The organism is Flavobacterium sp. AC105, from assembly GCF_979258495.1.
Map to the genome: position 1 here is coordinate 5,016,790 of NZ_OZ409860.1, position 115,343 is coordinate 5,132,132.

Annotated in this window: 95 protein-coding genes, 1 pseudogene and 2 riboswitches (2 of these 98 only partly in view); of the genes and pseudogenes, 42 read left to right on the forward strand and 54 right to left on the reverse strand. The window is 33.6% G+C overall.

The annotated features are described in order from the left end of the window. Positions 1–149, forward strand: the final stretch of a protein-coding gene (locus tag ACZ0AH_RS20695; RefSeq protein ID WP_463477645.1) for a heavy-metal-associated domain-containing protein. 235 nt of this gene lie to the left of the window's left edge; the window shows 149 of its 384 coding nt (coding positions 236–384); the start codon falls outside the window, past its left edge; it ends in the stop codon at positions 147–149. Positions 150–277: 128 nt separating this feature from the next. On the opposite strand, the gene gldD is transcribed toward ACZ0AH_RS20695, so the two are convergent. Genes gldD through mutY form a run of 4 tightly spaced genes read right to left on the reverse strand, consistent with a single transcriptional unit; the run spans position 278 to position 3,689 of the window. After that, a complete protein-coding gene (gene gldD, locus ACZ0AH_RS20700; RefSeq protein WP_463477646.1) occupies positions 278–838 on the reverse strand; it encodes a gliding motility lipoprotein GldD in 561 nt (186 codons plus the stop codon). A 1-nt stretch (position 839) separates the two neighbouring features. Further along, positions 840–2,135, reverse strand: a complete 1,296-nt coding sequence (locus tag ACZ0AH_RS20705) for a gliding motility-associated protein GldE (RefSeq protein WP_463477647.1) — start codon at positions 2,133–2,135, stop codon at positions 840–842. 23 nt (positions 2,136–2,158) lie between these two features. Further along, on the reverse strand, positions 2,159–2,599 hold the full coding sequence (locus tag ACZ0AH_RS20710) for a single-stranded DNA-binding protein (RefSeq protein ID WP_463477648.1): 441 nt from the start codon (positions 2,597–2,599) through the stop codon (positions 2,159–2,161). A 10-nt stretch (positions 2,600–2,609) separates the two neighbouring features. After that, positions 2,610–3,689, reverse strand: a complete 1,080-nt coding sequence (gene mutY / locus ACZ0AH_RS20715; protein ID WP_463477649.1) for an A/G-specific adenine glycosylase — start codon at positions 3,687–3,689, stop codon at positions 2,610–2,612. 140 nt (positions 3,690–3,829) lie between these two features. Between mutY and ACZ0AH_RS20720 the strand changes: the two genes are divergently transcribed. Then, complete coding sequence (locus ACZ0AH_RS20720; RefSeq protein WP_007805026.1) at positions 3,830–4,120, forward strand: HU family DNA-binding protein; 291 nt, start codon at positions 3,830–3,832, stop codon at positions 4,118–4,120. A gap of 393 nt (positions 4,121–4,513) precedes the next feature. Continuing rightward, complete coding sequence (locus ACZ0AH_RS20725) at positions 4,514–6,058, forward strand: Rne/Rng family ribonuclease (protein ID WP_463477650.1); 1,545 nt, start codon at positions 4,514–4,516, stop codon at positions 6,056–6,058. Positions 6,059–6,237: 179 nt separating this feature from the next. On the opposite strand, the gene pbpC is transcribed toward ACZ0AH_RS20725, so the two are convergent. The 3 genes from pbpC to ACZ0AH_RS20740 form a co-directional block, all read right to left on the reverse strand. Next, positions 6,238–8,613, reverse strand: a complete 2,376-nt coding sequence (gene pbpC, locus ACZ0AH_RS20730; protein ID WP_463477651.1) for a penicillin-binding protein 1C — start codon at positions 8,611–8,613, stop codon at positions 6,238–6,240. Between the two features lie 123 nt (positions 8,614–8,736). After that, positions 8,737–14,409: an alpha-2-macroglobulin family protein gene (locus tag ACZ0AH_RS20735; RefSeq protein ID WP_463477652.1), complete on the reverse strand. Its 5,673-nt coding sequence runs from the start codon at positions 14,407–14,409 to the stop codon at positions 8,737–8,739. Between the two features lie 179 nt (positions 14,410–14,588). Beyond that, the gene (locus ACZ0AH_RS20740; protein ID WP_463477653.1) at positions 14,589–15,032 is read right to left on the reverse strand and encodes a nucleoside deaminase; all 444 of its coding nucleotides are present in this window, start codon (positions 15,030–15,032) and stop codon (positions 14,589–14,591) included. Between the two features lie 179 nt (positions 15,033–15,211). On the opposite strand from ACZ0AH_RS20740, the gene ACZ0AH_RS20745 reads away from it, so the two are divergent. Together ACZ0AH_RS20745 and ACZ0AH_RS20750 are read left to right on the forward strand one after the other, a co-directional pair. Beyond that, positions 15,212–16,999, forward strand: coding sequence for a 1-deoxy-D-xylulose-5-phosphate synthase (locus ACZ0AH_RS20745; protein WP_463477654.1), 1,788 nt, complete (start codon positions 15,212–15,214; stop codon positions 16,997–16,999). Positions 17,000–17,035: 36 nt separating this feature from the next. Further along, positions 17,036–18,037: a DUF3078 domain-containing protein gene (locus tag ACZ0AH_RS20750; RefSeq protein ID WP_463477655.1), complete on the forward strand. Its 1,002-nt coding sequence runs from the start codon at positions 17,036–17,038 to the stop codon at positions 18,035–18,037. Between the two features lie 340 nt (positions 18,038–18,377). On the opposite strand, the gene ACZ0AH_RS20755 is transcribed toward ACZ0AH_RS20750, so the two are convergent. The 3 genes from ACZ0AH_RS20755 to ACZ0AH_RS20765 form a co-directional block, all read right to left on the reverse strand. After that, positions 18,378–19,724, reverse strand: a complete 1,347-nt coding sequence (locus tag ACZ0AH_RS20755) for a deoxyguanosinetriphosphate triphosphohydrolase (RefSeq protein ID WP_463477656.1) — start codon at positions 19,722–19,724, stop codon at positions 18,378–18,380. Positions 19,725–19,791: 67 nt separating this feature from the next. Beyond that, positions 19,792–20,268 carry an RDD family protein gene (locus tag ACZ0AH_RS20760; protein ID WP_463477657.1) on the reverse strand — a complete coding sequence of 159 codons (477 nt, stop codon included), beginning with the start codon at positions 20,266–20,268 and terminating at the stop codon, positions 19,792–19,794. A 193-nt stretch (positions 20,269–20,461) separates the two neighbouring features. Further along, positions 20,462–20,923 carry an Lrp/AsnC family transcriptional regulator gene (locus tag ACZ0AH_RS20765; RefSeq protein WP_463477658.1) on the reverse strand — a complete coding sequence of 154 codons (462 nt, stop codon included), beginning with the start codon at positions 20,921–20,923 and terminating at the stop codon, positions 20,462–20,464. Between the two features lie 157 nt (positions 20,924–21,080). Here ACZ0AH_RS20765 and metE point away from each other — a divergent pair, with 157 nt between their 5' ends. Continuing rightward, positions 21,081–23,402 carry a 5-methyltetrahydropteroyltriglutamate--homocysteine S-methyltransferase gene (gene metE / locus ACZ0AH_RS20770; RefSeq protein WP_463477659.1) on the forward strand — a complete coding sequence of 774 codons (2,322 nt, stop codon included), beginning with the start codon at positions 21,081–21,083 and terminating at the stop codon, positions 23,400–23,402. A 99-nt stretch (positions 23,403–23,501) separates the two neighbouring features. Here the strand turns inward: metE and ACZ0AH_RS20775 are convergent, their stop codons facing one another. Beyond that, the gene (locus ACZ0AH_RS20775; RefSeq protein WP_463477660.1) at positions 23,502–24,209 is read right to left on the reverse strand and encodes a type 1 glutamine amidotransferase; all 708 of its coding nucleotides are present in this window, start codon (positions 24,207–24,209) and stop codon (positions 23,502–23,504) included. A gap of 93 nt (positions 24,210–24,302) precedes the next feature. On the opposite strand from ACZ0AH_RS20775, the gene ACZ0AH_RS20780 reads away from it, so the two are divergent. Then, complete coding sequence (locus ACZ0AH_RS20780; RefSeq protein WP_463477661.1) at positions 24,303–24,635, forward strand: type II toxin-antitoxin system RelE/ParE family toxin; 333 nt, start codon at positions 24,303–24,305, stop codon at positions 24,633–24,635. Between the two features lie 7 nt (positions 24,636–24,642). Next, positions 24,643–24,942, forward strand: coding sequence for a helix-turn-helix domain-containing protein (locus ACZ0AH_RS20785; protein WP_463477662.1), 300 nt, complete (start codon positions 24,643–24,645; stop codon positions 24,940–24,942). A gap of 67 nt (positions 24,943–25,009) precedes the next feature. Here ACZ0AH_RS20785 and ACZ0AH_RS20790 read toward each other — a convergent pair whose 3' ends face one another. Continuing rightward, positions 25,010–25,597 (reverse strand): outer membrane beta-barrel protein, encoded by a 588-nt coding sequence (locus ACZ0AH_RS20790; RefSeq protein ID WP_463477663.1) that lies wholly within the window; start codon positions 25,595–25,597, stop codon positions 25,010–25,012. A 144-nt stretch (positions 25,598–25,741) separates the two neighbouring features. Between ACZ0AH_RS20790 and gldA the strand changes: the two genes are divergently transcribed. Continuing rightward, entirely contained in the window at positions 25,742–26,638 is an 897-nt protein-coding gene (gene gldA, locus ACZ0AH_RS20795; RefSeq protein ID WP_463477664.1) for a gliding motility-associated ABC transporter ATP-binding subunit GldA, read from the forward strand. Positions 26,639–26,729: 91 nt separating this feature from the next. Here the strand turns inward: gldA and ACZ0AH_RS20800 are convergent, their stop codons facing one another. The 14 genes from ACZ0AH_RS20800 to ACZ0AH_RS20865 all read right to left on the reverse strand — a co-directional run bounded on the left by ACZ0AH_RS20800 (position 26,730) and on the right by ACZ0AH_RS20865 (position 45,522). Then, complete coding sequence (locus ACZ0AH_RS20800; RefSeq protein ID WP_463477665.1) at positions 26,730–28,139, reverse strand: pyridoxal phosphate-dependent decarboxylase family protein; 1,410 nt, start codon at positions 28,137–28,139, stop codon at positions 26,730–26,732. Between the two features lie 104 nt (positions 28,140–28,243). Further along, positions 28,244–29,467: a dicarboxylate/amino acid:cation symporter gene (locus ACZ0AH_RS20805; RefSeq protein WP_463477666.1), complete on the reverse strand. Its 1,224-nt coding sequence runs from the start codon at positions 29,465–29,467 to the stop codon at positions 28,244–28,246. Between the two features lie 75 nt (positions 29,468–29,542). Then, positions 29,543–30,196 (reverse strand): class I SAM-dependent methyltransferase, encoded by a 654-nt coding sequence (locus ACZ0AH_RS20810; RefSeq protein ID WP_463477667.1) that lies wholly within the window; start codon positions 30,194–30,196, stop codon positions 29,543–29,545. 133 nt (positions 30,197–30,329) lie between these two features. Beyond that, a complete protein-coding gene (gene metF, locus ACZ0AH_RS20815) occupies positions 30,330–31,286 on the reverse strand; it encodes a methylenetetrahydrofolate reductase [NAD(P)H] (RefSeq protein WP_463477668.1) in 957 nt (318 codons plus the stop codon). Between the two features lie 169 nt (positions 31,287–31,455). Then, positions 31,456–34,131 (reverse strand): methionine synthase, encoded by a 2,676-nt coding sequence (gene metH, locus ACZ0AH_RS20820; protein WP_463477669.1) that lies wholly within the window; start codon positions 34,129–34,131, stop codon positions 31,456–31,458. Between the two features lie 258 nt (positions 34,132–34,389). Next, positions 34,390–35,394, reverse strand: a complete 1,005-nt coding sequence (locus ACZ0AH_RS20825; protein ID WP_463477670.1) for a homocysteine S-methyltransferase family protein — start codon at positions 35,392–35,394, stop codon at positions 34,390–34,392. Positions 35,395–35,725: 331 nt separating this feature from the next. Then, a riboswitch (SAM riboswitch) is annotated at positions 35,726–35,840 on the reverse strand. 528 nt (positions 35,841–36,368) lie between these two features. After that, positions 36,369–37,421: an NAD(P)/FAD-dependent oxidoreductase gene (locus ACZ0AH_RS20830; protein ID WP_110837642.1), complete on the reverse strand. Its 1,053-nt coding sequence runs from the start codon at positions 37,419–37,421 to the stop codon at positions 36,369–36,371. A gap of 209 nt (positions 37,422–37,630) precedes the next feature. After that, a complete protein-coding gene (locus ACZ0AH_RS20835; RefSeq protein WP_463477671.1) occupies positions 37,631–38,212 on the reverse strand; it encodes a precorrin-2 dehydrogenase/sirohydrochlorin ferrochelatase family protein in 582 nt (193 codons plus the stop codon). 211 nt (positions 38,213–38,423) lie between these two features. Beyond that, a complete protein-coding gene (cobA, locus tag ACZ0AH_RS20840) occupies positions 38,424–39,200 on the reverse strand; it encodes a uroporphyrinogen-III C-methyltransferase (protein WP_463477672.1) in 777 nt (258 codons plus the stop codon). Beyond that, positions 39,193–41,283 (reverse strand): HEPN domain-containing protein, encoded by a 2,091-nt coding sequence (locus ACZ0AH_RS20845; RefSeq protein WP_463477673.1) that lies wholly within the window; start codon positions 41,281–41,283, stop codon positions 39,193–39,195. The genes cobA and ACZ0AH_RS20845 overlap by 8 nt, the downstream gene beginning before the upstream one ends. A 129-nt stretch (positions 41,284–41,412) precedes the next feature. Then, positions 41,413–42,657, reverse strand: a complete 1,245-nt coding sequence (locus ACZ0AH_RS20850; protein WP_463477674.1) for a sulfate adenylyltransferase subunit 1 — start codon at positions 42,655–42,657, stop codon at positions 41,413–41,415. A gap of 130 nt (positions 42,658–42,787) precedes the next feature. Next, the gene (gene cysD / locus ACZ0AH_RS20855; RefSeq protein WP_056190245.1) at positions 42,788–43,687 is read right to left on the reverse strand and encodes a sulfate adenylyltransferase subunit CysD; all 900 of its coding nucleotides are present in this window, start codon (positions 43,685–43,687) and stop codon (positions 42,788–42,790) included. Positions 43,688–43,881: 194 nt separating this feature from the next. After that, a complete protein-coding gene (locus ACZ0AH_RS20860) occupies positions 43,882–44,592 on the reverse strand; it encodes a phosphoadenylyl-sulfate reductase (RefSeq protein WP_463477675.1) in 711 nt (236 codons plus the stop codon). A 27-nt stretch (positions 44,593–44,619) separates the two neighbouring features. Beyond that, positions 44,620–45,522: a sulfite exporter TauE/SafE family protein gene (locus ACZ0AH_RS20865; RefSeq protein ID WP_463477676.1), complete on the reverse strand. Its 903-nt coding sequence runs from the start codon at positions 45,520–45,522 to the stop codon at positions 44,620–44,622. Between the two features lie 308 nt (positions 45,523–45,830). Here ACZ0AH_RS20865 and ACZ0AH_RS20870 point away from each other — a divergent pair, with 308 nt between their 5' ends. Next, positions 45,831–46,613: a sulfite exporter TauE/SafE family protein gene (locus ACZ0AH_RS20870; RefSeq protein ID WP_463477677.1), complete on the forward strand. Its 783-nt coding sequence runs from the start codon at positions 45,831–45,833 to the stop codon at positions 46,611–46,613. Between the two features lie 85 nt (positions 46,614–46,698). Here the strand turns inward: ACZ0AH_RS20870 and ACZ0AH_RS20875 are convergent, their stop codons facing one another. The 10 genes from ACZ0AH_RS20875 to ACZ0AH_RS20920 all read right to left on the reverse strand — a co-directional run bounded on the left by ACZ0AH_RS20875 (position 46,699) and on the right by ACZ0AH_RS20920 (position 57,313). After that, entirely contained in the window at positions 46,699–47,109 is a 411-nt protein-coding gene (locus ACZ0AH_RS20875) for an RrF2 family transcriptional regulator (RefSeq protein ID WP_099710601.1), read from the reverse strand. A 138-nt stretch (positions 47,110–47,247) separates the two neighbouring features. Next, a complete protein-coding gene (locus tag ACZ0AH_RS20880; RefSeq protein ID WP_463477678.1) occupies positions 47,248–47,751 on the reverse strand; it encodes an RDD family protein in 504 nt (167 codons plus the stop codon). A 148-nt stretch (positions 47,752–47,899) separates the two neighbouring features. Then, positions 47,900–49,072: a trans-sulfuration enzyme family protein gene (locus ACZ0AH_RS20885; RefSeq protein WP_463477679.1), complete on the reverse strand. Its 1,173-nt coding sequence runs from the start codon at positions 49,070–49,072 to the stop codon at positions 47,900–47,902. 144 nt (positions 49,073–49,216) lie between these two features. Then, positions 49,217–49,642 carry an OsmC family protein gene (locus ACZ0AH_RS20890; protein WP_463477680.1) on the reverse strand — a complete coding sequence of 142 codons (426 nt, stop codon included), beginning with the start codon at positions 49,640–49,642 and terminating at the stop codon, positions 49,217–49,219. A 210-nt stretch (positions 49,643–49,852) separates the two neighbouring features. Then, the gene (thrA, locus tag ACZ0AH_RS20895; RefSeq protein WP_463477681.1) at positions 49,853–52,267 is read right to left on the reverse strand and encodes a bifunctional aspartate kinase/homoserine dehydrogenase I; all 2,415 of its coding nucleotides are present in this window, start codon (positions 52,265–52,267) and stop codon (positions 49,853–49,855) included. Between the two features lies 1 nt (position 52,268). Then, entirely contained in the window at positions 52,269–53,258 is a 990-nt protein-coding gene (locus ACZ0AH_RS20900; RefSeq protein WP_463477682.1) for an alpha/beta fold hydrolase, read from the reverse strand. Between the two features lie 71 nt (positions 53,259–53,329). After that, positions 53,330–53,438: riboswitch (SAM riboswitch) on the reverse strand. A gap of 188 nt (positions 53,439–53,626) precedes the next feature. Next, positions 53,627–53,830 carry a hypothetical protein gene (locus tag ACZ0AH_RS20905; RefSeq protein ID WP_463477683.1) on the reverse strand — a complete coding sequence of 68 codons (204 nt, stop codon included), beginning with the start codon at positions 53,828–53,830 and terminating at the stop codon, positions 53,627–53,629. A 612-nt stretch (positions 53,831–54,442) separates the two neighbouring features. Then, on the reverse strand, positions 54,443–55,531 hold the full coding sequence (locus ACZ0AH_RS20910) for a homoserine dehydrogenase family protein (RefSeq protein WP_463477684.1): 1,089 nt from the start codon (positions 55,529–55,531) through the stop codon (positions 54,443–54,445). Between the two features lie 218 nt (positions 55,532–55,749). Then, positions 55,750–57,054, reverse strand: coding sequence for an O-acetylhomoserine aminocarboxypropyltransferase/cysteine synthase family protein (locus ACZ0AH_RS20915; RefSeq protein ID WP_463477685.1), 1,305 nt, complete (start codon positions 57,052–57,054; stop codon positions 55,750–55,752). A 70-nt stretch (positions 57,055–57,124) separates the two neighbouring features. Next, a complete protein-coding gene (locus ACZ0AH_RS20920; RefSeq protein ID WP_463477686.1) occupies positions 57,125–57,313 on the reverse strand; it encodes a hypothetical protein in 189 nt (62 codons plus the stop codon). Between the two features lie 852 nt (positions 57,314–58,165). On the opposite strand from ACZ0AH_RS20920, the gene metK reads away from it, so the two are divergent. Continuing rightward, positions 58,166–59,416: a methionine adenosyltransferase gene (gene metK, locus ACZ0AH_RS20925; protein ID WP_463477687.1), complete on the forward strand. Its 1,251-nt coding sequence runs from the start codon at positions 58,166–58,168 to the stop codon at positions 59,414–59,416. Between the two features lie 103 nt (positions 59,417–59,519). Here the strand turns inward: metK and ACZ0AH_RS20930 are convergent, their stop codons facing one another. From ACZ0AH_RS20930 to ACZ0AH_RS20940, 3 genes are all read right to left on the reverse strand, one after another. Then, complete coding sequence (locus ACZ0AH_RS20930) at positions 59,520–61,754, reverse strand: hypothetical protein (RefSeq protein ID WP_463477688.1); 2,235 nt, start codon at positions 61,752–61,754, stop codon at positions 59,520–59,522. A gap of 91 nt (positions 61,755–61,845) precedes the next feature. Further along, positions 61,846–64,533 carry a carboxypeptidase-like regulatory domain-containing protein gene (locus ACZ0AH_RS20935; RefSeq protein ID WP_463477689.1) on the reverse strand — a complete coding sequence of 896 codons (2,688 nt, stop codon included), beginning with the start codon at positions 64,531–64,533 and terminating at the stop codon, positions 61,846–61,848. Positions 64,534–64,607: 74 nt separating this feature from the next. Beyond that, the gene (locus tag ACZ0AH_RS20940) at positions 64,608–65,510 is read right to left on the reverse strand and encodes a GLPGLI family protein (RefSeq protein WP_463477690.1); all 903 of its coding nucleotides are present in this window, start codon (positions 65,508–65,510) and stop codon (positions 64,608–64,610) included. 232 nt (positions 65,511–65,742) lie between these two features. Here ACZ0AH_RS20940 and ACZ0AH_RS20945 point away from each other — a divergent pair, with 232 nt between their 5' ends. From ACZ0AH_RS20945 to ACZ0AH_RS20960, 4 genes are all read left to right on the forward strand, one after another. Continuing rightward, complete coding sequence (locus ACZ0AH_RS20945) at positions 65,743–66,558, forward strand: hypothetical protein (protein ID WP_463477692.1); 816 nt, start codon at positions 65,743–65,745, stop codon at positions 66,556–66,558. Further along, positions 66,558–67,172 carry a deoxynucleoside kinase gene (locus ACZ0AH_RS20950; RefSeq protein ID WP_026983862.1) on the forward strand — a complete coding sequence of 205 codons (615 nt, stop codon included), beginning with the start codon at positions 66,558–66,560 and terminating at the stop codon, positions 67,170–67,172. Before ACZ0AH_RS20945 ends, ACZ0AH_RS20950 begins: the two co-directional genes overlap by 1 nt. Before the next feature lie 173 nt (positions 67,173–67,345). Further along, complete coding sequence (locus ACZ0AH_RS20955) at positions 67,346–67,642, forward strand: type II toxin-antitoxin system HigB family toxin (RefSeq protein ID WP_463477693.1); 297 nt, start codon at positions 67,346–67,348, stop codon at positions 67,640–67,642. A 1-nt stretch (position 67,643) separates the two neighbouring features. Next, positions 67,644–68,012, forward strand: a complete 369-nt coding sequence (locus tag ACZ0AH_RS20960; protein ID WP_463477694.1) for a helix-turn-helix domain-containing protein — start codon at positions 67,644–67,646, stop codon at positions 68,010–68,012. An 86-nt stretch (positions 68,013–68,098) separates the two neighbouring features. Here ACZ0AH_RS20960 and ACZ0AH_RS20965 read toward each other — a convergent pair whose 3' ends face one another. The 5 genes from ACZ0AH_RS20965 to ACZ0AH_RS20985 form a co-directional block, all read right to left on the reverse strand. Continuing rightward, positions 68,099–70,648, reverse strand: coding sequence for a sodium-translocating pyrophosphatase (locus ACZ0AH_RS20965; RefSeq protein ID WP_463477695.1), 2,550 nt, complete (start codon positions 70,646–70,648; stop codon positions 68,099–68,101). Between the two features lie 113 nt (positions 70,649–70,761). Next, positions 70,762–71,292 carry an inorganic diphosphatase gene (locus tag ACZ0AH_RS20970; RefSeq protein ID WP_026983866.1) on the reverse strand — a complete coding sequence of 177 codons (531 nt, stop codon included), beginning with the start codon at positions 71,290–71,292 and terminating at the stop codon, positions 70,762–70,764. Between the two features lie 109 nt (positions 71,293–71,401). After that, complete coding sequence (locus ACZ0AH_RS20975; protein WP_463477696.1) at positions 71,402–72,001, reverse strand: DNA-3-methyladenine glycosylase family protein; 600 nt, start codon at positions 71,999–72,001, stop codon at positions 71,402–71,404. 435 nt (positions 72,002–72,436) lie between these two features. After that, entirely contained in the window at positions 72,437–74,938 is a 2,502-nt protein-coding gene (locus tag ACZ0AH_RS20980; RefSeq protein ID WP_463477697.1) for a DUF5686 and carboxypeptidase-like regulatory domain-containing protein, read from the reverse strand. Positions 74,939–75,005: 67 nt separating this feature from the next. Next, on the reverse strand, positions 75,006–75,983 hold the full coding sequence (locus ACZ0AH_RS20985; RefSeq protein ID WP_463477698.1) for a pyruvate dehydrogenase complex E1 component subunit beta: 978 nt from the start codon (positions 75,981–75,983) through the stop codon (positions 75,006–75,008). A gap of 491 nt (positions 75,984–76,474) precedes the next feature. Between ACZ0AH_RS20985 and ACZ0AH_RS20990 the strand changes: the two genes are divergently transcribed. The 4 genes from ACZ0AH_RS20990 (at position 76,475) to ACZ0AH_RS21005 (ending at position 80,036) form a co-directional block, all read left to right on the forward strand. Then, positions 76,475–77,221: an electron transfer flavoprotein subunit beta/FixA family protein gene (locus tag ACZ0AH_RS20990; RefSeq protein WP_209573165.1), complete on the forward strand. Its 747-nt coding sequence runs from the start codon at positions 76,475–76,477 to the stop codon at positions 77,219–77,221. 86 nt (positions 77,222–77,307) lie between these two features. Beyond that, on the forward strand, positions 77,308–78,276 hold the full coding sequence (locus ACZ0AH_RS20995; RefSeq protein WP_463477699.1) for an electron transfer flavoprotein subunit alpha/FixB family protein: 969 nt from the start codon (positions 77,308–77,310) through the stop codon (positions 78,274–78,276). Positions 78,277–78,442: 166 nt separating this feature from the next. Next, on the forward strand, positions 78,443–79,066 hold the full coding sequence (locus tag ACZ0AH_RS21000) for a bifunctional nuclease family protein (protein ID WP_059114911.1): 624 nt from the start codon (positions 78,443–78,445) through the stop codon (positions 79,064–79,066). 118 nt (positions 79,067–79,184) lie between these two features. Next, the gene (locus tag ACZ0AH_RS21005) at positions 79,185–80,036 is read left to right on the forward strand and encodes a thymidylate synthase (RefSeq protein WP_078006304.1); all 852 of its coding nucleotides are present in this window, start codon (positions 79,185–79,187) and stop codon (positions 80,034–80,036) included. Between the two features lie 40 nt (positions 80,037–80,076). Here the strand turns inward: ACZ0AH_RS21005 and ACZ0AH_RS21010 are convergent, their stop codons facing one another. Then, the gene (locus tag ACZ0AH_RS21010) at positions 80,077–80,373 is read right to left on the reverse strand and encodes an isoamylase early set domain-containing protein (protein ID WP_463477700.1); all 297 of its coding nucleotides are present in this window, start codon (positions 80,371–80,373) and stop codon (positions 80,077–80,079) included. Between the two features lie 238 nt (positions 80,374–80,611). Here ACZ0AH_RS21010 and ACZ0AH_RS21015 point away from each other — a divergent pair, with 238 nt between their 5' ends. The 4 genes from ACZ0AH_RS21015 to porT all read left to right on the forward strand — a co-directional run bounded on the left by ACZ0AH_RS21015 (position 80,612) and on the right by porT (position 83,457). Continuing rightward, the gene (locus tag ACZ0AH_RS21015; RefSeq protein WP_463477702.1) at positions 80,612–80,956 is read left to right on the forward strand and encodes a 2TM domain-containing protein; all 345 of its coding nucleotides are present in this window, start codon (positions 80,612–80,614) and stop codon (positions 80,954–80,956) included. A gap of 12 nt (positions 80,957–80,968) precedes the next feature. Then, on the forward strand, positions 80,969–81,451 hold the full coding sequence (locus tag ACZ0AH_RS21020; RefSeq protein ID WP_463477703.1) for a dihydrofolate reductase: 483 nt from the start codon (positions 80,969–80,971) through the stop codon (positions 81,449–81,451). A 565-nt stretch (positions 81,452–82,016) separates the two neighbouring features. Further along, positions 82,017–82,748: a bifunctional demethylmenaquinone methyltransferase/2-methoxy-6-polyprenyl-1,4-benzoquinol methylase UbiE gene (gene ubiE / locus ACZ0AH_RS21025; protein ID WP_463477704.1), complete on the forward strand. Its 732-nt coding sequence runs from the start codon at positions 82,017–82,019 to the stop codon at positions 82,746–82,748. A 1-nt stretch (position 82,749) separates the two neighbouring features. Further along, entirely contained in the window at positions 82,750–83,457 is a 708-nt protein-coding gene (gene porT, locus ACZ0AH_RS21030) for a type IX secretion/gliding motility protein PorT/SprT (protein WP_463477705.1), read from the forward strand. A gap of 9 nt (positions 83,458–83,466) precedes the next feature. Here porT and ACZ0AH_RS21035 read toward each other — a convergent pair whose 3' ends face one another. After that, positions 83,467–84,195, reverse strand: a complete 729-nt coding sequence (locus ACZ0AH_RS21035) for a TrmH family RNA methyltransferase (protein WP_463477706.1) — start codon at positions 84,193–84,195, stop codon at positions 83,467–83,469. Positions 84,196–84,232: 37 nt separating this feature from the next. On the opposite strand from ACZ0AH_RS21035, the gene tamL reads away from it, so the two are divergent. From tamL to ACZ0AH_RS21065, 6 genes are all read left to right on the forward strand, one after another. Next, positions 84,233–86,806 carry a translocation and assembly module lipoprotein TamL gene (gene tamL, locus ACZ0AH_RS21040; RefSeq protein WP_463477707.1) on the forward strand — a complete coding sequence of 858 codons (2,574 nt, stop codon included), beginning with the start codon at positions 84,233–84,235 and terminating at the stop codon, positions 86,804–86,806. A gap of 60 nt (positions 86,807–86,866) precedes the next feature. After that, positions 86,867–87,934 carry a class II fructose-bisphosphate aldolase gene (fbaA, locus tag ACZ0AH_RS21045; protein WP_463477708.1) on the forward strand — a complete coding sequence of 356 codons (1,068 nt, stop codon included), beginning with the start codon at positions 86,867–86,869 and terminating at the stop codon, positions 87,932–87,934. 76 nt (positions 87,935–88,010) lie between these two features. Continuing rightward, positions 88,011–88,865 (forward strand): acetyl-CoA carboxylase, carboxyltransferase subunit beta, encoded by an 855-nt coding sequence (gene accD / locus ACZ0AH_RS21050; protein ID WP_029271807.1) that lies wholly within the window; start codon positions 88,011–88,013, stop codon positions 88,863–88,865. Between the two features lie 81 nt (positions 88,866–88,946). Continuing rightward, complete coding sequence (locus ACZ0AH_RS21055) at positions 88,947–89,555, forward strand: hypothetical protein (protein ID WP_463477709.1); 609 nt, start codon at positions 88,947–88,949, stop codon at positions 89,553–89,555. A gap of 280 nt (positions 89,556–89,835) precedes the next feature. Next, positions 89,836–90,228, forward strand: coding sequence for a helix-turn-helix domain-containing protein (locus ACZ0AH_RS21060; RefSeq protein ID WP_463477710.1), 393 nt, complete (start codon positions 89,836–89,838; stop codon positions 90,226–90,228). Between the two features lie 380 nt (positions 90,229–90,608). Further along, positions 90,609–91,583: an IS110 family RNA-guided transposase gene (locus tag ACZ0AH_RS21065; protein WP_463475246.1), complete on the forward strand. Its 975-nt coding sequence runs from the start codon at positions 90,609–90,611 to the stop codon at positions 91,581–91,583. A gap of 121 nt (positions 91,584–91,704) precedes the next feature. Here the strand turns inward: ACZ0AH_RS21065 and ACZ0AH_RS21070 are convergent, their stop codons facing one another. Beyond that, complete coding sequence (locus ACZ0AH_RS21070; RefSeq protein ID WP_463477711.1) at positions 91,705–92,751, reverse strand: NAD(P)-dependent alcohol dehydrogenase; 1,047 nt, start codon at positions 92,749–92,751, stop codon at positions 91,705–91,707. A gap of 190 nt (positions 92,752–92,941) precedes the next feature. Continuing rightward, positions 92,942–94,189: an ABC transporter permease gene (locus ACZ0AH_RS21075; protein ID WP_463477712.1), complete on the reverse strand. Its 1,248-nt coding sequence runs from the start codon at positions 94,187–94,189 to the stop codon at positions 92,942–92,944. 164 nt (positions 94,190–94,353) lie between these two features. Here ACZ0AH_RS21075 and purH point away from each other — a divergent pair, with 164 nt between their 5' ends. From purH to rodA, 6 genes are all read left to right on the forward strand, one after another. Beyond that, positions 94,354–95,880 (forward strand): bifunctional phosphoribosylaminoimidazolecarboxamide formyltransferase/IMP cyclohydrolase, encoded by a 1,527-nt coding sequence (gene purH, locus ACZ0AH_RS21080; protein ID WP_463477713.1) that lies wholly within the window; start codon positions 94,354–94,356, stop codon positions 95,878–95,880. Positions 95,881–95,934: 54 nt separating this feature from the next. Next, on the forward strand, positions 95,935–96,963 hold the full coding sequence (locus ACZ0AH_RS21085; protein ID WP_007804822.1) for a rod shape-determining protein: 1,029 nt from the start codon (positions 95,935–95,937) through the stop codon (positions 96,961–96,963). A gap of 116 nt (positions 96,964–97,079) precedes the next feature. Beyond that, positions 97,080–97,904, forward strand: a complete 825-nt coding sequence (gene mreC / locus ACZ0AH_RS21090; RefSeq protein ID WP_463477714.1) for a rod shape-determining protein MreC — start codon at positions 97,080–97,082, stop codon at positions 97,902–97,904. Next, on the forward strand, positions 97,897–98,403 hold the full coding sequence (locus ACZ0AH_RS21095) for a rod shape-determining protein MreD (RefSeq protein ID WP_463477715.1): 507 nt from the start codon (positions 97,897–97,899) through the stop codon (positions 98,401–98,403). The genes mreC and ACZ0AH_RS21095 overlap by 8 nt, the downstream gene beginning before the upstream one ends. Further along, a complete protein-coding gene (gene mrdA / locus ACZ0AH_RS21100) occupies positions 98,400–100,367 on the forward strand; it encodes a penicillin-binding protein 2 (protein WP_463477716.1) in 1,968 nt (655 codons plus the stop codon). The genes ACZ0AH_RS21095 and mrdA overlap by 4 nt, the downstream gene beginning before the upstream one ends. 15 nt (positions 100,368–100,382) lie before the next feature. Further along, entirely contained in the window at positions 100,383–101,618 is a 1,236-nt protein-coding gene (gene rodA, locus ACZ0AH_RS21105) for a rod shape-determining protein RodA (protein WP_463477717.1), read from the forward strand. Between the two features lie 229 nt (positions 101,619–101,847). On the opposite strand, the pseudogene ACZ0AH_RS21110 reads toward rodA, so the two are convergent. The 6 genes and pseudogenes from ACZ0AH_RS21110 to xrtF all read right to left on the reverse strand — a co-directional run bounded on the left by ACZ0AH_RS21110 (position 101,848) and on the right by xrtF (position 106,562). Further along, a pseudogene (locus ACZ0AH_RS21110) lies at positions 101,848–102,529 on the reverse strand (DedA family protein). Between the two features lie 127 nt (positions 102,530–102,656). Continuing rightward, positions 102,657–102,998: a heavy-metal-associated domain-containing protein gene (locus tag ACZ0AH_RS21115; protein ID WP_463477718.1), complete on the reverse strand. Its 342-nt coding sequence runs from the start codon at positions 102,996–102,998 to the stop codon at positions 102,657–102,659. Between the two features lie 29 nt (positions 102,999–103,027). Further along, positions 103,028–105,034, reverse strand: coding sequence for a TonB-dependent receptor plug domain-containing protein (locus ACZ0AH_RS21120; protein WP_463477719.1), 2,007 nt, complete (start codon positions 105,032–105,034; stop codon positions 103,028–103,030). A 111-nt stretch (positions 105,035–105,145) separates the two neighbouring features. Continuing rightward, entirely contained in the window at positions 105,146–105,544 is a 399-nt protein-coding gene (locus ACZ0AH_RS21125; RefSeq protein WP_463477720.1) for an HYC_CC_PP family protein, read from the reverse strand. 45 nt (positions 105,545–105,589) lie between these two features. Beyond that, positions 105,590–106,036 (reverse strand): exosortase F system-associated membrane protein, encoded by a 447-nt coding sequence (locus ACZ0AH_RS21130; protein WP_463477721.1) that lies wholly within the window; start codon positions 106,034–106,036, stop codon positions 105,590–105,592. Further along, complete coding sequence (xrtF, locus tag ACZ0AH_RS21135) at positions 106,026–106,562, reverse strand: exosortase family protein XrtF (protein ID WP_463477722.1); 537 nt, start codon at positions 106,560–106,562, stop codon at positions 106,026–106,028. The genes ACZ0AH_RS21130 and xrtF overlap by 11 nt, the downstream gene beginning before the upstream one ends. 71 nt (positions 106,563–106,633) lie before the next feature. Between xrtF and ACZ0AH_RS21140 the strand changes: the two genes are divergently transcribed. From ACZ0AH_RS21140 to ACZ0AH_RS21170, 7 genes are all read left to right on the forward strand, one after another. Then, positions 106,634–107,089 (forward strand): GAF domain-containing protein, encoded by a 456-nt coding sequence (locus ACZ0AH_RS21140; RefSeq protein WP_463477723.1) that lies wholly within the window; start codon positions 106,634–106,636, stop codon positions 107,087–107,089. A 164-nt stretch (positions 107,090–107,253) separates the two neighbouring features. Continuing rightward, positions 107,254–107,520 carry a 30S ribosomal protein S15 gene (gene rpsO / locus ACZ0AH_RS21145; RefSeq protein ID WP_029271792.1) on the forward strand — a complete coding sequence of 89 codons (267 nt, stop codon included), beginning with the start codon at positions 107,254–107,256 and terminating at the stop codon, positions 107,518–107,520. A gap of 220 nt (positions 107,521–107,740) precedes the next feature. Beyond that, positions 107,741–109,876 (forward strand): polyribonucleotide nucleotidyltransferase, encoded by a 2,136-nt coding sequence (locus ACZ0AH_RS21150; RefSeq protein WP_463477724.1) that lies wholly within the window; start codon positions 107,741–107,743, stop codon positions 109,874–109,876. Positions 109,877–110,156: 280 nt separating this feature from the next. Then, on the forward strand, positions 110,157–110,894 hold the full coding sequence (locus ACZ0AH_RS21155) for a hypothetical protein (RefSeq protein WP_463477725.1): 738 nt from the start codon (positions 110,157–110,159) through the stop codon (positions 110,892–110,894). A gap of 4 nt (positions 110,895–110,898) precedes the next feature. Further along, a complete protein-coding gene (locus tag ACZ0AH_RS21160; protein ID WP_463477726.1) occupies positions 110,899–113,682 on the forward strand; it encodes a TonB-dependent receptor in 2,784 nt (927 codons plus the stop codon). A 4-nt stretch (positions 113,683–113,686) separates the two neighbouring features. Next, positions 113,687–114,913: a DUF4249 domain-containing protein gene (locus ACZ0AH_RS21165; RefSeq protein ID WP_463477727.1), complete on the forward strand. Its 1,227-nt coding sequence runs from the start codon at positions 113,687–113,689 to the stop codon at positions 114,911–114,913. Between the two features lie 16 nt (positions 114,914–114,929). Further along, positions 114,930–115,343, forward strand: the beginning of a protein-coding gene (locus ACZ0AH_RS21170; RefSeq protein WP_463477728.1) for a DUF4249 domain-containing protein. Its footprint extends 777 nt past the window's final position; only the first 414 of its 1,191 coding nucleotides appear in the window; the start codon lies at positions 114,930–114,932; the stop codon falls past the right edge of the window.

Genomic DNA, 115,343 nt, shown 5'->3' on the forward strand with positions numbered 1-115,343 from the left:
AAGGAGTTGAAAAAGCAACCGTTGATTTTGATAAAAAACTGGCAACTGTTACATTTGATAAAACGATTCAAAACCAGGAAAAATTAACTAAAGTTGTTCAGGAAACGGGAGACGGAAAAACGTATAAAGTTTCGAATATTAAATCTTAAACATAAACTTCAATATTTTTTAAATTCCAAATTCCAATTGTTGTTGGGATTTATTTTAAAAGTGAATTTAATTTTAAGGATAAAAAAAGGCATTCAATCGAATGCCTTTTTTTATGCTTTGTATTTTCTTATTTCCACTTCAGTGTTTCCATCAATCTCTGCATATCATTTTTGATATAACTCGCTGCCGGCATAACCGAATCAAAATTGGGTTTTGCATAAAAGTAAACCGATCCCGTTATAAAGTGTTTTGTACTGTCTGTTGCGTAAAATTGAGAGTTTGTAGCCGCATTTCCGTCAACTTGATAAAACATTCCGTAAACCTTTTTTTGAGGGTTTAAATATGGTTGTTCCAATATATCATCTGCTTTGATAACATGCTCGTACGTTAATTTTTGAGCGTCTTTTAGCAATTTCTGAATATCGCCATTTACAGGTTTATAAGTAAGGTAAATAGTGGCTTTCATTTTAGGATATGTAATGGCAAAACCGCAGTCTTTTTCGCCTTTTATTGTAGCGGCTTCGTTCATTTCGAAAGTAAACGGACAATTGTTTTCAAAATTAACATATTTTGCTTCCGGATAATCTAATCGCAAAAAACTCGCTGGTTTAGGCAGCACATCATCTTTACAACTTAAAACTGTCAGGGTTAGCAAAATTGTCGCTGTCGAAATTATTCTTTTAAGCATTTTATTCTATTGTTACTTTTATTTGTTTTACGCGCTTTTTATCAACTGTTTCTATGGTAAAAACACAATTTTCGAAAGCTAATTTTTGGTCTTTTTTAGGGAAATTACCCAGAATTTCGAGAATAAATCCCGCTAATGTTTCGGCTTCACCTTTATGAGATTCAAAAATATCTTCGTTTACATCGACGATTCTGTAGAAATCTTTCATGTTGATTTTCCCTTCAAAAAGAAAATTCTTTTCGTCTATTTGAGAAAAATTTAAATTTTCGTCATCAAACTCATCACTTATATCTCCAACTATTTCTTCAATAACATCTTCTAAAGATACTAATCCTGATGTTCCGCCATATTCATCAACCACAATTGCCAAATGGCTTTTAAGACTCTGAAAATCCTTTAAAAGATTATCCAGTTTTTTATTCTCAGGAACAAAAAAAGCTTCACGCATTAAAGTTGGCCATTCAAACTCTTTTTTATCAATATGAGGCAATAAATCCTTGACAAACAAGACACCTTCAATCTGATCAATATTATCTCTGTAAACCGGAATTCTTGAAAATCCTTTTTCGATTATTTTCGGATAAATAGTCTCAAAGGATTCTGATATTTCTAATGCAAAAATATCAATCCTGGGACTCATAACCTGCTTGGTATCTGTGTTTCCAAAAGAAACAATTCCTTCAAGTATTTTTTGTTCCTCGCTTGATGTTCCTTCAGAATCTGTAAGTTCTAAGGCCTGAGAAAGCTGATTTATTGAAAAACTATTTTTTTGTTTCCCTAATTTATTTTGCAAATATAAAGTAACCCTGCGCATAGGCAAGCTTATTGGCGATAGTAATTTATCTAAAAAAGCGATTGGATAAGCAACGCGTTTGGCAAACTTTATATTGTTTCGACTGGCATAAACTTTAGGCAAAACTTCGCCAAACAACAAAATCAGAAAAGTAACTACAATTACTTCTAAAATAAATTTAAGTACGGGAGATTCTATGTGTGCAAAAATATTTTGTCCGATAAAAGAAAACAAAATAACCACGCCAATATTAAAAAAGTTATTGGCAACCAGTAATGTTGCCAGGAGTTTTTTGGGTTTATCTAAAAGATTTGAAATGATTTTTCCTTTTGGGAGGTTTTCCTGTAAAGTATCATCAATATCTTTTTGTGATAAGGAAAAAAGGGCTACTTCGGCACCTGAAACAATTGCTGACAAGAAGAGCAAAATAAATATTCCGACAAAACCAATAATTAAATTGATGTCTAAATTAGCAATGAAAAGTAAACTGGGCTCCGGGTCCAAATTAAAAAAGATTAGTTAAACAATCAAAAAGGCAAATCGTTTATGGGCAAGCCTTCGGTATTCGCATCAAAGTTAGTGTTTTTTGCGGATTCTGAATCGTGATTTGGTTTATGATTTCCTGTTTCTTTTTTGGTTGTCAAGAAAGTAAACTCGGTAACCTGAATTTCGGTCGTATATTTTGTTGTTCCGTCTTCGGCTTGCCATTGGCGTGATTTTATACGTCCTTCAACATATATTTTATCGCCTTTTGACAAATATTTTTCGCAAATTTCAGCCGCTTTATTACGCACAACCAAATTATGCCACTCTGTTGAAGTTATTTTTTCATTTGTGGTTTTATTAATATAAACTTCGTTAGTCGCTAATTGAAAACGACCAATACAATTTCCTCCGTCAAAATAATGCATCTTCACATCATCTCCTAAATGGCCAATTAGCATTACTTTATTTAATGTTCCGTTCATAAGGTGGTATTTATCTAATGGTGTTATTCAAAGATACATTTTTTTTGCAAACTATTTCTTGCTTTTCTATAAAATTATATATCACAATTGGAAAAGGAAAAACCTTCAAATCACTGATGTTCAATCCATTCTCTATTTTTCCGTGAATTTTAACTTTCCAAAACTGAATATGCAAATGCTGATGCGAAAGTTTATGAATTACAGTTGCCTCACTACACTCTTCAATACTTAATATAGTATAATGAGAAAAAACATTGTTTTTAACCGCTGTTGAAACAACATCAAAACCAACAATTTCAGAAGTTTCTAAAAGAGGAAATTCATATAAATTATGCCAGATTCCTTTTGCTGTTCTTTTTTGAATCAACGTATTACCTAAATTATCTTCCAAAATCAAATAATTGAAGAAACGGTTTGTGACTTTGAGCTTTTTAGATTTTACAGGCAAAACCGATACTTTCTTTTTTTGTAAAGCTGCACAGCTCCCATTAAATACGCAAACGGAACACTCAGGACTTTTAGGCACGCATTGCAAAGCACCAAACTCCATTATCGCCTGATTAAAAATTGCCGGGTTATCTTTTGGCATTAATTCATAGGCGAGTCTGGCAAATTCTTTTTTAGTTGCCGGTAGAGCAATATCTAATTCGACATCAAAATAACGAGAAAGCACCCGAAATACATTTCCGTCAACAACCGGAACGGCTTCATTATAAGAAAAAGATGCAATTGCAGCAGCCGTATAATCGCCAATTCCTTTTAAAGTTAGCAAATCTTTATAATTATCCGGAAAAACACCATTTAAGTCATTTGCGACAAATTGAGCTGTTTTATGAAGATTTCTGGCGCGGGAATAATACCCTAAACCCTGCCAAAGTTTCAAAACCTGCTCTTCTGAGGCATTTGCCAAATCAAACACCGTAGGAAATTCCTTTGTAAAAGCAAAAAAATAGGGCATTCCCTGCGCAACTCTTGTTTGCTGCAGCATAATTTCTGAGAGCCAAATATGGTAAGGATTAGCCGTATTTCGCCAAGGCAAATCACGCTTGTTTTGTAAATACCATTTTATCAATATGTTAGAAAAATCCATTGTAAAATTCTTAGAAAACAAAAGTAAATGTTTATGTAATTAAAATTTAACGAATTAGCTTGATTAATTATTTTTTTAATTCCTATATTTGCAAACTCAAAAAAATAGTACACCATTTATAAAATAAAATAGGAAAGAAAATGACGAAAGCAGATATCGTAGCGAAAATTTCAGAGAAACTAGGTCTTGAAAAAGGAGATGTTCAAGCAACAGTAGAAACTTTTATGGAAGAAGTTAAAACTTCTTTAGAAACTGGAGACAATGTTTACCTAAGAGGTTTTGGAAGTTTTATCGTAAAAACAAGAGCTGAAAAAACAGGTAGAAACATTTCTAAGAACACCACTATCAAAATTCCAGCACACAACATTCCTGCGTTTAAACCTGCAAAAGTTTTTGTAGAAGGAGTAAAAACAAACAACGAAGCAAAATAATACTATTAATTAATCATAAAATCGAAAAGATATGCCAAGTGGTAAAAAAAGAAAGAGACATAAGGTAGCTACGCACAAAAGAAAAAAAAGAGCGAGAGCTAACCGCCACAAAAAGAAAAAGTAGTTTTAAACTACTTTTTTCTTTTTAAACGTTCATTGAAATTGAAAAAAGATGAAAGAGTAAAGAAAATAGAAGATAGACTTAAAAATCTATTCTCTAGATTCTATTCTCTACTAATCTTCTTTTCCCCGGGTTCAATACCTGTTAAAAAATATTGTTTAATCCATCCTTACAATTCAGTTATGAGTTATAAGTTATGAGTTATGAGTTGCAAAACCTGAAACTTGAAACTTAAAAACCTGAAACTAAAAGTCTGGATAAAAATTTACAGTGTGAATAAAGAATTAATCATTAGATCTAGTTCTGAAGCCGTAGATTTTGCCTTATTAAAAGATGGAAAACTAATTGAATTACACAAGGAAGAAGAGAAAAGCAACTTTCAGGTTGGTGATATATTTATTGCCAAAATACGAAAACCCGTTGCCGGACTTAATGCTGCTTTTGTAAACGTAGGCTTCGAAAAAGATGCTTTTTTACATTATCACGATTTAGGACCTAACTTAGCTTCCCAACTGAAATTCATAAAACTTGTAAGCGCAGGTAAAATAAAAGATTTCTCCCTAAAAACCTTTCAGTTTGAAAAAGAGATTGACAAAGATGGCATCATTACTGATATTTTAAGTGCCAATCAATCTGTTTTAGTACAAGTCGTTAAAGAACCTATATCTACCAAAGGTCCAAGAATAAGCGCTGAGCTTTCATTGGCAGGAAGATTTATTGTTCTCGTTCCGTTTTCTGACCGCGTTTCTATTTCTCAAAAAATAGAAGACAAAAAAGAAAAGGATCGTCTAAAAAGACTTGTATTATCTATCAAACCAAAAGGATTTGGTGTTATTGTTCGCACAGTAGCCGAAGGCAAAAACGTAGCCGAATTAGAAAAAGATTTGCAGAACCTGCTTGGCAGATGGACTGCAATGTGTAAAAAATTACCAACTGCTCATCATCCATCAAAAGTATTAGGAGAACTCAACAGAGCTTCTTCAATATTAAGAGATGTATTCAACGATACCTTTAGTGGTATTCAAATAGATGATGAAGAGTTGTTCCACCAAACGAAGGAATATCTGCAAGAAATTGCACCTTCAAAACAATCGATTGTTAAGTTTTATCAATCAAATGACACTCCAATTTTCGAGAAATACAATATAGAGAGACAAATCAAAACTTCATTTGGACGAACCGTTTCCATGAGTAAAGGCGCGTATCTTATTATCGAACATACTGAAGCTCTTCACGTTATAGACGTAAACAGCGGAAACCGTTCGAATAAGGCGACTAATCAGGAAGACACCGCCATGGAAGTAAATATGATTGCAGCTGCTGAAATCGCCAGACAACTTCGTTTGCGTGATATGGGTGGGATAATCGTAGTTGATTTTATCGATATGTCAAATCCTGAAAACAGGAAAGTCTTGTTCGACTTCTTGCGAGAAGAAATGAGCGACGATAAAGCAAAGCATAAAATCTTACCGCCTAGTAAATTTGGTTTAGTTCAAATTACCAGACAACGCGTAAGACCAGAAGTAAATATTAAAACTAGAGAAGAAGATCCAAACAATGAACATGGCGAAATTGAAGCGCCAATTTTAATCATTGATAAAATCGCATCTGATTTAGACAGAATTCTAAAAATCCACAAAAGTGTCGTACTTAATGTACATCCGTTTGTGGCTGCATACCTCAGCAAAGGTTTTCCATCATTACGTTCAAAATGGTTTTTTGAACATAAAAAATGGGTGAAAATCATACCTCGTGACGCTTACACGTACTTAGAATACCATTTCTATGATAAAAAAGGAAATGTTATTTCAGAATAAAACGAAAACCGCCTCTCGAAAGACTGGCGGTTTTTTTGTGCGTTATTGTTGCCACGAATTTTCACGAATTATTTTTATTAGGAGCTATTTCCTGCTGTCCTTCCAATCTTTTGTACCGAACCCCGGCACAAAAGGATTTCCCTCCCATCAGGGCTAGAAAACTCATTTTCATAAGACTATTATTCTCTTACAATTTCTATTTTTCTTCTAATTTCGTTCCCATAAACATCCACAACCGTAATATAATGCGTTCCAGAAGTTGGCGTAATAGGCAATTCATGAAACGTTTTTGTAGTCGCTTTATAAACATCATCAACATACCAAAACAATTCTTTATCCCTTTCCGAATAAGCAACTTTAAGAATCACAGGCTGAACTTCGCTATTAAAATTCTTCGTTAAGTAGATTTTACTGTTCGTTTTCGGGTAAATAAAATCCATTGTAGTGGTTTGTGTTCCCTGACAATCTTCTTTAAACGGAGGCAAAGGTAAATACTCAATATGCTGACTTTTATAATACCAAGCCATTACGGGCGGCAAAACAAACCAGTTTTTAGTCACGATATCATCAATGCTTTCGCAACTGCTATTGACCTGAAATTTCTCTGTTTTATCTAAATGAACTGTTTTATGATACGGACAAACGGCCGTAGATTTTCCTTTTTTAGGAACCCATTGTTTGATTTTCGGACAACCATCTTTAGCCAAATAACCACTTAAACGGCAAACCTCAACCTCATCCAAATCCTTATAAGGCGTTTGAAACCATTTTTGTCTCGGCAATAAATTAAAAACATCAAATAAAATGGGCGCTGCACTTGTTACTCCCGTTAAAGTTGGTCTTCCCTCACCTGTTGCGTTTCCAACCCAAACTCCAACTACATATTTTGAATTTGTTCCAATTGCCCATGCATCTCTATTCCCGAAACTGGTTCCGGTTTTCCAGGCAATTTTCAAGGAACTGTCATAAAACTTCCAGGCTTCGTCTCCTTCCGGCCTGTTTACTTCTTCCATTGCGTTATACGTCAGCCAAATAGATCCCGCGCCTACAATATTCTTCTGATCACTTTCTGAACCAAAATCGGGCTCGAAATCATTTTTATAATTTAGTTCCGTAAATTCTTTGGTTCGGTAATTTCCTTGATTTTTAGAATAATAATTCAATGTTGAAGAAAGGTTTGCATAGGTTCGGCACAAATCCCACAAATTACTTTCGGCTCCGCCTAAAATAAGCGACAACCCATAATGATCCGGTGTTTTATTAATATCCCTTAATTTGAATTTCTGTAATTCTTCATAAAATTTATTTACGCCAAAATCCTGCAACATCAAAACGGCCGGAATATTCAGCGAACGCGACAAAGCGCGATGTGCGGGAACCGCTCCATCAAAAGTCAGATTAAAATTTTGCGGCGTATAACCCGCAATCTGCGTTGGAATATCAGCGACCAAAGTATTTGGCAATATTTCGCCATCATCAAGCATTCCGGCATATAACAACGGTTTTAAAATACTTCCTGTACTTCTTGGTGCATCGATAATGTCAACATCTTTTTGATGATCTTTATCTGTTGGCGCATTACCCACATAACTCATAACGTTTCTGTTCGAAACATCAATCACCAAAATCGCCAGATTGTTGACTTCATTCTGTTTGTACTGATTGTAATAATATCTCGCAATTTGATTGACCCTGTTTTGTAAAGCATAATCAATTGTGGTTTTTACTCTCGTTCCTTCTTCATTTTTCGCGACACGCTGTAATAAATGAGGCGCAATTTGAGGCAAATCATACGGTTTTTGAGGCAACGGTTCCTGAACCGAAAGTTCATACGTTTGCTGGTCAATTATTCCTTCCTGATGCAATTTCAGTAAAAGTCGGTTGCGTTTGCTTAGTAATTTTATCTGATTTTTTCCGGGATAAATCAAACTCGGTGCATTTGGTAAAACCGCCAAAGTTGCATTCTCCGCCCACGATAATTGATTGGATTGCACGCCAAAATAACGCCACGAAGCCATTTCCAGCCCTACGACATTTCCCCCAAAAGGTGCGTGAGAAGCGTATAATTCGAGAATTTCATCTTTAGAATACCCCAATTCTAATCGTGTTGCCAGAATAATTTCGATAATTTTTTCGAAATACGTCCTTCCTTTTCCTTTTCGGGATAAACGGATAACTTGCTGTGTCAACGTACTTCCGCCACGGACTACTTTTCCCGCTTTTCGGTTTTGTTTGATCGCATTTACCATCGCAACAGGGTTAAAACCGGGATGTTTATAGAAATATTCGTCTTCAAAATAAACAATACACTTCTTGAATTTATCAGGCACACTATCTTGCGCAGGAAAACGCCATTGTCCGTCACGTGCAATTTTTGCGCCTAATAACTCTCCTTCTTTACTTTCAATCACCGTAGAATAAGGTTCCTGAAACAAAGTTCGCGGTAATGAGAAATAATAAATCAGCAAGAGCAGAAACGCAATTGCTGATTTTATTTTATTCTTTTTTATCCAATTTATAATGCGTTGTGAGAACGCTATTAATTTATTTTTCAAAATTTTTGAATTTTAGCCCACGGGTTTTGCGGATTGAACGGGTTTTACTTTTTTCCAACTTAATTTAAAAATTAATCTGCGAAAATCCGTTTAATCCGTAAAACCCGTGGGCCATTTTATTTCCTATTTCACCACCTCAACCCAAAATCCTTTTGTTCTGGCCAGGAATGTATTATCATACATCGCTTCGCATTGTAGTCCTGGCAAATAATAATTCCCAAGATACGATGCGTTTAGCAGAATTCTAAAGACTTTCGTTTCTCCGGCTTTCATTCCAAAATAGAAATTAGTTCTGTCATCGCGAATATCTATGTAATCAGCAATATTGTTTGTCGCGTCGCCGTAATCTGTAAAACGCGTATTTACAATTTCAAAACCTGAAGGTAAAATTTGCGATAAAGCTACATTTTGAACGCTTTCATTTCTTTGATTTCTGATGGTAACCTCAGCAATAAACTCAGTTCCCTGACTGATTTTTGAAACATTAATTACACTGCCTTTTCTATTTTTGAAAACAATATTAGCAGAAACATCATTCTGAATTACGTTCTCTTGCCCAATTGGTAATATTCCGGTATTTAAAACACGTACATAAACCGTGTTGTTTTTAAGGTTTTTCAAGACAACGCTATTAGCTCCAGTTTGAACAACCAAACTTCTGTCAGCAATTGTTTTTTGTGTGTTTATTGTTTCGCCTTTTCCGCTTTTGCTAAACTGAAGATTAATTCCTTTAGGTCCGTTGCTAATGGCAAATTTTGACATTGAATACAAGCAATACGCCGTTGTCTGCGTACTCATCCATTGATTGTTTGACATTTCTTTGGCTAGTTTCGTAGCCATTGCAAATGCTTTTTGTTTTTGTCCTAAAAGCAACATCGTTTCTAAGGCCATTGCTCTGTTTCTTTCGCTTGAACCGTAATAGTAATAATTGTAATTGCTCGATTCAGTATCAATACTGGTGCTTAATAATAGATTTTGTCCGGCTGATTTTTGTCCTGCCAAAACATAGGCTGCTGCTAAACGAAGTTTACTTTCGTTCGAAATTCCTTTAGTTTCACGCAATCTGTTCATCGAAGAAAGATCTGCATTTCCGGCCAAAGCCAATGTATATAATCTGTACGATTGTGCTAAATCATTCCCGTATTTAGGTTCAAAACGCCATTGTTTCGCTTCTTTTTGCTGATACGAAATCCATTTTGATTTGAAATTAATAGGTAAAACATATCCTTTTTTCTCGGCTTCAATCAGGAAATGTCCTGCGTATGAAGTTCCCCAATCGTCTGCAATGGTGTTACCTTGCCAGTAAGCTACCCCTCCGTTTGATAACTGAAAACTTCCTAATCTGGTAATTCCTGCCGTAATATTTTTTTGAATAATTCCTTTGCGGGTTGCATCTAAATCGACAACATCATTCAGGAATAATTGTGGAAAAACAGATGAAGTTGTTTGCTCTACACAACCATGCGGATATTGAATAAGATATTGCAATCTTCCGTTTAAATTCATGGTTGGCATTGACGAAACTTCTAATCTCGCTTTATTACTTCCTGAAACTCCAAAGGTTTTCCATGAAATCGTTTTGGTGCTATTTGGTGCCAAAATAACATCGGTAAACGTATTGGTAACCGGATTTGGATTCGTCATATCAATTTCGACATCATAAACTGATTTCTCTTTTCCGGATGTTGCAATTACCTGAACTTTGGCAATTCCAGTCGCAGAACCTACTACCAAATTAAAATATGCCATTTTTTCATCGGGCGAAGCAAATGTCAATGATTGCGTGGCACTTCCCATTACTTGCAATCCGTTGCTGGTTTTTATCTGAATGGAAACATTTTTAATATTTTTTTCAGTTGCAAAAACCGTAACCGGAATTGTCACTTTTTCTGAAGGTGAAATTTTTCTTGGCAGTGAAGCCAAAACCATCAACGGACTTTTTACAGGCGTTGCTTTCTCTACACTTCCGTAAGCACTTGTATTGGCATCACCGGCAACAACCATAGTCCGAACGGAACCAATGTATTTTGGTAATTTTAACTGATGCGATTTTGTTTGTCCTTTTTCTAATTTAAACGGACCATAATACAATACAATCGGTTTAAAACGATTGGCTTTTTTAGCTTTTCCGCCACCTAAATCCTGATCTCCACCAATACTGAAAATCTGATTTATTTTTCCGCCATAAGCGCCAATTACATCATCATAAATATCCCAGGTTTTTACGCCCAAAGCTTCGCGAACATAAAAACTATCCCATGCATTTGGCGTTTTAAAACGGGTTAAATCCAGTAAACCTTCATCAACAACGGCAATGGTATATGTCATTTCTTTACCTGTTTTCTCCCCTACTTTTACCGTAAAAGTTTGTTCTGGTTTTAAAACATCAGGCATTGAAAGCGTTGGTGCCAGAATCGTATTTTTATCGACAACTTCAATAGGAACAATTCCGTACATACGAATTGGCGAATCGTTTTTAGTTGAAGCGTGCGGCTGTAAAAGCGTAATATTAAAATACACATTTGGCGCCATTGCAGCAGTAATTGGAACTTCGACTTTAGTCTCTCCTTTTTGTGTTTTTGCCCAAATGGTCTGCACTACTTTTGATCCGTTTTCAATCGAAATCAAAGCACGTCCGCCTTCACTTGAAGGGAAAGATATCTGTGCTTTTTCGCCAACTGCATAATTCTTTTTATCGGTAGAAAAAACCAACATATTTGCTGTAGAGGCATCTCTGTTACGGGTTTTTCCAGACCAGATTGGCCAGTCAATATTTACGGTTAATGCCGTCGCATGACCATTTGGATTATCGGAAACGCGAATTAAATAACGTCCCCATTCTTCATCGGTTAACGAAAACTGGATTGCTCCTCTTCCGCTTGCATCTGTATTTACTATAAATGTTTTGTATGAAGTTGTAGCATTCGATGAATTATAATTGGATAAATTATCTGTTGATGCATCCCACCACCAGCGCCATTCTACTTTGTATACTTTTACTTCCAGATTTCTGACCGGTTTTGGTCTTCCGTTTTCGTCCAGTGTCACAATATCAAAACGATTTGCGGTTCTGGTTTCCAGCATTCCGTATTTATTAGGTTCCGGAGATTTTATACCAACATACGTTTTATAAGGCGAATACGTAGTCGAAATAACATCTGTGCTAAAATCGCCTCCTTCTTCATACACTTTTGTGATGAACGAAGCACGCAACATTCCCGGCGCCTGACCTTGCAATTTTGGTTCAATATTGACCGAAGCTTTTCCGTTTTCGTTTAATTTTCCAGAGAAAACATTGATTTCTTCTGTACTAAATTGGCGTACCAAATCATCAAAAGTAAATTTTTCATATCCTTTAAAAGTGGTCGCTTGCTGCGAAAACTTCGCCTGCATTTCTACATTCAGATTTTTAGCAATAGCGCCATGTAACCACGTAACTTCAAGATTACTTGTATTTGGATAAGACGAAGATAAAACGGTTCTCTGGAACGTATTTTTTATTTTTAAACGATTCGGTTTGATGGTTTCAATTTTAATGCTTTTGTAAAATTTCGCACCACCAACACTTATCATCGCTTCCCAATTTCCGGTTGGCGCATCGGCACTTGTTGGAACTATAAACGAATAATGATTTAATTCGTTTGTTCTTTGAATTGTCTGATAGGTCGTTTTTCCGTTTGGATCATTCAGTCTAAATTTTATCGGATGTGATTTTGGCAATTTATTCGAAGCATCGTTTAAGATAAAAGATAAATACAAATTATCTCCGGGACGCCAAACGCCACGTTCTCCATAAATAAAACCTTTTAAACCTTTTTGTAAAGTCTCGCCCGCAACATCAAAATTACTTACGGATAATGAAAGTCCATCATCCAGCTTTACGTAAGTTGATTGATCTCCCAGAGTTACAATAGCAAAATAGGCAAATTTATCCAATTGAAAAGAAGCAATTCCTTCGCTGCTTGTGGTTCCGGTTGTTATTTTTTGTTGTTGATAATTGTACAAATCGACTCTCGCATTCGAAACCGGTTCTGTTGTAACAATATTATTTACCGCAAATAAATAGGATTTATTCTCACCTCTTTTGGCAATAACACCCAAATCTGTGGCTAGAATATTCGTCGCAATTCTGGCATTATAATAATAGGAATTCGTACAAGGATCCTGACTTTCTCTCCACTCATAATCGTCATCATAATAGTAATCATCATACGAGTTTCCGCTGTAGTTTACGTCATTTTCATCGACTTCGTCTTCGTCTTCAGTATTTTCATCTTCTTCTGATGATTCGCATTTATACAAAGAATATTTCTTTTTAAAAGCAAATTCTACTCTGTAAATTGCGCCTGGTTCGGGCGTAATTATTTTAGATAAATCCAATGCAAATGTGTTCCATTTACTTGGATTTACTAAATTGCTTTCATTTAATTTGAGCGTTGTTTTAGCGACGGGCTGCGCTACTTTTTTGAGGTTCTGACTTCCGTTTAATTCATTATACTGAAGAAATTGAAGAATGTTGTTTTTGTAAATCTTATACACTTTTACATCAACGGCACTTAAATTTACGGCTTCGAAATTCAGTTTTAAATTATTTGAACTTGGCAGAATCGTTCCGTTTTTGATGAAGCGAACTCCGGGTTTTATTTGGTCAAAAGTAATTTTCTCATTGAAATTTGAGTCCATCTTTTTGCCGTATTGACTTTCGATTCCCTGAAAAACTTCAATCAATAAATCTCCTGCCAGAATTTGTTGCGGCTCGGCTTCTTCATCCTGAACCACTTCTACAGCATCATCAACGACTGCGGCCGCACTATCCACCACAACTGCCGCAGAATCTACCAGCGAAACTGCTGATTCTTCAACTGCAACAGGAACCGGTTCTTCTTTTTTGGCGGGTGCTTCATTACTAAAATAAACTTTCAGTAAATTTCCCTGAGTGGAGAATTTCAGATTATTGGCATTCTGAATCGAAACCAATCCTTTAAAATCCTGCCCTTTTTCTAATGGTTCAGAAAAATTAATTAAAACCGACTGATTGCTTCCTTCCGGAACATCGACTTTTACAATTTTAAATTCGGTTAAACCGGTAACTGCATAATCTAATTCTCCTTTCTGATCGATATCAAAATCGCTTCCGTCATACAAAATCTCCAGATTTGTTCCTTCTGAATAACGCTGAATACTATCAATTATAAAATTGAATTCTTTGCCTAATCCTGATTTTTTTTCGAATTTAATTTTAAGATTATTTCCTTTTTGCTTAGCTAAAACTAATTTTTTAGCGGTTTCAAGATCAATATTGTCTGCTGTTTTTAAAACACAGTTTAAATATTGATATTCTTTACTATACGACTGAATATCGGCAGTATTTATGGTAAAATCCTGCTTGATTGTTTTTACGGTAAAGTTGAATTTCGAAAGTGCCGCCTCTTTCTCTTTCGGAATTGTAATCAGTTTATCAAGGTTTAAGGTTACCTGATATTCTGTTCCTTGTTTTAGCTTTTTCTCCGGGATAAAAGCAATTGTATTAGGCGAAAGTGCCACGACTTTTCCGTCGACACTTGGATAAATATCAAACAAATCGCTGTCTAAAACCTGATTGGCTTTCCAGTCTTTTTTATCGAAAGCCAAAACCACCCGAATATCAGATTCCGAAGAGACTATTCCCCCCGTAAAACTGACTATATACTCTTTAAATAATGAAAAATCGGAATTGAAATCTGCAGCTGATTTTCTACCGCAGGATTGAAAAATAAAAAACACACAAAACACGAGAACTAATCCTTTTGCTTTCACTTTTATTTAGAGTTAATGGGTTACAGATGTAAAATAGACAGAACGTTTTAACATTTCATTGTTAAGGTCATAACTAATGAAATGTTAAATATATTGTAGTAAATGTAAAGTATTTTTCGAAATATTTTAAGAAGAAAATTCAGTGTTCAAAATATTTTTTCTGACTGAAAAAGGAAGAATTATTTACGTCTTTCCACAAAAAAACGTTTCATTAAATCAGCGGCTTCATTTGCCATAACGCCAGAAACTACGGTGGTTTTGGGGTGCAGTTTTGTTCCCATAACTATAAAACCACGCTGTTCGTCACGTGCTCCAAAAACAATTTTAGAAATCTGACTCCAATACAAAGCTCCTGCGCACATTTGGCAAGGTTCAAGTGTAACATACAAAGTGCAATCTTTTAGATATTTTCCGCCTAAAAAATTTGCTGCAGCTGTTATGGATTGCATTTCGGCATGAGCCGTAACATCATTTAATAATTCGGTTAAATTATGACTTCTTGCAATGACTTTATCTGCGACAACAATAATGGCCCCAACAGGAATTTCGCCTTTATCAAAAGCCATTTCAGCTTCCTGCAAAGCTTTTTTCATAAAGTATTCGTCGGTGAAGGGATTTATCATAATTGCAAAAATAAGGTTTTACTATTTATTTTTTATTACATTTAAATGAAGAATCTCAAAAATGCCAGAAGCCAAAACAGATTCAACATCTAACTTAATCTTACCTACGATAGTAATTGATTCCACAAAAACGGAAAACAAATTAAATTTAAAACCGTAAATTTGCTTTTTACCTTATAATGAAAAGCAACTTACTTTCAAACATATACAATCCCGCCGATTTACGCTTACTTTCTGAAGCGCAACTTCCTGAAATTGCACAGGAATTACGTCAGTTTATAATTGATGTCGTTTCGGTAAAAGAAGGTCATTTGGGCGCAAGTTTAGGTGTAATTGAATTGACGATTGCGTTACATTATGTTTTTAATACTCCCGAAGATTTATTGGTTTGGGATGTTGGACATCAGGCTTACGGACATAAAATCCTGACCGAGAGAAGAGAAAACTTTCATACTAACAGACAAATTGGAGGTATTTATGGTTTTCCAAAAAGAAGCGAAAGTGTTTACGATACGTTTGGTGTTGGTCATTCTTCTACTTCTATTTCGGCGGCACTTGGAATGGCGATTGCGTCTAACTTAAAAGGTGATTTCGAAAAACAGCATATTGCAGTTATTGGCGATGCATCGATTGCATCCGGAATGGCATTTGAAGGTTTGAACCATGCCGGAGTTACAGATGCTAATTTATTGGTAATCCTAAATGACAACGCTATTGGAATCGATCCAAGTGTTGGTGCACTCAAAAAATATCTTACTGCTGTAAAAGAAGGAAAAAATCCGAAGAAGAATAATATGATTAAGTCTTTGAATTTTGATTATTCGGGACCTATTGACGGTCATGATCTTCCAACTTTAATTAAAGAATTAAATCGATTAAAAAATATAAAAGGCCCTAAATTCCTTCATATAGTTACCACAAAAGGAAAAGGTTTACAGCAAGCTGAAGAAAATCAGGTAAAATATCATGCGCCCGGAAAATTTGATGCTTCGACAGGAGAAATCATTTTAAAATCTGAAGAAAATTTACCTCCGAAATTTCAGGATGTTTTTGGTTTAACCATTTTAGATTTAGCCCGGAAAAACGAAAAAATTATCGGAATTACACCCGCAATGCCCTCAGGAAGTTCTCTGAAATTTATGATGGACGAAATTCCAGAACGTGCTTTTGATGTGGGAATTGCTGAACAACATGCTGTAACGCTTGCGGCAGGAATGGCGACGCAAGGCATGATTGTGTATTGTAATATCTATTCGACTTTTTTACAGCGCGCTTACGATCAGGTTATTCATGATGTCGCTTTGCAAAATTTACCTGTTATTTTTTGTCTTGACCGAGCTGGTTTGGTTGGTGAAGACGGCGCAACACATCACGGCGTTTTTGATATTGCTTATTTGCGCACCATTCCGAACATGATAATTTATGCGCCTATTAACGAAATTGCCCTGCAAAACATTTTATATACGGCTCAATTGGGTCTAAATCATCCCATCGCAATTCGATATCCGAGAGGTCGGGGCGTTTTACCAAACTGGGAAGTAGAAAATTTCGGACAATATGAAAAAATAATTATAGGACAGGCTAGCACATTAAAATCGGGAACAAAAACAGCTGTTTTATCAACCGGAACTATCGGAAATAATGTGACATTGGCGATCCGGGAATCTATCAATTCTGAGACTATCGCACATTATGATTTCCCATTCATTAAACCCTTAGATATTAAATTGTTACACGAAGTTTTTTCTACTTCCGAAAGGATAATTACTATCGAAGACGGGGCAATAAATGGCGGTTTTGGAAGTGCTGTTTTAGAGTTTGCTGCAGCCAATAATTACAAAAATAAGATCGAAATTTTAGGCGTTCCTGATGTGTTTATTGAGCATGGGACGGTGAGTCAATTACAACAATTGTGCAAAATTGACGTTAAAAGTTTGATAAATCTTTTTTCAAACGATCGAAAATAATTATTTTGCACAACCAAAAATACTAAAATAAGCCTAATGAAATTATTGCGTTCTACCCTTTTGCTGTTATTGCTTTTGTGTACCACACATAACTTTGCCCAAATTATACAAACCACTTTAGCTCCTAATCAGTCGCCTCCACCACCTTCTAACTGGACTAAAAAGAACCAGGTAGGTTTTGATATTTCCGAAATTGCTTTTGTAAATTGGAGTGCCGGGGGAACAAGTTCTATTTCAGGTTTATTTAAGGGGGAATTCAACAGAACTTATCAAAAAGGAAATCATAAATGGGTAAATGAACTTATCGTAAAATATGGTTTAAACAAACAAGACGGAATAGAGCTTCGTAAAACGGATGATGCCGTAATGCTAAACTCGACTTACGGATTTAGAAAAGATACCATCTCAAATTGGTATTATTCTGCCAAATATAACTTCAATACACAGTTTACAAACGGATATAATTACCCAAACAGGGATATTGCAATCTCGAAACCTTTTGCGCCGGCATACATCTTTCTGGGAGCTGGAGCTGAGAATTCAAACAAAAAGAAAAACCGGGTTTTTTATTTTTCACCAATTACTTTAAAAACCACTTTGGTTTTAGATCAATATTTGGCGAATCAGGGAGCTTTTGGTGTTAAAAAAGCGATTTACGAAGTAGATCCTCTTGATCCAAACAATCAAATATTAGTAAAGGAAGGTCAAAAAGTAAAAGCGGAATTTGGTATTCTGCTTACAGGATACATGAAGAGCGAGATTTACAAAAACGTATTTTATGAAAACCGATTGAGTTTATATACCGATTATTTGAACAAATTTGGAAATATTGACGTGGATTATGATACCCGTCTGGATCTTGTTGTAAATGCCTATGTAAAAGCAAATATTGGTGTTCATTTAGTTTATGACGACGATATCAAAACAAAAAAAGATGTTCTTGATCCTACTACAGGAACAACTTCGCAAGTAAATGACGGACCAAGAGCGCAGTTAAGACAAGTTCTTGGCGTAGGTTTAGTTTATGCTTTTCAGTAAAAAAACTCACCTAACAAATAAAAAAATAACCGATAGAATATGCTTCTATCGGTTATTTTTTTATTTCAAAATTTGAAAAATTCTTTTAAGGATTAATCCCAAAATCTGTGGAACTAGAAAATTAAGCATAAAATTAGTTAGCCAAAAAAGGAAAAATTCAATATTTCTTACACGCCTGAGATTCTCTCCTATTTTAAATATAGCCCAAGGTTTCAACCTTGGGATGCGGTTTGTGATCATTTATGTGCTCCAACGGTTGAAACCGTCGGCTATGTTTTCATAAGCACTTGGTAAAAATTAATATATACGTTTTCTTTAAATCTGTGCTCAACAATTATCTTTAATTATTTTTCCTTCCATTTATGGTTTCGAATAATTCCAACGCATTTCCATCAGTTAAAAGAGAAACAAAATGGCAAATATGAAGCAAACGTTCGTACAAATTGGTTTTGTCTAAATGGTGCTTTTCCGGCAGCATTTTCAAAATCAATTTATCATAATTGGATGCAGTTCCGTCGTATTTATTATTAAAGGCCGTTATAAATTTATCCAGCAAAGTCTGAATGATTTGATAACCTACAATTTCTTTTTCCACAACTTCACGGCTTTGGTAGATTTTCTCAACACTTAACTTGATAATATCATCCATTTGCGCTTTGTATTTGCTTTTATCAGTCAAAGCATAAGGAAATTTTCCGGCAAGGATAGCTTCTTCATTTTCAATAAAAACGTCAACGGCGTCATTAATCAAAGCGCCAATTGCCAAAGCACGCAAATAACTAATTCGGTCTTCTTTGGTTTCCAACAACTTGTATTTAGAAACGCCAATATTGTCTTTTACAAGTTTAATTAAATATTCTAAAGCAAAATCTTCTGAAACTAAACCTAGATTGATACCGTCTTCAAAGTCAATAATCGTATAGCAAATATCATCTGCTGCTTCAACTAAATAGGCCAAAGGATGTCTTTCAAAACCAATATCATCGCCCTCTTTATTGGCAATCATTCCCATATCTTTGGCTACTTCTTCAAAAAAAGCTTTATCGGTCTGAAAGAAACCGTATTTTTTATCGGCGATATTATTTGTTGGTTTTTTAGGTAAACTTTCTTTTGGATATTTCATAAACGCGCCTAATGTTGCGTAAGAAATTCTAAGTCCGCCTTCAATTCCCGGACGACTTGCTGAAAGCACTGAGAATCCGTTTGCATTTCCCTCAAAATCAATTAAATCCTGCCATTGTTTGGCTTTTAACTGATCTTTATATTTCAATCCTTTTCCTATCGAAAAGTATTCTCCAATTGCTTTTTCTCCCGAATGTCCAAAAGGAGGATTTCCTATATCATGCGCCAAGGAAGCTGCTGCTACAATAGCACCAAAATCGTTCAGATGATAACCGTGAACTTCTTTTAAATGCGGATATTTTTCAATGATTTTTTTTCCAACCAAACGCCCTAATGAACGTCCCACAACCGAAACTTCTAAACTGTGTGTTAATCTGGTATGCACAAAATCTGTTTTTGAAAGCGGAATTACCTGGGTTTTATCCTGCAAAGATCGAAATGCAGCCGAGAAAATAATTCGGTCATAATCAACCTCAAATCCTAAACGCGTATCATCTTGTTCTACACGTAATCTTTTGCTTGTATCGCCTTGGCGTTTGAGTGATAAAAGTTGTTCCCAGTTCATTGTTTATTTTAGATTGTAGATTTAACGATTTTAGATTTTAAATCGAAGCCCAAAAATACATTTTATTTTAGGACTTTTCTAAAGATATTAGTTCCAGATGTTCTTTCATTTCCTTTTCGAGTTTGGATTTCATAACAACAAAAGTTCCAGAATTTTCATCATGTAAACCCAAAGCACGGCCTCTTAAAAAACTAAATGGCTCCAAAGGTAAAATACGTAATGTCGTACGGGTCAAGATAGTCATTATGGTGGGCTTAGAACCATCACTCATTACAACGATCGTTTTAGTGAAATATTTAGCAAGAGATCGTGAAAGAAATATTTCTGTCATTCCATAATAAACAAAACTAATAGCACTCCAGAACAAATAGCGTTCGATTCGATCTAACGAATTTATCTTTTTTGAAATTTCGGAAAGATTAAGAAGACTTATCGTCGATCTAACAATAATTATCATTATTACTGCATCAATGATAAAATTTAAAAATCGTTTTTGTTTTGATGCTAATAAATAATTTGAGATTATAAAATCTTCTTTGGGCATTTTTATTTCATATTTAGAATCAAAAATACATTTTATTTTAGGATAAAAAATATGCTATAGATTAATTTGATTTAAAAGATTAAACGTTTTATTCACCACAAATTTCACGAATTAATTTAAGCACAATGATTCGTGTTAATTAGTGAAATTCGTGGCAAAAATCTAATCTGTGCAAAATATTATTTTACTATTATTAAAACTCTAATGCCGTACTGTGTTTAATCTCTCCCATTACAAAAATACTGTTCGTATTCCCGATGTTTTCAATCGTCGATAATTTATTCATTACAAAATCCTGATAACTAGTCATATCCTGAACCAGAATTTTGAGCATGAAATCATAATCGCCCGCAATATTATAACATTCTATAATTTCAGGAAGTGCTACAATATCTTTTACAAAATTGCTTCCCACATTTTTGGCGTGTTCTTTTAATCTCACATTACAAAAAACCGTCATGCCGCGATTCATTTTTTTCCGGTCTAATAAGGCAACATATTTAGTAATATACCCGTCACGTTCCAATCGCTTTATACGCTCATAAACGGGCGTAACTGTAAGAAATAATTTGCTTGCGAGGTCTTTTGTATTAATATTTGAGTTTTCCTGAAGGTGTTTCAGGATCTGCAAATCGGTTTTATCGAGGTTTTCCATAGTATTTTTTACGGCTAAAGTTTCATTTAAGAGTTTTTATCAGTAATATAATCTTCAAAAAAAGACACTTTAAAGACATTTTATTTAAATAACAACCAAATATAAGTATTAATAACTAATACAATAAATTTGTTCAGTAAAAAATACTGAATCAAAAATGAAAACAAATAATTTAGGTTACCCAAGAATTGGCAGCAACAGAGAATTAAAAAAAGCCTCAGAATTATATTGGGCAGGAAAAATTTCGGTTGATGAACTTATCGAAACCGGAAAAGATATCCGTCGTAGAAACTGGCATTTACAATCAGAAGCCGGAGTAGATTTGATTCCTTCTAATGATTTTTCTTTTTATGATCAGGTTCTTGATTTGACTTTGACTGTTGGTGCAATTCCGGAACGTTATCATGAATTGGCAAGAACAAACTCGGCTATCGATTTGTATTTTGCAATGGCGAGAGGCGCGCAAAAAAACGGTCAGGATGTTGTAGCTATGGAAATGACAAAATGGTTTGATACCAACTACCATTATATTGTCCCTGAATTTACGAAGAATCAAAAATTTGAATTGTTTTCTGAAAAAATAATCAATGAATTTAAAGAAGCAAATGCTTTAAACATCGCTACAAAACCAGTTTTAATTGGACCAATTTCGTATTTGCTTTTGGGAAAAGAAAAAGAAGAAGGTTTTCACCGAATTGATCTTATCGATAAATTACTTCCGGTTTACTTTGAAATTTTCGAAAAATTACAAGCCGAAAATGTTGAATATATTCAGTTAGACGAACCTTTCTTGGCTTTAAATTTAACAGACAAAGAAAGAAATACTTTTACTGAAGTTTATAATGAAATCAACATTCGTTTCCCAAAAATTAAAATCATTCTGGCTAATTATTTTGATTGTTTTGGAGAAAATTTAGAAACTGCATTGGCTTTGCCAGTTGATACTTTTCACTTAGATTTAGTGCGTTGTCCATTACAATTAGATGATATTTTAGAATCAGGAAAATTAAATGCAACCGTAAATCTTTCTTTGGGAGTTGTGGATGGAAGAAATATCTGGAAAAATGATTTCAAAAATTCTTTGGCTTTGATCAAAAAAGCAACTGATGTTTTGGGAGAAAACAGAATTTTGGTTGCGCCTTCTTGTTCTTTAATTCACAGTCCTTGTGATTTAGATTTAGAAACAAACGACGCCACTTTAACTCCGGAAATCAAACAATGGCTTGCTTTTGCAAAACAAAAAATCAATGAAGTTGTAATACTAAAAAAATTAGCTTCGAACGAAATTGACGTTAATAATTCGGTTGATTTTGAAAGAAATACAATTGCAAATGACAATCGTAAAACTTCAAAATTGATTCACAATAATGAAGTAAAAGCACGTGTTGCAGGAATTACTTCATCTGACGATAAACGTAAAAGTACTTTTGCCATTAGAAGAAAAAGTCAGATTGAAGCTTTAAACCTTCCTTTATTTCCAACGACTACAATTGGATCTTTTCCTCAAACAGCTGAAGTGAGAAGCTGGAGAGCTAAATTTAAAAAAGGAGAATTAACTACGGAACAATACAACGACTTAATCGAAAAAGAAACTGAAGCTACGATTCGTTTTCAGGAAGAAACCGGAATTGATGTTTTGGTTCACGGAGAATTTGAACGCAACGATATGGTGGAATATTTTGGAGAACAATTGGCAGGTTTTACTTTTACCAAAAACGGATGGGTTCAGAGTTACGGAAGCCGCTGCGTGAAACCTCCGGTTATTTATGGTGATGTTTCAAGACCAAACCCAATGACGGTAAAATGGTCGAAATATGCACAATCTCTGACGTCAAAATGGGTAAAGGGAATGCTTACAGGTCCTGTAACTATTTTGCAATGGTCGTTTGTTCGTAACGATCAGCCTCGTTCTGAAACTTGTACGCAAATTGCTTTAGCGATTCGTGATGAAGTGGTAGATTTAGAAAAAGCGGGAATCAAAATCATTCAAATTGATGAACCAGCGATTCGCGAAGGATTGCCTTTGAGAAAAGAAGAATGGGCAAACTATCTGGATTGGGCTGTAAAAGCGTTCCGAATTTCTGCAAGTGGTGTTAACGACGATACACAAATTCATACGCATATGTGTTACAGCGAATTCAATGATATTATCCAAAATATTGCTGATATGGATGCTGACGTTATCACTATTGAATGTTCACGTTCGCAAATGGAGCTTTTAGATGCTTTTGCGAACTTTAAATATCCAAACGAAATTGGACCCGGAGTTTATGATATTCACTCCCCACGTGTACCTTCGAGTGCCGAAATGGTGCGTTTGCTAGAAAAAGCTTCGGCTGTAATTCCGGTAGATCAATTATGGGTAAATCCGGATTGTGGTTTAAAAACACGTCATTGGGATGAAACAAAAAAGGCTTTAATCGAAATGGTTGCCGCTGCGCAGGAAATGAGAGCAGCTGTTGAAAACCCGGTAAATTAATATTTTTTTTATTTAGATAATTTTTGTTTTTTATTCGTCAACTGGTGGAGTCGAAATTCTTGTAGTTAGGATTTAGTTTCGACTTCACTAAAGTTGGCATTATTTATTTTGTTCTTTTAGCAGAAAATCCAAAAATCCAAACATTATTTTATTGTTTTCTTCTACAAACTGAGTCGTTTGCAAAATGGTTTCCAGAGATTGAACGTATTTATCTTCAATTAACTCGTCTTGCCCTGCAATGGCCATTTCGCTCATTGTTTCGTTTGTAACTTCAAAATGAAACTGAAGTCCCAAGACATGATCTTTGTACAAAAAGCCCTGATTGAAACAACCTTCTGACTGAAATAATCTTATTGCATTTTCAGGAATTGAGAAAGTTTCTCCATGCCAGTGAAAAACATTCAAAACCTTTGGAACATACTTTAAAATAGGCAATTCAGCCGCGACAACTTCAACGGGAAACCATCCTATTTCTTTGTCTTTATTAATAGAAACTGTTCCGCCCAAAACATTTGAAATTAATTGTGCTCCCAAACAAATCCCTATTATTTTTTTATTTACATCAATAGCTTGTTTTATGAATCTTTTTTCGGCTTTAAGCCAAGGAAAATCAGCTTCATCGTGAATACTCATTTCTCCGCCCATTACAATCAAAACATCAATTTTATCTACATCAGGAAGTATTTCATCATTGTATAAATGCGTGTAAGTAAGATTATGATTGTTTCTTGAAATCCATTCTTCCATACAGCCTAAACCTTCAAAAGCAACGTGTTGTAAACAATGAATATTTAGTTTTTCAGGCATGATTTATTTAATTTTTGAGATGAATAGTTTTTTCAAAAATACAAAAATAGAATAAATTTGGATAATGTTAACTTTTAAGATAACTTTGTGTCTATGATAAGGAAGATTATATTTTATGAAACTCATTTTGTGGAGTTTTATCAAGATCAAGATGAAAAGGTTAAACTAAAAATACAATACGTTCTAGAATTGATTAGACAAGTTGATAGAGTTCCTGAGAAATTTTTAAAACATTTATCAGGAACAGAAGGATTATATGAAATAAGAGTTGAAGTAAAATCTAATATCTACAGGATATTCTGTTGTTTTGATGAAGGAAAATTGGTCATTTTATTTAATGGTTTTCAAAAGAAATCACAAAAAACGCCAAAAGCAGCATTAGAAAAAGCATTAAAATTAATGACTGAGTATTTTAAAAATAAATAATACCACTATGAAAAAATATAAAAACATACAATCTTTTGATGAACTTATTGAAGTTGAACATGGAAAACCAGGTACAGAAAGCAGAAATCAATACGAGGAAAAATCTCAGATGTTTATTATCAGCGAAATGCTAAAAGAAGCTCGTAAAGAAGCTAATTTAACACAAGAGCAACTAGCCGATAGAACAGGGACAAAAAAAAGTTATATTTCAAAACTTGAAAATGGAAAAGGCAATATCCAGCTTTCAACATTAATTAGGATTTTTGAAATAGGATTGAACAAAAGGGTTGGATTAACCTTTTTATAGAATTTAAAATAAAAAAAAAGCATCCGCCGCGGCGAATGCTTTTTCAAATTGAAATATAATTCTTAGATTAGAAATTCTTTGAAATCCCTACAGAAAATGCTTGTCCAAAAGAGAAATTGAAGGTTTTAACGTTATCTCCGTTTCCATTATTTCCATCATAGTTTAAAGTATTGTATCCTAAACCTCCAATGTTGAAGTTCAAACCAAATCCTTTATTAACATTGATAAAAATTGCCGGAGTAACTCCAATATAAAAACCATCTCCTTCATTAGTTGCAGAAATTGGTCCAACAGAATTTGTTTCTTTTCTGTTTTGGTATCCAACTCCTAAATCAGCGTAAGCAGAAAAAGTTTGATTTAATGGTTTAGAGTAACGTAAAAAACCTCCTAAAGAGAAATTATTTGTTTTGTACTCGTTATTACCTGATTCTTGTTTTTGAGTTCCAACTCCTGCTTCGATACCAGCTGTCCAGTTTTGGTGAAACTGATATCCTACTTTTGGAGAAAAACCAAAATAATTCTGTTTGTTTTCTGAACCAGAATTTGAAGTGTTTTGAGATTGGTAATTAATACTTCCCATAACTAAAATTGACCCTTTTTGAGCATTTGCAAAGCTAAACATAGCTAGTGCAAGAATAACTAGAATTTTTTTCATGTGTGATATTTAAAAATTTTAATAATGCTTTAACAATAAAGATGCCACAATTAATGACTAATTCATTTTTAAATTCAATTCTTTAAAAGACAAAATTTAGCAATCAAAACTATTTCTGTTTACTTTTGTAGCAAATAAAAAGTCATGTCGATAGAAGTAAACAACATATCAAAAAGTTACGGAACTCAAAAAGCGCTGAACGGAATTTCATTCTCTATTCAAAAAGGAGAAATTGTTGGATTTCTTGGTCCAAACGGAGCAGGGAAATCTACTTTAATGAAAATTTTGACTACTTATTTACTTGCAGATGATGGCTCAGCCCTTGTAAACAGTCACGATGTCATGACTGATGCAAAAGCTGTTCAACGTTCTATTGGGTATTTACCGGAGCATAATCCGTTGTATTTGGATTTGTATGTCCGTGAGTATTTGGCTTTTAATGCCGATGTTTATAAGGTTGCCAAATCAAGAATTGAAGAGGTAATTCAACTGACAGGTCTGTCATCAGAAAGTCATAAAAAAATAGGACAATTGTCTAAAGGATATCGCCAGCGCGTGGGACTTGCGAATGCTTTATTGCACAATCCCGATGTTTTAATCCTGGATGAACCAACTACCGGATTGGATCCGAATCAGTTAATGGAAATTCGAAATGTAATCAAGAATGTTGGGAAAGATAAAACAGTTTTTCTTTCGACACATATTATGCAGGAAGTCGAAGCAATTTGCGATCGTGTCATTATTATTGATAAAGGAGAAATTGTTGCGGATAAAAAATTAGATCACTTAGTTTCTGAAAATAAAGAACAAGTTATCGAAGTAGAATTTGATTATCAGATTCAGGAACAGCTTTTAGCAAAACTTGAAAATATTATTTCATATAAAAATATCCATGATATGACTTGGGAATTAACGTTTGTTGCCGAAAAAGATATGCGCCCGGCGATTTTTGATTTCGCCAATGAAAATGGATTAAAAACCCTGCAATTGAATCAGAAAAATAAAAACCTCGAAGCTGTTTTTAGAGAAATTACAAAGTAAATTTTCGATTTAAATCTCAGTTTAAAGATAAAAAGCCAACTTTTTCTATTGTAGAAAGAGTTGGCTTTTAGCAAGCTTTTTTTATTTTCAATTAAATTTCTAAATCCAAAATGGTCTCTTTCATTTCTTCAATAATAATTTTGACATCATTTTCAGTTGTACGCCAATTTACAAACGAAGCCCTGATTCCTTTACGGTTCTGATAAACCGTTGGCGTCATAAATACTTTTCCCCTATCATTTAAAATGGTCAAAAACTGACTTACTTTGTCCTGATTGTGATCTCCTTTTAAAGTAAAACAAACGTTATTCAGACGAATTGGAGCCAGAAGTTCAAAATTACCATCTTCGATAAGTGCATTTCCAAAATGCAATGCTAATGCCGTGCTATTTTCTACAATATCCTGAAAACCTTCTTTTCCGTATGCCAATAAAGAAAACCAAACCGGTAAAGCCCTTAAACGACGGGAATTTTCCGGAAGAACATTTAAGTAATTAAAGTTTTCTAACGGATTTCCTAAATAAGGCGCATTCGAATTCTGGAAAGTTTCTACTTGTAAATTTGCATGTTCTTTTTTAACCAAATAAAAAGCGCTTTCATACGGAACATTTAACCATTTATGACAATCAATTGTAATGCTGTCAGCATCTCCCCAACCTTCGACAAGATGCTTGAATTTATCCGAAACTGCAGCAAATCCTCCAAAAGCAGCATCAATATGCCACCAGAATTTGTGTTTTTTTCTTAATTCAGAAATAGCTGCAAAATCATCAAAATCTGCTGTATTCACCGTTCCTGCACTTGAAATTAAAATGAAAGGTTTTCCGTTTAAATTTTGAATATTTTTCTCTAAATCGGTTAAATCAATTGCTTCACGATTGCCTTCTATGGTTTTAATTGTGGTGTAATTATTACTTCCAATTCCCAACATCGAGAATGTTTTTATAGATGATGAATGCGGTGTTGCAGTTAAAATATTTATAGTTTCTGAAATTCCGTTTTTCGCAAAATCTTTTCCAAATTGATTCCCAAACCATTGTCTTGCAACTCCCAAACAAGTAAAATTTGACATTGTTGCACCGGTTACAAAACCTCCTAAAAATGATTTTGGCAAGTTTAATAATTGCAAAAGCATGTTGATTGTTTCAAATTCTATTAAAGCCGAAGTTCCGCCTTGTGCTTTGATAGCTTGCGTATTTTGATCGTAAACTGTTGCAAGCCAATCGCCAACTATAGAAGCTGGTGTTGAACCTCCGGTTACAAAGCCCAAATATCTGGGACCAGGCGAAGCAACCATTAATGGCGCTAATCGGTCGTTAAATTCTTTTAAGGCAGCCAAAGATCCCAAACCTAATTCGTTTAATTCCCGAGTTGGATCAATGCTTTCCTTATTTGATGTTGGAATGTTTTCGAGTTTATTCAGGAAATCAATTCCTTGTTGTTTGGTTTGATTCAATATGTTTTCGAGATCATTTAGATCGTGTTGAAGTATTCTGTTCATTTAAATAAATTATTTACTTATCTGTAAAAAAATATCCGACTGATTTTACAGATTAAGCGGATTGACACTGATTTTTTTATTTATTATTGAGGATAATTTCTTAGTTACCACTTCGTCTTTTCGGAGAATCGCGAAATCATAATAGCGCATATTAAATCACCGTTTACATTTAATAAAGTAGCAATTGGGTCGACTAAAGTTCCTAAAATCATGGCTACGGGCAAAGCTTGTTCCATTGGTAATCCGTAAACGGTAATAGCTAAAACTTCTCCAATGTAACCTCCATTCGGAATTCCGCCTTCGACAATTGAAACGATAATAGTAATTCCTAATGCCAAAAGAATAGTTGATGGCTCTGTAAAATCTTTTCCAAACATGGCAAAAAGTACCGTAATTTTTAGAATAGACGACATACTCGAACCGTCTTTGTGCAAAGGCGCTCCAAGCGGAATTACCAGATTGCGAACGTGTTTTGGAATATTCATTTTTTCAGCCGCTTCAAGATTAGCCGGAATAGTTGCAATACTGCTGCAAGTTCCAACTGCGGTTAAAGCCGAAGTGATATTATTGCTCCAAAAAACTACAAAAGCCCTTTTTCCTCCAGCGGCTAAAGCGTATAAACTAAAAAATACAAAGAAATAAAAGATACACGCAGCATAATAAACACCCAATGGTTTAGCGTAAACCCCAAATAATTGCGGACCAAAAACACCAACCTGATAAGCAAAATAAGCACCTAAACCAATTGGTGCCAATTTCATAATCAAATTTAGAAGTTGTTTCATGACTTCGTTTCCTGAATCCAAAAAACTTCTGAAAGCACTTCCTTTTTCTCCGGATTGTAAACTGGCAAAACCAATTAAAAAAGAAAAAATAATTAAGGCCAACATGCTTTTTCGGGACAATAATTCGAAGAAATCATTTACCGTAAGCAATTTTGCGATTTGATCACCGATACTTCCGGATTGAATATTTTCCAGCGGAATTTTAGATATAATTATATTTTGATGAATTGGAAAAAGATATACCGCTATAATCATTACAATTGCTGATAGTAAGATCGTGCTTAAGAAAACAGCAACCATAATAACGAACAATCTTCCTAATTTTTCTGTTCTTTCTAAACTCGCAATTGAAGAAGCAATTGTAAAAAAAATAAGCGGAATAATGGCCGTAAAAAGTAAATTTAGAAATATATCACCAAGAGGTTTTATAACCTCAACTTTTTCTTTAAAAATTAATCCCAGAATACTTCCGGCTATAATACCGCCAAGAAGAAACAGAATGCTGCTGTAACTTTTGAGAAAATTGATTTTTTTAACCTCCATAATTTAAAAATGTATTTAGGATTTTCGAATAATAAAACTTGAAAAATCAATTAAAGACTCAAAAAGAGCTTAAAATTACTTTTCTAAAACTAAGGTAGTGAATTCCCTATCGACGAGTTCTCCTGTTTTAGTTTTTACCTTTTCCGTTAAACTTTCTTTATTTATGATCTTAAAAGAGGTTTTATTAATTAACGTTTCGGCTTTTTCAGTACTATAAAGTTCAAATTCGTATTTAGTAAAAGGAAGCGTTTTCATGAAACTTTCTTCGGCAAATGTCAAACAGAAAAGTCCTTTTGTTTTTAAAACCCGATATATTTCAAGAATGAATTTTTCAGGGTTCTGCCAAAAATAAATAGTATTTACAGTGAAAATTTTATCGAATGCAGCATCTTGAAAGGGAATTACATTTCCATCATAAAATGAAAAGAAAGCTTGTTTTTGAGAAACATAATTTCTGTTGATCTGGCGCGCTTCGTGAAACATTAACTCAGACATTTCTAGTCCGTAATATTTAATATTTTCAGCTTGTTCGAAGATAAATTCTACATGTCCTGCGTTTCCGTGACCTAATTCTAAAATTGTATTTTCTGATTCTATATGCAGATTTTGAACAGAATGGTGCGTCATATTGATGTTTGTTTCATGCATCATATTTGCCATTTCTATTCCTTTTTCCCCTGTTGGATGCTTTAACTGAGCCGCTATTGCTTGTAATTCTTCTTTTTTCATAATAGTAAAATTAAATTCCAATTATTTAAAATTCAAATTCCAATTATCCTCAAAGCTTAGTCATTGCGAGGAACGAAGCAACCGCACTAACAAAAGACATACAGCGTGAGATTGCTTCGTTCTCGCAATGACATTAAAAAACATGGCTCGCGATTTGACGAATATTCTCAGATTTCCCCATTGAATAATAATGCAAAACAGGAACTCCGGCAGCTTTTAATTCTAAAGATTGCTGAATTGCCCATTCGATTCCAACTTGTCTGATTTCTGCATTATTTTTGCATGAATCCACAGCATGAATCAAATCTTCAGGTAAATCGATACGGAAAATTTGTGGCAAAACCTGCAAATGTCTTTGAACTGCAATTGGTTTAATTCCCGGAATAATAGGAATTGTAATGCCCATTTCTCTGGCTTTTTCAACAAATTTGAAATATTTTGAGTTGTCAAAAAACATTTGTGTTACGACATAATCAGCTCCTGCATCTACTTTTTCTTTCAGCCTTTTTAAATCTGATTGTAATGAAGGAGATTCTAAATGTTTCTCCGGATAACCTGCCACACCGATACAAAAATCAGCTTTATTATCGATATCCATTACTTCATGAAGGTATTTTCCCTGATTCAGCAAACTAATTTGATTTACCAAATCAATCGCATAATTATTTCCTCCTTCTTTCGGAATAAAATATTGTTCGTCTTTCATGGCGTCACCACGTAAAGCCATAATATTATCGATTCCAAGATAGTTACAATCTACCAAAAGATATTCAGTTTCTTCTTTTGTAAATCCTCCGCAAAGTACGTGAGGAACGGTATCTACGTTGTATTTGTGTTTTATAGAAGCGCAGATTCCAAGTGTTCCCGGACGCATACGAGTCAATTTTTTATCTAAAAGTCCGTTGCCTTTATCAATATAAATATACTCTTCGCGAGAAGTCGTTACATCAATAAATGGCGGTTTAAACTCCATCAACGGATCGATATTATCGTATAATTCCTGAATGCTCTTCCCCTTTTGAGGCGGAATAATTTCAAATGAGAATAATGTATTTCCTTTCGCGTTTTCAATATGTTGTGTTACTTTCATTCTTTAAGTTATGAGTTATGATTTATGAGTTTTGAGCTTTAGTTCGTGTAAAAAATCTGAAATCAAAAAACGTAATCAAATATCTTTTTTGTTTCAAGTTTCAAGTTCGATGTTTCAAGTTGCTTAGGATAACTTGAAACATGAAACTAAATAAACATGAAACTTTTCTTTAGTCTGCTATATTAGGGTTTAACCATTTCATTGCGTAATCTGTTGGTACGTTACGTCGTTTGGCGTAATCTACAACCTGATCTTCTTTTATTTTTCCGAGTCCGAAATATTTACTTTTTGGATTTCCGAAATAATATCCTGAAACAGACGAAGCCGGCCACATCGCCATACTTTCTGTAAGCGTTACACCAATTTCTTCGGCAACATTTAGGAGTTTCCAAATCGTTGGTTTTTCCAGGTGATCCGGACAAGCGGGATATCCTGGCGCCGGACGAATTCCTTTATAATTTTCTTCAATTAAATCCTCTGTCGAAAGCGATTCTTCGGGATCATAACCCCAGAATTCCTGACGTACTTTTTCGTGAAGATATTCGGCGAAAGCCTCAGCAAAACGATCGGCTAATGCTTTTACCATAATCGAATTATAATCGTCCAAATCTTTCTCGAATTCAGCTGCCCATTCGTCTACACCAAAACCAGTTGTTACACAAAAAGCTCCAATATAATCTGTAATTCCTGAATCTTTTGGTAAAATAAAATCAGACAAAGCGATGTTTGGAGCGCCTTTCGTTTTTTGTGATTGCTGACGAAGTGTTAAAAATTTCTCCAACACTTTTCCGTTTTCATCACGCAATTCGATATCATCATCATCAATTTGATTCGCTGGAAAAATTCCGTAAATTCCTTTTGCAGACAGTTTTTTCTCTTCTAAAATCACTTTTAACATTGCCTGAGCATCTGCAAAAACAGAAGTTGCTTCTTCACCCACAACTTCATCCGTCAAGATCGCCGGATATTTCCCGAACAATTCCCAGGTTCTAAAAAACGGCGTCCAGTCAATATACGGAACCAAAACATCAAGATCTACTTCGACAATTTGTTTACCAATTACTTTTGGTTTGGTTGGTGTATATTCAGCCCAATCCAATTGTAATTTATTTTTACGTGCCTGTTCAATCGTCAGGAAGTTTTTGTCTCTTGAACGATTCAAAAACGTTTCTCTAAACGCATCATAATCAGCGCGAATATCGCTTGCATATATTTTACGGTTATGATCTAAAAGATTTCCTGCAACAGTAACGGCGCGCGAAGCATCGTTTACGTGAATTACAGTTTCTCTATATTGCGGAGCGATTTTCACGGCTGTATGCGCACGCGAAGTTGTTGCTCCACCAATCATAATCGGAATTTTAATTCCTTGTTTATCTAATTCTTTAGCCAAATACACCATTTCGTCAAGCGAAGGCGTAATCAATCCGCTTAAACCAATAATGTCTACATTGTGCTCAATCGCAGCGGCAATAATTTTTTCCGGAGGCACCATAACGCCAAGATCGACGATCTCGTAATTGTTACAAGCCAAAACCACCGAAACTATGTTTTTACCAATATCGTGAACGTCACCTTTTACGGTTGCCATCAATATTTTTCCGTTTCCTTGTTTATCTCCCGCTTGTTTGCTTGCTTCAATATAAGGCAACAAATACGCCACTGCTTTTTTCATTACACGTGCCGATTTTACAACCTGAGGCAGGAACATTTTTCCGCTTCCAAATAAATCTCCAACGACATTCATTCCTGTCATCAAATTGATTTCGATAACTTCAATTGGTTTTGTTGCAGCAAGACGCGCTTCTTCAACATCTTCTTCAATAAAAGCATCAACTCCTTTTACCAATGAATGTGTAATACGTTCCTGAACCGTTCCTAAACGCCATTCCTGAATCGCTTTTTCATCTGATTTTACTTCGCCTTTTACATTCTCTGCAAAATCCAAAAGTCGTTCAGTCGCATCGTCACGCCTGTTTAGGATTACGTCTTCAACATGTTCTAATAAATCTTTTGGAATATCATCATAAATCGAAAGCATCTCCGGATTCACGATTCCCATTGTCATTCCATTCTGAATCGCATGGTATAAAAACACCGAGTGCATCGCTTCACGAACGTGATCATTTCCTCTAAAAGAAAACGAAACGTTACTTACTCCACCACTAATATGCGCGTGTGGCAAGTTATCTCTAACCCATTTTGTACCTCTAAAAAAGTCCAAAGCATTTAAGCGATGTTCTTCCATTCCGGTTGCAACGGGAAAAATATTCAAATCGAAAATAATATCCTGTGGAGGAAACCCAACTTTATCAACCAAAATATCATACGAACGCTGACAAATTTCGACTCTACGCTCAAAATTATCCGCCTGACCTACTTCGTCAAAAGCCATGATAATCGCCGCAGCTCCGTATCGTTTGATTAATTTGGCGTGGTGAATAAAAGCTTCTTCTCCTTCTTTCAAAGAAATCGAGTTTACAACACTTTTTCCTTGTACTACTTTAAGACCCGCTTCGATGATTTCCCATTTCGAGCTGTCGATCATAATCGGCACTCTCGAAATATCCGGTTCAGATGCAATTAGATTCAAAAATTTTGTCATTGCCTGAACACCATCAAGCATTCCTTCATCCATATTAATATCGATGATTTGTGCTCCACCTTCTACTTGTTGTCTTGCAATATCAAGCGCCTCGTCATATTTCTCTTCCTTGATTAAGCGAAGGAATTTTCGCGAACCGGTTACATTCGTGCGCTCGCCAATGTTTACAAAAACACTAGTTGGCGTAATAATCAACGGTTCTAATCCTGCTAATACAAGGTCTCTTCTTTTTTCTGCCATTTTTTTTTAATTTTCAACGGAATAAATTCCGTCGCTACAATATGTTTCGTTCCTCTGGAACTTTTTCTAAGTTTTTTGCTTGTCCTTGCGAGGAACGAAGCAATCTCATCCTAATATTTCGTTCCTCCGGAAACTTTTCTCTTGAAATTTTATTCTCAATTCAACCTGCAAGGTTTTCAAAACCTTGTAGGTTTACTTTTTTATTCATCAACAAATTCATACCTACAAGGTTTTAAAAACCTTGCAGGAACGCAAACTTTAAGCCAAAACCGGCGCCACACGTGGCTTATAATCCTTCGCAACATCAGCAATTAATCGAATATGATCCGGAGTTGTGCCGCAACAACCACCAATGATGTTAATTAAATTATCATCTAAATATTCTTTAATGAAGGTCTGAGTTTGTTCCGGTGTTTCATCATATTGTCCGAATGCGTTTGGCAAACCTGCATTTGGGTGCGCCGAAACGTTGAACTGTGTATGTTGCGATAATGTTTTTAAATACGGTTTCAACAAATCGGCCCCTAAAGCGCAATTAAAACCAACACTCAATAATGGAATGTGCGATACTGAAATCAAAAATGCTTCAACTGTTTGCCCCGAAAGTGTTCTTCCTGAAGCATCTGTAATCGTTCCTGAAACCATGATTGGAATATCAAGATTACGTTCGTCTTTTACTTCTTCAATTGCGAAAAGTGCTGCTTTGGCATTTAAGGTATCGAAGATTGTTTCTACCAAAAGTAAATCGCAGCCACCATCCATTAAGGCTTCTACTTGTTGTTTGTAAGCGATACGTAGATCGTCAAATGTTACAGCTCTGTAACCCGGATCATTTACGTCTGGCGACATACTTGCTGTTCTGTTTGTCGGACCAATTGAACCGGCTACGAAACGTGGTTTGTCTGGGTTTTTAGCGGTGAATTCATCGGCTACTGCACGGGCAATTTTAGCCGATTCGTAGTTTAATTCGTAAACCAAATCTTCCAGGAAATAGTCGGCCATACCGATCGTAGTTCCTGAAAAAGTATTGGTTTCTACGATGTCTGCGCCAGCGTCAAAATAGGCAGCGTGGACATTGCGGATCGCTTGTGGTTGTGTTATGGATAGTAAATCGTTGTTTCCTTTTAACGGATGCGGAAAATCTTTGAAACGCTCTCCTCTAAAATCTTCTTCGGAGAAATTATAGCGTTGTAACATTGTTCCCATTGCTCCGTCAAGGATTAGGATATTTTTTTTAATTGCTTCCTGAATTGTTATTGCCATTTCTTTTTCTTTTAGTTTCTAAGGCGCTGAGGCACTAAGATGCTAAGTTTTTTAATTATATTTTCCGGATTTAAACCCGACAGGTTTTGAAAACCTGTCGGGTTTAACGCGGTATTTGATTCACATTGATTCCAAGAATTCAATATTGCCGGCTAATTAGCCCCGATGGAAGCAAATATCCTTTTATTCTGGGGTTCAGAATAAAAGATATTGTGTACAGCGGGAACGATGACAGCAAAAATGCGTCAATGATTCGCTCATGATACTAAATTCAGTAAAATAATATTGTAAGGTTGTCAGGAAAAGTTTGAGAAATACGAGTAATGTATTTTTGTTATCTATCTTTAATACTATGAATTAGTATAAAGTAGAATTTAGCACCTTCTTTATGATAAAGGGTTGCTAAGGTTTCATCGGGTCTATCCCTCCGCCTTTCGTGATAACTTTCAATAATTTTAAGAACAGCGCAAAGGTATGAAATCACCATGCGATTTGCAAGTGTTTTTTTTAAGTTTCTGAGGTTCTGAGTTGCTAAGGCTCTAAGTTTAAGGTTTGTCTTATGTTTTTTCAAATATAGCCCACGGTTTGAACCGTGGGAGAAGGATCGCGATTATGCATTGTGATATACATTGCGCTCCAGTGGTTGAAACTAGTGGCTATGTTTTAAAATATCTACAATAAAAATTATTTAAAAACATTTGTTTAAATTCTAATAGTACCTTTTTTAATAAAGCTCCAGCGGAGCATAATGTTTATAGCAAACAATTATGCGTTTGGGCAAAGCTCCAACGGAGCGAAATGATCTTTATAAATAATTATATGTCGACCCTCTGGGGCTTTTCCCAATAGATATGAGTAATTCTATAAATATTACATCCCTACGGGATTAAAAAAAGCCCAAACTTTAAAGTTTGAGCTTCTATATAAAATCTTAGAATCTTAGTCCCATAGTCCCGAAGCCTCGGGATAGCAACTTATACTATCGCCTTAACAACTGCTTTCGGCGCTTCTTTACGAGTTCCGTCGAAACCGTCTACTCCTGAAACTGTTGTATATTTTAAAACGTATTTTTTACCAGGATTAATGATTTGGTACGCTGCCTGACACATTAAAGTCGCTTCGTGGAAACCGCAAAGTATCAACTTTAATTTTCCTGGGTATGTATTAACGTCTCCAATAGCAAAGATTCCCGGAATATTCGTTTGGTAATCTAAGGCGTTGTTTACTTTAATGGCATTTTTTTCGATATCTAATCCCCAGTCTGCGATTGGACCTAATTTTGGTGTTAATCCGAAAAGTGGAATAAAGAAATCGGTTTCGATTTTGCGGTGTGCCCCGTTTTCTTCGATATCTAAAGACTCAACATGCTCAGCACCATTGATTCCGATTACTTCTGCAGGCGTAATTAATTTGATTTTTCCAGACGTTTTTAATTCCTGTACTTTTTCTACAGAATCTAAAGCACCTCTAAATTCGTTTCTTCTATGAATTAAGGTTACTTCTGAAGCTACATTTGCCAAGAAAATACTCCAGTCTAATGCTGAATCTCCTCCTCCTGCAATTACAACTCTTTTATCTCTGAATTTCTCCGGATTTTTGATGAAGTATTTTACTCCTTTATCTTCATAAAACTCGATATCTTCTATAAGGGGCTTGCGTGGCTCAAAACTTCCCAAACCTCCTGCAATGGCAATAACCGGCGCGTGAAATTTAGTTCCTTTGTTTGAGGTTACGATAAAACTTCCATCTTCTTGTTTTTCGATTGTTTCAGCGCGTTCTCCTAATGTGTAACCTGGCTCGAACTGCTTAATTTGCTCTTGCAGGTTATCAATTAAATCTCCTGCTAAAACTTCCGGGAAACCAGGAATATCATATATAGGTTTTTTTGGATACAATTCTGAAAGTTGTCCTCCTGCTTGTGGTAAAGCATCTAAAATATGACATTTTAATTTTAATAATCCTGCCTCAAAAACGGCAAATAAACCTGTTGGTCCTGCTCCAATTATAAGTATATCTGTTTTAATCATTATGTTGTTGTTTATAATCATTCTTAATAATACAAAGAAACGAATAATATATTCTATTGTCAAATGATTTTATCATTGATTCCTTTGCCTAATTTTTCATCGGGGTTAATCCCGAAGCTTCGGGACGATGCTACAATATGAACCGCTCCTACGGATCATCGGGTTAAAACCCGACGCTACAATATGAATCGTCCCTCCGGGACTTTTTGTTATTCTTTATTTTTTAATGAAGCCGTAATCTGGTTCATCTTTTTAACCTTGTCTTCAAAATTACCTTTCAGTGTCTTTCGGTATTCGTTTAGATTTTCTACCATTTGGTTGATATCTTCCGGAATTACTTCTTCAAAAAATTCCCGAAGCCTTTTGGCTGTTGTTGGTGATTTTCCGTTGGTCGAAATGGCTATTTTGACATTTCCTTTCGTTACAATTCCGCCTAAATAATAATCACATAAATCCGGCGTATCGGCAATATTGCAAATCAAATAACGCTTTCGGGACAAATCGTATACCTTTTTGTTGACTTTCAAATCATCAGTACAAGCGATTACCATGTGGCGTTTTTTGAGCATTTTCTTTTTAAACTTCGATTTGGTTAACGTAACCGAAGGATGTGTGTCAGCCAAAACCTTAATTTCTAAATGAAAATTTGGTGCTACAACCTCAACATTTGCATTCGGACTCGACTTTAATAAAAAAGAGAGCTTTTCTAATCCAACATTTCCTCCGCCCACAATCAAAACATTGAGATTGTGAAGTTTTAAGAATATTGGATATAATTCATTTTGTTCCATTTCATTTAATTTTATCCAATCAAAATTAGATGATTTATTTTATTTGACGATTTATTTTGACAGAAATTATTTATAAAAAACTTTTAATCATCTCAACATTAACCTATTATTTCATAAATTGTCTTCTCAGGCTGAAACCCTGCGCTACAATATTACCATCGTTCCCCGTGTTGAAACCCGGCGCTACAATATGGATCGTTCCTCCGGAACTTTATCTAACAATTTCTTTCGACAAAAAGTCTTCGTAAAAACCTTTTAATTTATTGCTTTCGCGAACAACATTTCCGAGAACGATAATCGCTGGTGAACTCAGTTTTTTCTCTTTTACAACTTCTAAAATCGAATCTACGGTTCCAACTCCCACTTTTTCATCTTTGGTTGTTCCGTTTTGGATGATTGCTATGGGCAAATCCCCTTTGTCTTCTTTTTGAAACAAATCGATAATTTGAGGCAATTTATGCATTCCCATCAAAATAACAACCGTTGCAGATGATTGTGCGGCCAAGGCAACATCATCAGATAATTTTCTATCAGAAGTTGTTCCTGTAATCGCCCAGAAACTTTCTGAAACGCCTCTTTTTGTAATCGAAATTCCCTGACTTGCAGGAACTGCAACTACCGAAGATATTCCAGGAACCACAACGGTCTCGATTCCGAAACTTTCTGCAAATTCAATTTCTTCGCTTCCACGTCCGAAAATAAACGGATCTCCACCTTTTAAACGCACGACATTTCCGTACGTTAAAGCATTATCTACAATCAATTGATTAATTTGATCCTGAGTATAAGCGTGATTGCCGATCTTTTTTCCAACAAAAATTTTGATGGCATTTTTAGGCGCATGTAATAATATTTCTTCATTGGCCAATGCATCGTACAAAACCACATTCGCCTGAGCAAGAGCTTTTACGGCTTTCAGCGTAAGCAAATCCGGATCTCCGGGACCTGCACCAACTAAAGTTACTTTGGGTTTAATTGTATTAAGCATTTGCTAATTCTTGAGCTCTATATTTTTCTATGGTATCAAAAAATGTAATTCCTTCCTGAATGTATTGTTTTGCAAACGCTTCTGAAGGTTCTGTTTGATTGATTTGATATACTAATTCTTTGAACGTTGTTGGCAATTCAATTTTACCGGTTAAAATAAAAACATTGTCAAATAAATCAACAATTCCTGCGTGATTGTTTGTTTTTTCGTTTTCTGAAAGTAATAATGCTTTTGCACCATTTACAAATCCTGCATATGCATGATAAATAGCATCTGACCATTTTCCTTCGTCGAAAGATTCTTGTGCAAAAGTCAATTTATCTTTAGCTTCTAATAATAAAGTAGCCACTAAATCGATCACAACGCCGGCACATTCTCCAACTCCAACTGCTTTTACGTAATTGTCTGCGTTACCCCAATCAACAAAATCAGCTTCGGTTAAATTAGTCACGTCTGCGAAAGGTTTTAAGATTTCATAAAAATATTTCTCTCCTTTTTGATCGTAATAGTTTAGGAATTTTTCTCCGTTTGCATTCGCATCAAAATCATTTAAAATGCTACGCAACGCATCCGGGCCTCTACGGCTTGGAATTTTGATTACTTTATCGGCAAAACGTCCTGCTCCGTTTCCTAATCTTCCTCCTCCTAATAAAACCTGCAATGCCGGAGCTACTAATTTTCCTGAATTGATAGACATTCCCTGAAATCCAATTGCTGACATATTATGCTGTCCGCAAGCGTTCATACAACCCGAAATTTTAATTTCGATTTCACGGTTATTTAAATATTGAGGATATTCTGCACTAATCACTTTTTCTAATTCTTCTGCAATACCGGTACTACTTGCAATCCCCAAATTACAAGTATCAGTACCAGGACATGCCGTAATATCTACAGTAGAATTATATCCTAAATGAACAAAGTCCAACTTGGCTAATTCCTGATAAAAGAAGGGAAGATTCTCTTCTTTTATATGACGTATTACAATATTTTGACGCAATGAAAAACGTAGTTCATTTGCTCCGTAATTTTTAATTAAATCTGCCAATAATCTTGCTTTATCGGTATAAAAATCTCCTAATAAAACTTTGATTCCAATTGCGTAATAACCTTCTTGTTTTTGAGCAATTACGTTTGATTTTTTCCATGCTTCATAAGCTGCAGTATCTTCAATAGTTACTGACGGAACTGGTAATAATGTCTCTGGAATTGGTGCTTCAAAAGCTGTTGTATCAATTTCATAAGTTTCAAAAGCGATTGCTTTTTTCTCTTTTTCAACCAAATCCATGAAAGTATCTTTCCCTATTTCTTTGATTAAAAATTTCAAACGTGCTTTCATTCTTTTAGCGCGTTCTCCGTATCTGTCAAAAATTCTAATTACACCTTCTGCTGTTGGAATAATTTGGTTTGCCGGAACGAATTCTGAAAGTAATTCAGCATGAGCCGGCTGAGATCCTAAACCTCCTCCTAACATGATTTTGAAACCACGAACGCCATCAACAATTTTTGGAATAAATCCTAAATCGTGTAAATAACTCAAAGCCGTATCTTCATCAGATGATGAGAACGAAATTTTGAATTTACGCCCCATTTCCTGACAAATAGGATTTCTTAACAAATACTGGAATAAACCGTGTGCGTAAGGCGAAACATCAAATGGTTCGTTTACATCTACACCGGCTAATTCGCTTGCTGTAATATTACGAACGGTGTTTCCGCAAGCTTCACGCAAGGTAACATCGTCTTTTGCCAAATTTGCCCAAAGTTCAGGTGTTCTGTCTAAACTCACATAGTGAATCTGAATATCCTGACGCGTTGTAATATGTAAACGTCCTGTCGAATATTCATCAGAAACTTTAGTAATACGCACCAATTGTTCGCTGGTAACTTTACCAAAAGGCAATTTAATACGAATCATTTGTACGCCTTCCTGACGCTGTCCGTAAATTCCACGTGCTAAACGAAGACTACGAAAACGCTCATCATCAATTTTTCCTCCACGGAATAAGTGAATCTTTTTTTCTAAATCGATAATCTCTTTCTGAACTATCGGATTTTCTATTTCTGTTCTAAAACTTTCCATTTTTTTTGATGCTTTAGGCTTTTTTTACTTTCGTGCTTTAGGCTTTAGGCAATAAGCTTTAAGCTTTCCTAAAATACCTGAAATATGTTTTTTTTGCTAAAAGCCTAGAGCTTAAAGCTTACAGCAGGTTTACCTGATAAATCCTACTCCTGCTGTTGTATTCGTAGCTGTATCAATTAAGATAAATGCTCCGTTTGATTTATTTTCGTTGTAAGCATCAAAATACAAAGGCTTACTTAATTTGATAGTTACTTCTCCAATTTCGTTGATCGCTAATTGTGATGCTTCTTTTGTTCCTGAATAATCGGTTGAGATTGTATTTTTGATACTTTCTACTTTTGCTAAAACCGAGTTTGTGTTGTGTTGAACAATATATTTTGTACCCGCGACCAGTTTTTTACTGTCCATCCAGCAAACTGTTGTGGTGATTTCTTTTTCAATTTTTGGAAGTTCCGATGATTTTACAATCATATCGCCTCTTGTCACATTGATGTCATTTTCTAATTCGATTGTAATCGAAGAACCTGCAACGGCTTCATCATATGTTTTATCGAAAAAGTGAATTTTTGATACTTTTGATTCTGTTAACGAAGGAAGAACCGTAACAGCATCGCCAACTTTAATTGAATTTCCGTATAATTTTCCTGCGTAACCTCTAAAGTCGTGGTATTCCTCTGTTTTTGGACGAATAACAGTCTGAACCGGGAAGCGTGCTTTTCCAGTTTCAAAAACATCCGAAGAATGCAATCCTTCTAAATGTTCCAGAACGGTTTGTCCTGTATACCAAGGCATATCTTTAGATTGATCAACAACATTTCCGCCATTAATTGCACTTAACGGAATGTAACTTACGTTTTGTTCTTTAAAAGTACTTTTTGCATTTAAAGCTTGGAAATCGGCTTTGATTTTGTTGTAAACTTCTTCCGAATAATCAACTAAATCCATTTTGTTAATCGCAACAATTACTTCTTTTACTCTCAATAAATTATTGATAAAAAAGTGACGGTATGTTTGCTCAATTACACCTTTTCTGGCATCAATTAAAATGATTGAAACCTGAGAAGTCGAAGCTCCAGTAACCATGTTTCTCGTATATTCTACGTGACCCGGAGTATCGGCAATGATGTAACTTTTCTTTGCAGTCGAAAAATAAATATGCGCTACATCAATTGTAATTCCTTGTTCTCTTTCGGCTACTAAACCATCCGTTGCTAATGAAAAATCAAGATAATCGTATCCTTTTTGTTTACTGCTTTTTTCGATTGCTTCTATTTTGTCTGTAGTCAACGATTTTGTATCATACAATAATCTTCCAATCAAAGTACTTTTTCCGTCATCTACACTTCCTGCTGTTGCTATTTTTAAAACTTCCATTCTAATATTTTGTTTCAGGTTTAAAATTTTAGTTTCAGGTTTCAGGTTGATTCCCTTTGAACTAAAGTTTAAAGCTGTATGTTTTTTGTTTTTACTTTTTAATTAATAATTTATAATTCACAATTAATAATTAAAAGTACCCTTGTTGTTTTCTCTTTTCCATCGCAGCTTCAGAACGTTTGTCGTCGATTCTGGCACCTCTTTCAGAAATAGTCGAAGTTCTGATTTCTCCAACAACTTCCTGGATTGTTGCTGCATATGATTCAACAGCAGCTGTACAACTCATATCTCCAACGGTTCTGAAACGAACAATTCTTTCTTCGATTTGCTCGTCTTCTTCCTGATACACATAAGGAGAATGCGACCAGATTAAACCGTCTCTCAAAAAAACTTTTCTTTTATGTGAAAAATAAATCGACGGAATTTCAATATGTTCTTTTTCGATATAACTCCAAACATCTAATTCTGTCCAGTTTGAAATTGGGAAAACACGAACGTTTTGACCATTTTCTATTTTTCCGTTCAAAATATCAAACAATTCCGGACGTTGATTTTTTTCGTCCCATTGACCAAAATCGTCACGAACTGAAAAAATACGTTCTTTTGCTCTTGCTTTTTCTTCATCACGACGCGCACCACCGATACAAGCATCAAACTTAAATTCTTCGATTGCATCTAAAAGCGTGATTGTCTGTAAGCTGTTTCTACTAGAATATTTCCCAGTTTCTTCTACCACTTTTCCTTCATCAATAGCATCCTGAACATTACGAACGATTAATTCTAATCCTAATTCTTCAACCAATTTATCTCTGAAAGCGATTGTTTCAGGAAAATTATGTCCCGTATCAACGTGCAAAAGAGGAAACGGAATTTTTGCAGGAAAAAATGCTTTTTGCGCCAAACGCACTAATGTTATAGAATCTTTTCCTCCAGAAAAAAGCAAAACCGGTTTGTCAAACTGTGAAATTACTTCTCTGAAAATGTATATCGCTTCACTCTCTAAAGCGTTTGTTTTTAATACTGAACTCATTTTTATTTGTTTAAAAAGTTTCAAGTTTCAGGTTCAAGGCTGTCCCTTATCTAAATCTCTCCGCTACTATTTTTTATTCTTAATTCTAATCTTCTCCATCGGATTAAAACCCGACGCTACAATATGAACCGTTCCTCCGGAACTTTTAGTCTAAAATCTTAATTCTTGATTCTTTACTCTTTACTCTATTCTCTTTACTCTTTCTTAGCGCTATGCAACCCACATTCTTTATGACTTGATTCCCACCACCATCTTCCGGCTCTGATATCTTCTCCGGGGAAAATCGCTCTTGTACAAGGCGCACATCCAATACTTACGAAACCTTTTTTGTGTAAGGCATTTTGAGGAACGTTGTTTTCTGATAAATAGGTTTCAACTTCTTCTAAAGACCATTTTAATAATGGATTGAATTTGATAATTCCAAAACCTCCGTCGTATTCAAATAATTGAAGATCATGTCTGTTCTCCGATTGTTCTGCTCTCAAACCTGTAATCCAAACTGAATTTCCTGCTAAAGCTTTTCTCAACGGAACTACTTTACGGATGAAACAACATTCTTTTCTGTTTTCAACCGAATCGTAAAAGCTGTTTGGTCCTTTTTCTTTCAGTAAACTTTCTACCGCTGTTGCTTCCGGAAAATAAACTTCAATCTGTTTTTTGTATTTCTTTAAAGTCTTATGAAAAACATCATAAGTTTCCTGAAATAATCTTCCTGTATCTAATGTAAAAATGGTAATATCCTGATTACTTTTTGCAATAAAATCTGTAATTACCTGATCTTCCTGACCAAAAGAAGTCGAAAAAATTACTTTTCCCGGATATTCTTTAGCTAAAAAAGCTAATGTTTCGTCAAGCGAAAAATCCTTCGTTTTATCTAACAATGATTGTATAATTGTCTCGCTCATATTCTTTTTCTTTCCTTCTAAAAAATATTACAATAATTTAGATAATGTTTTTAAACTCAATAGTATAATTAAAATTCCAACTGCAATCATCATTGGTTTTCTTTTGATTTTATTTACCAGATAAGCGCCAATTGGTGCTGCAATTACTCCTCCTAAAATCAAACCTATAATAACCTGCCAACCGTGAATTCCTCCAAAAATCATAAAAGTGATTCCACTTGCAAATGAAACTGCAAATTCAGCAGCGTTCACAGAACCTATTGTATATCTTGGATTTCTTCCTCTTCCTAACAATGTTGAGGTTACGATTGGTCCCCAGCCTCCGCCACCAACAGCATCCATGAAACCTCCAAAAGTGGCCAGAAAACCTAATTTTTTAGTTTTCTTTTTAATTATCGTTTTAGCTAAAGCTTTTCTAATAATAATAACTGCCAAAACAATCATATAAACTGCAATAAATGGCTTGATAACATCGCCATTAATAACATCAGACAATAAATAAGCTCCGGTTATTGAACCCAAAACTCCCGGAATCAACAAGTGTTTTACCAGTTTTTTATTGATGTTCCCAAATCGATGATGAGAAAGTGCTGATGCTCCTGTTGTAAACATTTCAGATACGTGAACTGCCGTACTGCTCACAACTGGCGGAACTCCGTAAGCCAATAAAAATGAAGTAGAAGTTGCTCCGTAACCCATTCCTAAAGTACCATCTACCAATTGAGCAAAAATACCGATTAAGAAAAAGACCAAAAACTCCTGATTAAAACCTCCAACAAATCCGTTCCAGGTAAATTCAGCGTAATGATTATAGATTAATGTTCCTAATAATCCAATTAATAAAACTACAGGTATTATAACCCATAACTTTTCTTTTATTGTTGTATCAGCCTTAACATCAAAACTATTCAATTTCAGTTCTTTCTCCATAATCTTATGTTTCTCTTTAAAAAATCCATTACCCTATCGGCTTAGTAGATTACAATGCAAAAATACTACTTATTTCTAAATATCAAAGCAATATTTAAAAATTTTACACTTCTAACTATCATAAGATTAACTAAGAGAGTCGTTTAAAGAATTTAACAAATCAACTTAATAAGTTAAAAATCGTATATGACTGATTAACAGCAATATATTCCCTTGATTATTTTTCTTTTTAAAATAGATCCTTAAAGTCTACCACATCCATAGGATAATTATAAAATACTTCCTATTTTTACCGCAAATTTTTATGTATGGATTTTCAGATAGGTCTTATAATTGCCGGTTTAGTAGTGGGATTTGTAGTGGGATTAACAGGTGTAGGAGGCGGCTCTTTAATGACTCCAATTTTATTATATTTTGGAATTCCACCCACAACAGCAGTTGGAACCGATTTATTATATGCTGCTTTTACCAAAATGGGAGGTGTATTTGTGCATCATAAAAAAGGAAATATAAACTGGACGATTACAGGCTGGCTTACTTTAGGCAGTGTTCCTGCTGCTTTGATTACTTTATGGATATTAAACAGCATTAAAACCGATATTTCGACTATAAATGCTGTTATAAAATACAGTTTAGGCTGGGCATTGCTTTTTACATCTATAGCTATTTTATTTAAAAAGAAATTATTAGTACTTTCTCAAAAACATGCCGGAGATAAATTTCACAGCGAAAGTCATACGCAAAATATGTTAACTATCGGGATTGGTGTATTGTTGGGCGCAACTGTAACGCTAACATCTATTGGAGCCGGCGCTTTGGGTACGGTTACTTTGTTTTTCCTTTATCCGCTTTTGCCAACACCTCGTTTGGTTGGAACCGAGATTGCTCATGCCGTTCCTTTAACGCTGGTTGCAGGAATTGGTCACGCTTCTATGGGGAATTTAGATTTGGTTTTATTAGGTCAACTATTGATGGGATCGCTTCCCGGAATTTTTATAGGAAGCATGTTAAGCGGGAAAGTGCCTGACTTATTTCTTAGAAATGCAATTGCAATAATGCTTTTTATCGCTGGATATAAATTGGTTTTTTAAAAAAAATACATTTTAGATCATAAAAAAATGCCCATTTCATTAAAATTGAAATGGGATTTTTCTATTTATTTAAAAAAAGAATGGATTAAAATGCAATATCTGCCAATGAATTACTTTCGAGAATTTTAAGCGTATTATCTCTTACTTCTGTCATTAAACGCCTTGCTGCACAAGTGGTTTCGTCATCGCAATCGTCACATTTTTCATAAAAGTTATGACTTGCACAAGGTAATAATGCGATTGGTCCTTCGAGAATACGATATACTTTGGCCATGCTGATATCTTTTGGATCTTTTATCAGATAATAACCTCCGCCTTTTCCTTTTTTGGCACCTAGAAAACCGGAATTTCTAAGCAAGAGTAAAATACTTTCTAAGAACTTAATTGAAATATGTTCACTTTTTGCAATTTCAGCAATTTGTACGGGATCATTATTTTCACGTCGGGCTAAATAGGTTAAAGCTTTAATTCCGTATTTTGTTTTCTTTGAAAGCACGTATATAAATTTTAGATTGTTGGGGTTAGATTTTAGATTTCTGATCCAAATCAACAAACCCTATATTTTTCTGCAACAAAAATAGGCTTTTTATACGAGAATACTAACAGAATAAGATTTTATATTCTACTTAATCTATCAATCTAATTCGTTATTACCAATTAAATTCAAATCATACCATAATTTTATTGCTTCTTTTAACTCTTTTCTATTGACAACATACGTTTTGGAAAGGGAATCATGCCATATTCTTCCTGATTTTCCTAAAAAAGATAATCCATCAAACGGAATCAAACGACATAAAGTTCGTAAAAGAATAAATTCAAAACCAGGCTTAAGTCCGTTTTCATTAACGACAATTGTTCTGGTAATTAATTTACCAAATGATCTTCCAAAAAACGATTCCAAAACTAGATAATTAAGCATTAAAAAAACCAATAAAACTAAATAGGTATCATTAATGACCATTTTCTCCCAAATTGAAAATATATCCCAATTAAAAATATTACCAACAATTACAACGAAAAAACTAAAAATGAATATGGTAACAAAAACAAAAAAGAGATCCAAAATACAATTCAAAAAACGATCTGCATCAGAAGCCAATAATTTCTTTTCTATAACATAAATAGATTTGGTCATATTAATTTTTGTTGTTTTATCTTTTACAATCCTTCTGATAATATAATATACTATTGCTTAAAACAAATCTAAAATAAAATAACGATTTTCAACTGTAAAATAATTACAGTTAAAAATCGTCATTTTATAATTTGTAAATCTAAATTTTTTAAGAAAGCGCTTGCTCTAAATCAGCAATTACATCTTTTACGGTTTCTAAACCTACAGAAACACGCACTAAACCTTCCGTAATTCCGACTGCTAATTTTTCTTCAACAGACAATTTACTGTGTGTTGTTGATGCAGGATGCGTTACAATAGTTTTTACATCTCCGATATTTGCAGATAATGAACAAAGTTTTATTTTATCCAGAAATTTTCTTCCTGCTTCAATTCCGCCTTTAATTTCAAATGCAATAATGTTACCGCCTAAAAGCATTTGTTTTTTGGCAATTTCATATTTTGGATGTGATTTTAAAAACGGATATTTCACACTATTTACATTTGGATGTGCTTCTAGAAATTCGGCTACTATTAATGCATTTTCGCAATGTCTGTCAACACGAACAGCCAAAGTTTCTAAACTTTTTGATAAAACCCACGCATTAAATGGTGACATTGCAGGTCCTGTATTTCTTGAAAACAAGTATATTTTACGAATTAACTCTGCATTTCCAACTGCAACTCCGCCTAAAACACGACCTTGGCCGTCAATTAATTTTGTAGCAGAATGAATCACTATATCTGCGCCATATTTAATAGGCTGCTGAATATATGGCGTCGCAAAGCAATTGTCAATTATTAAAATCAGATTGTGTCTTTTGGCAATTTGACCCAATAATTCTAAATCTACTACGTCTACACCAGGATTTGTAGGTGTTTCAGCATATAGAATTTTCGTATTTGGCTTAATAAAACTTTCGATTGTTTCCGGTTTATTGATATCAAAATAAGTTGTTTCAATATTCCATTTTGGAAAATACGTCATAAACAAAGCATGAGTCGATCCAAAAACGCTTCCTGCAGAAACAATATGATCGCCAGAATCCAGCAATGCAGCAAAAGTTGAATATATAGCAGCCATTCCGGTTGCAAAAGCATAACCGGCTTCAGCACCTTCCATAGCGCAAACCTTATCTACAAACTCCGTTGTATTTGGGTTGCTAAAACGCGAGTAAATATTGCGGACTTTTTCTTCTGTAAAAGAAGCTCTCATATCCTCAGCATCTTCAAATACAAAACTTGATGATAAATACAAAGGAGTTGAATGTTCCTGAAATTGTGATTTTTCTAAATGTGTACGTATGGCTAAGGTTTCAAAACCAAATTCTTGTTCGTTCATTTTAATTTTTGTTTTTTTTTGTTTCAGGTTTCAAGTTTCTGGTTTATACGGTACGTAAAAACCATGATTGAAACGTAAACAAGTAAGTCTTTTTTAGTCAATCCAAAAATTATCTAATTCTCTAATTGACTCATTTTCTAATTCTTATAATTGTTCGTTGTTCAATACAACTTTATATTTTATGGTTGCTGTAGGTTCAACTGTTTTAGCAACTGAGCAATATTTCTCGAAAGAAAGCTGTGCAGCTTTTTGTGCTTTTTCAGGGTTAATATCGCCTTCCATATAAAAAACCACATTGATTTCTTTAAATGGTGTTGCTTCTCCAACTTTTACGCGTTCGCCTTCGACCTCAGCGTTAAATGACGTTATTTCCTGACGTTGTTTCTTTAAAATCGAAATCATATCAATCGCGCTGCATCCCGCAACGCCCATTAATACTAATTCCATCGGACTTGCACCTAAATCGCTTCCGCCAAATTCGGCTCTGCTGTCAACATCAACTATATGACCTCTTTCATTTTTTAATTTGAAATGAAACGCGTCGTTTACTCTGTTTAAGGTTACTTTCATGTTATGTTTTTTCTTTTTTTTATTTACAATCTTGTCATTTCGACGGAGGAGAAATCTTCGCAAGTAGCTCCATTCCAAATGTTGCCAATCTTTATAGAGTTTCTTGCGGAGATTTCTCGTTCCTCGAAATGACAAACTGAAACCGATTTAGAAACTCAGTAAATCTAAAATCTATCCCGAGGCTTCGGGACTAAAATCTAAAATTCAATATTATCCTTTGTCAGATAATCTCAAAATATCTCCAAAAACGCCTCTCGCTGTAACAGCAGAACCTGCACCGGCTCCCTGAATTACGATTGGTCGGTCTCCGTAAGATTCTGTGTAAATTTCGAAGAAAGAATCTGAACCTTTCAATCCGCCTAGCGCCGTATCTGAAGGTACTGAAACTAATTTTACTTCCAGAATTCCCTTGTCATTTTGCAAATCTCCGGATAATTCACCAATGTATCTTAATACGTGATTTGGTTTCTGATCTGCTTTTATTTTCTCATAAATTGGGTCAAATTCTTTTAGTTTTGTTAAGAAATCAGAAACATTTCCGTCGCGTAAATGTTCCGGAATTAAATTCTGAATAGAGATTTCTTCAAACTCATTTTGAAGATCTAATTCTCTTGCTAAAATCAATAATTTTCTTCCCACATCATTTCCGCATAAATCCTCACGCGGATCCGGTTCTGTATAGCCGTTATCAATTGCTTCTTGCAAAATTTGGCTAAACGGAGCATCTTTTGCAGAGAAATTATTAAATAAATAACTCAATGTTCCGGAGAAAACTCCTTTTATTTTTGTGATATTTTCTCCTGAAAGATGTAATAATTTTATCGTATCAATTAATGGCAAACCTGCACCAACATTGGTTTCATACAAATAGTTCTTTTGATTTTCTTCTAAAGATTTTCTGATTTCTTTATAGAAACCATAACTTAATGTATTGGCCACTTTATTAGATGAGATCAAGTCGAAACTACTTTCAATAAGCGGTATATAATTTTCTACAAAAGTGGCACTTGCAGTATTATCAATTGCAATTAAATTCTCTAAATGATATTCATTTGCATAAGCAATAATGTCTTTAATCGTATATCCTTCGCCTTTAGCTGCAATATCATTTTTCCAGTTTGAAGTTACGCCATTTCTGTTTAAAATTAGTTTTTTAGAATTTGCAATGGCAAAAACATTCAGTTTAACCCCTTTACGTTTTTCGATTGCTGAAGCCGACTCTAAAATTTGATTAATTAATGTTCCTCCAACTAATCCGTGACCGAAAATAGCAATATTGATTTTTTTAGAAACACCAAAAATCTCACCGTGAATTACATTTAAAGCTTTGTTTAATTCTTCTTTTTTAACAACTAAACTCACGTTTTTACCTGTAACGGTGTTGTTGAATAATATCGGAACAATCTTATTTTTGATTAAAGCAGTATATGGTTTGTGGAAAGTACTTAAATCCTGACCAATGATTGAAATAACAGAAACATTATCGGTCACTGTAATTTGATTTACATCTTTAGAATAAAAGTCGTTTTCGAACTCTTTTTCTAACTCAACCATTGCCAATGTAGCTTTTTCAGTTGCTACAACAAGTCCAATTCCTCTTTCTGAAGAACCTTGCGAAATAATACTTACACTGATATTATGATCGCCCATAACTTTAAAAATTCGGGCATCGACACCGGATTTCCCAAGTAATCCGCGTCCTTCAAGATTTACAAGAGAAACATTTTCTAAAACAGAAAGTGTTTTAATTCCTTCTTTAGCCGAATCTGAAGTAATTAAAGTTCCGCGATTTTCATGATTGAATGTATTTAAAATACGAAGCGGAATATTTTTTTCTAATAACGGAATAATCGTTTTGGCGTGCAGAATTGTTGCTCCAAAATTAGCCAGCTCATTTGCTTCGTTAAACGATAAATATTCGATTTTTTTAGCATCGGCAACCAAATCCGGATTTGCAGTATAAATTCCGTCAACGTGAGTGAAGTTTTGAAGTTCCTCGGCATTCAGATAATTAGCAATTAACGAAGCTGTATAATTGCTTCCGTTTCTTCCTAAAGTTGTGGTGTCGTTATTATTGTTTGAACCAATAAAACCGGTTACAATATTAACGGTTTCTCCGTTATGAAGTTTGAAATAATTGATTACGTTTTTCTTAGAAAGCTGTTCTAAAGGTTGTGCATCTCCAAATTTTGAATCAGTTTTTAATAATTCTCTTGTATCGACAAAATTCGCAGGAATGCCTTTTTCGATTAAAATTGAAGTCAATAATTTAGCCGAAAGCAATTCTCCTTTTGACAAAATCTGATCTTTAATTTTATTGCTGTAATCACCAATAAGGCTTACACCTTCAAAAAGTTTATCTAAAATATTAAACTCTTCTGATAAATCAACTTCCGGATAATCTGAAATCTGATACGCTTTAAAGCTTTCTAGTAAAGGTTTGTAATTTCCGTTTTTAGCGGCAATTCTTAAAATATCTTCTAATTCATCTGTTGCATTTCCTCGGGCCGAAACGACAACTGCTATTTTTTCTCCTTGATTTACTTTATCTAAAATGATTGAAACTACTTTGTTAAGTCCTTCTCCGTTTGATAACGATTTACCTCCAAATTTTAATATTTTCATTTTATTTTTCTATTGTTTCTGCCTTAAAAATATCGGCAAGTAAATGATCTAATTGTTTGTACTCGATTAAAAAAGCATCATGTCCGTGAACCGAATCTATTTCGCTGTAAAAAACATTGTCTTTAAACTTTTTTAATTCATTAAAGGTTTCCAGATTTTCTTTTGGTGTAAAAAACAAATCTGAATTTATGGCAACAATATGAATCGCCGCATTTGTTTTGGATATTAATGTTTCGAAATCGGCGCTATTTCTGGTAATATCTATCGTTTTAAGCAATTGGTTCATTAACTTGTAAGAAGCCAATTGATATCTTTTTTGCAATTTCTTGCCGTGATGCGCCAACCAGCTTTCGATATTAAAAATCAAAAGATCCTGATTAATCGTACGTTGAAATTTTTCTTTGAATGATTCGGGCGAGCGGTAACATAACATGGCGTGAATTCTGGCGTCTTCAATTGGTTTCGAAGAATTATTCAGGATTTGTTCCTGCAAATAACAATTGGCAATCATCCAGTCTGTCGATTTCCAATCTGTTGCAATCGGAATTAAATGCTCTGTGATATTTGGTTCTAATGCCAGAATTTCCCAGGCAATTCCACCGCCAACAGAACCGCCTATTATGGCATAAACCTGCTCAATTTTTAAGGCTTCAATTCCTTTGATAAAAATTCGGGCAACATCTCTGGTTGTAAAATCCTGATAGTTTTTAATGATGAACGAATTGTTTCCGTTGCCCGGAACGTCGAATGCCAATATGGTATATTTATCAGTATCAATTGTTTTTTCCGGACCAATTAAGTCATTCCACCAACCGTTTTCGCCCGTAACCTGAGCATTTCCGGTTAGGGCGTGGTTTACCAGAACTATGGGCGCTGTATATAATGGCAAACCAGAAAGTGTAAAACTTAACGGTAACGACGGATATATCGCACCACTCTCTGTGATGAAATCTTGAATTATAATGGGATTTGGTATACTTTCCAATTTCAAATCTTTTTATTATTGATTTGTATGTGGAAATATTAGAAAGAAAGTCTAGAGTGAAACTAGAAAAATTCTTGTTGTTATCTTTCCACGTTTGGGCGTGGTAGAATGCAGCACCTTCTTCGATTTAACGAAGGGTTGCTAAGGATTCATCGGGTCTAATCCCTCGTCCTTTCTTTATAACATTTCAATACGTTTTTGAACTTAAAGGTGCAAATTAACTACTAATTTCTTAAACAAACAAATTTTATCGAAACTGATTCCTCAATTTCTTAAAGATAATTCAAACCAAAACTATTATACGCGAAAAATTACCGAACTATTAGCCCAGTAAATTTAAGCAGGTATTCCCCTATTTTATGATACTTTTTGATTTAAATAAAAAGTGTTTCATTCTCTTTTGAATACATCAAAAACAATAAAGAATTTGGTTCTTTTTTCTCCGCTTTTATATCTGTCTCGGTTATTCCAAATCTTGGATGTACCAATTCGTTTGTTGGCGGCGGCGGGTTGTTTCTTTTAGCCCTGATGTTTTTCAATGTAGAAAAAGTTTTTGTTAAGTAGTTTAATGTGCTCATGATATTTAAGTTTAAGTTAGTTTGTGTATTATTATCTTTATTATTTGTTTAATCTTTTTTATGGCTGCCAAATGAAATAAAAAAACCCTTTTGGATTTTTATACCAAAAGGGTTTAAGTTAAAAAACTTGTATATCTTTTAGTATCAACAGACGCGCACGCAAATAAGTGCGACATTGAACATCTTGTCCATCATCTGTAAGGATTTATTCATCTGAGATTTAATTACTATTTTAAAAAATTCTTGCATTTCTTTTATTTTATATGCCTCTCTAAACTGTTAAAAAACTTTACTTGCTCCTTATTTTTAATTTGTAAGAATAATAAAATTTTACTCAACGGTTTTAACCGACGCGACACACATTAGGTAATACGAAATTTTGTTTTATTGGTAGTCTTTGGTATTACAAATGTGCGAATATTTTTTCAATAATCCAAGTGACTTTCAAGCAATTAATCGTAAAAAACGTTAAAAAACATCATTTAAACGTTAAAAAACATCTTACAAAAATTTAATTTAACAAATTGAAGTTAAAAACTCACAAAAAATAACACTAAAACTCACTTTCCGTTTCAGTCTATCAAAGAACGCTAACTAATATTTACCCGTTATTTAAAGCCAAACAGCTTCTTTATTTTTAATTTTTTCAGCCACTTTCAAAATATCAGTTATTATTCCTCTCGAAATAGCTTGTTTACATGCTGAAGCACTTTGAATCACGATAGGAACATCTGCGTAAGACTGGGTGTAAATTTCAAAAATTGTATCTGAACCTTTCAATTGCCCAATTGCTGATGTTACAGGTTCTGAAATCAGTTTGACTTCGAGCTTATTTTGTTCAATATCAAATTCGCCAACATATCTTAAAACATGATTATCTGCCTGGGTTATTTTTGCGATTTTAAAATATCTGTCAACGGCCTCTTTATTCAAAGTTCCGTTTTGCTCTAAATGTTCCTGCTGTATTAAGGAATTGATTTTTATATCTGATAATTCAAAATCTTTACCAATTTCCCTCGTCAAAATCAGCAATTTTCTGGCTGTATCATTTCCTGACAAATCCTCTTTAAAAGTAGCACGCATTAATCCTAATAAACTCGCATCTTTAAGGATGGAAGAAAAACTGCTTTCTTCATTCGAAAACCGATTAAAAACATAACTCAGATTATCGGAGAAAACACCTCTTATTTTGGTGATTTTTTCTCCCGAATAATACAAATCCCTTAAAGTTTGTAAAACCGGAAATCCAGTATCTACCGAAGTTTCATAAAGAAATTCCTTGTCGTATTTTTTAAGATTTTCGCGTATCTCTTTATACAAATCAATTGGCAAAGTATTGGCTTTTTTATTTACCGCAACAATATTAAATCCGTTTTTGATCAGCGTATTATAATGGCCAATCAATTCGTCACTTGCTGTTGCATCAACCGCAATCAGGTTTTCGAATTCATTTTCTTTAGCAAATTCAATAATATCTTCTACTTTAAAAGGAACTGCCAATTCCAGAAAATTAGTTTCCCAAGCATATCCTACGCCTTCTTTCTCGAAAAAAGCTACAGTAGAATTGGTTATTATAGGAAAATGAAAATCGATATTTTTACTTTGAAGAAAAAATTCCTGACTCTCAATAATCTGATTGATTAAAGTGCTTCCTATATTTCCAATTCCAAAAAGGATAATGTTTATTTTTAGCTTTGACATAATTTTTAATTTATTGGGTTAATTAAACCATAAGTGATATAAGTTCATTTAACATCACAACATTTATGATTTAGACGCACTGCTGTGCGTCTCTAGTAAATGAACTTATATCACTTATATGGTAATAAACTTTTATATAGATTTGCTTTTTATAAAAAATCACCTCTAGCAGAACTCACGCTGCTAAAGGCAATTTTTCAAACAAAAAACAAAAAAACCTAATTTTTATTAATGCTGTATTGCGATTGGGTCACGCTTGCGAAAACGGTTTGCAAATCAGCTATTAAATCCTCGATATCCTCTATACCAACAGAAAGTCGGATTAGATCTTTTGAAACTCCTGTTTCAATTTGCTCATCATCAGACAATTGTTGATGCGTGGTACTTGCCGGATGAATAATCAATGATTTTGTATCGCCAATATTGGCCAAAAGCGAGAATAATTTGGTTCCGTCAACCACTTTTTTCGCTGCTTCAAAACCGCCTTTTAATCCAAAAGTGATAATTCCACTCTGACCTTCCGGAAGGTATTGCTGCGCTAAATCATAATATTTATTGTTTTTCAAACCTGGATAATTTACCCAGACTACCTCATCTTGTTGCTCTAACCATTCGGCCAAAGCCAAAGCATTTTCACTGTGTTTTTTGATTCGGATTGGCAATGTTTCTAATCCCTGAATAATCTGAAATGCATTAAACGGACTTAAAGCGGAACCAAAATCACGTAAACCTTCAATTCTGGCTTTTGCAATAAAGGCTGCATTTCCTAAGGCTTCGTGATATACTAATCCGTGATATCCTGCAGAAGGTTCTGTAAATTCAGGGAATTTTCCGTTAGACCAGTCAAAATTTCCGGCATCAATAATAGCGCCGCCTAACGAAGTTCCGTTTCCTGAAATATATTTGGTTAAGGAGTGAATTACAATATCTGCTCCATATTCAATTGGTTTTAATAAATAAGGAGTAGCAACCGTATTGTCTACAATAAAAGGCACTTTGAAGTTTTTGGCTTCCGCCGAAATTCCTTTTAAGTCTAAAACATCTAATTTTGGATTTCCAAGTGATTCTACAAAAAAGGCTCTTGTATTTTCTTTAGCAGCTTTTGTAAAATTCTCTGGTTTTGAAGGATCTACAAATGTTGTTGTAATTCCTAAACGTGGCAAGGTCACTTTTAATAAATTATAAGTACCTCCGTATAAACTATTTGAAGCCACAATATGATCGCCCGCTTTTAATAAAGTTAAAAAAGTAGTCGCAATCGCCGATGCTCCCGAAGCCGTAACAACAGCAGCAATTCCGCCTTCAAGCGCTGCAAGCCGTTGTTCTAAAATATCGTTTGTTGGGTTGTTTAATCTGGTATAGATAAATCCGGCTTCGGCAAGACCAAATAAATTGGCTGCGTGATCTGAATTATTAAATACATATGACGATGTTTGATAAATTGGCACTGCTCTTGTGCTTCCGTTTTTAGTTACGTCGTGTCCTGCATGTAGTGCGTTTGTTGCGAATTTTTGTGTGCTCATGATTTCTTAGTTTTTAAATATTGTTACTATTATATATTGTTATTGATTTTTGAAATTGATATTAAAATGATTAAGCGAAAAAATCTTCTGCTTCTTCTTCAAGATCATACATTTGAAACAGTAATGATTTTTGACTTTTTATATGCTGTTCTGCATTTATCCTGATAACTTCTCTTGTTATGTCTTCTGATTTATTATTGTTTTTTTGAGAATCGTTTCTCAATAAATATTCTACTGCGATTGAGTTTAATGTTTTCATAATTTGTAATTTAAAAGTGTGGAAATAAAAAAAGCCCTTTCGGATGGCTACCAAAAGGGCTTATAGTTCTAACTATAACAAAGATTCACTCTTTCACTTTTGGCAACAGCTAATTGGGATGCACATTTGCATCATCTCACAACATATCATCATATTATTAGCTATTGTTTTCATTTTATTTTTATTTAAATTAATTCGCTTTTTTAAACTCGACTAATTTGATAGAGTAAATATAGAAACTATTTTTAGAACTACCAAATCAAAAAATAACATTTAACATTTAAAAATTTTCTTACCCCGGCAAATGCTGGTAATTATCCTGCAAAAATTTTGCTTTAGAAAGTTAATTAATATTCCGGCTTTAAAGATTTTACAGTTTGTTCATTTTTGGAAATAAAAAAACCCCTGCGGTTTGCAGAGGTTCTATATATATTTTTGAAAAAAAACTACAATAGTTCCTCTGCGGAAGGCTCCGGCATCTTACAAGACATATTGCAAACTATTAATTTCATTTTTCTTTGTTTTTATGAAGCAAATTTGCAAACTATTTTTGAATCGACCAAACAAAAACCAAAATATTTCTATTAGCCTATCAAATTAGTATGATAGTGTTAAATTTCTATTATAAAAATAAAAAAAACAGAACTTTAATTTGCAAATCAAAATGGTTTTGTACTTTTGCACCCGAATACAGAGGAAAAATTTGAACTGATTGCAACCTCTTCATAATGAAACGGTTCGTTATGAATACTGAAAAATTAATTTCGGTAGTAAAAAATGCTAAAGCAGGAACTCTCCTTTAGCATTTTCAGCAATTATTTTCCTCGCTTAATTTTAATTTAATAAATTATTATGGCTTATTTATTTACGTCAGAATCTGTTAGTGAAGGGCATCCAGACAAAGTTGCAGATCAAATTTCGGATGCATTAATTGATAACTTTTTGGCATTTGATGCTGACTCAAAAGTAGCTTGTGAAACACTTGTTACAACTGGTCAGGTAATTTTAGCAGGTGAAGTAAAATCAAACACTTATCTTGACGTGCAGCAAATTGCCCGTGAAGTAATCCGTAAAATTGGATACACGAAAAGTGAATATATGTTTGAAGCGAATTCTTGTGGAATTCTTTCTGCTATTCACGAACAATCTGCAGATATTAATCAAGGTGTTGACAGAGCTAAGCCAGAAGAGCAAGGTGCTGGAGATCAGGGAATGATGTTTGGTTACGCAACTAACGAAACGGAAAACTACATGCCATTGGCACTTGATTTATCTCATAAATTATTACAGGAATTAGCTATTTTAAGACGTGAAAACAAAGAAATCACTTATTTACGTCCTGATGCAAAATCTCAGGTTACTTTAGAATATAGTGACGATAACAAACCAACTCGTATTGATGCGATTGTAATCTCGACTCAACATGATGATTTTGATGAAGAAGCTACAATGCTGGCGAAAATCAAAAAAGATATTATCGAAATTTTGATTCCAAGAATCATTGCTAAAAACCCGGCTCACGCTCATTTATTCAATGATAAAATCAACTACCATATTAACCCAACAGGAAAATTCGTTATTGGAGGACCTCACGGAGATACTGGTTTAACAGGAAGAAAAATCATTGTTGATACTTACGGTGGAAAAGGTGCTCACGGTGGTGGTGCATTCTCTGGAAAAGATCCAAGTAAAGTGGATAGAAGTGCTGCTTATGCTACACGTCATATCGCTAAAAACTTAGTTGCTGCAGGTGTTGCTGACGAAATCTTAGTTCAGGTTTCTTACGCTATTGGAGTTGCTGAACCAATGGGAATTTTCATTGAAACTTACGGAACTGCAAAAGTAAATTTAACGAACGGTGAAATCGCTAAAAAAGTAGAATCTTTATTTGATATGCGTCCTTACTTTATCGAGCAACGTTTAAAATTAAGAAATCCTATCTATAGCGAAACTGCTGCTTACGGACACATGGGACGTACGCCAGAAGTGGTAACTAAAACTTTTTCTGCTCCGGGAGGACATGTAAAAACCGTTACTGTTGAGTTATTTACCTGGGAAAAACTTGATTTTGTAGACAAAGTAAAAGCTGAATTCGGATTGTAATTCAATCTGATTTATACATACAAAACAGGCTGTCTAAAATTTTAGACAGCCTGTTTTATTTTCTAAACCCAACAGATTTTAAAAACTTGTTGGGTTTCTATTTTTAATACGTTCCGTTTTGCATTTTATCTAAAGTCTCACGAATTTCAGTTGCAGTTTCTTCTTCAACTTCAGTATTTAAATATTTTACAGCCAAAGTTTGCGTTTGAATTGCTTTCTCTTTTTGTCCGTCTTTATAATATAATTGTGCCAAAGTATCTAAATAATACGGATTGTTTTTGGTTACAGCCAAACTGTATTCGGACCAATTAATTGCAGGTTTTAGAAAATTAGAATTTGCAGGTTTTAAAACTACCAACCAGGCTGCAGAATTAGAAATGTTCGAATAATATTCTTTAAAAGCTGGCCAGCCGTTATACGAGTATTCTGAACTTTCGTCTATTCCTGCGTACATAGCGTCTAATCGCTCAATTGCATTTCCTTTTTCTGTTGACAAATAAGTCTCAAAAAAAGTACTGAATTCTTTTAAGTAAACAATATCATCGATACTGTTTTCACTGTCTGCTGTTAAATAAGTAAAATAATTTTTATAGCATTCCAGACTTCCTTTTCCTGTTGCAATTAATCGTTTATAAATCGCAATTGTTTTATTTTTATTTGCAGTATTCTCTTTGCCTTCTGAAGAAGCAGCGCTATTTTGCTGTAAATCTGATGCGATTTCAGAGCTTAAATTTCCAAATAATAAAGATATTGCATTTCCGTTTTCATCTTCTATGTTCATTTTTTCTACAGCATCATAATGCTTTAACAAATAATCAATAGCCAGAAAATCTGTATCATTAAAAACTTTGTCTTCATTAAAAAGCTGTTTAGAGAATCCCTGATTTTTAAGTTCTTTTAAGATTGCTTCAACTAAAAATCTATTTGGCTCTTTATCTTTTTGATGTGTTTCGATTAGTTTTTTCCATGACAGCGTAACATCTTTTTTATCTAAAATGCTTTTAGTCATTACAAAATCCGTAGGAACAACTTCTGCTGAAGCAGTATAATCTGCGTCATAATTAGAATCTATAATGGATGCTTTGTAAAAAGCCTGAACCAAATCAGCATCTGCCTGTTTTTTGCTTTTTATTATTTTATTGAAAGCGAGTAAAGCATCAGTTCTTTGTAATTTTTTAGAAAACTCTTCATAATAAGTAAATTCAGATTTTTTATCCAACAAAGTAGATTTTGCAACTGCTAAAACTTCGCCTTCTTCATTTAAAATAATTATACCCGGAGTATCTGAGATTTTATTTGCTTTGAGCCATTTTTTATCATCGGCACCAGCCAAATAATAATTAAACACATCGTATTGCGGATTATACGTGTCATACATATAATAGCCAACCTGAACTTCAAGATCTTTTACAACTGCATCAAAATCTGCTTTTGCTGATGCATTTTTACTATCACTATAAACCACCAAAAATTTAGTTTTTGCAGCTTTAGTCGCAGTAATAGCTGTTTTTAGATTGTTTTCGATTTTAAATTTAAAATCAATTTTATTAGACGGATAATCGACAACTGCCGTAGAATCTACTGGTACTTCTGAACCAAAATCGTCGCTTATTAAAGGCTCTTTTCCCGGATAAGTCCAATTTGGAATGGTTTGATTTTCTACAGGAACCACTTTTGAAGTTTTAACCGGCTGAACGTCTTTTTCATTTACAAACGGAATAGGATTTTTTCCTGATTGTTCTGAAATCATCAACTGGTTTGTCGCTTTATCAATGAAACCGGAGATTTTTAAATCCCCCAAAACATCAAGTTCATATTTAATTGTTATTTCTGACACATCTTTTGGCAAAGCAAATTTCGAAAGTTTGCTTTCGCCCTGATATTCTTCATATACCAAATACAAAAAATCGGTTCGGTCTATTTCAAATTCTAAATCTGTTTTTGTCCAATCCGGATCTACTGTAGTTCTAATATCCGTAATTTTTTGATATTGAACCGGATCAGAACCTTTTTGTGTTCCAATATAGAATGCATAATAAGATGGATCTATAAACTTAATTTTAATTTTTTGCGCTTTTTTATCATTCTTAAAAGTCAAATCAAAAGCATTTTCTGATTTTGATTTTGTGTTTTGACTGAATAATAATGAATCGCCTTTAATTTGATAATCGCCTGAATAAAAGACCAATTCGTATTTATTATCATCTAATAAATTTAATTTAATCTTTTGACCTTTGTTTGTAGACAAATAAGATCCTTTTTCAATATTTTTTGTTTGAGAATAAGAAACAGATATTAAACAAAAAAACATTGAGAAACCCCATATAAAATTACGCATGCCTAAGATTTTAATTTGTTAGTAGTATGCACAAAGATATTTGATTCAAAATGAAATCAAGCATCAACTTTAATATTTTGTACTCAAAATACTATAAATTATATTTCATCGAAAAGATGATGTATCGAGGCTGAACCGTGTATTGAGAAACTCTTGTAGAAAACTGCGAGAAGCTGTCATCATTGAGATACGTGGTATTTAAAAGGTTTGTAGCCGAAACTTTATATTCCCATTTGCTATCCTTTTTTTGATAAATCAAACTCGCACTTAAAAAATCATATTCGTTATCGACTGTTTTATTTGAATTGTAATAATGATAAAATTCATATTCAGAAACAAACGAAAAACTATTCAGGAAATAATAATCTAATCTTGCAAAAGGTTTATCTGTATAATAAGTTGAACCGCTGTACTTGTTAATCAAAGCATTATAACCAAACTCGATATTAGGTAAGTTTTTATAATTTGTTGAGGCTTTTACAGTGTAACTCTGTACAAAACTTTCTGTAGTTGCCAATTCATTATTTTGAATATTATTGAATTTAGACCAATTGAAACTTGCATTTACCGACGCTTTGTAATTCTTCAAAAAAGATCTTCCGTAATTTCCCATTCCTGAAAAAGTTTCGTCAGCCAAATTAGAATTATAAGGCACCGATGATTGGTTGATTCCGGTAAAATCTGCCGCTGTTTTTATGGCATCTACTTTTTTGGTATACGTTGCATTGGCAAAAATATTCTCAAAATTGAACATATTATATTTAAAATAACGCAGCGAATGCACTTGCGAAGTTGCATTTTCCAAGAAACGATTTCCTCTAAATAAACTGCTGTAATCAGATAAAACATAACCTGCCGCGAGTTGATTAATATCTGTAAAATCATTAGACAAAGAGAAATTATACGTCAGTGTTTCTGATTTCTTGATTTGATATAAAGCAAAAAAATCAGGCAGTACTTTCATAAAACTTTGAGAATAATCAGTACCTAATTGTGTGTTTGTCATTGCATACGAATGCAGACTAACTCCAGGCGTCAGCGTAAATTTTCCAGTTAAAATCTTATAATGAAAGCCTAAAAAAGTATCATTAAAATTATAATTAACCTGATTGTTATTCTGTGGATCATTCAGATCATTTTTATTTCCATTATCTAACATCTGAAAGATATGAGAATTAAAATCCTGATACGAATAGGTATTTCCTAACGTGATATTAATATTACTTTTTGGCGTTACCATATAATAGTAATCCAGTTTCGCATCGAGTTTATTGGTTTTTACGAAACGATCCTGATTTAAATCATTTCTCTGCTGACCAGAAATATAACCCGATAAATCAAAAGGCTGTGTTCGCAAATTGGCATTATAAAACGGATTTTCGTCCTGATACAAATGCTGCATTTCAAAAGCAAAAATATTTTTTGCACTTTGCGTGTAATACAAACTCAAATTTTGATTTATGGATGTTGGATCCTGCTTTTTATTTGTTAAAATGGTTTCCGTGTCCGAAATATTCTGAACAACAGATTCACGCAGCAAATCTGTATCTTCATTTTGTTTGGATATTTTTGTCAGAACATCATAATCAAACTGAAATTTATCATTTGGTTTATAAGTCGAACTCAGTTTAAAAAGCCCTAAATTATTTTTTTGATGTGTTAATTCATCTCGTTTTTGCTGATCGCCAGAATCTAAAATAGTCGTTTCTGATTTGGTTTCAAGATCTGTTTTTGAAGTCGAAAGAATTCCAAAACCACTAATATTCCATGCTTTTGTTACAGAATAAGAAAAGTTTGTCGCGCCAAATTTCGTTTCAATTTCCTTTGCGCGATTATTGCGCAGAACCGAAATTCCCAAATCATTTGATGAAACATTAAAAATGCTTCCGCCTTTTTTCATCATATTTTTAAATCCTCCTGTGAACTTAAAATAATCTTGCGCCGTAAGTGGTAATTCGCCAATATTATTAAAATTGGTAATTAAATTAATGCTGTATTTTGGACTATAATAAAACAATTTCGGGTTGATAATATAACGGCTATCGAGTTCTGCAACACCAATTCCGGCGGTTACATCGCCAAACCAAAAGTTCTTTTTGCCTTCTTTTAGTTTAATATTCATTGCCACATTATCCTGATCATTTTCCAGCCCTTTTAATGCGCCAACTTCATTATAATTTCTTAAAACCTGAATTTTATCAATTGCATCGGCTGGAATATTTTTAACGCCAAGTTTGGTATCTCCATCAAAAAAATCTTTTCCTTCGACCATTAATTTGCTGACTTTTTTTCCTTCAACTTCAATTTCTCCATCAGCATTTACTTCAACTCCGGGAAGTTTTTTCAGGACATCTTCGAGTTTTTTTTCTGTTCCGGATTTAAACGAATCTGCATTATAAACAATCGTATCGCCACTTATCGAAACAGGCATTTCGCGCACAATTTCGACACCTTCCAATTCAATTCCGGTATCATCCATGACAATGTTCTGAACAATGTTTTCAGTTTTGGTCGAGATCTCAATTTCTTTCGATTTCATTCCGAGGTAACTCACCTTAACCGAATAAGACGTATTGGGTTTTAAGGTCAGTTGGAATTTTCCTTTATCATTGGTAATTCCATAAGAATCCATTGCTTTTGTAGTTGTGTTTACGGCCATAATATTGGCCATTTCTAATGGATTTTTTTGGTCGTCCTGAATAAAACCATCAAAACGCACACTTTGAGAAAAGGAAACAGAAGTCAATAAAAAAGCTACGAAACAAAGTATTTTGTTCATTTTGATAGTTTTGGAATTTGGACCCGAGCGATAGTAAACAGGCGAAGCAATTTGGAATTTAGAATTTATAAACTTTATCTTCCCATCATTGGCGGTGGTCCGCCGGCACGCCCGCGGTTCATTTCTCTAAACTCTTCCATTTTTTTAATTACAGTATCATCGTAGTCTTTTTGAGAGATTACTTTACCTTTTGTCGGGGGTTTTATGGTTGCTTTTTCTTTGGCATTCAAAACAATTTTCGAACATAAAATAATCGTTTTCCCATCATTAATTTCGAGAATCAAACCTGGTAAACCCCAATAATTTTCCGGTCCCTGATTTACCGGAATTTCTGGCGAATACCATGCGGTAACGGTAATTTCTTTAGGCATTTCAAAATTATCTTCAAAATTGGTTTTAGTTTCTCCCGAAGTTTTTTTGGCATCATCCTTCTTTTCTTCAGGCTTTTTATCGTCGTTATTTTTTGGCCTGAAGTTTCTAAAATCAGTTTTACTTGCTTCCTTTACAGCCGTTGCTTTGTAACAAGTATAACCGCCAATTTGTTTGGTTTCCTGTTCTAATTTCCAGTTTAATTTTGGCAAGGAATCAATCACCAAAAATTCTTTCCCCATAAATTCTTTGTCAACCGTATACGTTTTGGCTTTTACATCTTTATAAAAAGTTCCGCCGCCACCCATCATAGAGCTCACCATAACACGAAAACCTCCTTGTTGTCCAGGAGCGTCTAATTTTTCTTCTTCTTTATAAATAGAAGCCGATTTATCGAAGTTTAGAATAAAAGTTTTTTCAAGCATTTTTTTCATTCGTTCTTCCATGGTTTTTTGCATTTCCGGCGTGATATCACGGTTGCCTCTCATTCCTTCAAACTTAGGCGCTTGTGTTTTTGACTCATAAACAGCCATTCCCTGAAAATCTTTTTGTGCCTGCATTTGAGTAAATACAAGTATTAAAGACATATAATAGATTATTTTTTTCATTGCGTTTTCTTTAAAATTGAGTAAAGCCGATAAACTTACACTCAAATGTATTATTAATTTTAAAATACTGAAAGTTAAATATATCAATACCGATATCATATAGACAAAATTGCCTATTTTTAAGACTATTACAATTTTGAAAAGCTTAAAAGAGAAATTCAGCTAAATCTATCTCATTTAGCAATTCATAGTTTAGTTTTTTGTAATTTGGCTCTTTAGAAACCCAGATCTTATGAATAAAGCGGCATTAAAATTTTTATTTCTACTTTTCATTCTCGCTTCTTTTTCCGGGCTTTCTGCGCAAAATCAAGCGATAAGTCCAACCTCTATTTTGCATTTTTCTGTTGATATTGATACCTTTTTAGGGTATGATTCTTTCGGATATTCTTACCAGATAAAAAATAATGTATTCAGCAAAATTAAAGGGAAAGAATTTTTTGAATACAAAAATGTTTCATTAGGAAAAATTACAAAAGTCGATCTTCAAAACCCGCTTAAAATCGTTTTATTTTATGAAGATTTTAATACAGTTGTTTTACTCGACAATCAACTCAATAAAATGACAGAGATTAATTTCTCTTTAAATGATACTCCAATTGTGGTTTCAGCCATTGGAATGTCAACTCAAAACCAGTTATGGATTTTTAATTCTTTAAATCAGCAAATTTGTCTTTTTGATTATTTAAAAAATGAATATAAAACCGTTTCAACTCCATTAACAGAAACTATAAAATATTACCAAACCGACTTCAATACTTTTTATTGGATTGATAAAAAAAACAATTGGTTCTCTTGTGATATTTTTGGAAAAACAACTGCTTTAGGAAAAGTTCCGGATTTTGACAAAATCGAAATAATCAATTCGCAGCAATATATTTTCAGCAAAGCTAATTTGTTGTATTTTAATGACATTCGTAAGACTAATACTAGTACAATTTCTGAAATTAAAATTTTAGAAAAATCGTTTGACAAATTCTGCTACAAAGACCAAATTTTATCTATTTTTACACCTACAGATATCACCAATTATAAAATCGTAACACCGTAATGCACATAGCAATAGCAGGAAATATAGGAGCAGGAAAGACTACTTTAACTAAATTATTAGCCAAACATTTTAAATGGGAACCTCATTACGAAGATGTAGTAGACAATCCTTATTTGGATGATTTTTACCACCAGATGGAACGTTGGTCCTTTAATTTGCAGATTTATTTCCTGAACAGCCGTTTCCGTCAAGTGCAGCAAATTCGTGAAAGCGGTAAAAAAATTATTCAGGACAGAACGATTTACGAAGACGCTTATATCTTTGCTCCCAATTTATATTCCATGGGATTAATGACAAGCCGTGATTTCGAAAATTATACTTCTTTATTCGAATTAATGGAGTCATTAGTGAAAGCTCCTGATTTATTAATTTATTTAAGAAGTTCTATTCCCAATTTAGTTGGACAAATTCACAAACGCGGACGCGAATACGAAAACTCTATTTCTATCGATTATTTAAGTCGTTTGAACGAAAGATACGAAGCTTGGGTTCAGACTTATACAAAAGGAAAATTATTAATTATTGATGTTGATAATATTAACTTTGTTGATAATCCGGAAGATTTAGGAAACATAATCAATAGAATTGATGCTGAATTAAACGGGTTGTTTTAGAAACACGAATTGCACGAATTTACACGAAAATAAAAAAATGCCTCTAAAATAATTAGAGGCATTTTTTGTTTCTTCTATTATCAAGGCGAAAAAAGTAATTATTTTCTTATATTTGTGCTGTTTAAAATATTTCCCTTTTTGGGAAAAAATAACTATATTTGCCATAACTAATTATGAGAATAATAGCAAAAAGAACATTGCAGAATTTTTGGGAGAAATATCCAAATGCAAAACAACAATTATTATCTTGGTTTCAGGTTTTTGACAAAAATAATTTTGAAAACTCAAATGCTATAAAATCTATATTTGGTTCTGCAGATTTTGTTGGTAATAACAAAGTCGTCTTTAATGTTTGCGGAAATCATTATCGCTTAATTGTTAAAATTAATTACGAAACTCAAATAGTCTATATTCTGTTCATTGGAACTCACAATGAATATGATAACTTAAAGGAAATTAAAAATTTGTAACATGGAAATAAGACCTATAAAGACAGACAAGGATTATGATTTAGCTTTAGAAAGAGTAAATGCTCTTTTTGACACTAAACCTAATACAAATGAAGCTGACGAATTAGATATTTTGGTTACTCTTATAGAAAAATACGAACAAATACATTACCCAATTCCAGAACCAGATCCAATTGAAGCCATTAAATTTATGATGGAGCAAAATGGACTTACTGACGCAGATTTAGGAGTTATTTTAAATAGTCGTTCAAGAGTCTCAGAAATTTTTAAACGAAAAAGAGCCTTAACAATAACACAAATTAGAGTTTTAAATGAAAAACTCCATATCCCAGCCGCAACGTTAATTAAAGAATACGCTTTAACTAAATAAAAAAATGCCTCTAAAATAATTAGAGGCATTTTTATTTCCAGAAGCTTTGTCAAAGTTTAAAACTTTGACAAAGCTATCAATTTATCTTACTTCGCAGCTTCAATTTTTGCTTTCACTTCAGCTTCGGTTCCTTCAAAAACTTCTGTGGTTGTTTTTCCATTTTCAGATTTGGTTAAAGTTCCAACTGTAACACCATTAGTCGTCGACAAGTTAACTTCAACACGTTTTTTCTCATATTTACTGGTATCAAAACAGTCTGTTTTTGGGTGCACGTATTTTCCGTTTGCGTCAAAATGTGCCAGACATTTTGCTGTTTCTTCGGCTGTACATCCTTTTTCTTTGCACATTTTAGCACATTCTTCTTTTGTCATTCCAGACATATCGCCACATTTAGAAACTCCGCCTGCATGCATTTCTGTTTTGATGCAACACGAACCTTTTTCAGCCATACCTGAAGCTGAATGTCCTTCGCCTAAAATTGGCGCAATTACCAATCCAATCAAACAAGTTAATTTAATTAAAATATTCATTGAAGGTCCGGAAGTATCTTTAAATGGATCTCCAACTGTATCTCCGGTTACGGCAGCTTTGTGTGCATCAGAACCTTTGTATGTCATTTCGCCATTGATTAAAACTCCCGCTTCAAAAGATTTTTTAGCATTATCCCAGGCACCTCCGGCATTGTTTTGAAAAACTGCCCAAAGAACACCCGAAACCGTAACTCCAGCCATATATCCTCCTAACATTTCTGCAATTAACTGATTGTTGTCTGCGTACACTAATTTTCCTAAAAGCACAATTGCAATCGGGAAACCTATCGTTAAAATTCCCGGTAACATCATTTCGCGTAAAGCAGCTTTTGTAGAAATCTCAACACATTTTCCGTATTCCGGTTTTCCGGTTCCTTCCATAATTCCAGGAATTTCCTTAAACTGACGACGAACTTCGTAAACCATATCCATTGCTGCTTTTCCAACAGAATTCATGGCTAAAGCCGAGAAAACAACCGGAATCATTCCACCGACAAATAACATTGCCAGAACTGGCGCTTTAAAAATATTGATTCCGTCGATTCCTGTAAAGGTTACATATGCTGCGAATAAAGCTAATGATGTTAAAGCTGCAGATGCAATTGCAAAACCTTTTCCGGTTGCTGCAGTTGTATTTCCAACTGAATCTAAAATATCTGTTCTTGTACGAACTTCTTTTGGTAATTCGCTCATTTCAGCAATTCCACCAGCATTGTCAGATATTGGTCCGAAAGCATCAATTGCTAATTGCATTGCTGTTGTTGCCATCATTGCCGAAGCGGCCAAAGCTACTCCGTAAAACCCTGCCAAAGCATATGAAATCCAGATTGCTGCAGCAAACAATAATACGGTTGGAAAAGTAGAAATCATTCCGGTTGCTAAACCTGCAATTACGTTTGTTCCTGCTCCTGTAGATGATTTTTGTACAATTGCCATAACTGGTTTTGTACCTAATCCTGTATAATATTCCGTAACTGATGAAATAGCTCCACCAACAACTAAACCTACTAATGTTGCATAGAAAACACGCATTGACGAAATATCTTTAGAACCTTCTCCAAAAAAGCTCATTTGCATCGTTTCCGGCAACATATATCGTACTAAAAAGAAACAGGCAATTGCTGTTAAAACAATAGAAACCCAGTTTCCTATATTTAATGCTTTTTGTACTTGTGCTTCTTTGGCATTGTCATCAGATATTTTTACCAAAGTAGTTCCGATAATCGAAAATAAGATTCCAAAACCGGCAATTGCCATTGGAAGTAAAATTGGACCAATTCCTCCGAAAACATCCTGGATATTTCCGCCCATATCTTTGATTACGTAATTTCCTAAAACCATGGCAGCCAAAACAGTTGCTACATACGAACCAAATAAATCAGCTCCCATTCCGGCAACATCGCCAACATTATCGCCAACATTATCTGCAATTGTAGCAGGATTACGCGGATCGTCTTCCGGAATTCCGGCTTCGACTTTACCCACTAAATCGGCTCCAACGTCTGCCGCTTTTGTGTAGATTCCGCCACCAACTCTGGCGAACAAAGCAATAGATTCTGCCCCAAGCGAAAATCCGGCTAATGTTTCTAAAACCTTAGTCATATCTTCTGATGAAGTCCAGACTCCATTCATGAATATCTGAAAGAAAATAATAAAGAAACCTGTTAATCCTAAAACTGCCAAACCTGCAACGCCAAGTCCCATTACAGTTCCGCCTCCAAAAGAAACTTTTAAGGCTTGCGGCAAACTTGTACGAGCGGCCTGAGTTGTTCTAACATTGGTTTTAGTGGCTATTTTCATTCCCATATTTCCTGCTAAAGCCGAGAAAAATGCCCCAAAAATAAAGGCTACTACTATTAATATATGCGTGGTAGGAACAATAAAAGAAATTCCGGCTAATACAATACTGGCTCCAATTACGAAAAAAGTCAGCAATCGATATTCTGCTTTTAAAAATGCGAGGGCACCTTCGTAAATGTGATCTGAAATCTCTTTCATTTTGCCGTCACCCGCATCTTGTTTTAAAACCCAAGTCCTTTTAATTCCCATGAAAAGTAATCCTAAAATTGCCATAACAATTGGCAAGTAAATCATAAATGCATTCATAATATAATAATGGTTTTGGTTAATAGTCAATAAACTAACTAAAACGAATTTAAACAAAAAAGCAATACTCCTGACGGGAGTATTGCTTTTTTTATAATAGAATAGGGTAAAAATTATTTAATACTAAATAATCCCTCTGGTTTGTTTTCAATATCGTTAAAACGCTTTGTACACTCAGCAATAATTGCAAAAGCTTCGTTTACGTCTCCCCAACCTTCAACATCTACTTGTTTGTTTTCAAGATCTTTGTAAACCTGGAAGAAATGCTCGATTTCTTTCAATAAGTGTCCGTTAATATCTGAAAGGTCATTTAATGAATTCCAGATTGGATCTGAAACTGGTACACAAATGATTTTTTCGTCTGGTCCTTTATCATCTGCCATATGGAAAACACCAATTGGTTTTACCTCTATAACACATCCGGGAAAAGTTGGTTCATTTATCAAAACCAATACATCAAGAGGATCACCGTCAAGTGCTAAAGTTTCAGGAATAAACCCGTAATCAGCCGGGTACATCATTGACGAGAATAACATTCTGTCAAAACGCATTCTTTTGATTTCAAAATCGTACTCGTATTTATTTCTGCTTCCTCTTGGTATTTCGATTAATACATCGAAAGTTGTTAGTTTGTCTGCGGTCATTTCGTTTTTTATTATTTCTATAATTTCGATTGCAAAAGTAACCAAAGAATCCTTTTTAACAATAAAAAACTACATTAATCTCTGCACTTTTCTGTTAAATAACAGACAGTTAATATATAATTTTCCTGTTTCGCTTATTTAAGTAATAATGCCAAAGCAAATATGTCGCATAAGAGCGATAAGGACTCCATTCTTGGGTATGAATTTCCATCTCTTGTTTGTCGTGAATATCAAGTAGTTCCTTGATGGTATTGATAACTGCAATATCTCCAAGCGGAATTAAATCCGGCTCCTGAAGACAGAACATCAAATAAATATCGATGGTCCAATTTCCGATTCCTTTTAGTTTAATGAGTTCTTCACGGACTTGTTTTGATGATTTTGCAGCCAGACTTTCAATATCCAATTCTTTATTTAAAACGGCTTCGGCTAAAATTTTAATGTATTTTGTTTTTTGACGGCTTACACCCAGATTTCTAAATTCTTCATCTGATAAAATAGCCATATTCTCAGGATTGCAAGGTGTATAGGCTTTGATTTTTAAGAATGTGGCTTTCGCCGAATCTACAGAAACTTGTTGTTCTAAAATAAGCAATACCAAAGTTTCGAAACCTTGTGGACGTTTCGGGATTTGTGGTAATCCATATTTTTCGATGATTTCCTGAAATATTGGATTTTTGGTTGATAGAAAATCGATTGCTTCTTGCATAACGTAATTTTTAGCCCGATTACTTCAGTTAACTTTAATTTTAATCGGAGTTCAGTGAACTTCGTTTGGAGTGGAAATCCTTTTATTTTTTTCCTTTAAAAATAAAAGATTGTAACGGATAGCGGGAATAGCTTTTAAAATTAAATAAAATCTTTCTCGGAAAGACGCAGAAACGCAAAGTTCTTTTGCTCACAGATTTGCAGATTAAGCAGATTTTTTATTATTTACCCCGATATGTATTTTCCAAATTTTTAAAGAAAAGAAAAAGACCTACACAATCCATTAAAACATTTAAAGTGTTATAATTATAAAAATACTCCTCAAATCTATTGTTATTATTAGATAAGAAATAACTTCCGAATATTGTAATACTCACTCCAAGAAGTATTAGAAAAATGGCAATTATAATTATGAAAGCGAAGAATCGAATGCGGATTAGAAATAAAATCCAAAAGATCCTTTGACAGCAAATTTATTGGCACCCGGATCGTTTAAATAACTTCCTCTCCAAGAGAAATCGATTCGGAAAACTTTGAAGATATTTCCAATTCCGGCGTTATATTCCCAATACACATTTTCAGGCGCGTTATAAGGCTGATCAGATGCATTTATGGCTCTGTTTGCATTAGAAATAGTTCCGTGAACGGCTTTAATACCTACAAATTCTCTCCAATTTAGTTTTCTCATAAATGGAACTCTGGCGAATAATCTTCCTCCAAAATCATGGTTCCATTGCAGAGTTGTATATTGATCGGTTATGAATTCGTAGAAATTTAAATTACTAAAGGTGTTTTCGATCGTAAAATAAGTCTGGTTTCCAGGAATAACACTCATTAAACCTAACGGAATAGTCCCCCAGGTTTTTCCTGTTTCAAGAATAATATTCGATCTTCCTAAAGGTCCTATAATAATAGGCTGTTTATAGAAAACCTGTATTTTTTCGTATGCAAAATCGCTATTCAAAACGCCTTTAAGTCCATAACTAAAGTTTACAAAGAAATGACTAAACGGACTATCTACAAGATCGCGTTCTACTCCAAAACCAATTGTTTTACGGTTTGGCATGTATTCGAACTGAATATTAGCTTCAGATTGTGTTACTGCACTTGCAACAACTCCGGCAGGATTTGCAGGTGTTGGCAGCGTTGTATAATAATCTAAACTAAAGGTAGGCGACGCAGATTCTAGAGTTCTATATGAAAGTCCCGCTTGTACAACGAAATTCTTTTTCGGCTCCATTTCGACAGAAATATTGCTCAAATTAATATTGGTTAATTTTCCGTTGCTTCCTGTTGTAAATAATGCCGACGACGCAAAACTTCGCCCTAAAATATCATTTGTCGTGGTTAAACTTGCGCCAATTTGTTCAATGTCGCGTCTGTTTCCTCCGGAAATAATAACCCTATTTTTTTTATCGACCATCCATTTTCCAGAAAGACCGTATTTAAATTTATTATCGCCAAAACCATATGCTGTATAAGCCTGCACACGCCACGGGTCATTTGGTCCAAAATAGGTTCTTCCTCCTACTCTAAGCCTTAATCCTTCTACTTCGTTATAACCAAATGTAGAGAAAATAGGTCCGTAATCGAAGTTTTTAAACTCGACATAACCACTTCCTAAAATAGAGACGAGACTATATAATTGCTTGAATCGCTTGACGGTTTGCAGGGTATCCAGCATTTTATAAATTCCCTGTTCGTCTTTATTTAGTTTTTCAAAACGATTTTCATCCCAAAATTCTTCGGGTCGATCATAAACGGCATTGTCTATATAATTGACTTCTTCTTTATAAAACTTCTCCGGTTTTGGAATATTGAATTTATGATTGCGATACAAAGTCGTTCGTTTTCCATAAACTCCTTTTGATTTTTCTTTTTTATTTAAAGCAAAATCCGACATCATATAATCGCGTGTCAATAGAAAAACCGAATCGTTTTCTACTTCAAATTCCTGCTCGATATAAATATCTTTTACCCAGTTAATATTGGCACTTTTGGTAACGCCCATATTAATTTTCTTGATCGCAAAAGTGGTATCGTTTACCCAGAAATCTCCTTTAAAAGTCAATTCGTTTTTACGTCTTGGATAAAAAACAATATTATAACACCATTTTTTATCGATATAAGCACTGTCTTTCAGGACATAATTGTAAACATCTATTCCGGTTCTTGAAAGCGGACTTGTAAAACTTTTATCAAAAAAGGTAAGGTGATTGTCGTAAATATTATAATCAGAATAAAGGTCTTTTACAAATGCTAAAATTTGTTGATTACCGTTAAATCCTGATGTTTTACTTCCGTTTAAATTTTCTTTTGTTTTCTTTAATTTATTATCTCCGTAAACATCATAAACTGATTCGTTGATAAAAATTGGCAAATAGGTTTTTCCGGTAACATCAGAAGTATCAACGTGATCAAACACAAACTCCATGCCTTTAAAGAGTTTATTTTTCATAAAAGCACTATCAATCGTGTTCATATCAAACTCGACTTTCTCGTACTTTTGCATTTGATACTGATTGAATTGGTAAAGACCATTTTTACGTTTTCTTTCCCATATTTTTCTTAATATATCTAAGGCCGGATTATTTTTTTTAGATGTTTTTCCTGTAAAGATTACCACTTCATTAAGTGCTTCGGCTTCGCTTAAAACAATTTTAAATTCATAATTTACCGCTTTTTCCAAAGGAACTTCCTTATCTGAAAATCCTGCTGAAGTAATTAATAAAGCCGTATAAGTATTGGGTGATTCCAGATAAAAACGCCCGTCTTCATTAGAAACTATTCCGGTATTTGAACCTTTAAAAACAACATTGGCAAACGGAACAGGCTGATTCGATTTATCCAAAACAATTCCACTCACTTTAGTTTGTGCAGTAGCAATACCTGCAAGTGCAAATACAAAAAATAGGCTGAGTAAAATTATTCTTTTCATAATCCGGCAAAAAAAAACTTCATCAATTAATATGACTGATGAAGTTTTATAAGTATTGTTTAATTTACTATTTGTACATTACTTTCTTTACTGCTTTTACTACATCAGCTGCATTTGGCAACCAGTCTTTTAGTAAAACAGGAGAGTAAGGTGCTGGTGTATCAGCAGTTGTAATACGTTGTATTGGAGCATCCAGGAAATCGAATGCTTGTTCCTGAACGATATATGTAATCTCTGATGAAACACTTGCAAATGGCCAAGCTTCTTCTAAGATTACTAAACGGTTTGTTTTTTTAACAGAAGCAAGAATAGTGTCTTTATCCATTGGACGAACTGTTCTTAAATCGATAATTTCACATGAAATACCTTCTTTTTCTAATTCATCAGCAGCAATAAAAGCTTCTTTGATGATTTTACCAAAAGAAACGATTGTCACATCTTTTCCTTCACGTTTAATATCTGCAACTCCAATTGGAATTGTGTATTCTCCGTCCGGCACTTCACCTTTATCACCATACATTTGCTCAGATTCCATAAAAATTACAGGATCATTATCACGAATTGCAGATTTTAAAAGTCCTTTTGCATCATAAGGAGTTGAAGGAACGATAACTTTAAGTCCCGGAGTGTTAGCAAACCAGTTCTCTAAAGCCTGAGAGTGTGTAGCTCCTAATTGACCTGCAGAAGCAGTTGGTCCACGAAAAACGATAGGCACATTAAATTGACCTCCTGTCATTTGACGCATTTTAGCAGCATTATTTATAATTTGATCAATACCTACTAAACAGAAGTTGAATGTCATATACTCCACAATAGGACGACAGCCGTTCATAGCTGATCCTACTGCAATTCCTGTAAAACCAAGCTCAGCAATTGGAGTATCGATTACTCTTTTTTCGCCAAACTCAGCAAGCATTCCTTTTGAAGCTTTGTAAGCTCCGTTATATTCTGCAACTTCTTCGCCCATTAAATATATGGATTCATCGTGACGCATTTCTTCGCTCATCGCTTCGCAAATGGCCTCTCTAAATTGTATTGTTCTCATATTTATATTGTATGTTGAATTTTCTGAAGAGCAAAAATAAATATTTTAAATAACTTAAAAGCATAAATTGGATTTAAAATCACATGAACTTCCTTCCTGCTTTTGGTTTTAACTTTAAAAAAATTATTGCCGCACTTACGAAATCGATATAATAACCTTATTTCTTTCGCAGATGCATTTTTCAAACAAACTCAACTCTATTTGTAAAATTCTGATTTTTTAAAATTCAATTTTAAAAACGTAACAATTCAAAAACTAGTATAAATTAACCATAAGTTTAACAGTTGTTCAAACTTGCTGCATTGCAAAATTCCTAAGAATCCGCAGAAATGAGTACACTTTCGTTTCTGTATTCCGATGAAAGACTTGCAAAATTTCACAATCTGCGAAATCGTAATAGTTTTTAAAAAATATTATGCACGCATAGTATATTATTCCGATTTTAATTTCTAAATTTGTCAGGGAATATTATAAATATAAAATATATACTTATGAAAATATTAGTTTGCATCAGCCATGTGCCTGATACTACTTCAAAAATTAACTTCTCCAATGGTGATTCAGAATTCGATACCAATGGTGTACAATATGTAATTAATCCTAATGACGAGTTTGGTTTAACACGTGCGATTTGGTTTCAGGAACAACAAGGTGCAACTGTAACTGTTGTGAATGTTGGAGGTCCGGATACTGAGCCAACTTTGCGTAAAGCATTGGCAATTGGTGCAAATGAAGCTATTCGTGTAAATGCAAATCCAACCGATGGTTTTTTTGTTGCAAAACAACTTGCTGAAGTAATTAAAAACGGAGGTTACGATCTTGTAATTGCAGGAAAAGAATCTTTAGATTACAATGGAGGAATGGTTCCGGGAATGATTGCAGGAATTTTAGGTTCTAACTTTTTAAATTCTTGTACTTCTTTGACTGTTGACGGAAATAATGTAAAAGCAGTTCGTGAAATCGACGGTGGAAAAGAAACTGTAAGCACTACTTTACCCTTAATTATTGGCGGTCAAAAAGGTCTTGTTGAAGAAAAAGACCTTCGTATCCCGAATATGAGAGGAATTATGACTGCAAGAACTAAAGCCCTGACTATTCTTGAGCCAGTTGACGCTCCGGTAAATACAAAAGCAGTAAAATTTGAAAAACCAGCTCCAAAATCAGCAGTAAAATTAATTTCTCCTGATAATTTAGATGAGTTAATCAATTTATTACACAACGAAGCAAAAGTAATCTAGTAATCAAGTTTTCAGTCGCAGTTTTCAGCTCTTAGTTTACAACTTGAAACCTGAAACCTGAAACTTAACCTCAAAATAAAAACATCATGTCAATATTAATATATGCAGAATCTGCAGAAGGAAAATTTAAAAAAGTTGCTTTTGAATTAGCTTCTTACGCTAAAAAAGTAGCAGAATCATTAGGAACTACCGTTACCGCTTTAACAGTAAACGCTGGCGATGTAAGCGAATTATCAAAATACGGAGTTGATAAAGTATTAAAAGTAAACAACGATAAATTAGCAGGTTTTACCGCTAAAGCTTACGCCGATGTGATCAAACAAGCTGCTGAAAAAGAAGGAACAAAAGTAGTTTTACTTTCTTCGACTACAGATAGTATTTATCTTTCATCATTAGTTGCAGTAGCTTTAAATGCTGGTTTTGCTTCTAACGTTGTTGGATTACCAATAAGCACTTCGCCTTTTCAGGTAAAAAGAAATGCTTTCTCAAACAAAGCTTTCAATATTACAGAAATCAATACAGATGTAAAAGTTCTTGGTTTGGCTAAAAACTCTTACGGAATTTTTGAAAGTGCAGGATCTGCAACCGAAGAAGATTTTAACCCAACTATTGGAGACAATGATTTTGGTGTAAAAGTAGAATCTGTAGAAAAAGTAAGCGGAAAAGTTTCTATCGCTGATGCGGATGTTGTAGTTTCTGGCGGACGCGGATTGAAAGGTCCTGAAAACTGGGGATTAGTTGAAGATTTAGCGGCTGTTTTAGGAGCTGCAACTGCATGTTCTAAACCTGTTTCTGACTTAGGATGGAGACCTCACAGCGAACACGTTGGACAAACAGGAAAACCGGTTGCAACAAACTTATATATTGCAATAGGAATTTCCGGAGCTATTCAGCATATCGCGGGTATTAACTCATCAAAAGTAAAAGTAGTTATCAATAGTGATCCAGAAGCTCCTTTCTTTAAAGTGGCTGATTATGGTATCGTTGGAGATGCTTTTGAAATCGTTCCTAAGTTAACAGAGAAATTAAAAGCTTTCAAAGCACAACATTCTTAATTTAAGAAATTCTCTATAAAAATATAGCTGCCTAAAAATAAGATAATCGTATCTTTGCTTTAGGTGGCTTTTTTGTTCCATATTTTTTGATTAAAATTGCACCTTTATTTTTCAATCAAAAAAAGTATTAAAATGCGGCGATAATTGCCCTTTTTTACCCACATATATGAGTCTAGTAAAATTATCCATAAAAGGAATATCATACAGCCAAACTCAAAATGGCGCTTATGCCTTGATTTTGAATGAAGTTGATGGCGAAAGAAAATTGCCTATTGTAATTGGTGCATTTGAAGCCCAATCGATTGCTATTGCCTTAGAAAAAGAGATTAAACCTCCGCGTCCGTTAACGCATGATTTATTCAAAAACTTCGCTGAAAGATTTGATATAGTCGTAAAACAAGTTATTATTCACAAACTTGTTGACGGTGTTTTTTATTCAAGCCTGATTTGCGAAAGAGACAAAATCGAAGAAATTATTGATGCGAGAACTTCTGATGCAATTGCATTGGCATTACGTTTTAATGCTCCAATTTTCACTTATAAAAACATCCTGGACAAAGCTGGTATTTATTTAAAATCAAATACTGCAGAAACCGATCAGGGTTCTCAGGAAATTGATGACGTACTTTCGAACCCGGAAACTTTTGGGCACGAGGAAGAAACAAATCAATCCGGAGATGTATATGCGAAACATAGTTTACAGGAACTAAATGAACTTTTAGATCAGGCAGTTTCTCAGGAAGATTATGAAAAAGCAGCAAAAATTAGAGACGAAATCTCGAAAAGATAATTTTAAGGCTGTAAGCCATAAGCTTTAGGCAGTAAGCTTAAAGCACAAAACATAAAAAAACAAGCCATAAGTAATTAGGGAAAAGCCTAAAGCTTATAGCCTAAAGCTTAAAGCAATCATGAAACAATACTTAGATTTAGTAAAACATGTTTTAGAAAACGGCAACCAAAAAGGTGACCGAACAGGAACCGGGACAAAGAGTGTTTTTGGCTATCAGATGCGTTTTGATTTAAGTGAAGGTTTCCCAATGGTTACGACCAAAAAATTACACTTAAAATCTATCATTTACGAATTACTTTGGTTCTTAAAAGGTGATACCAATATTAAATATCTTCAGGAAAACGGAGTGAAAATCTGGGATGCCTGGGCTGATTCTAATGGCGATCTTGGCCCTGTTTACGGACATCAATGGAGAAATTGGAATAGCGAAGAAATTGATCAGATTTCTGAATTGATTACAGAACTAAAAACAAACCCAAATAGCAGAAGAATGTTGGTTTCTGCATGGAATCCATCGGTTTTGCCGGATACTAAAAAATCATTTGAAGAGAATGTTGCTAATAATAAAGCTGCATTACCTCCTTGTCATGCTTTTTTTCAGTTTTATGTAACAAGTCCTGATCCTGAAAAAGGAGAGACTAAAGGAAAATTATCTTGTCAATTATACCAACGAAGTGCTGATATATTTTTAGGAGTTCCTTTTAATATTGCTTCGTACGCATTATTGACGATGATGATTGCTCAGGTCTGCGATTTAGAATATGGTGAATTTATTCACACTTTTGGAGATGCGCATATTTATAACAACCATTTTGAGCAGTTAGAATTGCAACTTACACGTGAACCAAAACCATTACCAAAAATGATTTTAAATCCAGAGATTAAAAACATTTTCGATTTTGATTATAACGATTTTACGCTGCTTGATTATGAACCACACGCGGGAATAAAAGGAAGTGTTGCTGTATAAAAGTATAAAAAAATCCGCTTAAAATTTTAAGCGGATTTTTTTATACTACTAAAACACTATTTTCACTTCCTGCAAAGTCGTTCCATTTATACCAATCGGCTTCAGGATCGTTTACATAACTTCCGTCAATTACGTATTTAAATTCGTAAATTGCATCTTTAACTAAGTCATAGGTAGCTTTAAAAGTTCCGTTTTTTAACTTACTCAAAGTTCCTTCTTCAATATTCCAGTTGTTAAAATCGCCAACAACAGCTGCTGAACTTGCATCTTTAGCATCTACAGAAAATGTTACTTTACAAACTGGCTTCGTTTTGATAAATTGTTTCTTTAAAGACATAACTATTTAGTTTTTAGATTCATACATCTAAATTACACAAATAAGACTGAACATTCAATACACATTTATCCGATTTGCGATAATATCAAAAAGAGAATATTTTTTTAACCATATCAATAATTTAAAGCAGGTTAAATTTTGTAATTCAAATTCTTAACTCATTTTAAAACAAATATTATGTCCCCAAAATAGTGTGTTTTCAAAATAAATTTTAACTTTATAATCTCATTTATATCTCATGGAAAAAGAAGTGCACGAACAATATGAATACGCCCGAAGAAGACTTAGACAAAAGAAAATCCTGTATTTTCATTTTGTACTTTTTCTTTTAGGAAGTTTATTTGTATTTATTGCAAACAGGTTTTTTGGTTTTGGTGCTAATATGGATCAAAACTGGTGTATTTGGGCCATAACGATATGGTTCTTTCTGTTTATTCTGCACTTTATAAAAGTTTATATTACGGACAGATTCATGAATAAAAAATGGGAAAGAGAACAAATTGACAGACTTGTTGCTTTGCAGCAAAAAAGAATCAGTCAATTAGAATCGAGAGTAAATGAGGATAATGAAAATAAAATTTAGTTTCAGGATACCATGATTATAATGATAGCGGCTGTAGCCGAAAATAATGCGCTTGGAAAAAACAATGAATTGGTTTGGCATTTGCCAAATGATTTCAAAAGATTCAAGGAACTTACGACCAATCATCACATTATTATGGGAAGAAAAACTTTTGAAAGTTTCCCTAAACCATTACCGAACAGAGTTCATGTTGTGATTACCCGCCAGAAAGATTATAATCCGGAAGGCTGTATCGTAGTTGACAGTATAGAAAAAGCGATTGGAGTATGTCCTGAAAATGAGGATTCGTACATTATTGGCGGAGGCGAAATCTATACTTTAGGTTTGCCTTTTGCAGATATTATTGAAATTACCAAAGTACATCATACATTTGATGCAGATGCTTTTTTTCCAAAAATTAAAGAAAACGAATGGCTGCTTGTAGAATCTGAAGAAAATTTTAAGGATGAGAAACATCTTTATGATTATACTTACGAAACCTACATTAGGAAATAAAAAAAACACCCTCTTTTGGAGGATGTTTTCTAAAACGATTGATTTTTAGATCTGACTTTTCAGGAAATAATTTTGGTAAAAAAATCACAAATGTTAAAAACATTTGAAATAACTGAATAACATTTAATGTTAATTTGAGACGAGTCTCAAAAAGCGCCTTTAATAACAAATACCACTAAGATATTAAAGGCAAGAAAATTAAAATTTCCAAAAACAAATTTAATCCTAAGAACGTATTTCGCACTTTTAAAATAGTATATTCCCCAAGAACAATACTTTCAAAACTACTTACCTGAACAAATGAATTACCAGTGCAAAAAAAGTAACCATCTGATTAAGTCATTTTATAACTATCAATCATTAAAATTTTATCATTTTTACTTCAACAAAAGTGGTCATAAAATGTGCATTCCACAATACCCACTTTTAGTGATTTTTTTAAAATACCCACTTTTGGTGATACTCCAAAACAGATGTCATACAGAAATCTAAAACATTTGATTTACAAATAAAAAAACTCAATTACAGTTAACCTATATTGTTTATATTTGCGTAAATAAAAAAAATGTCTGAAAAAATAACTCCATATAAAGACTCTTCTTTAGGCAAGAAAGAGCAGGTTGCCCAAATGTTTGACAACATCTCTGGGAACTACGACAATTTAAACCGTGTAATTTCATTTGGGATTGATGTTAAATGGCGAAAAAAAGTATTAAAAATTGTTTCGGATACAAAACCTAAAATCATTCTTGATATTGCAACCGGAACTGGTGATCTGGCTATTTTAATGGCACAAACAAATGCCGAAAAAATAATTGGCCTTGATATTTCTGCAGGAATGCTTGAAGTTGGAAAAAAGAAAGTTGAAGAAAAAAAACTATCTAATGTTATTGATTTAGTTTTGGGCGATTCTGAGAACATTCCTTATGAGGACAATTATTTTGATGCGATAACAGTTGGTTTTGGTGTTAGAAATTTTGAACATTTAGAAAAAGGATTTGCAGAAATCTTACGCGTTTTAAAACCAAATGGCGTTTTTGTGATTTTAGAAACTTCGGTTCCGGATAAAACACCTTATAAACAAGGATATAAATTTTACAGCAAAAACATACTTCCGATTATCGGAAAATTGTTTTCTAAAGACAATTCGGCTTATGGTTATTTGTCTGAATCTGCTGCAGCTTTTCCTTATGGAGAAGCCTTAAACAATATTTTGAGAAAAATTGGGTTTATAGATGTTGTGGCCATGCCTCAAACATTTGGCGTTGCAACAATTTATTCTGCATCTAAAAAATAGTATGAAAAAAACTGTAATCTTAATTTTATTAGTCCTAACGACGAAAGGATATTCGCAATTTGCTAAAAGCATGTTTAGCAAAGATCCTATTATCAACCTCGAAAACTGGCAAAAACAACGCCTGTATTTTGGATATTTTTTAGGTTTTAACAGCTTTGACTTTAAGTTTGACTATAAAAATGTTGTTAATCAAGACATTCAGGTAAAAAGAACGACAGGTTTTAATGTTGGTGTTGTGGCCGATTTAAGATTACAGGAATATATCAATCTACGTTTTGAACCGGGATTATACTACACGAAACGTGATTTGTATTATCCGAATTTCACTTCAGAAAGGGATTATTTTAGAGAGGTAAACAGTACTTATATCCATTTTCCTCTGTTATTGAAATTTTCATCTTTGCGTACCGGAAACATTCGCCCGTATTTAGTAGGCGGAATGTCAACTACATTGAATTTATCAAGTAATTCTAAATCGCTGGACGATAACTCAGAAGGAAAATTCAGGGTAAAACCCTGGACTGCAGCTTACGAACTTGGTTTTGGAATTGATATTTTCTCTGAATATTTTATTTTCTCTCCTTCTATCAGAGGAATGTTTGGTATTACAGATGAATTAATTCGAGACAAAGATCCTAATAGTCCGTGGACAGGAAATATTGATTCTATGAAATCCAGAGCGATTTTAATTAATTTTACTTTCCACTAAAACAAAAACCTAACTATTTCGTTTAAATTCACTCAGAACAATAGCTGTTGCGGTAGCTACATTTAAACTTTCGGTTTTTTGTAGTTCCCCAAATCTTGGAATTGTGAGTCGGCTTGTAACTAATTTTTCAATTTCTGCTGAAATACCATTGGCTTCATTACCCATAATAATGATTCCGTTTTGTGGCAAAGCAGTTTGATAAATATTGTCTCCGTCCATAAAAGTTCCAAAAACAGCAAGTTTTGTTTGGTTTATAAAGGTTTTCAAATCAACATAATTGACATTTACTCTGGCAATAGAACCCATTGTAGCCTGCACTACTTTTGGATTGTAAATATCAACTGTTTCTTTAGAGCAAATAATTTGTTTGATTCCAAACCAATCACAAAGACGCAAAATTGTTCCTAAATTTCCGGGATCGCGAATATCATCTAACGCAAGGATTAAACCTGTGTTGATTATTTTATTTTCGGCAGGAATTTTGAAGACTGCTAAACAGGAATTCGGGGTCGATAAAGCACTTATTTTTTTAAGTTCTTGTTCATTAATAAGAGTTCGTTTTGAAGACTGAACAGCTTTAAAATCGTTTAGAATGGTGTATAAATGCTCTAATTCAAAATTGGATTGCAACAATTCTTGAATTACTTTTACTCCTTCGGCAAAAAATAATTGATTAGCAAAACGTTGCTTTTTTTGATGTAAACCTGAGATAAGTTTTATTTGGTTTTTACTAACCATAAAATAATGTACTTTTGAATTAAATATTTAAGAACACTTGAAAAATAATTCCACAAAAATAATAGCATTTATTCTAATAGCAATACTTATTTGTGCTTGTAATGCTGTAAAAAGAGTTCCCGATGGAAAAAATCTTCTTGTAAAAAATAATATTCTTGTAAACGGAAAGGCTACAAATGATGAAACTGCTGCAAATCAAATGTATCAAAAACCAAATGGTACTTTATTAGGTTTTAAATTACGTCTTAACTTATACAATTTAGCGAATTTAAATCCGGATTCTACGTATCAGGCAAAATTTAAAAATCATCCTGGTTTATACGAACGTCAATCCAAAATATTATCGGCAAAACAAGTAGATCGGCTTGGACAGTCATTTTTATACAAAGGTATTCACGAATTCTTAAAAAGCACCGGTGAACCGCCTGTTATTATTGATACAGCAAAAACAAAAAAATCATTATTGCGTTTAAAATTCTATTATTTTAATAATGGTTATTTTAACGTTGCAACAGATTATACGATTGATAGTATTGCACGAAAAAAGGCTAAAATAAACTACAACATTACAACCGGACCCGCTTATATTTTAGATTCTATCAGAACAAATATTATGACTCCGGCATTAGATTCATTGTATAAAACAAATAATGAAGCTTCTTTTTTAAAATCTGGAAATCAATACAAAACAGCTGATTTTGAAGAAGAAAAAAATCGGTTAACGACTTATTTCAGAAATCGCGGGGCTTACTTTTTCCAGCCTACTTATGTGACTTTTGATATTGATACTATTGGAAAAAAAAACAAAGCCGATGTAACTTTAATCATCAACAACAATAATATTCAGGAAAGGGATTCGAGCAGAACAGAACCTTTTAAATTGTATAAAATTAGCGATGTAAACATTTATACTGATTATTCTGCTGCGAATGCGAAAAAGAAAGTTGCCGACAGTACAACTTACAACAACTTTAATTTGTACAGTTACAAAAAACTAAGATACAAACCGCGCGCTATAACGGATGCGATTTTTATTACGAAGGGAAATTATTTTTCTGATACCAGAACGACACTTTCTTCCCGTTATTTAAACAATTTGAAAATCTTTAATTATCCTTCGATCCAATATGAAGTCGATAAACGAGATTCGACGGCACAGTCCCTAATCGCAAATGTGTATTTAACGCCAAGAAAGAAATATAGTTTTGGCGCAACGCTGGATTTAACACATTCTAATATTCAGGATTTTGGAATTGGAGCGAGTATTTCTGAAACTATCCGAAATGTTTTTAATCGTGCTGAAACTTTAGAGGTTTCGACCCGATTGAATATTGGTTCTTCAAAAGACATGGCCAATCCAAACAATAATTTCTTTAATGTTTCGGAATATGGTGTTGATTTGAAACTGAATTTCCCAAGAATTTTAATGCCTTTTGGAACAGAAAAAATCATTCCGAAAAGTATGATTCCTTCCACTTCTATCTCCGGTGGTTTTTCTAAACAGCGTAATATTGGTTTGGATAAAGAAAATTTTACTGGCGGAATTTCGTATAACTGGTCGCCAAAACGCCATAATACGGTAAAGCTGGATTTACTTAACGCACAATTCGTACGCAACTTAAATCCTAATAATTATTTTAACGTTTATACTTCATCTTATGATGAATTAAACGGCATAGGAAAAAATTACAATCTTAAACCCGAAAACTGGGGAGAAGATCAAGCGGAACAAGATAACAAAAACTTAACGATACCTAAAGGAACCACAGGATTTACCAATGATGTTTTAACTAATCAAACAGCATTAAAACCTGGAGATCCTCAATACAAAGATGTGGAAAGTATTGAAGAAAGAAGAGTTCGTCTGACCGAGAATGATTTTATTCTGGCTACAAGTTACACTTTTACTAAAACCACAAAAAAAGATCTTCCTGACAATACTTTTTATCAATTTAAAACGAAAATAGAATCTGCAGGTAGTTTATTATCTGCTATTTCGGGTGTAGCAAATTTGCCTAAAAATGCAAATGGCAACTATGAAATATTCAATTTAGAATATTCTGAATACATAAAAACCGAATTTGATTATATCAAACACTGGGATTTTGGAAAAGAAAAAGTATTAGCTGTCAGAAGCTTTTTTGGAATCGCAATTCCGTTTGGGAATTCAAATTATATTCCGTTTTCACGCAGTTATTATTCCGGAGGTTCAAATGATAATCGTGCCTGGCAGCCATATGCCTTAGGTCCGGGAAGTACAAATGCCGTAAACGACTTTAATGAGGCCAATATGAAAATTGCCATGAGTGCAGAATTTCGTTTTAAAGTTTTTGGTGATGTTAAAGGAGCTTTGTTTGCAGATGCCGGAAATATCTGGAATGTACTCGATAATGTGATCGATGAGAAGGCAAAATTCTCTGGCGTAAACGATTTAGCTGAAATTGCTTTGGGAACAGGATTTGGTTTACGATACGATTTAAGCTTTTTTGTAATTCGTTTAGATTTGGGCTTCAAGACCTATAATCCGGCGCATGAGAAGGGAGACCGTTGGTTTAAAGAATACAATTTTGGGCACTCGGTTTTAAATTTTGGAATAAATTATCCTTTCTAATGCTAATTAATTCTTATTTTTGCAACCTAAAAACTAAAAACAACTATAAAAAAAATTACAATGGCACACAATATTAAACCAGGAGTAGCTACAGGAGATCAGGTTCAGGAGATTTTTAATTATGCAAAAGAAAAAGGATTTGCTTTACCAGCAGTAAATGTTACGGGGTCTAGCACAATCAATGGAGTTCTTGAAACTGCAGCGAAACTAAATGCGCCAGTTATCATTCAATTTTCAAACGGAGGAGCACAATTTAACGCTGGAAAAGGATTATCTAACGCAGGTGAAAAAGCAGCAATCGCTGGTGGAATCGCCGGAGCATTACATATCCACACTTTAGCAGAAGCATACGGTGCAACAGTAATTTTACATACTGACCACTGTGCAAAAAAATTATTACCTTGGATTGATGGTTTGTTAGATGCATCTGAAAAACATTTTGCAGAAACAGGAAAACCATTATTCAGTTCTCATATGATCGATTTGTCTGAGGAGCCAATCGAAGAAAACATCGAGATCTGTAAAGAATATTTGGCCAGAATGAGCAAAATGGGAATGACATTAGAAATCGAACTTGGTATTACAGGTGGTGAAGAAGATGGTGTTGACAACTCTGATGTTGATAGCTCAAAATTATACACACAGCCAGAAGAAGTAGCTTATGCTTACGAAGAATTATCTAAAGTAAGTCCTAAATTTACAATTGCAGCTGCTTTTGGAAACGTTCACGGTGTTTACAAACCAGGAAACGTAAAATTGACTCCAAAAATCTTAAAAAATTCTCAGGATTTCGTTCAAAACAAATTCAAAACTGGTCCAAACCCGGTAGATTTCGTTTTCCACGGAGGTTCAGGTTCTACACTTGAAGAAATCAGAGAAGGAATTAGCTACGGAGTTATCAAAATGAACATTGATACTGATTTACAATTTGCATATACTGAAGGAATTCGTGATTATATGGTTAAAAATATTGACTATTTAAAAACACAAATTGGTAACCCGGAAGGTTCTGAAGTTCCTAACAAAAAATATTATGACCCAAGAAAATGGGTTCGTGAGAGCGAAGTGACATTCAATACAAGACTTGAGCAAGCTTTTGCAGATTTAAATAATGTGAATACACTATAAGTAAAAGTTTAAAGTTTCAGGTTTCAAGTTTTAGCAACTTTAAACTTTAAACCTGAAACAAAAAAAACAAAAAAATATGGCTTGGTTTAAAAGACACGAAAAAGGGATTACGACTGCTACTGAAGATAAGATGGACGTTCCGAAAGGATTGTGGTACAAATCTCCTACTGGAAAAATTATTGACGCTGACGAATTAGCCAGAAACTTATTTGTTAGTCCTGAAGATGATTTTCACGTTCGAATTGGAAGCGCAACCTATTTTGAAATTTTATTCGACAATAATGAATTTGTTGAATTGGATAAAAACATGACATCAAAAGATCCTTTGCATTTTGTTGATACAAAAAAATATGCAGAAAGATTGAAAGATGTAATGGAGAAAACTCACCTGAAAGACGCTGTGCGTACAGGAGTGGGAAAATCGAAAGGAAAAGAACTTGTAATTTGCTGTATGGATTTTGCCTTTATTGGTGGATCTATGGGAGCGGTTGTTGGAGAAAAAATCGCCAGAGGTATTGATCACGCGATCAAAAACAAATTGCCTTTTGTAATGATTTCTAAATCTGGTGGAGCACGTATGATGGAAGCTGCTTATTCGTTAATGCAATTAGCAAAAACATCTGTAAAACTGGCTCAACTAGCTGAAGCTAAATTACCTTATATTTCACTTTGTACGGATCCTACAACCGGAGGAACAACTGCATCATATGCAATGTTAGGAGATATTAATATTTCTGAGCCAGGCGCTTTGATTGGTTTTGCCGGTCCTCGTGTTGTTCGTGACACTACCGGTAAAGATTTACCAGAAGGTTTTCAAACTGCTGAGTTTCTTTTAGAGCATGGTTTCCTTGACTTTATCACGCCAAGAAAAGAATTGAAAGATAAGATCAACTTATACATCGATTTGATTCAAAATAATACAATTAGATAGTTTCCGAACTTCTTAACATATAAAATCCCATTCGCTTCGGCCGATGGGATTTTTTTATATCTTTATTTTAAATCTTACTTTATGAAAAGAGTTTTAATTGGTTTTATAGTTTGTCTGTTTCTTTTGAATTGCGCTAAAAAAGAAGAAAAGGTTATTATTAAAAACAAACCTTATATCATCTCCTATGAAGATAAAGAACGTGAAAAATATTATGATTCCATAAAAACTCATACAAATAGAGTTGTTCTCCCTCCATCAACAAAGGGATTTTTCTATGGAGAAAGCCAATTAATAATCGACAAGAAAGGGAATTTATATTTTTATCAAAAAAGATACATTGAAATCTTATGTAGCTATGGTAAAGAAAAAGACACACTTCCACATTTTCTTGATCTACAACCAAAAGATATTGTCAAAATTCCGAAAAAATGTCTAAGCGATTTTCTCTCAGAAAATATTTTAACAAAAGAGAAAAAGAGACAATTTTTAACAATAGGCTCACAAAGCGATACAATTAAAAACCCTTATTTTTTGGATTTTTTAAAAAGTAACATCATACAAACGTATCACATAAGAAGAACTACACAAGAAGAAGATACTGTTTTGAAATACAAAAACAATAGTGATTACTATTATCCTGATTCGATAAAATGGGACAAGACAAAAATTAAACTTCCTAATAACAAATAATATATATCGTTCCTACGGAACTTTAAAACACGTCATTTCCTATCTCATCAGAATAAATTCCGTTGCTACAAATATTGCATTCCTACGGAATTTTTCCCGATGTGTGATTTTAATATCAACTAAACAATACTTGTCTGAAAAATTGTATTTTTGTTTGATCTCCAAACGCAAATAATAGTTTTGTACCCAAGCAAACTATCATAAAAACGTATCGAACATAAATTGATCAGTTTTTTACCAAAACCGATTTTTTTTAAAGCATTATAAATATCTTTGACTTATGAGCGCAGCAACGAAACCAAATCATATAGGGCGAAAAATTAGCCGTATTCGTGAACTAAAAGACATGAAACAAGAAGCTTTGGCACAAGCTTTAGGAATATCTCAACAAACTGTATCTGCAATAGAAAACAGCGAAACTATAGAAGACGAAAAACTTGTAGAAGTAGCAAAAGCACTTGGCGTAAGCGTTGAAGCTATAAAAAACTTTACAGAAGAAAATATGATTACGTATTTTAATACATTTTATGATAATAGTGTTGCTAATGGAATCAATAATCCCGTTAATTGCACCTTTAATCCATTAGATAAAGTAGTTGAATTGTACGAACGTTTAGTTCAGGTAGAAAAAGAAAAGAATGAGTTTTTAGAAAAATTATTAAAAGAAAAATAAGGCTTTTCTAAAACATATTGATACAAAAAAAATCCCAAGGAAAATATTTCTTGGGATTTTTTATATATTCTTAAATTATAATCTCGCAAAGTCGCAAAGACGCAAAGTTTTTTACATCAATAGATATTGATTTAGCAAATGAGATTGCTTCGTTCCTCCTTTAGATTTGTTTTTTTGAAAATTGACTAAATTTATGATTGAGAAAGGAAGCCAAAGTACACTATTCGTTCCTCCGAGCTTGTGACTCATTTTGCGATTAAGACTTTCGCTTCCTCTTCATCAAAGACTCAGATAGAAATTTGGGCTAGAGACCCGTTATTAAGGAGTTGAGCTTATGATGAATTTCTCAAATCATTTTGTTAAATCGTAAAAACAAAGTTATGAAAAACATTATTATTGGCATCGACATTAGCAGTAAGACTTTAGATATCTGCATTAAAGAAGAGGTTGTAAGTTATTTTTCTATTGAAAATAAAGCTTCGGTTATTAAGCGCTTTTTAAAAAAGTACACGGCAGATAATGTAATTCTGGCAATGGAAAATACGGGTAGATATAATTGGAATCTATATGAAGTACTTGAAAACCTTAACTTTAAAGTTTATGTAATATCTCCTTTGCATCTTAAAAAGAGCATTGGTCTTACAAGAGGCAAAAATGATAAAATTGATTCACTTCGTATCTGCAATTTTATCGAAAAAAATTATCAGGAAATGACACAATGGAAGCCTTGTCCTGAATCAATTAAAAAGATAAAAATACTACTGACAGAAAGAGCTTTAAGAATAAAAATGAAAAAGCAATTAACTGTTCAGCAATATGATTATAAATTAATGAAAACCATTAGCCTGGATAAGCAATTATTAAGCTTAAATATGAAACTTATTAAAAGTATAGAAGTCCAAATTAAGATTATAGAAGCCGATATTGAGAAAATTATAACTAGTGATGAAAAACTTAACAAACAGCAAAAACTGATAAAATCAGTTCCTGGAGTAGGTAAGATTTTATCATGGACATTACTATCAAAAACAGAAGGATTTACAACTATAAAAGATCCAAGAAAAATGGCTTGCTATAGTGGTGTTGTACCTTTTGATTTTCAATCCGGAACATCTTTAAAAAGAAGACCCGGAGTATCCATGCTGGCAGATAAAGCATTAAAAGCTATTCTTCATATGGCAGCAATGAGTGCAATACGATTAGATAATGACTTACGGGTGTACTATAAAAGAAAAGTTGCAGAAGGAAAAAATAAAATGAGTGTTTTAAATGCTGTTAGAAACAAAATAATACATCGAGTTTTTGCGGTAATAAAAAACCAAACCTTTTATCAAAAAGATTTGGTTTTATCATAGAAATCGCAAAGACCAAACTCTGCGAAAATCTGTTTAAATCAGTTTAATCCGTGGGCAAAACTCGATGCCAACAAAAACCTTTGAACCTTTGCAACTCTGTCTCTTTGAACCTTTAAAAAACCTACTTCAAAGAAGCCATATCAATTACAAAACGATACTTCACATCGCTTTTGTTCATACGATCATAAGCTTCGTTAATATACGACATATCAATTATCTCAACATCTGATGTAATATTGTGTTCTGCACAGTAATCTAACATTTCTTGCGTTTCTTTGATTCCGCCAATTAAACTTCCCATAATACTTCTTCTTTTCATGATTAAAGTAAAAACCGGAATTTCAGCAGGCGCTGGCGGAGCTCCAACAACAATCATGGTTCCGTTGGTTTTTAGCAAATTCAGATAAGCATTATGATCGTGTTTTGCAGAAACAGTATTTAGAATAAAATCGAAACTATTGGCTAGAGATTCCATTGTTTCGGGATCTGATGTAAGTGCAAATTTGTGCGCTCCTAATTTTTTAGCATCAGCTTCTTTAGATGGAGAATGGCTTAACATGGTAACTTCGGCACCAAAAGAAACGGCAAATTTCACCGCCATATGTCCTAAACCTCCCAGACCTAAAACCCCAACTTTATGTCCTTTGCCCACTTTTAAATAACGTAATGGAGAATAAGTTGTAATTCCGGCACATAACAATGGCGCTACTCCACGCAAATCAAGTTTATCAGAAATATGAAGTGTATAATTTTCATCAACAATAATACTGGTAGAATATCCTCCTCGGGTTGGAATATTTGTGCCTCTTTCGACACTGTTATACGTTCCGGTCATTCCTTCTTCGCAAAACTGCTCCTCGCCTGCCTGGCAACTTGGGCATGTTCTGCAAGAATCAACAAAACAGCCAACTCCGGCAAGTTCTCCTACTTTAAATTTAGAAACTTCACTTCCAACAGCTACAATTCTCCCAACAATTTCATGTCCGGGAACTAATGGATAATTTACAGGTCCCCAATCTCCTTTTGCTGTGTGAATATCTGAATGGCAAACACCACTGTATAAAATTTCTATCTGAACCTGGTTTGCACCAACTTCTTTTCTTTCAAACGTATAGGGCTTTAACGGATTTACAGCATCGTATGCTGCATAAGCTTTTACTGGTATCATAGTATCGCATTTTAATTTAGGGTACTAAAATTACGACAAAATTTTACAATTAAAGGAATATTGAAGTTGTAAAAAGAATAATTAAAGGTAAATTATCTCATTTACCTTTTTAAGGAAGTAAATGAATAATTTTCTCCATACTGGATGTTGAAAATTTATCTAATTATTATTTATAAAAGTTTAATATGATTTACATTCCAGTCCTGATAGCTTCAACAGGATCTAGATTTGCAGCTGAAATTGCCGGCAAGATTCCTGAAATTAATCCGATGATTGCGGCAAGGGTAGTTCCTAAAATTACGTTTCCTAGACTTAGAACAAATTCAAAATCAAGCATTTTTGTCAGAATTACCGAAATTCCCCAAACCATAAGCAATCCGATTATTCCTCCGATAACAGAAAGAATAATGGCTTCAAATAAAAACTGAAATAAAATAAAGCGATTTTTTGCTCCCAATGATTTTTGAATTCCAATTAAATTTGTGCGTTCTTTTACCGAAACGAACATAATATTGGCAATTCCGAAACCTCCAACCAAAAGAGAAAATCCACTGATTATCCATCCCACAACATTCATCTGACCTAAAATTCCATCAATAAAATCAGTGAAACCAGAAAGTACATTCACGAAAAAATTATCCATTTCTCCATCTTTCATTCCGCGTACGGCTCTTAATTTCTGTGCAACTTCAGCTTTATAAGCGTCCATATCAACACCTTTTACAGGTTTTAAAACAATTACCGGAGTCATCGCATCGCTATCGCCATACATTCTGCGTAAAAAATTAGCCGGAAAATAAACCGAAGTATCATTACTGTCTCCAAAAAAACCAGCTCCTTGTTTTTTAATTACGCCAATAACGGTAAAACGCTGTCCGTATAATCTAATATTTTTTCCAATTGGATCAGTAGTCCCAAAAAGGCCATCGGCAATATCATATCCCAAAACAATAACGGCTGTTCCTGAATTTGATTCGGATTCATTATAAAAACGTCCTTTATCAAAACTTAATCCGTCGATATCGACCATTTCAAATGACGAAGGAACCATATTTACATCGGCAACGGTTTTCGAATCGTATTTTAGACTTTCGTGATTTACAAAAAGCTGATAACCTACCTGATCTGTATTATTAAGAGAATTTTTTAAACTAATATATTCATCATATTTTACATTTGGAAACTGTTCCCTTTTCCATTGTGGAATTTCTGATGGCCCAAAACAATATTTCATTAAATAAATCGTATTTTTATCTAAGCTGCTCAAATCTTTAGAAATTTTTCGGTCTAAAGAATCGACTGCCGCCAAAACCGCAATAATTGAAAATATACCAATTGTAACACCTAATAACGACAATAAAGTTCGCAATTTATTATTTCGTAAAGCGTTTATGGCAAAGCTTAAACTTTCTTTTAATAATCTTAGATAAAGTAGCATATAATCATATTTTTCAATAAAGTAAAATTCAATAAATTAAAATCAAAAACCTAATAAAAGTTAACTTACTCATCAGTAGTTTTTTTTAGTATAATGTTACATATATTTCTTTAAAATAATATTTAAAAAAACTACTTTTGCAGTCTGAAAATCATAACTACACAATGAGCACAACTAAAACAATACAATCGGCATTAATATCTGTTTTTTCGAAAGACGGACTAGAGCCAATCGTTAGAAAATTACACGAACAAAACGTAACACTTTATTCAACCGGAGGAACTGAAGATTTCATAAAAAATCTTGGGATTCCTGTAGTTCCGGTTGAGGATATAACTTCTTTCCCTGAAATTCTTGGCGGAAGAGTAAAAACATTACACCCGAAAATTTTTGGCGGAATTTTAAATCGTCAGGATAACGAAAGCGATGTTCAGCAAATGAAGGAATTTGATATTCCGCAGATTGATTTAGTTATTGTTGATTTGTATCCTTTTGAAAAAACGGTTGCTTCTGGTGCAAGCGAACAAGATATTATTGAAAAAATTGATATTGGCGGAATTTCATTAATCCGTGCCGGTGCAAAAAACTTCAAAGACACTGTAATTGTTGCTTCGGTTAACGAATATAGTTTGCTTCTTGATCTTATTACAGAACAAAACGGAGCGACAACTCTTGAAAACAGAAGATTGTTTGCTACAAAAGCATTCCACGTTTCTTCTCATTACGATGGCGCTATTTTTAATTATTTTAATACAGACGAAACGATCTACAAGGAAAGTATCGAAGGCGGTCAGGTTTTGAGATACGGAGAAAATCCACATCAAAAAGGATTCTTTTTTGGAGATTTTGATGCTATGTTCAAAAAAGTTCACGGAAAAGAGTTATCTTACAACAACTTACTGGATGTTGATGCTGCAGTAAACTTAATTAATGAGTTTAAAACTGACGGACCAACCTTTGCTATTTTAAAACACAACAATGCTTGCGGCCTGGCATCAAGAAAAACAATTAGCGAAGCTTATCTAGCAGCTTTGGCTTGTGATCCTACATCTGCATTTGGCGGTGTTTTGATTGCAAATACTAAAATTGATTTGGCTACAGCTCAGGAAGTAAACAAATTATTTTGTGAAGTGGTAATCGCCCCAAGTTATGATGACGATGCGATTGCAGTTTTGCAAGAAAAGAAAAATAGAATTATATTAGTTCAAAATGAAGTTGAATTACCTTCAAGACAAGTAAGAACATGTCTTAATGGTTTGTTAATTCAGGACAGAAATAATATTACGGATAATAAAGAGCATTTAAAAACCGTTACAATTACAGAACCTACTGCTCAGGAGATCGAAGATTTGATATTTGCTTCGAAAATTTGCAAAAACACAAAATCGAATACGATTGTATTTGCAAAAAACGGAACATTAATTTCATCAGGAACTGGTCAGACATCAAGAGTTGATGCATTAGTTCAGGCTGTTGACAAAGCAAAAGCTTTTGGATTTGATTTAACGGGTGCTTCGATGGCAAGTGATGCATTTTTTCCATTTCCGGATTGTGTAGAATTAGCCAAAAAAGCAGGAATTACAGCAGTAATTCAGCCAGGAGGTTCGATAAAAGACGAATTAAGTATAAATTATTGCAACGAAAATAATCTTGCAATGGTATTTACAGGAACGCGTCATTTTAAACATTAATTTGTTTAACTTTGTTCAAAATAATTTATAACATTTTAAACCCCTAAAAAACTTATGGGATTTTTTGATTTCATGACCGAGGATATTGCGATAGACCTTGGTACCGCAAACACTTTAATCATACATAATGATAAAGTCGTTATTGATAGTCCGTCGATCGTTGCACGTGATAGAATATCAGGCAAAATCATTGCTGTTGGTAAGGAAGCCAATATGATGCAAGGTAAAACGCATGAAAACATCAAGACCATAAGGCCTTTGAAAGATGGTGTAATTGCCGATTTTGATGCTTCAGAAAAAATGATCAATATGTTCATTAAAAGTATTCCGGCATTAAAGAAAAGAATGTTTACTCCGGCTTTACGCATGGTAGTTTGTATTCCGTCTGGTATTACTGAAGTGGAGATGCGCGCTGTAAAAGAATCTTGTGAAAGAGTAAACGGAAAAGAAGTTTACTTAATTCATGAGCCAATGGCAGCAGCAATTGGTATTGGTATTGACATTATGCAACCAAAAGGAAACATGATTGTTGATATTGGAGGTGGTACAACTGAAATCGCTGTAATTGCATTAGGTGGTATTGTATGCGACAAATCTGTGAAAATTGCAGGTGACGTTTTTACAAATGATATTGTTTATTACATGCGTACACAACACAATCTTTTTGTGGGAGAAAGTACAGCAGAGAAAATAAAAATTCAAATTGGAGCTGCTATCGAAGATTTAGATGGTCCTCCGGAAGATATGTCAGTTCAGGGTAGAGATTTACTTACTGGTAAACCTAAACAAGTTGATGTATCGTATCGTGAAATTGCAAAAGCATTAGACAAATCGATTCAACGTATTGAAGATGCCGTAATGGAAACTTTATCTCAGACTCCTCCAGAATTAGCTGCAGATATTTACAACACAGGTATCTATTTAGCCGGTGGTGGATCTATGTTAAGAGGTCTTGATAAACGTATTTCGCAAAAAACAGATTTACCTGTTTATATTGCAGAAGACCCATTAAGAGCAGTTGTTCGCGGAACTGGAATGGCGCTGAAAAACATTGCTAAATTTAAAAGTATCTTAATTAAATAAGATTCAAAATAACAATCAATCAATATATTTTTATAAGAGTTGAATTAACTGAATTTGACTCTTATAAAATTTGAAAACCCAAAAGCATATCCTGAAACAAAATAACCAAACAAGAAATGCAGCAAATTTTTAATTTCATTATAAGAAACAGCAATCGGTTGCTGTTTTTGCTGCTTTTAGGTATTTCGTTGGCTCTCACAATTCAATCGCATTCTTTCCATAGAAGTAAAGTAATCAGTTCTGCTAATTTTTTAAGCGGAGGTGTTTATGAAAAAATCAATCATGTAAACGAATATTTGAATTTAAGAACTGAAAATGACGAACTTGTACTTGAAAACGCAAGATTAAAAAGTCTTTTATTCAATAAAGAAGACACTACAAAAGTCCCTTTAGCGGATAGTATAAAAGGAGTAAAACCTGCTGATATTATTGTTTCAAAAGTAATTCACAACTCATATAACACGCATGAGAACTTCATTACTTTAAATTCAGGAGCAAATGATGGCATTAAACCTGACATGGGTGTTATCAACAGTTTAGGAATTGTTGGAGTTATCGATGATACTTCTCCAAGATACTCCACTGTGGTCAGTATATTGAATATGAAATCGCAAATTAATGCGAAGCTAAAAAAATCAAATCATTTTGGATCTTTAACCTGGGACGGAAAAAGCACTGGATTTGTTCAGCTAGAAGATGTTCCGAGACTGGCTTCTGTTAGAAAAGGAGATACGATCGTTACAGGCGGACAGTCTGTAATTTTTCCTGAAGGAATTAATATTGGTACAGTAGAAAACATATACAAAAAAGATAATACAAGCTATTATGTTATAAAAGTTAAACTATTTAACGATATGACAAACTTAGGTCATGTATATATTATCAAGAGTAAGGATAGAGAAGAACTTATTAATTTAGAAAAAAAGGAAAAAGATGAATAGCGCTTTGTTAGTCAATATTTTTCGATTTATTATGTTACTAACAATTCAGATTGTTATTTTCAATAATATGAATTTTTTAGGGTACATAAGTCCCTTTCCATACATTTTATACATTATTTTGTATCCGGTAAACAGCAATAGAGCAGGTCTTATTATCTCTAGCTTTTTGCTTGGACTAACAATGGATATGTTTTGTAATTCAGGCGGAATCCACGCTACGGCATGTGTAATCTTAGCATATTACAGACCTTATATTTTTAAGTTTTCATTTGGATTAAGCTACGAATACCAAACTATAAAACTAAACGAATCATTAACACCAGAACGTTTTTCGTTTATTTTAGTTTCTGTTTTAATTCATCATATCGTATTATTTGTACTTGAAGCTTTTCAGTTTAAATTTATTTGGGATATTTTACTTCGAACTTTATTTAGCTCGATATTTACAATAATCACTTCAATCATAATAATATATCTTATTAAGCCCAATAAACGATGAGAAAAGTTCTGCTGCCCTCTTTAATTATTATTGCAGCATCTTTGCTAGTGATCAGGATATTCTATTTGCAAATTGTTGATGATTCCTTCAAGTTAAAATCAGAAAACAATGCAATAAAGAAGAAGTACGACTATCCTGAAAGAGGTTATATTTATGACAGAAACGGCAAATTATTAGTGGCCAATCAGGCTTCTTATGATATCATGGTTATCCCGAGAGACATAAAGGAGAATCTAAATATTACTGAATTCTGTACTTTGCTAAACATTACCAAAGACGAATACGAGAAAAGAATTGCCAAGGCTAAAGTCTATAGCCCAAGACTACCATCTGTATTTTTAGCTCAGCTGAACAAAAGTGAATTTGCTGCCTTTCAGGAAAAAATCAGAAAATTTGAAGGTTTTTATTTTCAAAAGCGTTCTCTTCGTGATTACGAAGTAGATTATGGCGCCAATATTTTTGGCTCTATTGTACAGGTAAATGAAAAATTAATTGCTAAAAACCCTTATTACAATAGTGGCGACTTAATTGGAAAACAAGGTGTTGAAGAAAGCTACGAAGAAGTTTTACGCGGAATAAAAGGTGTAAAATACATTCAAAAAGATAAATACAACCGAGAAATTGGTTCTTATAAAGAAGGAAAATACGATACTATTGCCGTTGCCGGAGAAGACATTAATTTGACTATTGATGCTGAACTTCAAAAATACGGAGAAGAATTAATGATCAATAAAAGAGGCGGAATTGTTGCTATTGAACCTAAATCTGGTGAAATTTTGGCACTAGTTACTGCACCATCTTATGATCCGGGCATTTTAGTAGGAAGACAAAGATCTAAAAACTACACGCTTTTATATCACGATTCGATTGCAAAACCTTTATACGACAGAGGACTTTTAGCAGAGTATCCTCCGGGTTCTCCATTTAAAATCTTAACTGGTTTAGTGGCATTGCAAGAAGGAGTAATCAATGAGCAGACTACTTTTATGTGCCATCACGGATTTAGTTATGGTAGAGGCCGTTTTATGAAATGTCATGGTTTTGGTCCGCATCAATTGCATAATGGAATTTATAATTCCTGCAACACCTATTTTGCAAATGCATACATGTTAACCATTAATAAATATTCTGATCCGGGAAAAGCTGTTGATGTATGGAGTGATCACGTAAAAAGTTTTGGATTAGGCCAGTTTATGGGTTATGATTTGCCTACAGGTAAAAAAGGAAACATACCAACCTCAAAAACATACAAAAAAATATATCCTAACGGAGGCTGGAGAAGCACAACAATTGTATCAAATTCAATTGGCCAGGGAGAAGTTTTAATGACACCAATACAACTTGCCAATATGATGGCGACGGTTGCAAATCAGGGTTATTATTACACGCCTCATATCATCAAAAAAATTGAAGGCAAAAAAATTGATGCTAAATTTACGACAAAGCACGTAACGACAATTGATCAAAAATATTTCCCTCCTGTAATAAGCGGTTTATTTGATGTATATAACAAAGGAACAGCTTATGCACTTAAAGTTGAAGGTATTGACATTTGCGGAAAAACAGGTACGGCAGAAAATTTCGCTAAAATAGACGGAAAAAGAACACAACTTAAAGACCACTCTATTTTTGTGGCTTTTGCTCCAAAAGATAATCCGAAGATTGCAATCGCTATTATGATTGAAAACGGAGGTTTTGGTGCAAACGTAGCGGGACCAATTGCCAGTTTGATGATTGAGAAATACTTGAGAAAGAAGATTACAAGAACTGATTTAGAAGTTCGCGTTTTAAATAAAAGCCTTTTAAGCGAATATGCTAAGGTTGGTGGTATAACAGCAGCGAGTGCAATAGAATCTACACCAAAAGATTCTATTTTAAAAGCTAAAATCGTTGTTCCGAAACCAAACACAACTCCTAAAACTGAAGTTAAAAAAACAACAATAGACACTACTAAAGAAAACTAACAAAGATTATTTCAAATGAGAAATCAAAGTGTAAAAAATAATATTGACTGGATAAGTGTCTTTATCTATATTGCGCTGGTAACTTTAGGGTGGCTAAACATCTACTCTTCTTCGTTACTTTCGACAGAAGGAACGTATCAAAAGCAGTTGATTTTTATTGGCTGTACTATTCCTTTGATCTTTGTTGTACTTTTTGTTGATGGAAAGTTTTACGAAAAATATGCCAGTATTATTTTTGGGGTTTCCTTATTATCGCTTGCCGGTTTATTCCTTTTTGGAAAAACAATTGCCGGACAAAGATGCTGGTATGCTATAGGTAGTTTTACGCTTCAGCCTTCTGAGTTTGCAAAAGCCGCTACATCATTGGCATTAGCCAAATATTTAAGTGATACTCAGATAAACCTAAAAGAAACAAACAGGCAAATTCAGGCTTTAGCCATTGTGTTTTTACCTGTATTGTTAATTCTGCCGCAACCGGATCCGGGAAGCGCTTTAATTTACAGTATTTTCATTGTTGTATTATACAGAGAAGGATTGCCTTCATGGTATGTATGGACTGGTTTTATCACTATTTTATTGTTTGTACTAACACTTGTTTTAGAACCTTATGTCGTAATTCTAATCGCTTTTGGAGTATTAGCCATTATACATTTTAAAGGTCGGGCAGTTGACCGAAACTTACTTTTAAGTGGAATATTGCTGGTCGTTATTTCAGGTTTTGTTTTATCTGTAGATTATGTTTTTGACCACGTTTTTAAACAGCACCATAGAGACCGTTTTAATATTTTGCTGGGAAAAAGCGTTGACATGAAAGGTATTGGATATAATACCAATCAATCTGAAATTGCTATTGGTTCCGGGGGCTGGATAGGAAAAGGCTTTTTAGAAGGAACTCAGACTAAAGGTGGTTTTGTTCCTGAACAGCACACCGATTACATTTTTACAACCGTTGGGGAAGAATGGGGATTTGTTGGTTCGTTAGTTGTTATTGCTCTTTTTGTTGGTTTATTTTTAAGAGTAATTTATTTGGCCGAAAGACAAAAAACAAAATTCAGCAGGGTTTACGGTTATTGTGTTGCCGGAATTCTTTTCACACACTTTTTTGTAAATATTGCAATGGTTATTGGAATTTTCCCTACTATTGGAGTTCCGTTGCCGTTCTTTTCATATGGAGGTTCAGGACTTTGGGGATTCACTATTTTATTGTTCATCTTCTTAAAAATGGATGCTAATAAAGTAAACGAGTGGTAGTTTTTTTTTGAAAAATTCCAATTAAAAAAATTCCCAATTCAACTACTTTATAAATATATTATCTAGTATTCCAAGCAATCAGTCACGTAATTAGGATTGTATAAATAATATTGAAAACAAATTTATTATAGTATCTAAATCTATCAGGATTTATTAAGTCACATTCAAATTCAAGCATAAAAAGTCCGAAGTATAACTTCGGACTTTTTATTTATTTAGTAATATATTATTATATATTCTCGCTTGGTCTTTTCTTTAAAAGCTTCAATAAGACCGGAAACGTTGATATGATAACAATAATAACAATAATATATTCTATATGTTGTTTTAAATCAATTCCTTGTTTCAGGAATATTCCGTATAAATAATGTCCTGAAAAGATCAATATAAAAGACCATAAAAATGAACTTAGAATATTATAGAACATGAATTTCTTTTTATCCATAGAAACTATACCTGCAATAATTGGAGCAAATGTTTCTGAAAATTGGCAAGAAACGTGCATAGATAATTGCTTTGCCACCATATTTTTCAAAGAAATCTTTAGATTGTAATAAGTACTTCTTTTTAAACCAAAAACTATCTTCTTTTTTAAACAGGTAATAGCCACTTTTTGCTCCAAACCAATATCCGGTCATATTACCTAAAACTCCCATTATAGCAATTAAAGTAGAAAGTAAAAATACATTTATGAAATCAGCCGGGATATCAACAACATTCTGAATTAAGTCACGACTGTAAATACCTGCCAGAAAAAGCAAACTGTCTCCAGGCAGAAAAAACCCGGCAAAAAGTCCTGTTTCGGCAAAAACTATAAACAAAACAATAAATAAACCAATTTGGAAACCACCGATACTTAGGGTAATATAAAATTCAGGGTTAATTAATTGAGTCCAATCAAAATTATTCATAAAGAGTTTGGTTATATTTATAGTGCGTGAAAGTAACAATAATTTACTTTAACCACAATAAAATACGGTATTTTAAAGATAAATTAACTAATTGAAAAAGCCCGGGTACAAACCTGGACCCTTAATATTATTGTCTTTCATATTTGCAGCAAGAATGCAAATTATCATAATCCGCCTGTGCAGCTTTTTCTTCTTTGGTATCATGACCAACTTTCGCAATGGCTTTATTCAAATCTGCCGGAGACGATTTTTCTTCGTTTAAAATTACAGTAAGCTGGTGCGAACTAATATCCCAATTGGCGGTTTTTACACCGGGAACACTAAAAGCAGCTTTTTCAATACGCTTTTTACATTGTTCACAATTACCATTAACTTCTGTAGTATATTTTAAATTCTTATTTTTTTTAGTTTGTGCCTGTGCCGAAAATCCTAAAAATGTTACTAATGCAATTAAAATTATATTTTTCATTTTGAAATTATTTATTATTATTGAATTCTTTATTTTATTTTAAATCTTAATCCAGCATAATACATTTGCCCATAAATTGGAGCATATGCTATAGAGGCATCAAAATTAGGTCCAAAAGGATCATTTGCGCCTAAAATTGCCTTTTTCTGTTCATAGTTTCCAATGTTTTCTCCACCAATATACACTTCAAAAACCGGAGAAAAAACTCTTGTAACCTGAGCATTCATAAGAGCATATGAAGGCGAAAAATCCGGAAACTGATCTTCCGCAGGATTTGTAGCCGTGTAAGGCAATTGTTGTTTTCCTGACCAGTTAAAGGTATAATCAAACTTCCATTGTTTGTCATTATTTACTGTTGTTTCATATTCTAAATTTCCTAAAAAGCGATGTTTTGCCTGCAAAGGTCGTTCAAAAGTTCCTCTTAAATAATGGGTTTGAATGTCGTAATATTTATAGGCGGTTCTTAAATTTAAATTATGGATCAGCTCGTAATTAAACTCAAACTGAAAACTGTTTGCAAACGAACTTCCTTTCAAATTATAAAATAAAACTTCGTGCGGACTTTGCATTAAATCTACAACAGCCTGATTTTGAAAATCGGTTCGATAGAAATCAAATCCTGCATCAGCATTTTTATGGAAAAGTTTGAATTTCTGAGAAAAACTAATTCCGTAATTCCAGGCAATTTCAGGATTTAGTCCATAAATTTTTCCGTTATTGTCTAAAATCGAAAAAGTTCTGGAACTTGCAAAAAGCTGTTGGTTTTCGGCAAAAATATTAGCCGAACGTTTTCCTCTTCCTGCTGAAAAGCGAATAACGCCATCTTTCCACGGATTGTATCGCATGTGTAAACGAGGCGTTACAAAAAATCCTAACCGGTTATGATTATCAACCCTTCCGCCCAGAATCACACTAAAATTATCTGTATTATCATACGTATATTCAAAGAACGCTCCTACCGAATTATCAATTCTGCTATAATTATTCACATTTACAAATTCCTGATATTGATCGTAAGTAAAATTTAATCCGGTTGTAAATTTATGCATCGAATTATTGATAATCGAATTGAAAATTAAATTCGAATAAAAACTATTCTGCTTAATATCATATAGATTCAACCCAAAATAAGAGTTTTGGTTATGACTGTTAAAAGCATTCTGAAAACCAATACTCTGATACGGCATGTCTTTAAAAACGTAACCAATTTTGGTCGAAACATCAAAGCGTTCTGTGTTGATTTCTGAACCCCAATGGTTTGTGGTTCCGCGATCCCTGTCTTTATCAAAATCGACTTCTCCGGTTTGTTTTTTATCATTCATATATCTGAAATTGATAAAACTAACCAAGCCGCTTTCCGGATTATAATATTGATAACGATTCAGAATATTGATTTGTTTTCCTAACGGATTATCCAAAAATCCATCATTGTTCATATCGTTTTTTGCGACACGGGTATTTCCGTGAACAAACAAACTTGTCGCCCATTTATCAGACAATTTTTTATTGAAATGTGTATTTAATTCAAAACGCGAATCTGTAGAACCATAGACATTCAGGAAAAACGGAATATCGCTTAAAGGTTTTAAAAGTTCGGTATTTATCTGACCTGAAATACTTTCGTAACCGTTAATAACACTTCCAGCTCCTTTGGTAATCTGAACACTTTCGATCCAGGTTCCTGGCGTAAATGATAATCCGTAAGCCTGAGAAGCGCCACGAACCGAAGGAATATTTTCTTCGGTAATCATTAAATACGGACTTGTTAAACCCAACATTTTTACTTGTTTGGTTCCTGTTAATGCGTCTGAAAAATTGACGTCGATTGAAGGATTTGTTTCAAAACTTTCTGCCAGATTACAACAAGCTGCTTTTAGCAATTCTTTGCTCGTAACGAGCGTTGTATTAGACGTTAGCGTATAGGATTTTTTAATTCCTTTTTGCTTTTTAGTGATTTTTACTTCTTCTAAATCTTCTTGCGAAAAGACCGATACAGAAAGTAAAAACACAACAAAAAGCATTATATTTTTTTGCATAAAAAATGATTTTAATGTTGATTAGATGAATTGCTTTTGAAAATTTCTGAATAAGAAACTATCAAATAGCAGCATACAAGCCATGAAGTGACTTGATTCTAAACATTAAAATCAGGAATAAAAAATATATTGGTTATACAATTTAAATAAAGGGGGCGCATTCGCATCTGAATAATACGAAGTAATCTGATTGCTTTTGAAATTTGGAATCGATAAAAAAGCAATTGATTTATATTCCTGAATTACAGCCGGAAAAGCAAACTGAAAAAAGAAAAACTTAAGCGTAGCATTATCTGATTTTTTCTCAAACTTAACTACTTTGTCTTTGCAGCAAGATGATTTTTTTTCGGATGCACCGCAACATTTCTTTTCAGGAGATGCAGAAATTGAAGTATTTAAAGAAACAGAAGCTATTTTATCTCCGCAATAATGCACATCAAAAGCAAACCCAATGTTGGAAACCAACAATAGGAACGCTAAAAACAGTCCGGTGCATTTCTTTAAACTCATAATGCAAAATTATTTAAAAAGACTTTAGAAAGATGTAATGAAATGTTATTTTTTCAAATTTTGCTGCTGATAATAAAATGCCGGAATAAACAGCAAGACAAATAAGGGCTGAATTATAAATCTTCGGACATAAAAAAGAAGCCAGCTTCCGTCAGGGAAATATTCAAGAATTATAAAAAACATTCCGAAAAGGATCACTAAAAAAAATCCGTATAAAAAAACACTAAATTTCAAAATTTCGATATCCTGAAACAAAACGTAAATAAGGCTTAATGACAAAATAGTATTTAAAAAATATCGAAAGAAAAGCCCAATAAAAAGCTGAGAAACTTGTACTTGAGGAAATGGCAGGTTTTTAAAATCCTTCTCAAAATAATCTAAAAACGGATCATAAAAAAGCGTGTTTTCTAAAGCTCTTATGATTCCGAAACACAATACTATGATAATTGCGATTAGAATTTTAAACTTATTCTCTTTTAAACTATTTAGCATATTTCGAGAATTTATTTATCCAGACAATCCATAAAACAAAAACAGATCCATAGATAATTAATGGAAAAAGAACGCCATGCAAAAAATGTTCATTTTCAGGAAAACGAGATAAAAGAACAATTAATACTGCGATTCTGATAACATTTAAAATATAAATGAACAAAATCCCAAACAAAATAAAAAATACGGTTGTTTTGAATTTTCCAGAAAAAGCAACCACGAAAGAAGCAAACAAAATAATGACACTAACAGCATTGCAGCCTTCGATAATTCGAACAATGCGTTTATTATTATACCAAACTTTTAGATAAGAACTCAATGAATCTGGTTCTACCTTAATATTACAATGAAACAAATGCATTAATTGTTCGACATTTCGTCCAACAATTTTTGTAATTCCGTCAACATCATTTGCATTAAAACTGTTTAAATAGAGTTTATAAATGAATGTCAGCAGAATATAAGCAGCAAAAAAAGTGCTTATAAAAATAAGAAAAGGTTTAAATTGTATTAAATATTTTTTCAACAGAATTTTTTTTCAAATTTATGTATTTTTTGAGATTAGCTTTAAATACTTTTGTATTAAAATTTTATATTATGACATTTCAGGAATTACAACCAAAAGTAAGCGCTATTATAGCTGATAACAATACAGTTAGAAACGAAAAATTATTAGCAATCTGCCAATTATTAAATGAAAATGTAGAATATTACAACTGGGTTGGTTTTTATTTTGCCAATCATGAAAATAAAACCTTACATCTTGGTCCTTACGTAGGAGCAGAAACAGATCATACTGTGATTCCTTTTGGAAAAGGAATCTGCGGACAAGTTGCTGAAAGCAATGCAAATTTTGTAGTGCCGGATGTTGCAGCCCAGGACAATTATATTGCCTGTTCTTTTACTGTAAAGTCTGAAATCGTTGTTCCTTTATTTGTTAACGGCCAAAATATTGGTCAAATTGATATTGACAGCCATGTTATTGATCCTTTTACTGAGGCTGATGAAAGATTTTTAGAATTTGTAAATCAAGAAGTTGCTAAATTATTTTAAAAAAATCAAGATTTAAGCACATCTATAAAGAAGGATTTTCGTCTGAATTGCTAAATCTTTAATTTTTTCAATCTTTAAATTTATTTTTTCGAAAAAAAAGTATTATTTTTGCACCGTCTTACAAAAGATGTACGACTACATAAAAATCATTAAATAATATTGGAATGTATTTAACTAAAGAAAAGAAAGAAGAGATTTTCGCACAACACGGTAGTGCTACAAACACTGGAAGTGCAGAAGGTCAGATTGCATTGTTCACTTACAGAATTTCACACTTAACTGAGCACTTGAAAAAAAATCGTCACGATTACAACACAGAGCGTTCACTTGTACTATTAGTAGGTAAAAGAAGAGCTTTGTTGGATTACTTGAAAAAGAAAGAGATCAACAGATATCGTGAGATTATCAAAGTATTGAATATCAGAAAATAATCAATATAGGAAAGAGGTGCGAAAGTGCCTCTTTTTTTATTTTAAATTAAAAATCAGATTTTTAGATTTTTAACTTAACAAACGCATAAATATTGATTTTTGAAATTGATATTGACATTAAAAAAAGTTTGGTTTTTCATTGGGTTTTAGATTAACAACAACTACACACAACAACTACAACACAACTAAAACCCATTGTATAACCAATAAGGAAAAATTTATGATTCCACAATTATTTGTAGAAAAAATCGATTTAGGTGATGGCAGAAGCATCACAATCGAGACAGGACGTTTAGCCAAACAAGCTGATGGTTCTGTAGTAGTAAGAATGGGCGACACGATGATACTTGCAACAGCAGTATCTGCACGTAGCGCTAACCCAGCGGTAGACTTTTTACCATTAACGGTAGATTACCGCGAAAAATTTGCAGCAGCTGGTCGTTTCCCAGGAGGTTTCTTCAAAAGAGAAGCACGTCCTAGCGATAGCGAAGTATTAACAATGAGATTAGTAGACCGTGTTTTACGTCCGCTTTTCCCAGATGATTATCATGCTGAAACTCAAGTTATGATTCAGTTAATGTCTCATGATGAAGAAGTTATGCCAGATGCATTAGCTGGTTTAGCTGCATCTGCAGCATTGGCAGTTTCAGATATTCCTTTTTACAACTTGATTTCTGAAGTTCGTGTTGCACGTATCGACGGAAAATTTGTAATTAACCCAAGCAGAACAGAATTAGAAAAATCAGACATCGACATGATGATTGGAGCTTCTTTGGATTCAGTTGCAATGGTTGAAGGAGAAATGAAAGAAATTTCAGAAGCTGAAATGGTTGAGGCAATTAAATTTGCTCACGAAGCTATTAAAGTTCAAATTCAGGCGCAATTACGCTTGCAGGCTGCTTTTGGTAAAAAAGAAATTCGTACTTACGAAGGTGAGAAAGAAAACGAAGAAATTTACAAAAAAGTAAAAGCTGCAGCTTACGATAAAATTTATGCTATTGCAAAAGTTGGTTCGGCTAAACACGAAAGAACTGCTGCATTCGCTGAAGTAAAAGAAGAAGTAAAAGCTTTATTTACAGAAGAAGAATTAGCTGCTGACGGAGATTTAGTTTCTAAATATTTCTACAAAACAAACAAAGAAGCTGTTCGTAATGTAGTATTAGAATTAGGTGTTCGTTTAGATGGTAGAAAAACTACAGATATCAGACCAATCTGGTGTGAAATTGATTATTTACCAAGAGTTCACGGTTCTTCATTGTTTACACGTGGAGAAACTCAGGCTTTAGCAACAGTAACTCTAGGAACTTCAAGAGAAGCAAACCAAATCGATTCTCCATCTGAACAAGGAGAAGAGAAATTCTATTTACACTATAACTTCCCTCCTTTTTCAACTGGTGAAGCAAAACCGCTAAGAGGAACTTCAAGAAGAGAAGTTGGTCACGGTAACCTGGCTCAAAGAGCTTTGAAAAACATGATTCCTGCTGATTGCCCTTATACAATTCGTATTGTTTCTGAAGTTTTAGAATCTAACGGTTCTTCTTCGATGGCAACAGTTTGTGCCGGAACAATGGCTTTGATGGATGCAGGGGTTCAAATGGTAAAACCAGTTTCTGGAATTGCTATGGGATTGATTACTGACGGAGAGAAATTTGCTGTATTGTCAGATATTTTAGGTGATGAAGATCATTTAGGAGACATGGACTTTAAAGTAACGGGAACTGCTGACGGTATCACGGCTTGCCAGATGGATATCAAAATTGACGGTTTACGTTATGATATTATGGAACAAGCTTTAGGACAAGCACGTGAAGGTCGTTTACACATTTTAGGTAAATTAACTGAAACTATCGCTGCACCAAGAGCTGACGTAAAAGCACACGCACCAAAAATCATTACCAGAACTATTCCTGGAAACTTTATTGGAGCATTAATTGGACCTGGTGGAAAAGTAATTCAGGAATTACAAAAAGCTACAGGAACAACTATTGTGATCAACGAAGTAAACGAAGAAGGTGTTATCGAAATCTTAGGTACAGATCCTGCCGGAATTGAAGCAGTATTGGCTAAAATTAAGTCAATCACTTTCAAACCACAAATGGGAGAAGCTTATGAAGTTAAAGTAATTAAAATGTTAGATTTTGGAGCTGTTGTAGAATATACTGCTGCACCAGGAAATGAAGTTTTATTACACGTTTCTGAATTAGCATGGGAACGCACTGAAAATGTTGCTGATGTTGTAAACATGGGCGATGTATTTGAAGTGAAATACTTAGGAGTAGATCCTAAAACTAAAAAAGAAAAAGTGTCAAGAAAAGCACTTTTGCAAAGACCTCCGCGTGAGGACAAAAAAGAGTAATCAGATCTTAGTTTACTAAAGGTTTATTCATAGAAAACCCCAATTCATGTATTTGAATTGGGGTTTTTCGTTTTTAGTTGTTTTCTCAACTAAACAGCAGCATTTTTAATTTATCAATATATTCGTTTAGGAAAAAGGTCAATTTATTTAACAAAATGAGGTTTCCCGTAATAAAACCTGGCATTTTTATTGCTTTTTAACACTTGTTGATTGTTTTTTGATATATTTTTTTAATACTTTTGGAATTCGCCAAAACCAGAAACATAAAACCACGATTCCTTTGAAAAATTATCAAAAAAAAACTATTTATCTTTTGATATTTAGTGTCTTCTTAAACATTTCCTATATCCATTGTCAATCTAATGAAAAATCCTCATTATACGATCTTTTTGATAATGCAGTAGGAAAAGATAATCTCAATATTAATAACGGTGTTGTTCATAGCGAACCTTTTCGGCCAATAGCCAACAAAAACAGGTATTATGTTGACGAATTCAGCATTGGTGATTTAAGTTTTGAAGGCGAAATGTATTCAAATGTCAATCTTAAATATGACATTTATGATGATCAGGTTATTTACAAACAAAATGGCGAATCAGAGAATCTTCCAATTACACTAATCAAAGACAAGGTTGATTTTTTTATTATTAAGAATAAAAAATTTGTCAATCTAAAAGCTGAATCCATAAAATATCCAAACCTTATAAATGGTATTTACGAAGAAGGTTTTAATGGCAGCGAAGTCTCTTTTTATGTTAAACATCGAAAAGAAAAAATAAAAGTATTTCAAACAGACGGAGTTTACTACAACTTTATTTACAACACTGATTTCTTTATAAAATATAATAATTTTTTCTATAAAGTAGAATCAGAAAAAGATGTAAAGAAAATCTTCCCATCGATAAAAAAAGAAATCAGCAACTATTACAGCACGGATAAAAAGTTAGAACGATCAGATAAAAAGCAGTTCATGGAAAATCTAACGAAACAAATAAATGGTCTTTTAAAAAAGTTCTAATTAAATGAAAAAAATTACGCTCATACTATTATTGCTGGCTTTTCAGCAAACTATATACGCTCAGGTAATCAGTGACAAAGTTTCGGTAGAATTCAAAAATGCTAATCTAAAAACCGTTATTCAAAACATAGAGCAAGTTTCTTATTATAAATTCTATTTTGATGAAAAATGGCTGGCAAATGACAGTACGGTTATCAACAAACAATTTAAAGAAGTTCGTATTGGCGAAGTTCTGGATGATGTTTTTCAGAACACTAGTTTCAATTTTTTTATTGCCGATAATAAAATCATTTTAACCAACAACAGCATTATATACAATGAATTACCAGATGATTATTTTGGCGTTCCATTAGAAAGAAATGAAAACGGAGAAATGGTAACTCCGGTTTTTTATCAGCAGTATGATTCATTAAAAAAATCAAACTCCAGAAATCCCAATAAAAATATTCGCGATGTTGTGCTTATTGGTAAAGAAGTAAAAAATCAAAAAAAGAAAACATACACACTTTCAGGCTTTATAAGAGGCGGAAAAAACAGACAAGGAGTTGCTAATGTATTGGTAAAAATTCCGAATACTGAATTTACTGCTACAACTGATAAAAACGGATTTTATAAATTACAAGTTCCTGCAGGAATGAGTACAATTGAAACCGAAACTTTCTCATACGAAAAAGTGACCAAAAATATAATGGTTTACAATGACGGTTCCTTAAACTTTAATGTAATCGATAATGTAAATCAGCTTGACGAAGTTTTAGTTAAAACAAACAGAAACAAAACGGCAAAATCTGCCATTACCGGAGTTACAACAATTGATACAGAAGGAATTAAAAACGTTCCTTTAGTTTTAGGGGAACGCGATATCCTTAAAGTAGCTTTGACTTTGCCGGGTATAAAAACCGCTGGTGAAGGTTCTTCAGGATATAATGTAAGAGGTGGAAAAGAGGATCAAAATTTATTTTTATTAGATCATGCTGTTTTATATAATCCATCGCACTTTTTCGGTTTTTTTACAGCTTTGAATCCTTACACAACCAAAAAAGTTGATATCTATAAAGGAAGTATTCCTGCTGAATTTGGCGGAAGATTATCTTCTGTTTTTGATATTACGTCTAAAACCGGAAGCTTTGACAAGTTTGAAGGCGAAGGCGGAATTGGACCTGCAACAAGCAACTTAATGCTTTCAACTCCTGTTGTTAAAGGAAAATCGAGCTTAGTAGTTGGAGGAAGAGCAAGTTATTCTGATTGGATTTTAAAAAGCCTTGATGATGAAAATTTAAAAAATAGCCAGGCTTCCTTTTATGATTTGATTTTAAGATACAATCATAAAATAAACAAGAATAATGATATCGAATCTACATTTTATTACAGCCATGATAAATTTAGTGTTTCATCAGATTCATTATACAAATACAGCAATAGATTAGGTACATTAAAATGGAATCATACTTTTAATGAAAAGAATAAAGGATCTCTGATTTTAACCAATAGCGAATATAAGTTTAATATTGATTATCAATCGCCCGGAATAAACTCATTCGATTTTGGATATAAAATTAATGAGACGCAACTGGCTGCAAAAATGACTTATTTATACAACGAGAAACATAAAATCAGCTATGGTATTTCCAGTAAATTATACGGTATAAATCCCGGATATTTAAAACCTGAAAATCCTCAATCTACTTTAATTCCTATTGAAATAGAAAAAGAAAGAGGTCTGGAATCTGCTATTTATGTTGGTGATAATTATAAAATCAGTGATAAATTTTTGCTTGATTTTGGATTGAGATATTCTTCATTTGCTGCGCTAGGACCATCTGATCAAAGAATTTACGAAGATAATCTTCCTATAAGTGATGCAACTGTTACGGAAACAAAAACATACAAAAACAATGAAGTCATCAAAAGATATGGCGGATTAGAACCAAGACTTGCTGCCCGATATTTTATAACTGATGATTTTTCGGTTCGTGCAAGTTATGACAAAACCTATCAATACATTCATTTACTGTCAAATAACACGACGCAATCGCCTACAGATATCTGGAAACTTTCGGATTTAAATGTAAAACCGGAAAGTGCACAACAAGTTTCATTAGGACTTTATAAAAACTTAAATGATGACGAACTGGAACTTAGTTTAGAAGGATATTACAAAAGATCAAAAAATATTTTAGATTATAAAGTTGGTGCTGAATTGCTTTTAAAAGAAAACATCGAAACTGAACTTTTACAAGGCGAAGGAAAAGCTTATGGTATCGAGGTATTATTAAAAAAACAAGTTGGCAGACTTAACGGATGGTTAGGCTATACGTATTCAAGATCATTAATAAAACTAAACAGTCAATTTAATGAGGAAAAAGTAAATGACGGAAAGTATTTTGCTTCTAACTTTGACAAACCTCATGATTTTAGTGCAGTTTTAAACTATAGATTTACAAAACGTTACAGTTTTTCGAGTAACTTTATCTATCAAACAGGAAGGCCAATTACCTACCCTATTGGGACTTACGAATACGGAAACGCACAATACACTGTTTATAGCGATCGTAATAAATTTAGAATTCCGGATTATTTCAGACTGGATATTGGTTTTAATATTGAAGGAAATCATAAGATTAAAAAATTAGCGCATAGTTTCTGGAATATTTCTGTTTATAATGTTTTAGGTAGAAATAATCCTTATTCAGTATTTTTTGTAACAGACAAAGGAGAAATTAAAGCATATAAAACGTCAATTTTTTCTATTCCAATTCCGAGTATTACTTATAATTTCAAATTTTAAGATTATGAGAAGTATCAAGTACAAAATCTTAGGTTTTCTTATTCTGGCGCTTGTTTTAACAGGATGTACGGAGCAATATGCTTTTAAAAGTACCGATTTTGAAAGTGCCCTTGTTGTGGAAGGAACTATTACAAATGAAGTTAAAAATCAAACCATACGAGTTTCTCAGGTTTATGAACTGGATCAAACCGGACCTAAATATGAAAAAGGTGCGAATGTTTTTATTACGGATGACAAAGGAAATGAATATCAATTTGAAGAGAAAGATACTGTTTATGCCTCTCTTACTCAGTTTAGAGCTGAACCCGGAGTAAAATATCAGTTAAAGATAAAAACAAAAGATGGTAAAAATTATACCTCTGATGAGCAGACTTTAACCACAGAAACTAAAATTGATAATGTAACTGCAACCGTTGAAACTGTAAATGGCGAGAGAGGAGTTCAGATAAATGTAAACAGTTACGACCCTACTAATACTTCAAAATATTACAGATACGAATATGCTGAAACGTATAAAATTATTGCTCCGGTTTGGGATTACAGAGAAACTATTGTAGTTACTATTCCGGCTGTTCCGGCAAATCCTGCTAATGGAACACCAGCATCTGATGCAAAGGATGTTATTGAGATACGACCAAGAACAATGGAAACCAAAACCTGTTATTCAAGCAAAAATTCTGAAGCAATTATACTAAACAGCACAAACAGCAGCAGCGAAGATCGTGTTCACTTTCCGGTGCGTTTTATTAGCGACCAGAACTATATTATATCTCATCGATATACAATTTTTGTAAAACAATATGTTCAAAATTTAGCGGCCTATACGTATTATAAAACCTTAAGGGATTTATCATCTTCCGGAAATGTTCTTTCACCGAAACAACCGGGTTTCTTTTATGGAAATATGAAATCTGTAGAAAATCCTACCGAAAAAGTGATTGGTTTTTTTGAAGTTTCTGCCGCTTCTTCAGAAAGAATTTATTTTAATTACGCCGACTTATTTCCAAATGAAAAATTGCCGCCCTATTATGAAAGAGATTGTGAAATTAAAGACTATGTAGATTGTGATGGCGATCCGCCTTGTCAGGGCGCAATCCTTCGTTCTCTTATCAGATCTTATTCGAGAGTTCATGTTTCGAACAGCGGCAATACTTATTTTATGGTAAAATCGCCATGCGGAGATTGTACTACTTTTTCATCTAATATCGTTCCTCCTTTTTGGGTAGAATAATTTCTTTTTTAAATTTATGAAATACAATATTAAATATAAACTCTTAACTTTTCTTTTTCTGGCACTTGTCTTAACAGGATGTACAGAACAATATGCATTTAAAAATACTGATTTTGAAAGCGCTCTTGTTGTTGAAGGAACAATTACAAACGAAGTAAAAAATCAAACCATACGAATTTCTCAGGTTTATCAGCTAGACGAAACCGGACCAAAATTTGAAAAAGGAGCAAATGTTTTTGTTTCAGATAATCAGGGAAATGAATATCAATTTGAAGAAAAAGACACTATTTATGCTTCTCTTACTCCATTTAAAGCTGAACCTGGAAGAAAATATCAATTAAAAATCAAAACAAAAGAAGGTAAAAACTATATTTCTGATGAGCAAGTTTTAACTACAGAAACCAAAATTGATAATGTAACGGCAACAGTC

What these genes read in the sequence shown, in the direction of transcription:
- ACZ0AH_RS20830 (WP_110837642.1), bottom strand. Translation starts at nt 37,421, where the DNA reads ATGATTAAAACAGATATACTTATAATTGGAGCAGGACCAACAGGTTTA.
- ACZ0AH_RS21060 (WP_463477710.1), top strand. Translation starts at nt 89,836, where the DNA reads ATGAGCGCAGCAACGAAACCAAATCATATAGGGCGAAAAATTAGCCGT.
- ACZ0AH_RS21115 (WP_463477718.1), bottom strand. Translation starts at nt 102,998, where the DNA reads ATGAAAAATATAATTTTAATTGCATTAGTAACATTTTTAGGATTTTCG.
- ACZ0AH_RS20785 (WP_463477662.1), top strand. Translation starts at nt 24,643, where the DNA reads ATGAAAAAATATAAAAACATACAATCTTTTGATGAACTTATTGAAGTT.
- ACZ0AH_RS20845 (WP_463477673.1), bottom strand. Translation starts at nt 41,283, where the DNA reads ATGGAAAGTTTTAGAACAGAAATAGAAAATCCGATAGTTCAGAAAGAG.
- ACZ0AH_RS20775 (WP_463477660.1), bottom strand. Translation starts at nt 24,209, where the DNA reads ATGCCTGAAAAACTAAATATTCATTGTTTACAACACGTTGCTTTTGAA.
- ACZ0AH_RS20930 (WP_463477688.1), bottom strand. Translation starts at nt 61,754, where the DNA reads ATGCGTAATTTTATATGGGGTTTCTCAATGTTTTTTTGTTTAATATCT.
- ACZ0AH_RS20960 (WP_463477694.1), top strand. Translation starts at nt 67,644, where the DNA reads ATGGAAATAAGACCTATAAAGACAGACAAGGATTATGATTTAGCTTTA.
- ACZ0AH_RS21095 (WP_463477715.1), top strand. Translation starts at nt 97,897, where the DNA reads ATGAATAGCGCTTTGTTAGTCAATATTTTTCGATTTATTATGTTACTA.
- fbaA (WP_463477708.1), top strand. Translation starts at nt 86,867, where the DNA reads ATGGCACACAATATTAAACCAGGAGTAGCTACAGGAGATCAGGTTCAG.
- accD (WP_029271807.1), top strand. Translation starts at nt 88,011, where the DNA reads ATGGCTTGGTTTAAAAGACACGAAAAAGGGATTACGACTGCTACTGAA.
- ACZ0AH_RS21140 (WP_463477723.1), top strand. Translation starts at nt 106,634, where the DNA reads ATGACATTTCAGGAATTACAACCAAAAGTAAGCGCTATTATAGCTGAT.
- ACZ0AH_RS20835 (WP_463477671.1), bottom strand. Translation starts at nt 38,212, where the DNA reads ATGGAACAAAATGAATTATATCCAATATTCTTAAAACTTCACAATCTC.
- mrdA (WP_463477716.1), top strand. Translation starts at nt 98,400, where the DNA reads ATGAGAAAAGTTCTGCTGCCCTCTTTAATTATTATTGCAGCATCTTTG.
- ACZ0AH_RS20860 (WP_463477675.1), bottom strand. Translation starts at nt 44,592, where the DNA reads ATGAGCGAGACAATTATACAATCATTGTTAGATAAAACGAAGGATTTT.
- ACZ0AH_RS20980 (WP_463477697.1), bottom strand. Translation starts at nt 74,938, where the DNA reads ATGAAAAGAATAATTTTACTCAGCCTATTTTTTGTATTTGCACTTGCA.
- ACZ0AH_RS20885 (WP_463477679.1), bottom strand. Translation starts at nt 49,072, where the DNA reads ATGAACGAACAAGAATTTGGTTTTGAAACCTTAGCCATACGTACACAT.
- ACZ0AH_RS20790 (WP_463477663.1), bottom strand. Translation starts at nt 25,597, where the DNA reads ATGAAAAAAATTCTAGTTATTCTTGCACTAGCTATGTTTAGCTTTGCA.
- ACZ0AH_RS21015 (WP_463477702.1), top strand. Translation starts at nt 80,612, where the DNA reads ATGGAAAAAGAAGTGCACGAACAATATGAATACGCCCGAAGAAGACTT.
- ACZ0AH_RS20745 (WP_463477654.1), top strand. Translation starts at nt 15,212, where the DNA reads ATGAAAAGCAACTTACTTTCAAACATATACAATCCCGCCGATTTACGC.
- ACZ0AH_RS21150 (WP_463477724.1), top strand. Translation starts at nt 107,741, where the DNA reads ATGATTCCACAATTATTTGTAGAAAAAATCGATTTAGGTGATGGCAGA.
- ACZ0AH_RS20760 (WP_463477657.1), bottom strand. Translation starts at nt 20,268, where the DNA reads ATGCCCAAAGAAGATTTTATAATCTCAAATTATTTATTAGCATCAAAA.
- ACZ0AH_RS20750 (WP_463477655.1), top strand. Translation starts at nt 17,036, where the DNA reads ATGAAATTATTGCGTTCTACCCTTTTGCTGTTATTGCTTTTGTGTACC.
- ACZ0AH_RS20940 (WP_463477690.1), bottom strand. Translation starts at nt 65,510, where the DNA reads ATGAAAAAAATAATCTATTATATGTCTTTAATACTTGTATTTACTCAA.
- ACZ0AH_RS21005 (WP_078006304.1), top strand. Translation starts at nt 79,185, where the DNA reads ATGAAACAATACTTAGATTTAGTAAAACATGTTTTAGAAAACGGCAAC.
- metF (WP_463477668.1), bottom strand. Translation starts at nt 31,286, where the DNA reads ATGAAAGTAACACAACATATTGAAAACGCGAAAGGAAATACATTATTC.
- ACZ0AH_RS20915 (WP_463477685.1), bottom strand. Translation starts at nt 57,054, where the DNA reads ATGAGCACACAAAAATTCGCAACAAACGCACTACATGCAGGACACGAC.
- thrA (WP_463477681.1), bottom strand. Translation starts at nt 52,267, where the DNA reads ATGAAAATATTAAAATTTGGAGGTAAATCGTTATCAAACGGAGAAGGA.
- ACZ0AH_RS20920 (WP_463477686.1), bottom strand. Translation starts at nt 57,313, where the DNA reads ATGAAAACATTAAACTCAATCGCAGTAGAATATTTATTGAGAAACGAT.
- ACZ0AH_RS20955 (WP_463477693.1), top strand. Translation starts at nt 67,346, where the DNA reads ATGAGAATAATAGCAAAAAGAACATTGCAGAATTTTTGGGAGAAATAT.
- ACZ0AH_RS21055 (WP_463477709.1), top strand. Translation starts at nt 88,947, where the DNA reads ATGAAAAGAGTTTTAATTGGTTTTATAGTTTGTCTGTTTCTTTTGAAT.
- ACZ0AH_RS20710 (WP_463477648.1), bottom strand. Translation starts at nt 2,599, where the DNA reads ATGAACGGAACATTAAATAAAGTAATGCTAATTGGCCATTTAGGAGAT.
- ACZ0AH_RS21130 (WP_463477721.1), bottom strand. Translation starts at nt 106,036, where the DNA reads ATGCTAAATAGTTTAAAAGAGAATAAGTTTAAAATTCTAATCGCAATT.
- gldA (WP_463477664.1), top strand. Translation starts at nt 25,742, where the DNA reads ATGTCGATAGAAGTAAACAACATATCAAAAAGTTACGGAACTCAAAAA.
- ACZ0AH_RS20970 (WP_026983866.1), bottom strand. Translation starts at nt 71,292, where the DNA reads ATGACCGCAGACAAACTAACAACTTTCGATGTATTAATCGAAATACCA.
- ACZ0AH_RS20805 (WP_463477666.1), bottom strand. Translation starts at nt 29,467, where the DNA reads ATGGAGGTTAAAAAAATCAATTTTCTCAAAAGTTACAGCAGCATTCTG.
- purH (WP_463477713.1), top strand. Translation starts at nt 94,354, where the DNA reads ATGAGCACAACTAAAACAATACAATCGGCATTAATATCTGTTTTTTCG.
- mreC (WP_463477714.1), top strand. Translation starts at nt 97,080, where the DNA reads ATGCAGCAAATTTTTAATTTCATTATAAGAAACAGCAATCGGTTGCTG.
- ACZ0AH_RS20850 (WP_463477674.1), bottom strand. Translation starts at nt 42,657, where the DNA reads ATGGAAGTTTTAAAAATAGCAACAGCAGGAAGTGTAGATGACGGAAAA.
- ACZ0AH_RS20890 (WP_463477680.1), bottom strand. Translation starts at nt 49,642, where the DNA reads ATGAAAGTAACCTTAAACAGAGTAAACGACGCGTTTCATTTCAAATTA.
- metK (WP_463477687.1), top strand. Translation starts at nt 58,166, where the DNA reads ATGGCTTATTTATTTACGTCAGAATCTGTTAGTGAAGGGCATCCAGAC.
- ACZ0AH_RS20755 (WP_463477656.1), bottom strand. Translation starts at nt 19,724, where the DNA reads ATGAACTGGGAACAACTTTTATCACTCAAACGCCAAGGCGATACAAGC.
- ACZ0AH_RS21075 (WP_463477712.1), bottom strand. Translation starts at nt 94,189, where the DNA reads ATGCTACTTTATCTAAGATTATTAAAAGAAAGTTTAAGCTTTGCCATA.
- ACZ0AH_RS20965 (WP_463477695.1), bottom strand. Translation starts at nt 70,648, where the DNA reads ATGAATGCATTTATGATTTACTTGCCAATTGTTATGGCAATTTTAGGA.
- rodA (WP_463477717.1), top strand. Translation starts at nt 100,383, where the DNA reads ATGAGAAATCAAAGTGTAAAAAATAATATTGACTGGATAAGTGTCTTT.
- ACZ0AH_RS21125 (WP_463477720.1), bottom strand. Translation starts at nt 105,544, where the DNA reads ATGAGTTTAAAGAAATGCACCGGACTGTTTTTAGCGTTCCTATTGTTG.
- ACZ0AH_RS21020 (WP_463477703.1), top strand. Translation starts at nt 80,969, where the DNA reads ATGATTATAATGATAGCGGCTGTAGCCGAAAATAATGCGCTTGGAAAA.
- ACZ0AH_RS20825 (WP_463477670.1), bottom strand. Translation starts at nt 35,394, where the DNA reads ATGGCAATAACAATTCAGGAAGCAATTAAAAAAAATATCCTAATCCTT.
- mutY (WP_463477649.1), bottom strand. Translation starts at nt 3,689, where the DNA reads ATGGATTTTTCTAACATATTGATAAAATGGTATTTACAAAACAAGCGT.
- ACZ0AH_RS21035 (WP_463477706.1), bottom strand. Translation starts at nt 84,195, where the DNA reads ATGGTTAGTAAAAACCAAATAAAACTTATCTCAGGTTTACATCAAAAA.
- ACZ0AH_RS21160 (WP_463477726.1), top strand. Translation starts at nt 110,899, where the DNA reads ATGAAAAAAATTACGCTCATACTATTATTGCTGGCTTTTCAGCAAACT.
- ACZ0AH_RS21000 (WP_059114911.1), top strand. Translation starts at nt 78,443, where the DNA reads ATGAGTCTAGTAAAATTATCCATAAAAGGAATATCATACAGCCAAACT.
- ACZ0AH_RS20880 (WP_463477678.1), bottom strand. Translation starts at nt 47,751, where the DNA reads ATGACCAAATCTATTTATGTTATAGAAAAGAAATTATTGGCTTCTGAT.
- metH (WP_463477669.1), bottom strand. Translation starts at nt 34,131, where the DNA reads ATGGCAGAAAAAAGAAGAGACCTTGTATTAGCAGGATTAGAACCGTTG.
- ACZ0AH_RS20765 (WP_463477658.1), bottom strand. Translation starts at nt 20,923, where the DNA reads ATGGAAAACCTCGATAAAACCGATTTGCAGATCCTGAAACACCTTCAG.
- ACZ0AH_RS21070 (WP_463477711.1), bottom strand. Translation starts at nt 92,751, where the DNA reads ATGATACCAGTAAAAGCTTATGCAGCATACGATGCTGTAAATCCGTTA.
- ACZ0AH_RS20995 (WP_463477699.1), top strand. Translation starts at nt 77,308, where the DNA reads ATGTCAATATTAATATATGCAGAATCTGCAGAAGGAAAATTTAAAAAA.
- rpsO (WP_029271792.1), top strand. Translation starts at nt 107,254, where the DNA reads ATGTATTTAACTAAAGAAAAGAAAGAAGAGATTTTCGCACAACACGGT.
- metE (WP_463477659.1), top strand. Translation starts at nt 21,081, where the DNA reads ATGAAAACAAATAATTTAGGTTACCCAAGAATTGGCAGCAACAGAGAA.
- ACZ0AH_RS20990 (WP_209573165.1), top strand. Translation starts at nt 76,475, where the DNA reads ATGAAAATATTAGTTTGCATCAGCCATGTGCCTGATACTACTTCAAAA.
- ACZ0AH_RS20910 (WP_463477684.1), bottom strand. Translation starts at nt 55,531, where the DNA reads ATGTCAAAGCTAAAAATAAACATTATCCTTTTTGGAATTGGAAATATA.
- ACZ0AH_RS20865 (WP_463477676.1), bottom strand. Translation starts at nt 45,522, where the DNA reads ATGGAGAAAGAACTGAAATTGAATAGTTTTGATGTTAAGGCTGATACA.
- ACZ0AH_RS20905 (WP_463477683.1), bottom strand. Translation starts at nt 53,830, where the DNA reads ATGAGCACATTAAACTACTTAACAAAAACTTTTTCTACATTGAAAAAC.
- cobA (WP_463477672.1), bottom strand. Translation starts at nt 39,200, where the DNA reads ATGCTTAATACAATTAAACCCAAAGTAACTTTAGTTGGTGCAGGTCCC.
- ACZ0AH_RS20720 (WP_007805026.1), top strand. Translation starts at nt 3,830, where the DNA reads ATGACGAAAGCAGATATCGTAGCGAAAATTTCAGAGAAACTAGGTCTT.
- ACZ0AH_RS20780 (WP_463477661.1), top strand. Translation starts at nt 24,303, where the DNA reads ATGATAAGGAAGATTATATTTTATGAAACTCATTTTGTGGAGTTTTAT.
- ACZ0AH_RS20985 (WP_463477698.1), bottom strand. Translation starts at nt 75,983, where the DNA reads ATGAGAACAATACAATTTAGAGAGGCCATTTGCGAAGCGATGAGCGAA.
- ACZ0AH_RS20740 (WP_463477653.1), bottom strand. Translation starts at nt 15,032, where the DNA reads ATGATAAATCCCTTCACCGACGAATACTTTATGAAAAAAGCTTTGCAG.
- ubiE (WP_463477704.1), top strand. Translation starts at nt 82,017, where the DNA reads ATGTCTGAAAAAATAACTCCATATAAAGACTCTTCTTTAGGCAAGAAA.
- ACZ0AH_RS20810 (WP_463477667.1), bottom strand. Translation starts at nt 30,196, where the DNA reads ATGAAAAAAGAAGAATTACAAGCAATAGCGGCTCAGTTAAAGCATCCA.
- ACZ0AH_RS20975 (WP_463477696.1), bottom strand. Translation starts at nt 72,001, where the DNA reads ATGCAAGAAGCAATCGATTTTCTATCAACCAAAAATCCAATATTTCAG.
- ACZ0AH_RS21165 (WP_463477727.1), top strand. Translation starts at nt 113,687, where the DNA reads ATGAGAAGTATCAAGTACAAAATCTTAGGTTTTCTTATTCTGGCGCTT.
- ACZ0AH_RS20945 (WP_463477692.1), top strand. Translation starts at nt 65,743, where the DNA reads ATGAATAAAGCGGCATTAAAATTTTTATTTCTACTTTTCATTCTCGCT.
- gldD (WP_463477646.1), bottom strand. Translation starts at nt 838, where the DNA reads ATGCTTAAAAGAATAATTTCGACAGCGACAATTTTGCTAACCCTGACA.
- ACZ0AH_RS20935 (WP_463477689.1), bottom strand. Translation starts at nt 64,533, where the DNA reads ATGAACAAAATACTTTGTTTCGTAGCTTTTTTATTGACTTCTGTTTCC.
- ACZ0AH_RS20950 (WP_026983862.1), top strand. Translation starts at nt 66,558, where the DNA reads ATGCACATAGCAATAGCAGGAAATATAGGAGCAGGAAAGACTACTTTA.
- ACZ0AH_RS20870 (WP_463477677.1), top strand. Translation starts at nt 45,831, where the DNA reads ATGGATTTTCAGATAGGTCTTATAATTGCCGGTTTAGTAGTGGGATTT.
- ACZ0AH_RS20800 (WP_463477665.1), bottom strand. Translation starts at nt 28,139, where the DNA reads ATGAACAGAATACTTCAACACGATCTAAATGATCTCGAAAACATATTG.
- cysD (WP_056190245.1), bottom strand. Translation starts at nt 43,687, where the DNA reads ATGAGTTCAGTATTAAAAACAAACGCTTTAGAGAGTGAAGCGATATAC.
- ACZ0AH_RS21065 (WP_463475246.1), top strand. Translation starts at nt 90,609, where the DNA reads ATGAAAAACATTATTATTGGCATCGACATTAGCAGTAAGACTTTAGAT.
- ACZ0AH_RS21010 (WP_463477700.1), bottom strand. Translation starts at nt 80,373, where the DNA reads ATGTCTTTAAAGAAACAATTTATCAAAACGAAGCCAGTTTGTAAAGTA.
- ACZ0AH_RS21085 (WP_007804822.1), top strand. Translation starts at nt 95,935, where the DNA reads ATGGGATTTTTTGATTTCATGACCGAGGATATTGCGATAGACCTTGGT.
- porT (WP_463477705.1), top strand. Translation starts at nt 82,750, where the DNA reads ATGAAAAAAACTGTAATCTTAATTTTATTAGTCCTAACGACGAAAGGA.
- ACZ0AH_RS21120 (WP_463477719.1), bottom strand. Translation starts at nt 105,034, where the DNA reads ATGCAAAAAAATATAATGCTTTTTGTTGTGTTTTTACTTTCTGTATCG.